Source organism: Lachnoanaerobaculum gingivalis (assembly GCF_003862475.1).
In the GTDB taxonomy this organism is placed as follows: Bacteria; Bacillota; Clostridia; order Lachnospirales; family Lachnospiraceae; genus Lachnoanaerobaculum; species Lachnoanaerobaculum gingivalis.
In genome coordinates, this window is record NZ_RRCO01000004.1 from 57,672 (window position 1) to 173,014 (window position 115,343).

The 115,343-nt window shown below is 37.0% G+C and carries 100 protein-coding genes, 5 tRNA genes and 4 pseudogenes (2 of these 109 cut by a window edge); 93 read left to right on the top strand and 16 right to left on the bottom strand.

Annotated features, from left to right (window positions below; all coding sequences use genetic code 11):
* The 27 genes from EHV10_RS08910 to EHV10_RS09035 all read left to right on the top strand — a co-directional run.
* Nucleotides 1-502, top strand: partial view of a galactose ABC transporter substrate-binding protein gene (locus EHV10_RS08910; protein WP_128674346.1) — the end only. It extends 518 nt beyond the left edge of the window; only the last 502 of its 1,020 coding nucleotides appear in the window; its start codon lies beyond the left edge, outside the window; its stop codon occupies nt 500-502.
* 167 nt (nt 503-669) lie between these two features.
* A complete protein-coding gene (locus tag EHV10_RS08915) occupies nt 670-1,677 on the top strand; it encodes an AAA family ATPase (protein ID WP_128674347.1) in 1,008 nt (335 codons plus the stop codon).
* Nucleotides 1,674-2,153, top strand: a complete 480-nt coding sequence (locus EHV10_RS08920; RefSeq protein ID WP_128674348.1) for a prepilin peptidase — start codon at nt 1,674-1,676, stop codon at nt 2,151-2,153. Before EHV10_RS08915 ends, EHV10_RS08920 begins: the two co-directional genes overlap by 4 nt.
* A complete protein-coding gene (locus EHV10_RS08925) occupies nt 2,135-3,412 on the top strand; it encodes a CpaF family protein (protein WP_408610088.1) in 1,278 nt (425 codons plus the stop codon). Before EHV10_RS08920 ends, EHV10_RS08925 begins: the two co-directional genes overlap by 19 nt.
* 154 nt (nt 3,413-3,566) lie before the next feature.
* Nucleotides 3,567-4,139, top strand: a complete 573-nt coding sequence (locus tag EHV10_RS08930) for a type II secretion system F family protein (protein WP_242824852.1) — start codon at nt 3,567-3,569, stop codon at nt 4,137-4,139.
* A 3-nt stretch (nt 4,140-4,142) separates the two neighbouring features.
* Entirely contained in the window at nt 4,143-5,372 is a 1,230-nt protein-coding gene (locus EHV10_RS08935; protein ID WP_007594733.1) for a hypothetical protein, read from the top strand.
* 49 nt (nt 5,373-5,421) lie between these two features.
* Complete coding sequence (locus tag EHV10_RS08940) at nt 5,422-5,598, top strand: Flp1 family type IVb pilin (protein WP_007594732.1); 177 nt, start codon at nt 5,422-5,424, stop codon at nt 5,596-5,598.
* Nucleotides 5,595-7,499: a DUF5702 domain-containing protein gene (locus EHV10_RS08945; RefSeq protein WP_128674350.1), complete on the top strand. Its 1,905-nt coding sequence runs from the start codon at nt 5,595-5,597 to the stop codon at nt 7,497-7,499. The genes EHV10_RS08940 and EHV10_RS08945 overlap by 4 nt, the downstream gene beginning before the upstream one ends.
* Nucleotides 7,500-7,512: 13 nt before the next feature.
* Nucleotides 7,513-8,385, top strand: a complete 873-nt coding sequence (locus EHV10_RS08950) for a hypothetical protein (RefSeq protein ID WP_128674351.1) — start codon at nt 7,513-7,515, stop codon at nt 8,383-8,385.
* Complete coding sequence (locus EHV10_RS08955) at nt 8,382-8,831, top strand: prepilin peptidase (RefSeq protein WP_128674352.1); 450 nt, start codon at nt 8,382-8,384, stop codon at nt 8,829-8,831. The genes EHV10_RS08950 and EHV10_RS08955 overlap by 4 nt, the downstream gene beginning before the upstream one ends.
* A complete protein-coding gene (locus EHV10_RS08960; protein WP_128674353.1) occupies nt 8,828-9,217 on the top strand; it encodes a hypothetical protein in 390 nt (129 codons plus the stop codon). Before EHV10_RS08955 ends, EHV10_RS08960 begins: the two co-directional genes overlap by 4 nt.
* Nucleotides 9,174-10,307 carry a DUF6382 domain-containing protein gene (locus tag EHV10_RS08965; RefSeq protein ID WP_128674354.1) on the top strand — a complete coding sequence of 378 codons (1,134 nt, stop codon included), beginning with the start codon at nt 9,174-9,176 and terminating at the stop codon, nt 10,305-10,307. The genes EHV10_RS08960 and EHV10_RS08965 overlap by 44 nt, the downstream gene beginning before the upstream one ends.
* Nucleotides 10,308-10,432: 125 nt before the next feature.
* Nucleotides 10,433-11,203: a class B sortase gene (gene srtB, locus EHV10_RS08970; RefSeq protein WP_128674355.1), complete on the top strand. Its 771-nt coding sequence runs from the start codon at nt 10,433-10,435 to the stop codon at nt 11,201-11,203.
* A gap of 126 nt (nt 11,204-11,329) precedes the next feature.
* Entirely contained in the window at nt 11,330-12,580 is a 1,251-nt protein-coding gene (locus tag EHV10_RS08975; protein WP_128674356.1) for a M20 metallopeptidase family protein, read from the top strand.
* A 171-nt stretch (nt 12,581-12,751) separates the two neighbouring features.
* Nucleotides 12,752-13,507 (top strand): cell wall hydrolase, encoded by a 756-nt coding sequence (locus tag EHV10_RS08980; protein WP_128674357.1) that lies wholly within the window; start codon nt 12,752-12,754, stop codon nt 13,505-13,507.
* Nucleotides 13,508-13,726: 219 nt separating this feature from the next.
* Nucleotides 13,727-13,801: transfer RNA gene (locus EHV10_RS08985), tRNA-Pro, on the top strand.
* 25 nt (nt 13,802-13,826) lie between these two features.
* Nucleotides 13,827-13,900: transfer RNA gene (locus EHV10_RS08990), tRNA-Arg, on the top strand.
* A 7-nt stretch (nt 13,901-13,907) separates the two neighbouring features.
* Nucleotides 13,908-13,978 (top strand) — tRNA-Gly (locus EHV10_RS08995).
* Nucleotides 13,979-14,005: 27 nt separating this feature from the next.
* Nucleotides 14,006-14,079: transfer RNA gene (locus EHV10_RS09000), tRNA-His, on the top strand.
* A gap of 6 nt (nt 14,080-14,085) precedes the next feature.
* Nucleotides 14,086-14,157, top strand: a tRNA-Gln gene (locus EHV10_RS09005).
* Between the two features lie 73 nt (nt 14,158-14,230).
* Entirely contained in the window at nt 14,231-14,359 is a 129-nt protein-coding gene (locus EHV10_RS15130) for a hypothetical protein (protein WP_009662261.1), read from the top strand.
* A gap of 175 nt (nt 14,360-14,534) precedes the next feature.
* Complete coding sequence (gene leuB / locus EHV10_RS09010) at nt 14,535-15,620, top strand: 3-isopropylmalate dehydrogenase (RefSeq protein WP_128674358.1); 1,086 nt, start codon at nt 14,535-14,537, stop codon at nt 15,618-15,620.
* Nucleotides 15,621-15,655: 35 nt separating this feature from the next.
* Nucleotides 15,656-17,332, top strand: coding sequence for a dihydroxy-acid dehydratase (ilvD, locus tag EHV10_RS09015; protein ID WP_243116113.1), 1,677 nt, complete (start codon nt 15,656-15,658; stop codon nt 17,330-17,332).
* 8 nt (nt 17,333-17,340) lie between these two features.
* Nucleotides 17,341-19,029, top strand: a complete 1,689-nt coding sequence (ilvB, locus tag EHV10_RS09020) for a biosynthetic-type acetolactate synthase large subunit (RefSeq protein WP_128674360.1) — start codon at nt 17,341-17,343, stop codon at nt 19,027-19,029.
* 57 nt (nt 19,030-19,086) lie between these two features.
* Nucleotides 19,087-20,169 (top strand): 3-phosphoserine/phosphohydroxythreonine transaminase, encoded by a 1,083-nt coding sequence (gene serC, locus EHV10_RS09025; RefSeq protein WP_128674361.1) that lies wholly within the window; start codon nt 19,087-19,089, stop codon nt 20,167-20,169.
* 9 nt (nt 20,170-20,178) lie between these two features.
* Nucleotides 20,179-21,342, top strand: a complete 1,164-nt coding sequence (locus EHV10_RS09030; RefSeq protein ID WP_128674362.1) for a phosphoglycerate dehydrogenase — start codon at nt 20,179-20,181, stop codon at nt 21,340-21,342.
* A 26-nt stretch (nt 21,343-21,368) separates the two neighbouring features.
* Nucleotides 21,369-21,584 carry a hypothetical protein gene (locus tag EHV10_RS09035; protein ID WP_128674363.1) on the top strand — a complete coding sequence of 72 codons (216 nt, stop codon included), beginning with the start codon at nt 21,369-21,371 and terminating at the stop codon, nt 21,582-21,584.
* Between the two features lie 99 nt (nt 21,585-21,683).
* Here the strand turns inward: EHV10_RS09035 and EHV10_RS09040 are convergent, their stop codons facing one another.
* A complete protein-coding gene (locus tag EHV10_RS09040) occupies nt 21,684-22,052 on the bottom strand; it encodes an EXLDI protein (protein ID WP_128674364.1) in 369 nt (122 codons plus the stop codon).
* Between the two features lie 954 nt (nt 22,053-23,006).
* On the opposite strand from EHV10_RS09040, the gene EHV10_RS09045 reads away from it, so the two are divergent.
* The 16 genes from EHV10_RS09045 (at nt 23,007) to EHV10_RS09120 (ending at nt 36,652) form a co-directional block, all read left to right on the top strand.
* On the top strand, nt 23,007-23,546 hold the full coding sequence (locus EHV10_RS09045) for a GNAT family N-acetyltransferase (RefSeq protein WP_128674365.1): 540 nt from the start codon (nt 23,007-23,009) through the stop codon (nt 23,544-23,546).
* A 14-nt stretch (nt 23,547-23,560) separates the two neighbouring features.
* Entirely contained in the window at nt 23,561-23,797 is a 237-nt protein-coding gene (locus tag EHV10_RS09050; RefSeq protein ID WP_128674366.1) for an acyl carrier protein, read from the top strand.
* The gene (locus EHV10_RS09055; protein WP_128674367.1) at nt 23,784-24,986 is read left to right on the top strand and encodes a beta-ketoacyl-[acyl-carrier-protein] synthase family protein; all 1,203 of its coding nucleotides are present in this window, start codon (nt 23,784-23,786) and stop codon (nt 24,984-24,986) included. The genes EHV10_RS09050 and EHV10_RS09055 overlap by 14 nt, the downstream gene beginning before the upstream one ends.
* Nucleotides 24,964-25,896: a beta-ketoacyl synthase N-terminal-like domain-containing protein gene (locus EHV10_RS09060; protein ID WP_128674368.1), complete on the top strand. Its 933-nt coding sequence runs from the start codon at nt 24,964-24,966 to the stop codon at nt 25,894-25,896. Before EHV10_RS09055 ends, EHV10_RS09060 begins: the two co-directional genes overlap by 23 nt.
* The gene (locus EHV10_RS09065) at nt 25,889-26,605 is read left to right on the top strand and encodes an SDR family NAD(P)-dependent oxidoreductase (protein ID WP_128674369.1); all 717 of its coding nucleotides are present in this window, start codon (nt 25,889-25,891) and stop codon (nt 26,603-26,605) included. The genes EHV10_RS09060 and EHV10_RS09065 overlap by 8 nt, the downstream gene beginning before the upstream one ends.
* A gap of 86 nt (nt 26,606-26,691) precedes the next feature.
* Nucleotides 26,692-27,690, top strand: a complete 999-nt coding sequence (locus tag EHV10_RS09070; RefSeq protein WP_158609913.1) for a peptidogalycan biosysnthesis protein — start codon at nt 26,692-26,694, stop codon at nt 27,688-27,690.
* The gene (locus EHV10_RS09075; protein WP_128674371.1) at nt 27,687-28,802 is read left to right on the top strand and encodes an MFS transporter; all 1,116 of its coding nucleotides are present in this window, start codon (nt 27,687-27,689) and stop codon (nt 28,800-28,802) included. The genes EHV10_RS09070 and EHV10_RS09075 overlap by 4 nt, the downstream gene beginning before the upstream one ends.
* Before the next feature lie 146 nt (nt 28,803-28,948).
* Nucleotides 28,949-29,389: a 3-hydroxyacyl-ACP dehydratase FabZ family protein gene (locus tag EHV10_RS09080; protein WP_207667149.1), complete on the top strand. Its 441-nt coding sequence runs from the start codon at nt 28,949-28,951 to the stop codon at nt 29,387-29,389.
* A gap of 2 nt (nt 29,390-29,391) precedes the next feature.
* Nucleotides 29,392-29,916 carry a PadR family transcriptional regulator gene (locus EHV10_RS09085; protein WP_243116114.1) on the top strand — a complete coding sequence of 175 codons (525 nt, stop codon included), beginning with the start codon at nt 29,392-29,394 and terminating at the stop codon, nt 29,914-29,916.
* Between the two features lie 332 nt (nt 29,917-30,248).
* Nucleotides 30,249-31,484: a DUF1015 domain-containing protein gene (locus EHV10_RS09090; protein ID WP_128674373.1), complete on the top strand. Its 1,236-nt coding sequence runs from the start codon at nt 30,249-30,251 to the stop codon at nt 31,482-31,484.
* Nucleotides 31,474-31,848, top strand: a complete 375-nt coding sequence (locus tag EHV10_RS09095) for a M48 metallopeptidase family protein (protein ID WP_128674374.1) — start codon at nt 31,474-31,476, stop codon at nt 31,846-31,848. The genes EHV10_RS09090 and EHV10_RS09095 overlap by 11 nt, the downstream gene beginning before the upstream one ends.
* Nucleotides 31,849-31,861: 13 nt before the next feature.
* Nucleotides 31,862-32,362, top strand: coding sequence for a DUF1700 domain-containing protein (locus tag EHV10_RS09100; RefSeq protein ID WP_128674375.1), 501 nt, complete (start codon nt 31,862-31,864; stop codon nt 32,360-32,362).
* Nucleotides 32,363-32,714: 352 nt separating this feature from the next.
* The gene (locus EHV10_RS09105) at nt 32,715-33,488 is read left to right on the top strand and encodes a C40 family peptidase (protein ID WP_128674376.1); all 774 of its coding nucleotides are present in this window, start codon (nt 32,715-32,717) and stop codon (nt 33,486-33,488) included.
* 172 nt (nt 33,489-33,660) lie between these two features.
* Nucleotides 33,661-34,443 carry a GNAT family N-acetyltransferase gene (locus tag EHV10_RS09110; protein WP_128674377.1) on the top strand — a complete coding sequence of 261 codons (783 nt, stop codon included), beginning with the start codon at nt 33,661-33,663 and terminating at the stop codon, nt 34,441-34,443.
* Nucleotides 34,444-34,509: 66 nt separating this feature from the next.
* Nucleotides 34,510-35,616 (top strand): phosphoribosyltransferase domain-containing protein, encoded by a 1,107-nt coding sequence (locus EHV10_RS09115; protein ID WP_128674378.1) that lies wholly within the window; start codon nt 34,510-34,512, stop codon nt 35,614-35,616.
* Nucleotides 35,606-36,652: a cysteine protease StiP family protein gene (locus EHV10_RS09120; RefSeq protein ID WP_128674379.1), complete on the top strand. Its 1,047-nt coding sequence runs from the start codon at nt 35,606-35,608 to the stop codon at nt 36,650-36,652. The genes EHV10_RS09115 and EHV10_RS09120 overlap by 11 nt, the downstream gene beginning before the upstream one ends.
* Before the next feature lie 33 nt (nt 36,653-36,685).
* On the opposite strand, the gene EHV10_RS09125 is transcribed toward EHV10_RS09120, so the two are convergent.
* Complete coding sequence (locus EHV10_RS09125) at nt 36,686-37,645, bottom strand: HpcH/HpaI aldolase/citrate lyase family protein (protein ID WP_128674380.1); 960 nt, start codon at nt 37,643-37,645, stop codon at nt 36,686-36,688.
* 112 nt (nt 37,646-37,757) lie between these two features.
* Here EHV10_RS09125 and EHV10_RS09130 point away from each other — a divergent pair, with 112 nt between their 5' ends.
* The 8 genes and pseudogenes from EHV10_RS09130 (at nt 37,758) to rny (ending at nt 49,426) form a co-directional block, all read left to right on the top strand.
* The gene (locus tag EHV10_RS09130) at nt 37,758-39,239 is read left to right on the top strand and encodes a S1C family serine protease (protein WP_128674381.1); all 1,482 of its coding nucleotides are present in this window, start codon (nt 37,758-37,760) and stop codon (nt 39,237-39,239) included.
* Nucleotides 39,240-39,270: 31 nt separating this feature from the next.
* Nucleotides 39,271-41,523, top strand: coding sequence for a YceG family protein (locus tag EHV10_RS09135; protein ID WP_128674382.1), 2,253 nt, complete (start codon nt 39,271-39,273; stop codon nt 41,521-41,523).
* A gap of 54 nt (nt 41,524-41,577) precedes the next feature.
* Nucleotides 41,578-42,717, top strand: a complete 1,140-nt coding sequence (locus EHV10_RS09140) for a toxic anion resistance protein (protein WP_128674383.1) — start codon at nt 41,578-41,580, stop codon at nt 42,715-42,717.
* 14 nt (nt 42,718-42,731) lie between these two features.
* Nucleotides 42,732-43,313 (top strand): TerD family protein, encoded by a 582-nt coding sequence (locus tag EHV10_RS09145; RefSeq protein WP_128674384.1) that lies wholly within the window; start codon nt 42,732-42,734, stop codon nt 43,311-43,313.
* Nucleotides 43,314-43,341: 28 nt separating this feature from the next.
* A complete protein-coding gene (locus EHV10_RS09150; protein WP_128674385.1) occupies nt 43,342-43,953 on the top strand; it encodes a TerD family protein in 612 nt (203 codons plus the stop codon).
* Between the two features lie 120 nt (nt 43,954-44,073).
* Entirely contained in the window at nt 44,074-46,743 is a 2,670-nt protein-coding gene (locus EHV10_RS09155) for a calcium-translocating P-type ATPase, PMCA-type (protein WP_128674386.1), read from the top strand.
* A 193-nt stretch (nt 46,744-46,936) separates the two neighbouring features.
* Nucleotides 46,937-47,757 (top strand): annotated as a pseudogene (locus EHV10_RS15405) (Rpn family recombination-promoting nuclease/putative transposase).
* Nucleotides 47,758-47,869: 112 nt separating this feature from the next.
* On the top strand, nt 47,870-49,426 hold the full coding sequence (rny, locus tag EHV10_RS09165; RefSeq protein WP_128674387.1) for a ribonuclease Y: 1,557 nt from the start codon (nt 47,870-47,872) through the stop codon (nt 49,424-49,426).
* A gap of 318 nt (nt 49,427-49,744) precedes the next feature.
* Here the strand turns inward: rny and EHV10_RS09170 are convergent.
* Nucleotides 49,745-50,047 (bottom strand): annotated as a pseudogene (locus tag EHV10_RS09170) (IS1182 family transposase); the annotation flags it as partial.
* Between the two features lie 120 nt (nt 50,048-50,167).
* Between EHV10_RS09170 and EHV10_RS09175 the strand changes: the two are divergent.
* The 3 genes from EHV10_RS09175 (at nt 50,168) to EHV10_RS09185 (ending at nt 52,317) form a co-directional block, all read left to right on the top strand.
* Nucleotides 50,168-50,488 carry a PadR family transcriptional regulator gene (locus EHV10_RS09175; protein WP_128674388.1) on the top strand — a complete coding sequence of 107 codons (321 nt, stop codon included), beginning with the start codon at nt 50,168-50,170 and terminating at the stop codon, nt 50,486-50,488.
* A gap of 1 nt (nt 50,489) precedes the next feature.
* Nucleotides 50,490-51,038 (top strand): DUF2812 domain-containing protein, encoded by a 549-nt coding sequence (locus EHV10_RS09180; RefSeq protein WP_128674389.1) that lies wholly within the window; start codon nt 50,490-50,492, stop codon nt 51,036-51,038.
* Nucleotides 51,039-51,345: 307 nt separating this feature from the next.
* Nucleotides 51,346-52,317 carry a cell wall-binding protein gene (locus EHV10_RS09185; protein WP_128674390.1) on the top strand — a complete coding sequence of 324 codons (972 nt, stop codon included), beginning with the start codon at nt 51,346-51,348 and terminating at the stop codon, nt 52,315-52,317.
* Nucleotides 52,318-52,425: 108 nt separating this feature from the next.
* Here EHV10_RS09185 and EHV10_RS09190 read toward each other — a convergent pair whose 3' ends face one another.
* From EHV10_RS09190 to EHV10_RS09210, 5 genes are all read right to left on the bottom strand, one after another.
* Nucleotides 52,426-55,581, bottom strand: a complete 3,156-nt coding sequence (locus EHV10_RS09190) for a glycoside hydrolase family 2 TIM barrel-domain containing protein (protein ID WP_128674391.1) — start codon at nt 55,579-55,581, stop codon at nt 52,426-52,428.
* An 88-nt stretch (nt 55,582-55,669) separates the two neighbouring features.
* Nucleotides 55,670-56,476, bottom strand: coding sequence for a carbohydrate ABC transporter permease (locus EHV10_RS09195; protein ID WP_128674392.1), 807 nt, complete (start codon nt 56,474-56,476; stop codon nt 55,670-55,672).
* Complete coding sequence (locus EHV10_RS09200; protein WP_128674393.1) at nt 56,469-57,359, bottom strand: carbohydrate ABC transporter permease; 891 nt, start codon at nt 57,357-57,359, stop codon at nt 56,469-56,471. The genes EHV10_RS09195 and EHV10_RS09200 overlap by 8 nt, the downstream gene beginning before the upstream one ends.
* Nucleotides 57,360-57,433: 74 nt before the next feature.
* The gene (locus tag EHV10_RS09205) at nt 57,434-58,762 is read right to left on the bottom strand and encodes an ABC transporter substrate-binding protein (RefSeq protein ID WP_128674394.1); all 1,329 of its coding nucleotides are present in this window, start codon (nt 58,760-58,762) and stop codon (nt 57,434-57,436) included.
* Nucleotides 58,763-59,105: 343 nt separating this feature from the next.
* Nucleotides 59,106-60,164, bottom strand: a complete 1,059-nt coding sequence (locus EHV10_RS09210) for an undecaprenyldiphospho-muramoylpentapeptide beta-N-acetylglucosaminyltransferase (RefSeq protein WP_128674395.1) — start codon at nt 60,162-60,164, stop codon at nt 59,106-59,108.
* An 84-nt stretch (nt 60,165-60,248) separates the two neighbouring features.
* Here EHV10_RS09210 and EHV10_RS09215 point away from each other — a divergent pair, with 84 nt between their 5' ends.
* The 10 genes from EHV10_RS09215 (at nt 60,249) to EHV10_RS09260 (ending at nt 80,983) form a co-directional block, all read left to right on the top strand.
* Nucleotides 60,249-60,962, top strand: a complete 714-nt coding sequence (locus EHV10_RS09215; protein ID WP_128674396.1) for a 5'-methylthioadenosine/adenosylhomocysteine nucleosidase — start codon at nt 60,249-60,251, stop codon at nt 60,960-60,962.
* A 93-nt stretch (nt 60,963-61,055) separates the two neighbouring features.
* A complete protein-coding gene (locus EHV10_RS09220; protein WP_128674397.1) occupies nt 61,056-62,408 on the top strand; it encodes a glucose-6-phosphate isomerase in 1,353 nt (450 codons plus the stop codon).
* Nucleotides 62,409-62,410: 2 nt separating this feature from the next.
* Complete coding sequence (locus tag EHV10_RS09225) at nt 62,411-62,677, top strand: hypothetical protein (RefSeq protein WP_128674398.1); 267 nt, start codon at nt 62,411-62,413, stop codon at nt 62,675-62,677.
* An 18-nt stretch (nt 62,678-62,695) separates the two neighbouring features.
* Nucleotides 62,696-63,790 (top strand): hypothetical protein, encoded by a 1,095-nt coding sequence (locus EHV10_RS09230; protein ID WP_128674399.1) that lies wholly within the window; start codon nt 62,696-62,698, stop codon nt 63,788-63,790.
* A gap of 3 nt (nt 63,791-63,793) precedes the next feature.
* Nucleotides 63,794-65,035 (top strand): DUF5711 family protein, encoded by a 1,242-nt coding sequence (locus EHV10_RS09235; RefSeq protein WP_128674400.1) that lies wholly within the window; start codon nt 63,794-63,796, stop codon nt 65,033-65,035.
* A 15-nt stretch (nt 65,036-65,050) separates the two neighbouring features.
* A complete protein-coding gene (locus EHV10_RS09240; protein ID WP_128674401.1) occupies nt 65,051-65,992 on the top strand; it encodes an ROK family glucokinase in 942 nt (313 codons plus the stop codon).
* Nucleotides 65,993-66,125: 133 nt separating this feature from the next.
* Nucleotides 66,126-66,809, top strand: a complete 684-nt coding sequence (locus EHV10_RS09245; protein WP_128674402.1) for a hypothetical protein — start codon at nt 66,126-66,128, stop codon at nt 66,807-66,809.
* 671 nt (nt 66,810-67,480) lie between these two features.
* A complete protein-coding gene (locus EHV10_RS09250; protein WP_128674403.1) occupies nt 67,481-69,088 on the top strand; it encodes an N-acetylmuramoyl-L-alanine amidase family protein in 1,608 nt (535 codons plus the stop codon).
* A gap of 13 nt (nt 69,089-69,101) precedes the next feature.
* The gene (locus tag EHV10_RS09255) at nt 69,102-76,016 is read left to right on the top strand and encodes an N-acetylmuramoyl-L-alanine amidase family protein (protein WP_128674404.1); all 6,915 of its coding nucleotides are present in this window, start codon (nt 69,102-69,104) and stop codon (nt 76,014-76,016) included.
* 17 nt (nt 76,017-76,033) lie between these two features.
* Nucleotides 76,034-80,983 (top strand): InlB B-repeat-containing protein, encoded by a 4,950-nt coding sequence (locus EHV10_RS09260; RefSeq protein ID WP_128674405.1) that lies wholly within the window; start codon nt 76,034-76,036, stop codon nt 80,981-80,983.
* Nucleotides 80,984-81,101: 118 nt separating this feature from the next.
* On the opposite strand, the gene upp is transcribed toward EHV10_RS09260, so the two are convergent.
* Together upp and EHV10_RS09270 are read right to left on the bottom strand one after the other, a co-directional pair.
* Nucleotides 81,102-81,731 (bottom strand): uracil phosphoribosyltransferase, encoded by a 630-nt coding sequence (upp, locus tag EHV10_RS09265; RefSeq protein WP_128674406.1) that lies wholly within the window; start codon nt 81,729-81,731, stop codon nt 81,102-81,104.
* A 69-nt stretch (nt 81,732-81,800) separates the two neighbouring features.
* Complete coding sequence (locus EHV10_RS09270) at nt 81,801-82,676, bottom strand: hypothetical protein (protein WP_128674407.1); 876 nt, start codon at nt 82,674-82,676, stop codon at nt 81,801-81,803.
* A 278-nt stretch (nt 82,677-82,954) separates the two neighbouring features.
* Here EHV10_RS09270 and sdaAB point away from each other — a divergent pair, with 278 nt between their 5' ends.
* From sdaAB to EHV10_RS09285, 3 genes are all read left to right on the top strand, one after another.
* Complete coding sequence (gene sdaAB, locus EHV10_RS09275) at nt 82,955-83,620, top strand: L-serine ammonia-lyase, iron-sulfur-dependent subunit beta (protein WP_128674408.1); 666 nt, start codon at nt 82,955-82,957, stop codon at nt 83,618-83,620.
* An 8-nt stretch (nt 83,621-83,628) separates the two neighbouring features.
* On the top strand, nt 83,629-84,498 hold the full coding sequence (sdaAA, locus tag EHV10_RS09280; RefSeq protein WP_128674409.1) for an L-serine ammonia-lyase, iron-sulfur-dependent, subunit alpha: 870 nt from the start codon (nt 83,629-83,631) through the stop codon (nt 84,496-84,498).
* A 137-nt stretch (nt 84,499-84,635) separates the two neighbouring features.
* The gene (locus EHV10_RS09285) at nt 84,636-86,390 is read left to right on the top strand and encodes an IS1182 family transposase (protein WP_128674410.1); all 1,755 of its coding nucleotides are present in this window, start codon (nt 84,636-84,638) and stop codon (nt 86,388-86,390) included.
* Nucleotides 86,391-86,571: 181 nt separating this feature from the next.
* On the opposite strand, the gene EHV10_RS09290 is transcribed toward EHV10_RS09285, so the two are convergent.
* Nucleotides 86,572-87,519: a 3-hydroxyacyl-CoA dehydrogenase gene (locus EHV10_RS09290; protein ID WP_128674411.1), complete on the bottom strand. Its 948-nt coding sequence runs from the start codon at nt 87,517-87,519 to the stop codon at nt 86,572-86,574.
* Between the two features lie 206 nt (nt 87,520-87,725).
* Between EHV10_RS09290 and EHV10_RS09295 the strand changes: the two genes are divergently transcribed.
* From EHV10_RS09295 to EHV10_RS09320, 6 genes are all read left to right on the top strand, one after another.
* Nucleotides 87,726-89,828, top strand: a complete 2,103-nt coding sequence (locus tag EHV10_RS09295) for a flavocytochrome c (RefSeq protein WP_128674412.1) — start codon at nt 87,726-87,728, stop codon at nt 89,826-89,828.
* Nucleotides 89,829-90,020: 192 nt separating this feature from the next.
* A complete protein-coding gene (locus tag EHV10_RS09300; RefSeq protein ID WP_128674413.1) occupies nt 90,021-90,413 on the top strand; it encodes an RrF2 family transcriptional regulator in 393 nt (130 codons plus the stop codon).
* Nucleotides 90,414-90,516: 103 nt separating this feature from the next.
* The gene (msrB, locus tag EHV10_RS09305) at nt 90,517-91,464 is read left to right on the top strand and encodes a peptide-methionine (R)-S-oxide reductase MsrB (RefSeq protein ID WP_128674414.1); all 948 of its coding nucleotides are present in this window, start codon (nt 90,517-90,519) and stop codon (nt 91,462-91,464) included.
* Between the two features lie 63 nt (nt 91,465-91,527).
* Entirely contained in the window at nt 91,528-92,934 is a 1,407-nt protein-coding gene (locus EHV10_RS09310) for a sodium-dependent transporter (RefSeq protein ID WP_128674415.1), read from the top strand.
* A gap of 51 nt (nt 92,935-92,985) precedes the next feature.
* Nucleotides 92,986-93,945 carry a carbohydrate kinase family protein gene (locus EHV10_RS09315; protein WP_128674416.1) on the top strand — a complete coding sequence of 320 codons (960 nt, stop codon included), beginning with the start codon at nt 92,986-92,988 and terminating at the stop codon, nt 93,943-93,945.
* Complete coding sequence (locus tag EHV10_RS09320) at nt 93,942-95,261, top strand: HAD-IIIA family hydrolase (RefSeq protein ID WP_128674417.1); 1,320 nt, start codon at nt 93,942-93,944, stop codon at nt 95,259-95,261. The genes EHV10_RS09315 and EHV10_RS09320 overlap by 4 nt, the downstream gene beginning before the upstream one ends.
* 94 nt (nt 95,262-95,355) lie before the next feature.
* On the opposite strand, the gene EHV10_RS09325 is transcribed toward EHV10_RS09320, so the two are convergent.
* From EHV10_RS09325 to EHV10_RS09335, 3 genes are all read right to left on the bottom strand, one after another.
* Nucleotides 95,356-96,243, bottom strand: a complete 888-nt coding sequence (locus EHV10_RS09325; protein WP_128674418.1) for a class I SAM-dependent methyltransferase — start codon at nt 96,241-96,243, stop codon at nt 95,356-95,358.
* A 94-nt stretch (nt 96,244-96,337) separates the two neighbouring features.
* Nucleotides 96,338-96,577 carry an RNA-binding S4 domain-containing protein gene (locus EHV10_RS09330; RefSeq protein WP_007591079.1) on the bottom strand — a complete coding sequence of 80 codons (240 nt, stop codon included), beginning with the start codon at nt 96,575-96,577 and terminating at the stop codon, nt 96,338-96,340.
* Nucleotides 96,577-96,876 (bottom strand): HU family DNA-binding protein, encoded by a 300-nt coding sequence (locus tag EHV10_RS09335; protein ID WP_255347314.1) that lies wholly within the window; start codon nt 96,874-96,876, stop codon nt 96,577-96,579. The genes EHV10_RS09330 and EHV10_RS09335 overlap by 1 nt, the downstream gene beginning before the upstream one ends.
* A gap of 267 nt (nt 96,877-97,143) precedes the next feature.
* Here EHV10_RS09335 and EHV10_RS09340 point away from each other — a divergent pair, with 267 nt between their 5' ends.
* The 18 genes from EHV10_RS09340 to EHV10_RS09425 all read left to right on the top strand — a co-directional run bounded on the left by EHV10_RS09340 (nt 97,144) and on the right by EHV10_RS09425 (nt 113,476).
* On the top strand, nt 97,144-99,690 hold the full coding sequence (locus tag EHV10_RS09340) for a heavy metal translocating P-type ATPase (RefSeq protein WP_128674419.1): 2,547 nt from the start codon (nt 97,144-97,146) through the stop codon (nt 99,688-99,690).
* The gene (locus EHV10_RS09345) at nt 99,690-99,962 is read left to right on the top strand and encodes a metal-sensing transcriptional repressor (protein ID WP_128674420.1); all 273 of its coding nucleotides are present in this window, start codon (nt 99,690-99,692) and stop codon (nt 99,960-99,962) included. Before EHV10_RS09340 ends, EHV10_RS09345 begins: the two co-directional genes overlap by 1 nt.
* On the top strand, nt 99,962-100,855 hold the full coding sequence (locus tag EHV10_RS09350) for an RluA family pseudouridine synthase (protein ID WP_128674421.1): 894 nt from the start codon (nt 99,962-99,964) through the stop codon (nt 100,853-100,855). Before EHV10_RS09345 ends, EHV10_RS09350 begins: the two co-directional genes overlap by 1 nt.
* Nucleotides 100,848-101,696 (top strand): DNA-3-methyladenine glycosylase family protein, encoded by an 849-nt coding sequence (locus tag EHV10_RS09355; RefSeq protein ID WP_128674422.1) that lies wholly within the window; start codon nt 100,848-100,850, stop codon nt 101,694-101,696. Before EHV10_RS09350 ends, EHV10_RS09355 begins: the two co-directional genes overlap by 8 nt.
* Nucleotides 101,697-101,766: 70 nt before the next feature.
* Entirely contained in the window at nt 101,767-103,482 is a 1,716-nt protein-coding gene (locus tag EHV10_RS09360; protein WP_128674423.1) for a phospho-sugar mutase, read from the top strand.
* A 125-nt stretch (nt 103,483-103,607) separates the two neighbouring features.
* Nucleotides 103,608-104,051 (top strand): ACT domain-containing protein, encoded by a 444-nt coding sequence (locus EHV10_RS09365; protein ID WP_128674424.1) that lies wholly within the window; start codon nt 103,608-103,610, stop codon nt 104,049-104,051.
* Nucleotides 104,052-104,054: 3 nt separating this feature from the next.
* Nucleotides 104,055-105,272 carry a homoserine dehydrogenase gene (locus tag EHV10_RS09370; RefSeq protein ID WP_128674425.1) on the top strand — a complete coding sequence of 406 codons (1,218 nt, stop codon included), beginning with the start codon at nt 104,055-104,057 and terminating at the stop codon, nt 105,270-105,272.
* A gap of 50 nt (nt 105,273-105,322) precedes the next feature.
* The gene (locus EHV10_RS09375) at nt 105,323-105,664 is read left to right on the top strand and encodes a DUF2752 domain-containing protein (protein ID WP_128674426.1); all 342 of its coding nucleotides are present in this window, start codon (nt 105,323-105,325) and stop codon (nt 105,662-105,664) included.
* A 13-nt stretch (nt 105,665-105,677) separates the two neighbouring features.
* Nucleotides 105,678-106,031, top strand: a complete 354-nt coding sequence (locus tag EHV10_RS09380; protein WP_128674427.1) for a leucyl-tRNA synthetase — start codon at nt 105,678-105,680, stop codon at nt 106,029-106,031.
* Between the two features lie 23 nt (nt 106,032-106,054).
* Complete coding sequence (locus tag EHV10_RS09385; protein ID WP_128674428.1) at nt 106,055-108,208, top strand: Tex family protein; 2,154 nt, start codon at nt 106,055-106,057, stop codon at nt 108,206-108,208.
* Nucleotide 108,209: 1 nt separating this feature from the next.
* Nucleotides 108,210-108,698, top strand: coding sequence for a YcxB family protein (locus tag EHV10_RS09390; RefSeq protein WP_128674429.1), 489 nt, complete (start codon nt 108,210-108,212; stop codon nt 108,696-108,698).
* A 2-nt stretch (nt 108,699-108,700) separates the two neighbouring features.
* Nucleotides 108,701-109,162 (top strand): tRNA (adenosine(37)-N6)-threonylcarbamoyltransferase complex ATPase subunit type 1 TsaE, encoded by a 462-nt coding sequence (gene tsaE, locus EHV10_RS09395; RefSeq protein WP_128674430.1) that lies wholly within the window; start codon nt 108,701-108,703, stop codon nt 109,160-109,162.
* Nucleotides 109,140-109,850 carry a tRNA (adenosine(37)-N6)-threonylcarbamoyltransferase complex dimerization subunit type 1 TsaB gene (gene tsaB / locus EHV10_RS09400; RefSeq protein WP_128674431.1) on the top strand — a complete coding sequence of 237 codons (711 nt, stop codon included), beginning with the start codon at nt 109,140-109,142 and terminating at the stop codon, nt 109,848-109,850. Before tsaE ends, tsaB begins: the two co-directional genes overlap by 23 nt.
* Nucleotides 109,840-110,280 (top strand): ribosomal protein S18-alanine N-acetyltransferase, encoded by a 441-nt coding sequence (gene rimI / locus EHV10_RS09405; RefSeq protein ID WP_128674432.1) that lies wholly within the window; start codon nt 109,840-109,842, stop codon nt 110,278-110,280. Before tsaB ends, rimI begins: the two co-directional genes overlap by 11 nt.
* A complete protein-coding gene (locus EHV10_RS09410) occupies nt 110,274-111,185 on the top strand; it encodes a ribonuclease Z (RefSeq protein ID WP_128674433.1) in 912 nt (303 codons plus the stop codon). The genes rimI and EHV10_RS09410 overlap by 7 nt, the downstream gene beginning before the upstream one ends.
* Nucleotides 111,172-112,188 carry a tRNA (adenosine(37)-N6)-threonylcarbamoyltransferase complex transferase subunit TsaD gene (gene tsaD, locus EHV10_RS09415; protein ID WP_128674434.1) on the top strand — a complete coding sequence of 339 codons (1,017 nt, stop codon included), beginning with the start codon at nt 111,172-111,174 and terminating at the stop codon, nt 112,186-112,188. Before EHV10_RS09410 ends, tsaD begins: the two co-directional genes overlap by 14 nt.
* Nucleotides 112,189-112,224: 36 nt before the next feature.
* The gene (gene ispD / locus EHV10_RS09420) at nt 112,225-112,917 is read left to right on the top strand and encodes a 2-C-methyl-D-erythritol 4-phosphate cytidylyltransferase (RefSeq protein WP_128674435.1); all 693 of its coding nucleotides are present in this window, start codon (nt 112,225-112,227) and stop codon (nt 112,915-112,917) included.
* Nucleotides 112,918-112,999: 82 nt separating this feature from the next.
* Nucleotides 113,000-113,476 (top strand): GNAT family N-acetyltransferase, encoded by a 477-nt coding sequence (locus tag EHV10_RS09425; RefSeq protein WP_128674436.1) that lies wholly within the window; start codon nt 113,000-113,002, stop codon nt 113,474-113,476.
* Nucleotides 113,477-113,532: 56 nt separating this feature from the next.
* Here the strand turns inward: EHV10_RS09425 and EHV10_RS09430 are convergent, their stop codons facing one another.
* Complete coding sequence (locus EHV10_RS09430; RefSeq protein WP_128674437.1) at nt 113,533-113,811, bottom strand: type II toxin-antitoxin system YafQ family toxin; 279 nt, start codon at nt 113,809-113,811, stop codon at nt 113,533-113,535.
* On the bottom strand, nt 113,812-114,075 hold the full coding sequence (locus EHV10_RS09435; protein ID WP_128674438.1) for a type II toxin-antitoxin system RelB/DinJ family antitoxin: 264 nt from the start codon (nt 114,073-114,075) through the stop codon (nt 113,812-113,814).
* A gap of 290 nt (nt 114,076-114,365) precedes the next feature.
* Here EHV10_RS09435 and EHV10_RS09440 point away from each other — a divergent pair.
* Nucleotides 114,366-115,200 (top strand): annotated as a pseudogene (locus EHV10_RS09440) (ATP-binding cassette domain-containing protein); the annotation flags it as partial.
* 1 nt (nt 115,201) lies between these two features.
* Nucleotides 115,202-115,343: pseudogene (locus EHV10_RS09445) on the top strand (ATP-binding cassette domain-containing protein); its annotated part runs 562 nt beyond the window's last position; the annotation flags it as partial.

Here is a 115,343-nt window from a genome sequence, read left to right on the forward strand (position 1 = left end):
TATAGACGGCGACGGTGTAATAAATTATGTACTGTTAGAGGGTGAACCGAGTCATCAGGATTCTCTTGTAAGGACAGAATGGGTTATAAAAACTTTGCAGGAGAATAATATTCCGATAAATAAGCTAAACGGCGCTATAGGAAACTGGGAGAGAGCACAGGGATCGGCACTTATGGAGGACTTTCTTAATAAGTACAGTAATATAGACCTTGTTATATCAAATAATGATGATATGGGACTTGGTGCCATAGATGCAATAGAGAGAGCAAATAATATAACCGGTATAAAGGTAGTCGGTATAGACGGTACAAAGGAGGCTCTTGAAGCAATCAATGAGGGCAAGCTTTTGGGCACTATAGAAAGTGATAAAAAGGAATATGCCAAAGCTGTTGTAGAGATAGCTATGTATGCTATAGGAAAGTCTGAGTTGCCTGAGGATATAAAGTTTAAATTAATGGAGAACAGAACCTATGATGTTGGGCAGATTCCCAGGATAAAATAAATTTTTGTATAAAATTCACATTTATTATATATATAAATTGTATATGAAATATCAAAAAGAGCATTGACTTTTATGCTCTTTTTTGTTATTATAAAAGTCTAAAGATAAGAACACCTTTCTAACAGGTGTTTTGGGGACCTTTCTTTAAATAATTCTATAGGAGTTTTATGAGGCATATTATAGCGGTGATTGATACGGATATACGCTTTGCCTTAAAATTATCTGATTTTCTTTCCAAGGAGGATAGGATTCCTTTCAAAGCGGTCGCTTATACTTCATTCCAAATGTACAGTAATGAAAGCTCTTCTATGGAGACAGTGGCATTTATCACAGATATTGACAATGTGGATGAATGTATAGATACAGGACTTCCGGTCGTTCTCCTGTCAGATGATGCGATGGTAGAGTCTAAATATACCGGTTCTTCAGAACTTTTCTGTTCAATATTCAAATTTTGCGGTGTACATATAATAGTTGATGAACTGCTGGGATTTTTTTCGGGTAATAATTCTTTCGGACTTACGGCAGGTAATAAAAATACAAAAGTCTACGGTGTTTATTCTCCGATAAACAGATGTGGCAGAACAAGTCTTTCAGTGGCATTTCATTCTTACTTCCGTTCACAGGAAAACAGTTCTTTGCTTATTTCCTTTGATGAATATGATTCGTTGTTCTCTGTTTTGAGAAAAGAAAACAGCAGAGACCTGTCTGATGTCTTTTATGGTTATAAAACCGGAGATTTAAATTTTGCAAAACTGGGAGAATGTATCAGCAGAGTTGAGGATCTGAATATTGTTTTACCTGCAAGGTACAATGAAGATTTGTTTTATTTATCCGATAATGAACTTACAAAATTTATGAATGATATTCTTTCGGCAAATCATTTTGAAATTATTGTAATCGACTTTGGAAGCATAGGCCGCAGATCCATGCAGATTTTGGATATGTGTGAAAAGATATTCTGCCCGGTGATTGGAGAGAATAACAGTGTGGAGATGACAAAGATAAGTGAGTTTAAATCACTTCTGGGGCGAAACGGATATGCTGAGATCATTCACAAAATATATGAGATTAGATTGCCGAAGGAGGATATTTTGGCAGATATATTTAATTTTACAAGATTAAAGCGGCGTGAATATTTTTTACAGGTTTCAAAGACAGCTGAGGGCCTATGATTTATTATATAGTGGGCAGTATGTTATTTGCTGCGGCAATGACGGATATACTTTGGAAGAAGGTTCCGAATATTATTGTTTTAGGATATTTTCTTACCGGAGTATGTATATTACATTTGGAGTTTGTATTCAGATTTTTTGTTTCAATTATATTATTTTCAATTCTTTACAGGCTCAGATTTTTTGGAGCCGGAGATATAAAGCTGTTTTCTTTGGTTATAGGATTTTTAGGTACATATGACGGGGTAAATGTGACTGTTATAGCATTGGTGCTGGCAGGAACCGGTGCATTACTTTATATGATTTTCAGTAATCAGTTAACAATAAGAATTACGATGCTTGTAAACTATTGTATGAGAGTGCTTGCTACCGGAAGAATTGAAAAATATTATGAATACAGAAAAAGTGACAAGCATTTGATACCTGTTTCTCCATATTTTTTGGCAGGCTTTATATTATGGAGGTGCTTTTGTTAAACAAAAAAATAACAGATGATGAGATTTTTAGAATACAGGTGGTTAAACGTGAAGATGAGAGCGCAAATCAGGGTGAAAGTATCTATGAGCAACTGAAGAGAGAAATAAGAGATGAGCTCTCAGACCTTAGAAATATAGAAGATGAAGAATTATATGAAATAATAGATCGTGAAATAGTACATAAGGAACATTCTTTTTATATTCCTCTTGAAGAAAAAATTAATATAAGAAATTCTCTTTTTGATTCGTTCAGAAGGCTGGATATACTGCAGGAGTTATTGGATTCCAAAGACATTACAGAGATAATGGTAAACGGAAAAGATGATATATTTGTGGAAAAATGTGGAAAAGTCATGAAATGGGATAAGAGCTTTGTGAGTAATGAAGTTTTGGAAGATATGATTCAGCAGATTGTAAGTAAGGTGAACAGAGTTGTAAATGTGTCTTCACCTATTGCGGATGCCAGACTCTCAGACGGTTCAAGAGTACATATTGTATTGCCTCCAATATCTCTTGACGGTCCGATTATTACAATCAGAAAGTTTCCGGAAGTTATCAGTATGGAGAGAATGATATCAAATGGAACAATATCCGAAGAATGTGCAAATTTCTTGGAGATGCTGGTTTGCTCAGGATATAATATTTTTATTTCAGGTGGCACAAACTCGGGAAAAACCACATTTTTAAATGCACTCTCAAGCTATATACCTAAGGGGGAAAGAGTTATTACAATAGAGGATTCGGCAGAATTACAGCTGATGCATATAAAAAATATAGTAAGGCTTGAGACAAAGAATGCGACTTTAAGCGGTGACGGAAGTATCGGTATAGGAGATCTTATAAGGGCATCGCTTAGAATGAATCCCGACAGGATAATAGTCGGAGAAGTCAGAGGAAGAGAGGCGCTTGATATGCTGCAGGCTATGAATACCGGACATGACGGTTCACTCAGTACCGGACATGGTAACAGTGCAAAGGATATGCTCTCAAGACTTGAAACCATGGTGCTAAGCGGTGCGGATCTGCCGCTGGCGGCTATCAGATCGCAGATAGCAAGTGCATTGGATATTTTGATACATCTTGGCAGACTCAGAGAGGGAGAAAGAAGAATGCTTGAGATTTTGGAGGTTTTGCCCTATGAAAATGGGGAGATTGGGCTTAATAAGCTCTATGAGTTCGATATGGAAGAAAAGATACATAAAAAAGTCGGAGAACTTAAAAACAAACAAAAATTGTTCGCAGCAGGCTATAGATTATAACAGCTACAGATTCAGTGTTTTAGAGTGGCTAAAATACAGCCTTTTAGCCGTATTGGCAGTGGCCATAGGTTCTTATATATTCTATAAAAGCATAATCATATTTTCTTGTTTATTTCCATTCTGTTTTTTATACCCCATTTTAAAAAGAAAAGAATTGATCGCAGCAAAAAAGCGCAGACTTGTTGTGGAGTTTAAGGAAGCGATAATGATACTTTCATCACTTTTAAATGCAGGATATTCACTGGAAAACTCTGTAAAGGAAGCTTTGGTGGAGCTAAGACTTTTATATGCTAAAGATAATCTGATAATAAAAGAATTTGAATATATAAATCAGCTTATTTACATGAATATCAGTGTTGAAAGGGCGTTTGACGATTTGGCTTACAGGAGCCACAGCGAAGATATAAGAAGCTTTGCAAAGGTTTTAAGGATTGCCAAAAGAAGCGGAGGTGAACTTGAAAGTATTATCGCACATACGGTCGGTGTTATAGGTGATAAGGTGAGAATAAAAGAAGAGATAATAACCATGACAACTTCAAAGAGGTTTGAACAAAACGTTATGAATATATTCCCGCTTTTTATAGTTTTATATATTGATATAAGCTCACCGGGGTTTTTCAATATTATGTATACAACCTTTATAGGAAGAGCCTGCATGAGTATAGGACTTATAGTCTATCTGTTTGCAATTTATATCTCAAAGAGACTTTTAAATATAGAGGTATAGCCTATGAAAAAGTATTTGAGGATAATCTTTTTAAAAAATTTAAAGTGTTGGCTGATTATAATCGCAAGCTTTGTGATTTTTGGTATCTGCAATTCTTTTTTAAAGGTAAATACGGTAGAAGATAATTATATAAACAGACCGGGTGTGGATGAATATGATACCGAGATTGAAATAGAGGTTGAAGGTTTACTTGATAAGCCGCAAAGAATAGAGATACCTATAACAAAGAGAACTTATTCAAAAGATGAGGCAAAGGAGGCTATAAAAAAAGGTCTGGAAGAGATACTTTTAACACTTCCGGGTGAGAATTCTTCACTGCAAAATATCACCACAGATTTGAATTTGACAAATGAAATAAGCGATTTAGGCCTTAGTGTAAAGTGGGATTTCGGCGAGAGTGAACTTATAGACATTTTGGGAAATGTACATAATGAAAATCTCAAAGAAAACATAAATCTTGATATAGAGGTAGACTTAAGTTATGAAACTTATGAGGAAAGCTATATTATTCCAATAACAGTATGTCCGAAAATATTATCAAATGATGAAAGGCTTTTAAAGGGGCTGATTGATAAGATAGCAATTGTCGATAAGGAATCAATCCAAAAAGACGGTTATACTCTGCCGGATACGTATGACGGTAAAAGTCTTATATACCACTATGGTGAAGCGTTTAACTTTAATATTATTCCGATTATGGGAACAGTTATAGCGATACTTTTATATTTACAGGAAAAGGAAAAAGAAAGGCGGAGCACAGAAAAGAGAAAAAGGGAGCTTATGAAGGATTATCCGGATATAGTTTCAAAACTGATAGTATTTATAGGTGCCGGACTTTCTGTCAGACAGTCATGGGAGAGTATAGTTATAGATTATGAGAATGAATGTAAAGAGAACAATGAAAGAAGATATGCCTATGAGGAAATGGTAAAGGCTCTGGCAAAACTTAAAACCGGAATATATGAGAATACTGTATATAAGGATTTCGGCAGGAGCTGTGCCCTTAGGCAATATATGAAATTGGCATCACTTTTAGAACAAAACAGAAGGAACGGACTTGCAAATCTGCACAGTCTCCTAAGCATGGAGTCACAAAGTGCATGGGATGAGAGGATAAATTTGGCAAGAAGAGAAGGCGAGGAGTTAAATACAAAGCTGCTTTTACCGCTTTTTATGATGTTACTTATAGTGATGATGATAATAATTGTACCTGCATTGTTGATATTTTATTGATTTTATAAAAGCAATGTGGATTTTAGAAAATTAGAAAGGGGTAGTAAATATGTTGGAGTTTTGGAAAGATTTTATGGAAAATGAGGACGGTGTCGGAGTAGTGGAGATTGTTTTGGTTTTAGTGGTTTTGATAGGTCTGGTACTTATATTTAAAGGAAATATCAGTAAGCTTATGAACAATATCTTTAAGGAAATCAATAAGAAATCAAAAGAGGTATATAATTGAGAAAAAGCGGTTCCGTTACCGTCTTTATATGTCTGATATTTGTCTGTATCAGTGCTTTAATATGTGGACTTTTGGAGTCTGCAAGGACATCGGGAGCAAGATTTTATTTACAGGTGGCAGGAGACTCTGCAATTGATTCACTTTTTAGCAGATATCATAGAAAGCTTTGGGAGAATTACAGAATATTCGGTCTGGAAAGTTACAGTGATGAGAATATAAAAGATATGATGCTTTTGTATATGGACCCTTATATAAAAAACAGCGGAATGTACAGGATTCAAAATCCGCATGTGAATTTAAATAAGAAAATATATTTAAATGACAATGGCGGCATGTATCTTGAGCAGGAGATTATTGATTATATGGGCCTTGGAACTTTTGAATCAATATTTGACAGTTCTCCCGATAAGCTTTGGAAAGATATAGAAGATGCTAAGAGTATGGAAAAGGTTACTTCCGACTATGGCCTCAGTTCAAGAGAAGCAATTGAAGTTGAGAAGGTTTTAAAAAGACTTTCTGAAAATATTTCAGAACAGGAGAAAATAAGATCTGAAATGAGATCCTCACTTGGTGCAAGAAATCTCACGGAGATAAAAAAGCTTTGTAAGAATCTGAAAAAGGTATTAAAAAAAGTTCCTGATCTTATAAAAAAGTATGAAAAAAAAGCCGATAAATTATCAAGGAAAATCGGAGAAATAAAAGATAAAAATGCCGAAAGTATTTCGAAACTCTCAGAAAACAATAAGGCGTATATTGAGGGAGAAACGGAAAAGTTTAAAGACTACGCAGATAAGGACGGAGAAAGAAGACTTGAGGTGGTAGCACTTGGCGGACTTTCTGAAAGTATGATAAGAGAAATTGAGCATCTGGAAGCCGATATTGAAATCCTTCAGGAAAGAATATCTGAAGCATCGGATGATGAAGAAGATGACCACAGTAGTGAAATAAGCGAGGGATGGGATAATGTGAGTGATGATATAAATTCACTTACAGAAATGAGAATGAACTTTAGACATGGAATATCTGATGAAGTTAAGGAAGATAAGCTAAAGCAGTTAAAGGATCTTATTTCCGACGGTATATTCTCTCTTGTGATTCCTGAAAACAGAGAGGTTTCAAATAAAAGTATAAACAGACTCGCTCTTCCTTCAAATACCGTCACAGGAGGATATACAGGCAGAAATCTTGCAGAAAGGCTTCTTATAAATGAGTATATCGGAACATACTTTGCCGACTTTACAGATGACATAAGTACTCCTCTGTCATATGAGCTTGAATATATATTAAACGGAAAAGACTCGGACAGGGAGAATCTTGAAAACACGGTGGCGTCTCTTCTTGCAATACGAGAGGGATTAAACTATATGCATATCATATCCGATGCCGATAAGATGCAAAGAGCCGAAGAGCTTGCCGAGGTAATCAGCGGTGTGATATGTCTGCCCGAAATAACAGTTCTTATCAAGTTTTTGATAATAGGGGTATGGGCTTTGGTGGAATCGGCTATAGATATCAAATGTCTTTTATCAGGGGGCAAGGTGCCTATAATAAAGACGAAAGATGATTGGAAGGCGGATCTTGACACGATATTTGAAGTTTTGGAAAACAGGGCTTTGGGTAATAATGATTCTGAACGTGGTATCAACTATGAGGGATATTTGAAAATGCTTTTATATATAGAAGATCCCGTAAAAAGAAATTTCAGAATGATGGATATAATGCAGCTTGATATAGGTGTGAGCCAAAACGACTTTTTAATGCAGGATATGATATACGGTATTGATGCAAATATAAGCTGTGGAGCAAGAAGAGTATTCAGCGAAATATCATATTTTTCAAAAGAGTTTGCAGGTCTTACTTCAAGCTATGAGATGCAGGTTAAAGTGGAGAAAATATATTGAAGGGAGGTTTTGTATGTCCTCTTATAATGAAAATTTTAAAAATAAAAAAATGAAAGCTCTCCAAGCATGCAGGTATAAGAGGACGCACAAAGCCTCTCTCAGTGTAGAGGCGGCCATGTGCTTTAGCCTGTTTATTATAGCTATGGCGGTACTTATAATGCCTTTTGATATGATGAATACCAATAGAAAAATCAGAGGAATCGCAGAAGCCGTATGTAAGGATTCCTGCCAGTATGCATATACATATTACAGATTTACAGGTAATACGAGAGAAGAAGAAAATGAAAATTACGATCATGAGGCTATGGAAAATGTAAAGGGAGTATTTGCAGGTGGAGCAATAGGAAGCTTTGTGGTTGCAAAAATAAATGCCGAGGTGAAAGATAAGAATATAGCTAATATTCACGGACTTTTATCAACCTGTATGTCTGACGGTGAGACCATATGTATAAGGATAGATTATAAATATTCACTTCCTATAGGGATATTTAAAAATTCGATCAATCAGACTGTGGTAGCTTCAAGAAGAGCGTGGATAGGAGCGGACGGCGGGAAAGGCTCCGGAAATTCGGATGATGAAGAATATGTTTATATAGGCAGGAACTCGACCAGGTATCATTTAGATCCAAGATGCCACTATCTTTATAATGATTTGCGCTCGGTATCTTTGTCTGAAATAGCAGGTATAAGAAATGATAACGGAGCGAGGTATCAACCATGTGAAAGATGTGGAAACAGAGCAGGAACAACGGTTTATATAATGCCTTCAGGCACAAGATATCACAGTGATCCGAATTGCAGTGCAATCATAGCTTATGTACAAAGAGTTAAGCTCTCGGATGTGGAGCATTTGGGAGTATGTTCTTACTGTGGAGGTAGACATTGAGTATTGAACTTGTGGAAAAGATGATTTTAATAATATTTTTGCTGATTTTTACATTTCAGGATATCAGAAAAAAAGAGATATACACTTTTGGTGTGGTTTTATTTTATATAATGATTATAGATATTCAGATATATAAGCTTATTATCGGTAACAGCATAGATATTAAGAATACAGTATTTGGAATACTAAGCGGTTTTTTATTATTGCCGCTTTCAAAGTTTAATATCTTGGGAGAGGGGGATGCACTCGTATTTATAGGTTGCGGAGCGATTCTCGGTTTAAAAGGAAATATACTTTTGTTTTTTGTATCGGTTTTTATAGTTTCAATATATGCTCTTTTTATGAGCCTATATTACATGGTAAAAAAACGTAGAATAAAAGGAGTCAGAGTGGCAATGCTTCCTTTTATAACTATGGCAAATTGCATTATATGGTTATGTGTATGAAGAAGAGTTTGAGAGCAAGTTTTACAGTGGAGATAACTTATATTATATTTTTTATATTTATGGGTATTGCTTTTATAATAGGATACAGCATAGATAAACATACTGAAACGGTTGACAGTATTGAGATGCATCTACTGCTTGAGAGATTGGCACATGATGAAAAAGATATGGGATATGATACGGAAAGGTTAAAGTCTTTAGTTGAGTTAAAGGGCAATAAAGCTGTAAAAATAAAGAAACATAAATTTTCCGTGGAAGGGGAGCAGGGAAATCAGAGTATCAGAGTGGCTGTCTATGATCCCGAGGGCTATATAAGAGCGACTACAGCATTGGAGGGGATATATGAAAGACTTAAAGGTCAGTTATCAGAGGAATCTGAAGAGTAACCAGCTTATATTTGAGCCGGGGGAAAGTTTTTTGCTTGAGTTAAAAAGTAAATATGCCTTTGAACTGGGTATGATAGAGCATAATAATATCAAAAATTTCTTGAAGCCTTTTATAAAAAGGCTGAACTCTAAAATAGAGATTTGTTATGATATAAGCTCACTACAGCCGGTATCAAGAATTTTTGAAGTAAAAACATTGAATGCAGAAGAAATAAAATCATTTATTATTGAAATAATAACAGCCACAAAATCATTGGAAGAATTTTTACTTGAAGCATCATCAATAGTACTGGATCCCGAATATATTTTTTCCGATTTGGACCTTAAAAGATTCTTATTTTTATATATTCCAAGAAACGAAGATAATAAAGAAGAGATGAAATTATTATTGGAAAATATTTTAAATAATATCAATAAGGAAGATAAAGACTGTTTGATAACGGTATACGGGATGCTAAAGGAATGTCAAAAAAGAGATTTCACTATAAATGATTTGGAAGGAATTTTGGACTCTAATATAAAGAAAGCGGATAAGGAGCAGGTTACCTTTGAAGAAATAATTCCTGAGAATGTCGAGGAAAAAGAGCGTAATAAAACTAAATTCAATATTTTCGGAGGCATTTTTAAGAATCAAAAAGTAAAGTCTCAGGATGAGGAATCGGAATTTCTTGAAAAGGTATTTGAGGGTTATGAGTCAAATGTGAATGCCGCATATATAAATGAGGATAAGGCTTCATTTACAGTACCTGATGAAGAAATAGGAAGTACCGTACTGCTCACGGATATAAAGATAAAAAGTTCGGGAAGATTTTTAAGAACTGTAAACGGGAAGGAAGACATAGAGCTTTCATATTTACCGTTTATTATAGGTAAACAGGAAAGAGTATGTGATTATGTTCTTGATACGGACGGAGTGAGCAGAATGCATTTGAAATTCTTTGAAAAAGATAATGAAATTTATGCAAGAGATCTAAACTCAAGAAACGGAACATATGTCAACGGAAGAAAGCTTGAAAATGAGGAAAATATAAGGCTGCATAATGGTGATTCCGTAAATATCTGCGGAATAAGTTATATATTGGAGATATAATTATTCTTGATAGTTTTCGTATCTATGTTATACTTTATAAAATCATTAAGAAAGTTTTTATGGCTTTTTATTTGTAAAGGGAATAATATTGTAAAAGGCTGTATAGTGATGATTAGGAGAAGAAAGTGAAGGACAAGATACGAATAGTGCTATGCTGTATATTTTTATTAATAGCGGTATATGCAGGATATAATATTATTAAGATACAAAGTGAATACAAAAAAGGTGTGGATACCTATAAAGAAATAGATAAGTATACCATAGAGCAGACAACAGCACAGTCAAGTGATAATACTGAAGAGACTCAGGAGGAAACTGAAGAAGAAAAGCCTTATCCGAAGGTTGATTTTGCAGGATTAAAGGCTGTAAACAGTGATGTTATAGGTTGGATTTATGTGCCTGATACAGAAATAAATTATCCGATAGTGCATACAACAGATAATGAATATTATCTGGACCATATGGTGGACAGAACGGAGAATCCGGCAGGTGCTATATTCTTAGATACCAGAAACCCAAGTGATTTGAGTGATCTGCACAGCATAATATACGGACATCATATGAAAAACGGAAGTATGTTTGCGGCACTTAAGGGCTATAAAAAGCAGGATTTCTTTGATGAACATAAGAACGGATATTTGATAACCGAAGATGCGGTATACAGAATTGATTTCTTTGCCGGACATGTGGCAAATGTGGAAGAGAACGCATGGCAGCTTGATTTTAGTGACGGTACGGAATTTGATAACTGGATAAAGTCATTAAAAGAAGTATCTGCATTTAAGTCGGATGTGAATCCGGAATATGATGATAAGGTCTTTACCCTGTCAACCTGTAGTTATGAGTTTGATGATGCAAGATTTGTACTAAGCGGTAAGCTTACAAAAATTGAATAGCTTAAAAATCAATATAAAGGGTTAAGAGCATAAACTGTTCTTGACCCTTTTTTTAAAAGGTGGTAGTATAAATTAAAATCCTACTAATAAAGTAGGGATAAAGGGATAGAATGAAAAGAGGACTTTATGGATATATTAAATGAAGTAAAAAAGATACATGAAACTTTGGTGGAGCTTAGAAGAGATTTCCATTTACATCCGGAACTCAGTATGAAGGAGTATCGAACAGCTACAAGAATAGAAGAAGAGCTTGATAAGCTGGGTATAGAGCATTACAGAAGTGCAAAAACGGGAGTTATAGGACTTATTAAAGGAACAGGAAAGTCGGAGCCTGCAAAGAATAAGGGAGCAGATGAATCTGAGAGCAATATAGGACATCAGGGTAGTACCAGAGAGGGTAAGGACAGAGTTGTGGCACTCAGAGCCGATATAGATGCCCTTCCTATACTTGAAAGAGATGACAGAGCTTATTGCTCAAAAACAGAAGGTGTTATGCATGCATGCGGACATGATGTTCATAATGCGTCTTTACTTGGTGCGGCTATAATACTTGCCAATAACAGAGAAAAGTTTGCAGGAACGGTAAAACTTATTTTCCAGCCCGGTGAAGAAGTAGGTGCAGGTGCACAGGCTATGATCGCAAACGGTGAAGTAAAGGGAGTTGAAAGAATCTTCGGACTCCATGTAGCTCCTGATTTAAGATGTGGAGAGATTGGTGTCACTACAGGCATAAACAATGCGTCTGTAGATCATTTCAGGATAGAGATAGAGGGAAAGGCTACTCATGTATCAACTCCTCAGATGGGTATAGATGCACTTTATATTGCCGCACAGACTGTTGTGGCATTACAGGCATTGGTTACAAGGACTACATCACCTATAGACCCTGTGGTTATAGGTGTGGGAATATTAAACTCGGGAACATCTTACAATATAGTGTCGGGAAGCGGTGTTATAGAGGGTACAACAAGAACAACATCGGAAAAGACCAGACAGGAAGTAAAGGCTAAGGTGCAAGAGACTGCTGAAAATATTGCAAAGATTTACGGAGGAAGCGCAAAGGTTATCTGGACAGATTATACATCCGCACTTATAAATGATGAGAGAGTTTCGGAAGAAGTCAGAGGCATCGTAAAGGATATTTTCGGAGAAAAGGCGGCAAGGGTAAGACCGATATCTTTAGGCGGTGATAATTTTGCTGAATTTATCATGGAAATTCCGGGGGCATATGCTTATCTCGGAACTTCAAATGAGAGCATTCCAAACAGTTTAATTCAACTTCATAATGAAGGTTTTGACGTAGATGAGAACGCTTTGGACATAGGAGCAACACTTTATGCCGAGTATGCACTAAGGTGGTTAAATGATAAATTTTAAACGAAGATGTGCTTATTTAGGGCGTTTTTAAACTTTTTTTAACAGCGATATTATATTATTATTAAAGATTACTTACAAATAGATAACTTCTTTAATAAATCGTTGACATTTAGTCGCTCAATTAATATAATTCAAAAAATTAACAATTGTGTTAAAAAAAGGAGAGACTTTATGCCAAGAATAACATCGCTTTTAAAGTCCATTTGTGGGAAGATTATGTCAATACCTATGAGGCTCACAAAGAAAATGTACAGACATATGGCTCTGCTCACAATAGGTGGTGCAGTGATCAGTGTGGTTGCATTTTCAAGCAATGGATTTGCCGGAAGCGGAAAAAATGCTGTCAGTGCTAATGTCATAAATTCCGGAGAAGGTGAAACCTTTGAGGATGATATGCAAGACGAGACGGACGAAATTTTGGATAATGCCGGATTAGATAATACAACTGTTGATGAAGAAATCGCAAATTTGCCCCGAATAGAGCAAAAGGAGACCGGAAATGAAAAGATGGAAAGACTTCTTGAGGAACGCAGGGTAGCACTTGGATTATCTTCACTTACAGTAGAGGATTATAATAATCTGCTAAGGATTGTTGAAGCTGAAGTTGGTGACAATGATGTCTATGGTAGAACAATAGTAGCCAATGTTGTTTTAAACAGGGTTCGTTCAAGCCATTTTGAAAACACTATAACAGAAGTTATATTCAGCAAGGGACAGTTTTCACCTATAAGGGATAAGAGATTTTTTAAAGTTAAAGTAAGCGAAGCCACTATCAAAGGTGTAAATAATGCACTGATGGGAGAGGACTATTCAAGAGGCGCACTTTACTTTATGGATAGAGCATATTCTTCGAGCCATGCGGTAGGATGGTTTGATTCATCTTTGACATATTTGTTTTCTTATGGAGGTCACGAATATTTTAAATAAATTATAGTTGAGCAGGTATGTTTATGGGATTTGAGTTTTACAGTCCCCGGCGGTAATAAAAGAGTTGTCCGGGGGTTGTAAAATTAAGCCTATATACTGCTGTTCGAACTTTAGCTGTGATACATTTTTTTCTTTGAAAAAATCAAAAAAATGCTTGACATTGCAATGCCGCTCATATATAATGCTGTATGTGTCTGAGAGAGACATGTAAATAATCATCGGGGTGTGGCTCAGTTTGGCTAGAGTACCTGGTTTGGGACCAGGGGGTCGCAGGTTCGAATCCTGTCACCCCGACTTGTTTTCTAAAAACATAATATATGAGTCTGTAGCTCAGCTGGATAGAGCATCGGCCTTCTAAGCCGAGGGTCAGGGGTTCGAATCCCTTCAGGCTCACTGATATGCAGGTGTGGTTCAATGGTAGAACATCAGCCTTCCAAGCTGAATACGTGGGTTCGATTCCCATCACCTGCTTTTTATCATAATATATGATATATTATGGTGGGTATAGCGCAGTTGGTTAGCGCGCCAGATTGTGGCTCTGGAGGCCGTGGGTTCGAATCCCATTACCCACCCTTTGATGGGTCATCGCCAAGCGGTAAGGCACAGGACTTTGACTCCTGCATTCGCTGGTTCAAATCCAGCTGGCCCAGTTATATGGAATTGTTACGTAACACCTGAGGGGTGTTATTTTTAGAATAAGCGGTTATGCTTTGGGAGGTGCTTATGGATATTATGCCGATTTTTGCAGGTATTGTAGGACTTGTTATAGTAGTGGCGGTTGCGGTATCGGCCGGTACGATGGGGGCTGTATTCGGTGTTATAGCGGAAGAAGATGAAGACGATGAGTTTTAAAAAGTGGGGCAGAGATAAAAATCTCTGCTCTTTTTGATTTGCCTTAACTAAATGTTATGGCAAGTATAGAAAATATATATGCATAAAATAAAGAATAGTTAACAGTAAAGTTGAAAAAAGTTTTATTTTAAAGTATTATGGTAAGAAAATCTTTTAAAATAAGGAAAGATGGAATATGAAAGCAAATATAACATTGATAAACGGTGACGGTATAGGACCTGAGATAGTAAGAGAAGCAAAAAAGGTTTTGGAGGCTGTCTCACAAAAATATAATCATGAATTTATATATACAGATATAGATATGGGAGGATGTTCCATAGATAAATATGGAGTGCCCTTGACAGATGAAGCAATAGAGATTGCAAAGAGCGCTGATGCGGTACTTTTGGGAGCAGTCGGCGGCAATGTAGGAAATTCAAAATGGTATGATGTTGCACCTAATCTAAGACCTGAGGCCGGACTTTTAAAAATAAGAAAAGAGCTTGGACTTTTTGCAAACTTAAGACCGGCACTTTTATATAAGGAACTTGCCGATGCCTGTCCTTTAAAGACGGAGATAAGCAAAGCAGGTTTTGACATGGTAATAGTCAGAGAGCTTACAGGAGGACTATACTTCGGTGAGAGATATACAAAAGAGACAGACGGTGTAAGAACTGCGGTGGATACTCTTGTTTATAATGAAAATGAGATCAGAAGAGTGGCTAAGGTTGCCTTTGATATCGCTTCAAAAAGAAGAAAGAAAGTGATCAGCGTGGACAAGGCAAATGTACTTGACAGCTCAAGGCTTTGGAGAAATGTGGTCGAAGAGGTTGCAAAGGATTATAAGGACATTACTCTAGAACATATGCTTGTAGATAATGCGGCTATGCAGTTTGTAATGAATCCGGGGCAGTTTGATGTAGTGCTTACAGAAAATATGTTTGGTGATATTTTATCGGATGAAGCAAGTATGATCACAGGCTCCATAGGAATGCTTCCAAGCGCAAGCTTAAATGAGAGTAAGCTTGGACTTTATGAACCGAGTCACGGTTCGGCACCCGATATTGCAGGTAAGAATATTGCAAATCCTATAGCAACCGTACTTTCAGCGGCAATGCTTTTAAGGTATTCACTTGGTCTTGATAAGGAAGCCGGTGATATTGAAAATGCTGTCGAGAAGGTTTTAAAGGACGGATTCAGAACCGTAGACATTTATACTGAAGGAATGAATAAGCTTAGCACCTCTCAAATGGGTGACAAGATAGTTGAATATATAAAATGATTTCACAAAAGCAGATTGTGATAGGAAGAGGAAATATGGAAAATTTACGCTCCAATAATATGAAGTCGGGTATGCAGCAGGCACCGAGCAGATCGCTTTTAAATGCTGTAGGTATGACACCTGAGGAAATGAGAAAACCTATAATAGGTATTGTAAGTTCATTTAATGAGATAGTACCGGGACATATAAACTTAGATAAAATATCAGATGCCGTAAAGCTCGGCGTAGCGGAAGCCGGAGGAACACCTGTTGTATTCCCTGCGATTGCGGTATGTGACGGTATAGCAATGGGACATATAGGAATGAAGTATTCACTTTGTTCAAGAGATTTGATAGCCGACTCTACAGAGACGGTAGCAATGGCACATCAGTTTGATGCGCTTGTAATGATCCCGAACTGTGACAAGACAGTACCGGGAATGCTGATGGCGGCGGCCAGACTTAATATACCGACAGTATTTGTATCGGGCGGTCCCATGCTTTCAGGAAGAGTTAAGGGAAAGAATACATCACTTTCAAGTATGTTTGAAGCGGTTGGCGCATATGCGGCAGGTAAGATCAGTGAAGATGATGTAATGGAATATGAGAATAAGACCTGTCCTACCTGCGGTTCATGTTCAGGTATGTATACGGCAAATTCAATGAACTGTCTTACAGAAGTTCTGGGAATGGGACTTAGAGGAAACGGTACAATACCTGCAGTATATTCGGAGAGAATCCGTCTTGCAAAAAGAGCAGGATATGCCGTAATGGAAATGTTAAAGAGAGATATACGTCCAAGAGATATTATGACAAAAGAAGCATTTATAAATGCACTTACAATGGATATGGCACTCGGATGTTCCACAAACTCCATGCTTCACCTTCCGGCAATTGCCTATGAGGCGGGAGTTGAGCTGAATGTGGACATTGCAAATGAAATAAGTGCAAAGACACCGAACCTTTGTCATCTTGCACCTGCAGGACACACTTATATAGAAGAGTTAAATGAGGCCGGCGGTATCTATGCGGTTATGAAGGAGATATCAAAGCTTGGACTTTTAAACCTTGACTGTATGACGGTTACAGGTAAGACAGTCGGCGAAAATATAAAGAATGCCATAAATCTGGATACAGATGTTATAAGACCTGCCGAGAATCCATATTCAAAGGTTGGAGGAATTGCAGTACTTAAAGGTAATATAGCACCTGATTCATGTGTGGTAAAAAGAAGTGCTGTACTTCCTGAAATGCTTAAGCACTCAGGACCTGCAAGAGTATTTGATTGTGAGGAAGATGCAATTGCGGCAATCAAAGGCGGAAAGATAGTACCGGGAGATGTTGTGGTTATCAGATACGAGGGACCGAAGGGAGGTCCGGGTATGAGAGAAATGTTAAATCCTACATCTGCAATCGCCGGAATGGGACTTGATACTACCGTAGCACTTATAACTGACGGTAGATTTTCAGGCGCATCCAGAGGCGCATCAATCGGACATGCTTCACCTGAGGCGGCTGTAGGCGGACCTATAGGACTTTTACAAGACGGTGACATTATTGATATTGATATCAATGCAAATACAATAAATGCCAGAGTAAGTGAAGAAGAGTTTGCAAAGAGAAGAGAAAACTGGAAGCCAAGAATTAATGAGGTAACAGGTTATCTGGCAAGATACAGAAGGCTTGTTTCAGGTGCTCCAAGGGGTGCGGTTTTAACAGTGGACGAGTTATAGGAGGATAGATGGCAAAATTAAGCGGATCACAAATAATAGTTGAATGTCTTTTAGAGCAGGGTGTTGATACCGTATTCGGATATCCGGGCGGCGCAATACTTAATCTATATGACGAATTATATAAAAATCAGGACAGAATAAGACATATACTTACCAGTCATGAGCAGGGAGCCTCACATGCCGCTGACGGATATGCAAGAGCAAGCGGAAAAGTAGGTGTTTGTCTGGCAACAAGCGGACCGGGAGCTACAAATCTGGTAACCGGTATTGCAAGTGCATATATGGATTCAATACCGGTAGTTGCCATCACCTGTAATGTAGGCAATAATCTTCTTGGAAAAGACTCTTTCCAGGAGGTGGATATATCAGGCATTGTAATGCCTGTAACCAAGTACAGCTTTATTGTAAGAGACGGAAACAAGCTTGCGGAGACTATAAGAAGAGCCTTTAAAATAGCTGTAAGCGGCAGACCGGGGCCTGTACTTATAGATATTACAAAGGATGTTACCGGAGACAGCTTTGAATACGAGTATCAAAAGCCTGAAAAGGTAATGCCGACTACAAATGTAAGCGAAGAAGAGATATTAAATGCCGTTTCACTTATAAGAGCTTCAAAGAAGCCATATGTTTTGGTAGGTGGCGGAGCAATCCTTTCAGGAGCAAGCGAAGAACTTAGAACATTCGTTTCAAAGATAGATGCACCTGTAGCCGACACACTTATGGGTAAGGGCGCATTTGACGGCTCAGACCCGAAATATACCGGAATGGTGGGAATGCACGGAACAAAGACAAGCAATCTCGGAATAACCGAGTGCGACCTGCTTATTGTAATCGGAGCGAGATTCTCAGACCGAGTAATCGGTAATGCTAAGAAATTTGCAAAAAATGCAAAAATCCTTCATATAGATGTGGATGCGGCTGAAATAAGTAAAAATATCAAGGCACATTACAGTCTTATCGGTGATGCAAGATTGATTTTAAGAAAGCTTAACTCAAGACTTGACCCTATGCATCATGATGAATGGGTAGCACATATTGAAAGACTAAAGGATATGTATCCTGTAAGAACAAATAAGACCGGACTTACAGGTGAGTACATAATAGAGACCATAGATGCAAAGACCGCAGACGATACAATAATCAGTACTGAAGTAGGACAGCATCAGATGTGGGCGGCACAGTTTTATAAGTTTAAGAATCCCAGAACATTCCTTACATCAGGCGGACTTGGAACTATGGGATACGGACTTGGTGCGGCTATCGGTGCAAAGATGGCAGAGCCTGATAAGACTGTAATAAATATAGCCGGTGACGGATGCTTCAGAATGAATATGAATGAAATAGCTACAGCCACAAGATATGATATTCCGCTTATTCAGGTTATTATAAACAACCATGTACTTGGAATGGTTAGACAGTGGCAGAATTTATTCTATGGAAAAAGATACTCACAAACAGTGTTAAGAGATAAGGTAGACTTTGTAAAATTGGCAGAGGCCATGGGAGCCAAGGCCAAAAGAGTTACTACAAAAGAGGAGTTTGATGCCGCTTTTGAAGAGGCATTAAAATCGAATACAACTTTTGTTATTGAATGTGAAATTGATTCCGATGAGAAGGTATTTCCGATGGTATCGCCTGGAGCGGCTATATCGGATGCATTTGATGAGAAGGATTTGAAATTAAATCCGATTAAGTAAACAAGACGGTATTTTGCGAAAAGCAGATTGAAAATATTGTATTATAAGGAGATTATCATGGGTAGAGTATATAATTTTAGTGCGGGTCCCGCAGTACTTCCTGAAGAGGTTTTAAGAGATGCAGCAGCAGAAATGCTTGATTACAACGGTAGCAGAATGTCCGTTATGGAAATGAGCCATCGTTCCAAGGTATATGAAGAGATAATAGAGGAAGCCGAGAAGGATATAAGAGACCTTTTAAATATCCCTGATAATTATAAAGTGCTTTTCTTACAGGGTGGCGGACATACACAGTTTGCAATGGTTCCTATGAACCTTATGAAGAATAAAAAAGCGGATTACATAATCACAGGACAGTGGGCAAAAAAAGCCTTCCAGGAAGCAAAGATGTATGGTGATGTGGTTGCCGTGGCATCAAGTGAGGATGAGACTTACTCATATATTCCGGACTGCTCGGATTTACCTATAAGAGAAGATGCGGATTATGTATATATTTGCGAGAACAATACAATCTACGGAACAAAGTTTAAAACATTGCCGAACACCAAAGGCAAGGATTTGGTTGCAGATGTATCATCATGCTTTTTATCAGAGCCTATGGATATCAGTAAGTATGCTTTGGTTTGGGGAGGAGTTCAAAAGAATATAGGACCTGCAGGAGTGGTTATTGCAATTATAAGAGATGACCTTGTTACAGATGATGTACTTGAAGGCACACCTTCAATGCTCAGATATAAGATTCATGCGGACAACAAGTCACTTTATAATACACCTCCGACATACAATATTTATATTTGCGGTAAGGTATTTAAATGGATTAAATCTCTTGGCGGACTGGCTGCAATGAAGGAAAGAAATGAAGAGAAGGCAAAGATTCTTTATGATTTTCTTGATTCATCAAAGCTCTTTAAAGGAACTGTAAGAAAAGAGGATCGTTCACTTATGAATGTACCTTTTGTTACAGGAGACAAAGAACTTGATGCGAAATTTATCAAAGAGGCCGAGGCAAACGGATTTGTAAACTTAAAAGGCCACAGAAGTGTAGGCGGAATGAGAGCCAGCATCTACAATGCCATGCCGAAGGAAGGCGTAGAAAAACTGGTGGAGTTTATGAAAAAATTCGAGAAGGAAAATGCATAAGGAGATACTATGAGAAAAATACATTGCTTAAATGCTATTGCAAATGTCGGAACGGATATATTTGACGAAAATTATGAGCTTACAGACAATATTGAAGAAGCGGATGCCATTATGGTAAGATCTGCCGCAATGGGTGATATGGACTTCTCAGAAAATCTCCTTGCCATAGCCAGAGCAGGTGCAGGTGTAAACAATATACCGCTTGAGAGATGTGCAGATGCCGGAATAGTGGTATTTAACACACCGGGAGCAAATGCAAACGGTGTAAAGGAACTTGTAATCTGCGGTATGCTTTTGGCTGCAAGAGATGTAGTAGGAGGTATCGAGTGGACAAGAAGTATCAAAGATTCGAATACTATTGCAAAGGATGTTGAAAAGGGAAAGAAAAACTTTGCAGGTGGTGAGATAAAGGGAAAGAAACTCGGAGTAATAGGACTCGGTGCTATAGGTGCCGAAGTTGCAAATGCCGCAGCTTCACTGGGGCTTGAAGTTTTGGGATACGACCCGTTTATTTCAGTAAATGCCGCATGGAGACTTTCAAGAAAGATAAAACATATAACAGATATAAATGAAATATTCAGAGAGTGTGATTATATTACATTGCATATTCCACTCACAGATGATAACAAGGGAATGATCGGAAAAAATTCAATTCCTCAGATGAAGGACGGAGTTGTGATTTTAAACTTTGCAAGAGACCTGCTTGTAGATGATGATGAGATGGAAAAAGCGCTTGAGAGCGGTAAGGTTGCAAGATATGTTACAGACTTCCCAAACACGAAGTCTGCAAAGATGGAAAAGGCGATAGTTATACCTCATCTGGGTGCTTCCACACAGGAGAGCGAGGACAATTGTGCAGTGATGGCTGCAAATGAGCTTGTAGACTATCTTGAGAACGGCAATATAAAAAATTCCGTAAATTTCCCAAGCTGCGACATGGGAGTATGTCAGGTAGAGGGAAGAGTCGCTCTCCTTCATAAAAATATCCCGAATATGATAGGTCAGATTACCTCAGCATTTGCAAAGAACGGATATAATATTTCTGATCTTACAAATAAATCAAAGGGCTCAAAGGCATATACCCTTATAGATATAGAAAACAAGGCAAGCGAAAGCCTTATAAATGAGTTAAATTCTATTGAAGGTATTTTAAAGGTGAGAGTTATAAAGTAGTATTTTAACCAAAAAGGGAGTTATATATGGAATTTAGAAAAAAGGAGTATGCTCCTTTTGATATTTTTGATAGCGAATGGGCGGTAATAACAGTAGGCAACAAGGAAAAGTTTGACAAGAACAGTTTTATACAGGAAATAAGAGACTACTATGAACAGTATCCTGATGTCTATACTGATGGTCACGGCGGCTGGGAGCCTCATTTTATTCTGCTGGGCGAGATAGAAGAAATTATAGAGTAATGTGTGCCTTTAGGCATCAAAGGGGATAAGCTCTTTATGTGAAGATCTTATCCCTTTTGTGTGCAATAAAAATATTAAAATTTGAAGCTTAGAATACATTTATATATCCAATTTTTCAACGATCTCTCCATTTTCCTCTTTTTTCATAATCTTTTTAATAATTTCTTCGCTAAGATACTGTGAAAATAAAGTCAGGTCTTTTGATACTTCAAATACAATATTATGTTTTATACTGTCTGTATCAAAACTTAAGTCATATTTATCTTTACTATTCCAATAATTCCAATTTACATCCGTTCTCTCATAGTAAACATAATTTCTCTTTTTTGTAATATAAATTCTCTTATTGGTCAGTGTTTTTTTATCATCCGATATAAAGGTATCTGAATATATCTTTATCCCTTCAAAAAGCTTATATTCTTTAATATTATCATTTGAAATATTTAATTTAATCTCGCTGTATTCCATATTACCGCCTTTCTTTTATAACACTGTTTTGCAGATATTATACCATTTGCAAGTTAGCTTGTATATAATAAATCTAAGTAATAATAAAAGACTAAGTTCTACTGTATACGAATAAATTTGCCTTCTACATATTAATCAATTAGACTTATTGAGTATAAAGTACCGGTACGGCTTCATATTAGCTATTAAAAATTCCTTGACAGCGGTGTAAAGGTCTTCGTACTCCAAGTAGCACCCCCCTTGATTCGGCATAATTCTTTGATGCGTTCAAAGTTTAGAAATGTCATTACAAAAGTCTGCTCCCTCGTATAAATGATTAAACGGCGTTCTACTGTAATTTTGGGTACTTTTCTTCAAAGTCAGATACAATCTTGGAATCTAAATGAGCATCATCAGCATGTTTTATATCTTTACGAAAGACTTCAATAACAAAGTTTAGTTGTTTGATCTGTCTAGGGTAATCATCAATCAATTTCTGATGCTCCATTTGAATCTATTTAAAACACTCATCTGATTTAAAATCGGCAACTTTTCTTTTGAGTATTTTGTTTCCCAAAGTACCTTTTTCTTTTTCGTATTTCTTACATAATGTTTACCGTAAGGTTAAAAGTTGTTCAATCTTACTGGAAATATAATTTATATACTTACCTCATTTTATTGCATGATTATATCACAAATGCAGTATTTATGTGAATTTGATCACAGATCCCCTTGTTATTTTGCTATGTTCATAAACTATAAAAAATCGTATTCAAACACGGATTGGGTAGAACTAACTCCAAATGATAGTGAAATGTTTTCGTAAGTGCATATGCGCTTACTGTACTTATTCAATATGTTGGTTAGTGTACAAGCATAGCTGGAGAAAGAATATAAATGAGATAAATATTATTATAAAATATATTATTGACGATAATATAAAATCGTGCTATAAATTAACTAGGAGGTGGATTTGTGTTAATAACAAGAAGAGTTACAAATGAGAAAGAATTAGAAAAAATATTTCGAGAAAGGTACAGAATATTTGTTGAAAGAGATAAGGATGCACCAATAGAGTTATATCCAAATGGAATTATGAAGGATAAATGTGATGATGATGCAATTCATATTGCTTGCTATGATTCCTTAAACGCTTCTTTGTTGGGATTCTTGTCTGTAGTCTTGAAACTGGAAGATAAAATCAAATTACCGATTGAAGAACAGCATGATCTTTTTATAGAGATAGGGACTGCAGAAATTATGAGATTGATTATTATAGAGAACAAGAATATAAAACTAAAAGGACATATACTTAACGGCCTACTAAAAGAAATTGGAAATGTTGTTAGAGAATACAATTTGAAAAGGCTTTTTTTAGTCACTACAAAGGAAGCATATAATATCTATGTGAAGATTGGTTTTAGGCAAATAGGGCCGTACAGGCTATATAAAAATATTTCTAATGAATGTCCTATGTCATTAGAAATAAGTGAGGTAAATAATAAAATAATTTAAAAGGAGACTATGGAATGGAAAACAAAGTAATGAGAATTATTGCAGAAATTTCGGAAGTAAATGAAAGCGAAATTAGAATGGAGTTGGAATTGGTGGATGATTTGGAAGTCGATTCAATGATGTCTTTAGAGATATTAACTGAATTAGAGAGAGAATTCGATATCCGGATATCAGAAAAAGATTTGGCGGATTTTGTTACCGTTGGAGATATTTTTAATTTCGTGAAGGAAAAAGTAGATGAAAAGAAATAAAGTTGTAGTTACAGGTTTAGGTGTAGTTTCTTCTATTGGCGAGAATGTATTTGAATTTTGGAGAAACTGTTTAGATGGAAAAGTTGGTACAAATAAAATTGAAAAAGAGGGTATAGAGATTTTGAATGCTACTCAAGGAGGACAGATAAAAAATTTTAAAAGTACTTATCCTGGATTAGGGAGAAGTTGCCAGTTGTTGATAGCTGGTCTTGATGAAGCAATTGCTGATTCTAATTTGAACTTGAGTGAAATCGACCGTATTCTTATAGGGACAACTATGGGTGAAACAACTATTGATTACACTTTAAAGAATACATTTTTTGGAATAGAAAATCCCAGTACTTTTTTAAGACAAAATCAGCTAAATAATTTGGTGGGAGATGCCCTAAAGGCGTTGAAAATTGAAGATGTAGAAACATGCTTATTTTGCAATGCATGTTCTGGAGGGAATTACGCCTTAATATCGGGTTTTGAATCTATTAGGAACGGACTAGCCGATGTAATTATTGTTTGTGGTGTGGATTCTTTTTCTACAATTGCCTATTATGGATTTTCACGATTAAATGCTATTGCTAGTGAATATTGTAGACCATTTGATGAGAATAGAGATGGAATGTTAGTTGCGGAGGGAGTGGGATGTTTAGTTTTAGAGAGTGAGAAACATGCTAAAGCCAAAAATCAAAAAATCTATGCTGAGATTATTGGATATGGGATGAGTAGTGATGCTTTTCATATCAATGTTCCCCATCCAGAGGGTAGTGGAATAGAGTTAGCTATAAAAAAAGCTTTAGACTATGCTAATTTACTCCCAGAACAAATTGATTATATTAGTGCACACGGAACAGGTACCATTGCAAATGATAAAATTGAATCGAAAATATTAGAAAATATTTTTGGCAATGAAGTACCGATAAGTTCTATTAAATCTATGATAGGACACTCGATGGGAGCAGCTAGTTCCATAGAGGCTATTGTGTGCTGCTTGTCAATTGTTCATGGTAAGGTTCCACCTACTGCTAACAATTTGAAAAAAGACCCAGAATGCAATATAAATTGTGTTCCTAATATTTATCAAGACAAAGAAATAGTTTACGCAATGAATAATTCATATGCTTTTGCAGGATCAAATGCATCAGTGATATTTAAAAAATATTTAGGAGAAAGTTATGGGGATGAAAATACTAAATAGTTATAGGTTAAGCGATTTCTATGAATATGTTGATGAGACCTTGGATATTTATAGTAAAACCATTAAAGTGAAAATGCTAAAAAACATAAATATTTCAGACTATACGTCGAGTAAAGGACTCAAGAAACTACCAAAAGCCACTAAAAATGCGATTGTATCTTCAATTGCATGTACAAACAACATTTTAACTGAAGAAGAAAAAAAGGATCTAGGAATATTTGTAGGAACGTCGTTGTCATATGTCGAACATGGATTACAATTCATGTCACCTGCGTATGAGTCATCACCGAGATTAGTTAGCCCTTTAATGTTCCCTAATACAGTTTTAAATAGTATATCAGGGTGGATTTCTATTGTTTTAGGGAGTAAATCAATAAATACAACCATTAATACGGGGCAAAACTCTGGTATTGATGCACTAAAAGTAGCTTTAGAATTTTTACATTCTAAAGCTATTAATAAAGCTTTGGTTGTGGTTACTGAAGAAATAGCGAAATCTGTTGTTGAAAGCGATTTATTAAGTAGTAATTATTATATGGAAGATACTTTTGCTTTACTACTAACTCTTGATAATGACGATGAGCAAAACTTCAACTATGAGATTGAGGAGATTTACTCTAAGTATGTCACTAAAGATAAATTTTTGCAACATATTATGGTAATAGATGAGGACTTTCCTGATGAAGAAAAAAATGCAATATATGGTTTTTGGAAGGAAGATATTGTAAGAAATGCTGATTATTATTTTGTAAATGATATAAATATGTTATCTTGTACTTCGATAAATCAGTTTTTTCATTGCATACAGGACAATAAATATGACAATATAATTATTTCTGAAAACAATAAAAGTGGTATGTTTTCATATTTGAAAGTTAGAAAAAATGTGAGAAAGGTAAAAAATGAATAAAGTTGCAGTGGTTTCTGGTGGCTCAAGAGGGATTGGCTATGGTATTGCTAGAAAATTACAGGAGAAGGGGTATACGGTTTATATAATTGGTGTCAAGAATAGAACGGAGTCCGAACTATCTTCGAAAAAATATAGCGGAATGAATTATATTAATTTAGATATTACTGATTATGCATCAGTAAAAAATAATTTCAAGGAAATTTATGAAAAACATGCGAGATTAGATGTTCTTATTAATTCTGCTGGAATAGTAGATGATAAGAAGATAAAATTTATGACAGTCAACTCATGGAATAGCGTTGTTGGCACAAATCTTAATGGGGTATTTTGGGCAATAAAATGTGCAAGTAATTATATGATAAATAATAGAGAAGGTGTTATACTAAATATCTCTTCTGTTGCATCAAAAAAAGCTGTAAATGGTCAGAGTAATTATGCAAGTTCGAAAGCTGGAGTTGAAGCTTTAACAAGAGTTGCGGCTCTTGAGTTAGCACAATATAATATCAGAGTTAATTCAATTAGCCCTGGATATATAGATACCGATATGTTATCGAATGTTATAGGGATTAAAGAAATTATTGACACTATACCTTTAAATAGGCTTGGTAGAGTAGAAGATATTGCAGAATTAGCAGCTTTTTTGATTAGTGAAAAATCCGGATATATTACTGGTCAGAATTTTATTATAGATGGAGGGGTTACACTATGATCCACTTGACTTATAGTTTCGAGGATTTACCAACAATAATTAAAAAACAGTGGAATAACATAAAAATAAGTAGAGACATCCAACACATGTGGCTGAAAACTTGTGAAAAAACGATCAAAGACTACACCCCTATTTATTATGTAAAAGAGTCAAAAGGGACTATTGATTTTGTTGTTGTTGGGGATCTTATTAAAAAATTAGACTGCTTGCAATTTATACAAAATGATAATGTGGTTCAAAAAATCCTAGAGAAAAGAAAATTGGACAATGATTATTATAAATATGATGTTCTGTTTATTGGGGGGCCAATGAGTATGGAAGCGGGCACGTATTTTAGTGAATGTGTTGACTATAGTGATGTTTTTCAAGAGTTTCAAAAGAATATTTTTGACTCAAAAACTGCTGAAGGAATTTTTTTTACTAATGTTGACATCTACGATATGCATTTATCAGTAGATAATACTATTTCATTTCCTTATTATCCTAACACAATACTGAAGTTGCCATTTGAAAGTTTTGATGATTATTTGAATAATCAAAAAGCAAAAAGAAGGTGGGATATTAAAAATAAGCAGAAGATATTTAGTGAGCAAGGTTGCTCAATTGAAGTTATTCAAAACTCAAAAATAAATGAAGAGGATTTCAGTATTTTATATGAACTATATGCTAACACAGAAAAAGACAATTTTGAAACCATCAATTATCAACACTATTGTGATTGTGATAAGTTCCAAAGCTTCAAATACTTGACAGACGATTTTATATGGATTATTGCAAAACTAAATGGTAAAATTATTGGTTTCGCTTTATTAGTTCATGATGAAAGCAAGTTAACATTAAAACATGTAGGACTAGACTATTCGGTCAATCGACAAACTTATTCATACTTCAATTTATTTTATAGAGCGATAAAGTTTGGAATCGATAATCATTATAGATATATAATTTGTGGAAGCACAACTTATGGTGTAAAGGTGAGTTTGGGTTGCGAATTAATTGATAGAACGGCCTATATTTCTATTGATAAAAGTAAAGGTGAAGATGTTTCTGATTTGTATAATCTTACATTAGGAGGAAACTTATGAATGAAAAGAAGTTATTTAGCGTTTCTTTTTTCATGAATTTTGTATTTTCTATGCTCACTACATTACTGCCATTAATTGTGTTTAATATTAATGAATCGACAGAAGACATCAATGTTGTAATGGTTACATTTATCAGCTCATTATTAGTCGCACGATTGTTTTCGATTTGGAATTTATTGAAGGCAAAAACAGAAATTGTGTTAGGATGTATACTTTTTACTGTTAGCTGCCTTATTTTAGTAATCGAAAGCAATAGTATGGAATGGATGTTTGTGGGATCACTTTTATTTGGACTATCTATTGGTTTGGTTCCTCCTGCAATTTTAGTTTTACTTAGTGGAAATAAAGATAAGAGAGCTTTTAATTTAGGCGTATACAATTCTGTAGTGGCTATAGCTTCGATATTTTCTCCCATAATTGGTGAAAATATATATCATAAGAATCCACATTTGCTTTTTCTTTGGTGGGTTATATTTGCAAGCATAATGACCATAGTGGCATTATTGTTAAAGAAGGAAAAGAACAATTATGAGAGTACAACAAATTATAAAGCAAGTTATAATTTAAAAAAAGTCGTGTCAAATACAATGTTTCAAATTTCATTCATTATTCTTTTATTTTCATCTATATCATATGGATCAATAGTTGCTTATTTACCTGTTTACTTTGAGACATTGAGCTTGTCTATTGGAATATATTATTTGTTTTTTTGGGCGGGATACATTTTGATGCAGTTTGTTAGGAGAATTAGGTATAGTTTTTATACGGTATTGTGTGCGTTGTTTTTTATTTCGTTGGTACAACTTTCCCTTGTATTATTTGAAGAAGCTTTTATAGTATATTTTTTTGCATGGATATATGGGTTAGGCTATGGTAGCTTATTTAAAGTGTTTTATGTAGAAGTCGGGAGCTTCAATACTGAGGAAGAACGCAGCATAGGTTTTTCCATTTTAAGTTTGATTTCATATATTGGGGTCGGAATAGCTCCGGTTTTCTTGATACCTTTTAATATTGACTGGAAAATGCTTTTTACCGGGAATCTTTTTTATAGTATAATAGCAATAATTATATTTTTGTTTTTGAGGAAAAAATCTATGAAAGATGATATCTAAAATGAGAGTCATCTCTAAACACTAGGAGTATGTAAGAAATGGATTTAAATAAAGTAATGGGATTATAGGTACCCCTTAAATAACCTAAAAAATTATAAGGAGATAATATAACACTTTTTTTGAATGGTTATATTGAAAGAAAAAATATGGAACTTAACAATAAAAAAGTTAAAGAATTACTACCTCAAAAGGAACCATTTAGGTTTGTTGATTATGTAGATGATGTGGATAAAAATAACAAAACTATTCAATGTAATTACACGTTTAAGAGTGATAATCCTATTTTTTTAGGGCATTTTCCCCAAGAGCCTATTGTTCCTGGAGTTTTACTCATAGAAGCGATGGCTCAGTCAGCAATTCTATTGATGTTGTGCATAGGAAATGAGATTAGCTTGGATGGGGAAAAGTATTTACTAAGTAAAGTTGAAGAAGTAAGATTTAATAAACCTTTATTTCCGAATCAAAAAGCAAATATTATTTCCAAAATAGAGAGAAGCATACCACATTTTTACTTTTTCTCATCGAAAGTATATAATGGTTTCGAAGATAAAATTTTAGAAGGGAAGTTTATAGTTTTTAAAAAATGAATATGACAGGTAAAGATATTATACTAGGTTTGCTCATTGAAAAGAGTAGAAGTGGATATGAGATAAATGAAGTATTTGAAACAGTATTTAGGTATTTTTATAAAACCAGTTATGGAATGATATATCCAACTTTGAGGAGGCTAGAAAAAGAACTGTTAGTAGAGAAAAATATAGTGATTCAAGAAGGAAAACCAAATAAAAATATTTACAACATTACAAAAAAAGGTATTGAAGAATTTCACTGTTATTTAAAATCTCCTATTGATCCTGAAAAAAGAGAATCGGAGTTTCTTGTTAGAATGTATTTTGGTGGAGAGGAGGAAAAAACTATAATAGCCAATTGGCTTAGAAGCCGACTATCTTTATTAGAAAATGATATTAATCAGTTAATGTCAAACCATAAAGAATGGAGAGATAAAATGTCATACACACAAATTATTGCATATGAAATAGGCTTGGCACAATTTTTGGCGGAAAAACAGGTAATAGAAAATAAGTTGAAAGAATTAACTGAAAAGGCCGAATAGATATTAATTTTATTGAAAATATAAGGTTGTCAAAAGATAAGGAGAGCATCCAATTTTATATGTGAATAGAAAAAACTAATAAAAATCACTTGAATATTTATATCAGAGAGAATTGGTTTTTGTGGTTCTTATGCTCATATATGCTATGAGAAACCCGATAATAGAATCTAAGGTGAGGATTATAAAGTAAATACATCGGCTTTTATTTATAGAAGAAAACAGGCGAGGTCTTATGGCTTTGCCTATTTTTATATTCTTAAGTATTTAATAAAAGCTATATGAAATATGGTATTTATGATAGAATTATAAAATCAAATAAAATGGAGGGTAAGATGGCGATAGTAAAATCTTTCAAATGTGTAAGACCGGATAGGGAATTGGTAGAGCAGGTGGCATCCCTGCCATATGATGTATATGACAGAAAAGAGGCAAAAGAAGCGGTGTCAGGTAAGCCCTATGCCTTTTTAAATATCGACAGACCTGAGACTGCGTTTGATGAAAACTTTGATATGTATTCAAGAGAAGCCTATATAAAGGCAAGGGATTTATATGCCGAATTTAAAGATAAGGGCATATATAAAAAAGATGATGTAGAAAGCTATTATCTGTATGAGATTACTATGAATGGAAGAAGCCAAATAGGTATAGTGGGGCTTGCAAGTGTGGATGATTATCTGAACGATATTATAAAAAAACATGAAAACACCAGAGAAGAAAAAGAAATTGACAGGATAAATCATGTAGACACCGTAAATGCACAGACCGGGCCGATATTTTTGGCATATAAGAAAAACGACGATTTGAAAAAAATAATATCGGATAATATATCGGCCGCCCCTATATATGAGTTTGTATCGGATGACGGAATAGGCCATAGGGTATGGAAGGTGGATAAAGCTTATAATGAGCAGATAAGAGAATGCTTTGAAAATATAGAATCTCTTTATATAGCCGACGGACATCACAGAGCCGCTTCCGCCGTAAAAGTGGCTTTAAAGAGAAGGCAAAATGAAAACAATCCGAATGCGGAGTACAATTATTTCCTGTCTGTAATATTTGATGAAAGACAATTGCATATTCTGCCTTATAACAGAATAGTACTTGATCTTAACAAAAAAAGCTTGGAAGAAGTTATGAGCCTTATATCTGAAAACTTTGATATAACGGAGAGCCCCGTACTTGAAGAGATAGGTGACAGAGGTGAGTTCGGAATGCTTGTTAAGGATAAATTCTATATCTTAAGTGCAAAGAAAAAAGTACTTGATTCGGTATCAGGTGATGTTATAAAGAGCCTTGATGTGTCAATATTGCAGGATTTGGTACTTGAACCCATATTCGGAATAAAAGATCCGAGAACGGATGAAAGAATAAAATTTGCAGGTGGAATAAGAGGAGTAGGATATTTAAAGTCTGAGATAGATAATGACAGAGGTAAGGTTGCATTTTTGATGTATCCTACATCAATGGAAGAATTGTTTGCTGTAGCTGATGAAAACAAGCTTATGCCTCCGAAATCCACATGGTTTGAGCCTAAGCTTAGAAGCGGAATATTCATACATGAAATTTGATGAAAATTATCATATTATACTGCCTATAGATAAGTATGAGAATATGGTAAGACTTTGGATGCATTCTGACGGAAATAAAATATTTAAAGAGAAGTTGAATGATTTTGCAAAACAGATGAATGTTCACTTTAATATGGTTAGGATAAAAAATGTAAAGACTATATGGGGGAGCTGTTCCTCAAAGAAGAATCTTAATTTTAATTTTAAGTTATTCTTCTTACCTGAGGCATTAATTGACTATGTATTTGTACATGAACTTGCACATCTAAAACATATGAATCATTCCAAAGCCTTTTGGAGTGAGGTGGAAAAGCAGATACCTGATTACAAGAAAAGAAGAGAAGAACTGAAAAGATATATTTGATATGGAGTGAAATATGACAAAAGAGGAATTTTTGGACGGACTGATGAAAGCTCTGGCTTCCACAGGTTCACAATCTCTTATAGCGGAAAATATAAGATTTTATTCGTCATATATTGATGATGAGCTTTCAAAGGGAAGAAGCATAGGTGAAATAATGGAAGAACTGGGAGACCCCAGACTTATTGCCAATTCTATAAAGGTTGCCGCCGGATATGACGATGTATTTGTAGGCATTGATAATGAGACGTATGAAAACACAGCCGGAAAAACCGAAAATTATGAAGAGAATGAAAACTATAGTGACAGAAAAGATAATAGCTTTAAAACATATAACTTTTCAGGCAACAGCCTGATAATACCTATAATTATTGCGATAGCGGTCTTAGTAGTGATTGTAGCTGTGGTTGCTGCGGTATTTTCATTTTTGGCACCGGTATTATTACCTGTGATAGGAGTACTGATTTTGGTGGCTTTAATAAAGGGGATTTTCGGAAAAGGGAATTATAAATTTTAAGTTGTTACAAAAGTGTTACAAAAATTAACTTTTGAAATAAAATCAAAACATAAAAGTTGCTTTACAAAATAAAAACTTCAAAATGGGCTTTTATAGGATAAAACTTGTAAGAGATTAACAAATAAAGGTTATAAATACGATATTTACATAGTATTTATAACCTTTTTGCCATTATAAAAAGGTATAGGAAAAAGATATTAAAGATTGAATAAAAAGCTTGACATATTCTCTTAGTGAGTTTATACTGAGTTTCGTAACATTTACTTAACAAACATAAATCGTTTGTAATTATTAAAGATTTAAATGCCGGACGGACCGGGTTTACCATAGAAGAGAATTTAAGGAGCCGAAAATGAAGAACACAAGAAGAATTATAATTGGAATATTATCAGCAATAACTGTCAGCACACTTTCACCTGTTACATCTTTTGCAACAACATCAGTCAGAAAAGTTGCAAATTTCCATGAGGAAGTGTTGAGAGGACCGGCTCTTAAAAGCGGTACATATATAGTTACAGTACAGGCAAATAAACTTGATATATATAAGAGCATGACATCAAACGATACAATCGGTAAGGCAAATAAGGGTGACGTTTTCCAGATACTTGAAGATATGGGTGGCGGATACGCAAAAGTTTCATATAATGATGTAGAAGGATATATTTCTATAAAGGATGGAGATACTTCTATAGATGAGATGGATTCAGTGGAAGAGGCTGCCGCTTCAGCAACAAAGAGCATAGTTCAGGCTACAGCTACAAATAAGAGAGAAGAGATTGCAAACTTTGCAAAGACTTTTGTAGGCGGTAGATATATCTACGGAGGAACAAATCCTTATATAGGTGCAGATTGCTCAGGATTTGTAAAATATATTCTTGCAAACGCTGCAGGTGTTTCACTTCCAAGAACATCTTCAGAGCAGTCAACAAGAGGTAATACAGTTGCAAGTGCAGACCAGCTTCAGCCGGGCGACCTTCTTTTCTACGGTTCAGGCAGATCTGTAAGTCACGTTGCTATGTATATCGGAGACGGTAAGGTGGTACATGCTTCATCATCAAGAACAGGAATAATTATTTCAAACTATAACTACAGACCTGTAATTCGTATGGCCAATGTTATAGGATAATGTTTGTATAATAAGAACCGGCTACCCATTGTAAAAGGCTTTGGGTAGCTTTTTTCGTATAAATTTAAGAAATAGATTCATATTTTTACTAATGTTATTGTAGTATTAACCAATTCTTTGTGTTAAACTATGCTTATGAAAGATAAAAAGAAAGAGTAGGCGAGGAAAGGTTATGATTGAACTTGGTTTAAATGAGAGGGAAGGTCTGTCTGAATTGGCAACAGATGATATATTGGTCAGGCTTGCACTTGCCGGCAAATGCGGAAAAGTATGGATACCGGCCACAGGCACAGCTTCATACTGTGTTATAAAGGTATATCACTATATGTATATAGTAGGAGTTACTCCAAAGAAGGACAGAGCGGTTTCTTTGTGGGGAACTATTGCAAGGCATGGAGATGGGGCTTATATAATTCCAACTTCAGAGTCATGGATAGACTGGCTTGTAGAAAATATAGATTGCAGATATAGAAATTTCTCAAGATATCTTTTGGCTTTTAAAGGTGTTGAGAACAGAGCACTGTTGGAAGAGCTAAACGGAGCGCTTGAGGAAGGTTTGAATATTGATAATGTCAGACCGTATGATTATGATGCCTTGTTAAAGGATATGTGGAGCGAAGATTTCGCCTCATGTTTTGATAACAGAGATGAATTTGCCAAAGATGCTACAGGATATATGGTATATAAAGACGGAGTCGCATTAAGCGGTTGTGTGGGTAGAGCGTACGGCGACGAATTTATGGAGCTGATATTTGCTACAAATCCTGACTACAGGAGGAGAAACCTTGCGCTTACGGCAGCATCAAATGTGTCACTTTATCTGGAAGATAAAAATATAAATCCTTATATAGATGTTAGAAATCAGCACTCTGTAGAGTTGGCCTCAAGACTTGGGTTTGAATTTATAAAAGAATATCAGGTATACCAAATTTATAATACAGAGGATGAAATCTAAGTAAAAATAATTTAGAATATAGGGGTGGCGAAAGTCACCCCTATATTTATGTCAAAAGGTGGTAGTATGGATAAGATAAGCCTTGCAAAACGTCTTAATAATAATAAGAGAGGCTATTTGATAATTAATGCAAATCAGGGAAAGCATAAGATTGCATTGATCGGGGATGTGAAAAATGAGTATGACACTCTTGCAAATTTATCAAGTGAAATTTTAAAGAATTCACTTGTAATAGGATTTGCGGAGACTGCAATAGCGATAGGAGCTACTCTTGCAAGCAGTGCGGGAGCTTTTTTCATGCAGACAACCAGAGAAAATATATGTGCACAAAATGAGTATATACATTTTACAGAGGCACACAGTCATGCTATGGAGCAAAGACTGGTACTTGCAGATATGGAAAAGATATACAATCAGGTAGACAGAATAGTATTTGTTGAAGATGAGATCACCACAGGAAATACTATATGGCATTGTATAGAGGAGATAGAGAGAATATTTAAAGGCGGAAAAAAATATGCCATAGCTCCTCTTACAAATACATTATCAGAGGAAAGAAGAAAATTCTTTAAAGAAAAGAATGTGGATATAGTCTATATAAGAGATATAGATAAAGAAGGTTTTGAAGATGAGGTGGTTGATACTTTGACCGATGGTGATGTGTACAGAGTCAACTCTACACCAAGGAATGATGATGTTAAAATAATTAATTTTAAGACAGATATCAGAACCAGAAGGCTTTTAAATATAAGGGATTTGGATGCAGAGACAGACAGGCTTGGATATTTCCTGGAAGAAAAGTTAGGGCTTAAAGAATTGTTGAAAGATAAAAAGACAGTTACTGTACTTGGGACTGAAGAATTTATCTATATCCCGATAAAACTGGCAGAGTATATAGATAATGTTTCAGATGCAGATGTATATGTGCACTCATCCACAAGAAGCCCTATTGAGGTATCAAAGTTAGCAAATTACCCTCTTCATACCAGATATGAGGTTAGAAGTATATATGATAAAAACAGACAGACCTATATATACGATTTGAAAGAGTCGGATATATTCTTTCTTGTTACAGACGGAAAAGATATTGAAGGAGAAGCTGATATCCTGGAGGCAATCAGACTTTCAGGAAATAAAAATATATATTTGATCAGGTGGGATAATGAAGAGTAGTTACAAAGAAAGCGATGTCATTTTTCTCTTAAAGGATGTTACAGGACTTGTAGAGCCTTTGCCAAGTGTGGAAAGGGAAAGGCTTATACAATCAGGAATGCATTACAGTGAAATGCTGCCGATAGAGTATATACCCACAGAGGAGTATATGAAAATATACTTTGATTCATTTAAGGTTTTCGGACAGAAAATGGCGGATTCTCTTGCATCTTTGGCAGATAAAGTTATCGAAAAAAGAGGGAAAGATGTGGTTTTGGTCTCTCTGGCAAGAGCCGGTACTCCGATAGGAGTACTGCTTAAAAGATATATAAAATGGAAGTATGAAACCGATGTGGCACATTATTCCGTTTCCATAATAAGAGACAGGGGCATTGATAATAATGCTATGAAGTATATACTTTCACGGCACAAGGCAAAAGATATTCTCTTTGTAGACGGTTGGATAGGTAAGGGCGCAATACTTAAGGAGTTAAAATCGGCCTGTGAAAATTATAAGGGGGTATCTGATGAACTGGCAGTGGTATCGGACCCTGCAGGTGAGACGGAACTGGCAGGCACTTATGATGACATCTTTATTCCAAGCTCCGCACTTAATGCTACGGTATGCGGACTGGTAAGCAGGACTTTTCTCAGATATGATATAATAGGTAAAGACGATTTTCACGGTGCGGTTTACTATAAGGAATATGAAGAAAATGATTTGAGCTATCACTTCATTGAAAACATAGAAAAGCTTTTTAAAAAAGATGTAAAGGATAAGAGCATCAGAGGAGCAAGGGGAATTATTGAAGTAAAAAAGCAGGCAGGAAAATACGGTATAAAGGATATAAATCTTATAAAACCGGGGATAGGTGAGACTACAAGAGTGCTTCTTAGAAGAGTTCCGTGGAAGATACTTATAGATGAAAGATATAAAGATGATAAAGAACTTAGACATATAATAAAGCTTGCCGGTGAAAGAGAAAGTGAAATAGAATACACATGCTTAAATAATTATAAATGCATGGGAATTATAAAGAAAATGAAGGACATTTAAAAAATGTGTGAGTGGGAAAGACTCACACATTTTTTAATATTTTTTCACACCGAAGTACTGCGCAAGTAAGATAACTTCCATTGCCCAGCTGTAATGAATCTTAGGTTCATTTATTCTGGTATTGTTAACATTCGGACAGGAACGATACATCTTCTTGTCATCAAGTACACTTAGAGCATCATCATAGTCAATACTTGGAACCTTATAGGCATCGTTTACCACAAGTATCTGTTTCGGATGAACAACGGTTTTACCTACAAAGCCGTTTAATTTATCAAGCTCAATTTCCTTGCCCAGACCTTCCTGCCAGCCGATACCTGCATAGTATTCATAGGCAGGTGCCGATATTATGTAATCACTTGAAAGAGTTGAAACAATGTCGGACAGAAGTCCTGCAACCGGACCGCTTTGATATATGCTTTCATCAACTCTGTGCCTGACACAGAGCATATTGAGTATACTGCCTGCCGCAACTAAAATATTTAAAACATAGTCCTCATAGGTGGCAAGTTTTTCCTTAATTGCATACAGATAGTTATATCTGTTTCGAAGGTCAAGAAGCGATACACAATCAAGCTCAGGTAATATATACACAGGAGTGGAAAGTACCGAATTTATTCTTTGCATTTCATAAATATATATATCGGCATTTGATACGGAAAAGTCGGGTAAAATAAAGCCGGTAATCATATCCAGTAAGCTGCCGAATTTTTTATATAAATGGGCTATATGTGAGGTGGAAAGCACTTTTATAAACAGTTTAGGTATATAGAACTCTCTCTCTTTTTTTGAAACAAACAGTTTATCCAAGGTCTTTATAAGTATATTTTCAGCTTTATCAGCTTCGGCATCATTGCTTGCCATGTCAAATGAAAAAGCTAAAGAAAACGGAATATTAAATCTTTCAAGCATTATATCGTCTATAATACCCGTGTTATTTGCATCGGTATAAAGCAGTGCGCCCACGCTATAGTAAATACTGGAATCTTTCATGACCAACCCCTGTCAAAAAATATTGAATATAGGCTTATATTTTTCGCTAATATTGATATAATTATACCATATAATATATAATAAAAGAAAGACAGATTTTAATGGAGCAAGTATGCCAAAATACAGATTGAATCCTATAAATATAAACAGTATTACAGAGTTTGGAAGAGTAAGGGGTAACAGAGCAGGTGAAATAAGAAACACCTACATGGTAAAGTTTACAGGTGCTGATACAAATACAAATAAGGAAATAAATGAATTAAGAAAATATCTGAAATCTGAGATGAAGCAGGGAAGGATATACTATAAATATATTGACTCGTTTGATATAAAGAGTGATTGTACGGATCAAAAGAGGGCTTATGAAGCTTTTATATCCACAGGTCATTTTGATACGGCTTTAGTAAGACAAAATAATATAAGCGAAAATGAGCTTATAGAAGCGGTAGAGGAAATGCAAAAATTCCTGCAAAAGTACAAGAAGAATATTTCGGATACAATAGAAAAAAATATAATGGTAAAGCTCTTATATTGGCTTGAAGATAATTTTTCGGATATCAAAATAAACGGAGATAAGAATATAAAGGTAGTAGCGGAGAATATACAAAAGGAATCGGAAATCTATTTTTTTATTTTTCTTAATTTACTCGGTATGGATGTATGCCTGCTGCAGTACTCAAAAGATATCTCTGTAATGAATGAATATTATTACACAAAAAAGCTTGGTGATTTTTATGAAGGTAAGATGATATATGAACCGGATGAACCTGCAGAAAATCATCAGATACAACGGCCTACCGATATTAAAACGAACGGAATGAACGCCGCACCGGTAAATACGGGGGACGAGAGAAAAATGGTGACCATAAGTCTGGCATCCACCAGAAGAAAAGACAGAGATTCTAAAACTAAAGCGGTTAGTGTTTCATCTGCTGCAACACCGGTTAATAATCAGACGAATACAGGTGCAAGTTCTTCAGAGAGCACTCAGATACCTGCGGTAAATGTGAGCAGAGATAGAGAGTTAAGCTATGTGGAGCTTGCAAGACTGTCAACATCAATAGTAATGATAGCCGTATTTGACAACCGTAAGAAGCTTCTTGGAACGGGTTCTGGTATAATGATCGGAAGAGACGGTTTTATACTCACTAATAATCATGTTATAAGAGGCGGATATTATTTTGAGGTAAGAATAGAAGATGATGAGAGAATATATGAGACAAATGAAGTTATAAAATATCATCATCATCTGGATCTGGCAATAATAAGAATTTCAAGAGTGTTAAATCCGCTGAGGCTATATAACGGAAAAGAAGGTCTGGTAAGAGGACAAAAGGTGGTGGCAATAGGTAGCCCTCTGGGTCTTTTCAATTCGGTTTCCGACGGTATTATATCAGGTTTTAGAAATATAGATAATGTGGATATGATACAGTTCAGTGCACCTACATCACCGGGTTCATCAGGAGGAGCGGTACTGAATATGTATGGAGAGGTAATAGGAATAAGCACGGCAGGTTTCAGTGAAGGGCAGAATATAAATCTGGCGGTTCCGTATGATGCAGTATATAATTTTACAAAGAGTTTTATAAGATAAGTACAGTTTTTACTTGAAAGGGGATGAATGCATGTTATTGCATCAGAAGATAAAAGGGCTTGAAGACTTTTTTAAAAGACAAAGTGAAAGAAAGCCGAAGGGAGTATATTTTTACAGAGTAAATTCCTATGATGAAACAATACTTGAATTTATCAGAAAATACTATGATTTGGCCAAGAGAGAAGGGGCAATCATTGATAAAAATATAGAAAATCCTACTGCGGACAATATAGCATATTTTAATGAAATAATCGGAGATAAATATGTTCACGGTCCGGGATTTATGGCGGAAGCTTTAAAAAAATGGCTGCCGAGAATTAAAGATTATCAGCGGGCATCCATAGCCGACGGAATCTATGATACCTTGGAAGTTTTAAGGCGTCAGGGTAAGAATATAGATATATTGAAGAATAATTTTATAAGGATAATGTGCTGGCTCTACTATAATTTTTACAATATTATGGAAAAACTCGGAAATGATGATGTACCGAAGATTATATTTTGGGGAAATGTAAATTTTTCAGAGCTGTCTACCTTAAAAATACTTTCAAATGCCGGTGCGGATATTATTCTGGTGCAACCGGGCGGTGATTCAAAGTATATGGCAATAGATCCTAAGTCCGAATACTCAATAGATTTGGGAATGGGAAGTGAGAGTTTTCCGGCCGGATTTGATCTACAGTGGCTGTTAAAGCAGTATGAGGAGGACAAAAGTAAAAGGCTTTTGTACAGCAATAAATCAAATGCCGTTGCCAATACAAATGCATGGCTTAGCGGGGACCTCTTTGAGGATTTAAAGAATACAAGAAGAGGTGAGAATACAAGGTTTTTCTACAATATGTTTGCAAGAATAAACGGTTGTGACAATAGAAACACCTATGTAAACAATCTGTATTTACTATATCAGGATTTAAAAAAAGCAAACAGAAGTATAAAGGTGATAAACAATAAAATCACAAATCCGAGTGTGGACGAGATTGCAAAAATAAAAAGAGGCAATTATGCCAATGAAAATCAGCTTATAACGGATTTGAAGAAAAATATCAATCTAAAGAGCAATACCTTTGTTGATGTGGCAAGGGATGCCTTTGTAGATACAATGATAGAGACCGGTAAACTGATGAATATGGATCTAAATAAAATGATGAATAAGGGAATATATATTCTATGCTGGTTCCAAAGATATATACCGGATCTGCTTGGAAATACCGATATTCATTCACCTGCTCCCATACTTATATATTTCGGAAATGTGGAAACTGATACAGAGAGCCTGTTCTTAAATATGGCGGCAAAGCTGCCGATAGATGTAATCATCTTTAATCCGGAAAAGAAAGAGGATAAACTTACCGGGGAAAGATTATATGAGGTACATTTTGAAGAGACTTTGAAAGTAAATGAATATCCTACAGACGGAAGCAATCTTTCCATGGGTACAATGGCATATAATGCCGAAAGAGATTTGGATACTATGATGTATTCTGATACCGGAATGTACAGAGATATGCAATTTTCAAAGGCCAATATTATAAAACTTTCAACCACTTATGAAGAAATAGGTATTTATTGGAAGCAGGAGGCGAGGTTTAGACCGAACTTTTCAACAGTCGATGATATTGTAAATATCCCTGTAATGTTTGCCAAGATATCAGGTGTGGCTAACTCGGATACGGATACATATTTTCAAAACATTAAAGATCTTCTGACAGATACAACATTGATATATAAGAATGAGAGTATTTATGGAAGAAACTGCACTGTGGCAGCCGGTGTACCGTCCTTTTTTAAGAACGGAAGACTTGACAGAGAGGGCATAAAACATTCACAGATTTACAAATACGACTATTTAAGAGCTGAGACTCAAGATTATATTCTTGATAAATTATCGGAGCTTTTAAGAAGGAAGACTATAGCGGGAACAGGACAAAACGGTACAGAATACAAGATAATTACAATTGTTTTAGATTTACCTAAGGAAATTTTAAGATTTATACAAAGCTTTGATTTTACAAAATGTCCGCCAAAGCTTATAATAGTAAATACAACGGAAACTGTTATTTCGTTGGAAGACAGCATAATTGTTGCTTTTTTGAATCTGATAGGATTTGATATAGTATTTTTTATACCTACGGGATATGATAATGTAAGCAAATACTACAACTCTCAGATAATGGAAGAGCATATAATCGGCAATTATCTTTTTGATATAGCCATACCGGATTTCAATAGACTGAGGTCTGTGAAGGAAAAGAAAAAATCTTTTTTTTCAAGACTTTTTGGTTAATGAAAACTAATATTGAGCCTTTGTGACATTTGGGAACGGGGCATAGGAGGAAAGATGGGACTTGATTTTTCAAAAGCAAAAACCGTAGAATCTGAAGCGGTGACAAGTGATGTTGCAGAGAATGAAGCATTACCTACCGTTCAAACCTTTGATATTGCAGTAGAGTCTGCAAAAATCAAGAATGAATTGGCGGATTCGGCAGAGGTTGATGCACTTGTAAGCAAGATAGAACTTGACAATCTTGACAGTATTGTTACATTTGGTGGCGAGGTTGCTACAGAGATATCAAAATCTTCAGATTTGGTACTCAACAGTATGAACATCGCTCAGATTGAAGAAACTTCAAAGATGTTGGGTATTCTTACCAATATCATGAGCAAATTCGATATTGAAGAGATCAGACAGGAACCGGGTCTTTTTGACAAGCTCTTCGGCGGTATAAAAAAACAGCTGGATAAGATAATGACAAAGTATCAGACCATGGGCGGTGAAATAGACAAAGTATATGTGGAGCTTAAGGGCTATGAGGGTGAGATCAAAGAGACCAATAAAAAGCTCAATACCATGTTTGAATCAAATGTAAATTATTATCATGATCTGTTAAAATATATCATGGCAGGTGAGCAGGGATGTAAGGAACTGGAAGGTGCCATAGCGGAGAGAACTGCCGAGATGGAACGTACAGGCGATAAGTCAATGCAATTTGAGCTTACAACTCTCAACAATGCACTTATGATGCTTGAGCAAAGAACTCAGGATTTAAGAGTTGCAGAGAATGTTGCTATGCAGACTATTCCGATGCTAAAGACTATGGAGTTCAGTAATATAAACCTCATAAGAAAGATAAATTCGGCTTTTATTATTACATTGCCTATTTTCAAGCAGAGCCTTGCACAGGCTATTATGCTCAAACGTCAGAGATTACAGGCTGAGGCATTATCTGAGCTTGATAAAAAGACCAATGAAATGATATTAAAGAATGCCACAAATACTGTTGAGCAGGCAAAACTTACAGCTCAGATGGCTTCAGGAAGTTCTATAAAGGTGGATACTTTGGAGAAGTCTTGGAGAACTATTGTAAACGGTATCGAAGAAACAAAGAGAATTCAGGACGATGCCAGAAGACAAAGAGTTGAAGATAAAGCAAAACTTGAAAATATTAAAAACGAATTTTATAAGAAATTCGGTGTATAATAAAGGAGGATTTTATGCCAATAAATTTATCTAAAGGACAAAAAGTAGATCTTACAAAGACAAATCCGGGACTTAAGAAAGTTATCGTAGGCCTTGGATGGGATGTAAATGCATTTGATTCAGGTGCGGACTTTGACCTTGATGCTGCCGCATTCATGGTAGATGCAGGTGGAAAATGCCCTACAGAAAAGGATTTCATTTTCTACGGCAATTTATCTCATCCGTCAGAGAGTGTTACTCATATGGGTGATAACCTTACAGGAGAAGGTGACGGTGATGACGAGCAGATCAAGATTGACCTTTCAAAGGTACCTGCAAATATTGAGAAGATTGCATTTACAGTTACTATATATGATGCGGATTCCAGAAGACAGAACTTCGGTCAGGTTTCAAATGCCTATATAAGAATTTTGGATGAAGTGACAGGTGCTGAGATCATCAGATATGACCTTGGTGAGGATTTCTCTATCGAAACAGCAGTAGTAGTAGGAGAACTTTACAAGCATGCGGGCGAGTGGAAGTTCAATGCTATTGGAAGCGGATTCGGTGGCGGACTTGCCGCACTTTGCAATCATTACGGTATAGCTGTAGCTTAAACACTATACGCAGACATTAGGAGGATATATGTCTATCAGTTTACAAAAAGGACAAAAGGTAAGCCTTTCAAAGGAGAATGCAGGTTTAAAGAGAATCGTAGTCGGACTCGGATGGGATGAGGCTCCAAAGGGAGGCGGCGGATTTTTATCATCACTCTTTGGTGGCGGTCAAAGCCAGGAAGGCAATATAGACTGTGACGCATCAGCTTTTCTTTTACAGGGAGGCAAGATAGTAAATAAAGGTGATGTGGTTTATTACGGAAACCTTCGCCACTCTTCAGGCACAGTTATGCACATGGGTGATAACCTTACAGGTGCGGGTGAAGGAGATGATGAGCAGATCACTATCGATCTTGAAAATATACCTGCAGTTTATGACAGAATCGTTATTGTTGTAAATATTTATCAGGCGGTACAAAGACGCCAAGAGTTTGGAATGATCAGAAATGCATTTATAAGACTTGTAGATGCTTCAACAAATAAAGAGATTCTTAAGTATAATCTTACAGAAAATTATTCGGGAATGACTGCAATGATCTTCGGTGAGGTATACAGACATAACGGAGAGTGGAAGTTCTCAGCTGTAGGACAGGGAACCACAGATCCGGGTCTTGGAGAATTGGCAAGTAGATATATGTAATTGGCAGTATAAAATTTAATACTTTAAATTATTATCTATTTGGTATAAAATATCATTTGTAATAAATATTACGGGAGATGGCATTTGCTGTCTCCCCAAAATTTTGAAAGAGGAAATTATATGAAATTTACCGGTTTGACTGAAAAAGAAGTTGAAAAGTCAAGGCAGGAACATGGCTCAAATGTAATACCTGATTCTGAACCGACCACATTTTGGCAGGAGTTCAAGGAGACATTTAACGATCCTATGATCAGGATACTTCTTGCTATTGCAGTACTTATGATAGTAATGTTTTTCTTTGGCTATGCTGAAATTTATGAACCGCTTGGTACTATTATTGCGGTAATAATAGTAGCCTTTGTATCTGCAAAGACAGGTGTAGCAAGTGATACCAAGTATCGTGAGTTAAAGGACAACACAAAGAAGGACACTTGTAAGGTCTACAGAAACGGTCTTGTAACCGTTATAGATGTGGATGATGTGGTAGTAGGAGACTTTGTACTTTTACAATCGGGAGATAAGATACCGGCGGACGGTATTTTAATAGACGGAGATTTAAGAGTTGACAACTCAGCCCTAAACGGTGAGGCTGAGGAGTGTAAGAAAACCGCCGCAAAAGACGGATTTGAGTTGAAAGAGGATATCACAGGTGATACATTCGTAGATGCTCATTCACTCTTTAGAGGTGCTGTAGTATTTGATGGAGAGGGTGTTTTAGAGGTTAAGAGAGTCGGACTTAAGTCAATGATGGGTAAGATGGCTCTTGAAATGAATGAAGACGATCCTGATTCACCACTTAAGGTAAAGCTTGGAAAACTTGCGCATCAGATATCAATTTTCGGATATGTTGGAGCTACAGTAATAGCGATACTCTACTTTGCTTATTTTATAATAAGAGCGGGAGGATTTAGCAGTTACTTTGCAATGGGGCCACAGACAATAGTACAGGATCTTATAAGGGCCGTTACTCTTGCAATAGTTATTATCGTATGTGCTGTTCCTGAAGGATTGCCGCTGATGATATCATTGGTACTTATGCAAAATACCAGCAGAATGCTTGACCACAACGTACTTGTAAGAAAGGCGGAAGGTATTGAGACTGCAGGCTCACTGAATATACTTTTCAGTGATAAGACAGGAACTATTACAAAGGGAAGCTTGGAAGTAGTGGATTTCTTCCTTGCAAACGGAAACTCCATTGCCATACCGGATCTTAGTGACCACAGCAAGGTAAAAGGTCTTATAGATATTGCAATAGGTAAGAATACTCAGTCATTGTTTGATGACAGAGGTGTGGTAATAGGCGGTAATGCAACAGACCAGGCATTGATGAAGTTTATCGGACATGCAACTTTTGATGCATTACAAAATGAGAAGAGCCTTGCTGTGGGAGCACATCAGGGATTCAACTCAACAAATAAATTCAGCCAGGCAAGAATAGATTCTCTTGATAAGACATTCTATAAGGGTGCACCTGAGAGACTTCTTGCAAAGGCAAAGAAGTTCTTAGATGAGAACGGTGAAGTAAAGACAATCGACAAGGCTGTTCTTGACAGAAAGATTGACGAGCTTGCAGCAAGAGCTATGAGAGTTTTGGCATTCGGATATTCAGAGAAAGCTCTCGTAGAAAATGCTATAAATGATGATATAGTTATTATAGGATTGGTAGGTATCAGAGATGATGTAAGACCTGAGGCTAAGGATGCTATAGCTGAGGTTATGGGAGCAGGTATCCAGGTAGTAATGATTACAGGTGACAGACTTGAAACCGCTATTGCTATCGCAAAAGATGCGGGTCTTATACAGTCTGCTTCAGACAGAGCACTTTCATCGGCAGAACTCAATGAAATGAGTGATGATGAAGTAAAGAAACTTATACCTCATATCAGAGTTATTGCCAGAGCTCTTCCTACAGACAAGTCAAGGATGGTAAGACTTTGCCAGGAGATGAATCTTGTTGTAGGTATGACCGGTGACGGTGTAAACGATTCACCTGCACTTAAGAGAGCTGATGTAGGATTTGCTATGGGCAACGGTACAGAGGCTGCCAAGGAAGCCGGTGAGATAGTAATTCTTGATGATAACTTCAGATCTATAAAGGATGCTATACTCTATGGTAGAACTATCTATCACAATATCCTTAAGTTCTGTAAGTTCCAGTTGGTCATAAATGTCACTGCGGTTATAGTAAGTGCTGTCGCTCCGTTCTTCGGAGTGGAAGAGCCGCTTAAGGTAACTCACCTTCTGTTTGTAAACCTTGTAATGGACGGTCTTGGAGCAATAATGCTTGGAAATGAGCCGGCTAAAGAAAGCTATATGATGGAGAATCCAAGAAGAAGAGACGAGAATATCATCAGCAAAAATATGGCTATTCAAATTTTAAGCATGGGACTCTGGCTTACAGTACTCAGCTTTATATATCTTAAGGTACCTTTCTTTGCAAATCTGTTTGACGGCAATGAGGAAGAGCTTCTTACAGGATATTTTGTGCTCTTTATAGCAAGTGCACTCTTTAACGGATTTAATGTAAGAGATGAAGGTTTTGGAATATTTAAGGGACTAAATGAAAATACAGGCTTCCTTAAAGTGTTCTTTGCAATCATCATAGTACAGGCGCTTATCGTAAATGCCGGTGCCGTACCTTTTGCACCTTTCCAATTCATCGGAAAGATGTTTAGCTGTGTACCGTTTGGTGTACAAGGATGGATAGTAATATTTATACTTGCATTCACAATGATACCTGTAGACTTGCTTAGAAAAGTTGTAATGGGAACATATAAGAATGCTTAATAGTAATATGGGGCTGTCGCTTGAGACAGTCCTTTTTTAATAACAATTTAAGAGTATATATTATTGTATTTTTAAAGAACATAAGTTAAAATCTAATCATTAGATTCAGTTCGAGATTCTAAAAGTTCTAATTTTCAAAAATGATCAAAGAATAATCCAACAGTAAAAATTTTTGGTATAATAAGGAGGAGATATGCAAGAGAAGGATGTAACAGAGAAGATGCTTGAAAAGTACAACGATGTTTTTGCAGATATTCTAAATGTACTTTTATTTGGCGGTAGAAATGTAGTAGATGAAGATATACTTACGGATGCATTGCCGATGAGTATGTTAAAGATTGACGGTAGGGTAAGATCACAGGAAAGAGATGTAGCAAAGTATTGGCGTAAAAACAAAATCAATGTAGCATTATTCGGACTTGAAAATCAGACAATAGCGAATAAAATTATGCCGCTTAGAGTATTTGGGTATGATGGAGCAGAATATGTAAAGCAAAGCAGAAAAGAAAACATTGACAAGGCAAAGTATCCGGTGATTACTTTGGTCCTGTATTTGAGATAGCTTATCTGGACAGAGAAAAGATAGACTTATTTAAAAGTGATTTTAAAATATTGGCTGATTACCTGTATCAGATGAGGGTAAACAGAGATTATATAGCAGATGAAACTACTATTGAGCATGTGGAAGAACTTTTAACACTAATGTCTGCAATGACAGGCGATAACAGATTTGAAGAAACTATAAACTATTTGAAGGGAAGGGAGAATGTTAATATGTGTGAAGTACTTGATAGAGTAGAGGCCAGAGGAATAGAAAAGGGAATAGAAAAGGGAATAGAAAAAGGTATAGAAAAGGGAATAGAAAAAGGTATAGAAAAAGGTAGGGTGGTAGGAAGACAGGAAGGCGTTATAAGTATACTTGCATCTTTGGTAAATGACGGAATACTAAGTAGTGATGAGGCTGCTGCCAGAGCAAATATGAGTACAAAGGATTTTGAGAAGCTTATAAAGTGATAGATCTAAACACAATCTGTATACAATCCTTACCGACTTTACTTTTTATTCATTTTTTGTTAAAATTAGAATGTTGTTTTGAACAATGAAAATTGAATAAGGAGGTGCTTTTATGTCACAACTGGGAAGTATAGTAATAGCGGTAATACTCAGTGTAGTTGTTGTGGCGCCTCTAAGTTGGAGTTTAGCGATTGCTCATCGTAAAAAGTCATATGAAGATAAAATCGGATCAGCAGAGATTAAATCCAGAGAAATAATAGAGGAAGCCTTAAAAACAGCCGAAACAAAGAAGCGTGAAGCTCTCTTGGAAGCTAAAGAAGAGTCTATAAAGACTAAAAATGAGCTTGATAGAGAGGTGAAAGAAAGAAGGGCAGAGTTAGCCCGCTATGAAAAAAGAGTACTTAGCAAAGAAGAGAACTTGGATAAGAAGCAGGATCTACTTGAAAAGAAAGAAGAGAGTGTTCTTGCAAGAGAGGAGAAGATACTCACAAGGAGCAAGGAAGTTGAATCCCTGTATGATAAGGGAATTGCCGAGCTTGAGAAAATATCCGGACTCACAAGTGATCAGGCTAAGGAATTTTTGTTACAATCAGTTGAAGATGAAGTAAAACATGACAAGGCAAGGCTTATTAAAGAGCTTGAAAATGTCGCAAAGGATGAAGCCGAGAAAAAGGCTAAGGAATATGTGGTTACTGCGATTCAAAGATGTGCAGCAGACCATGTAGCTGAAACGACAGTTTCAGTAGTTGCGTTACCGAATGACGATATGAAGGGTAGAATCATAGGTCGTGAGGGTAGAAATATACGTACACTGGAACAGCTTACAGGAGTAGAGCTTATCATTGACGATACTCCTGAGGCGGTAGTTTTATCCTGTTTTGATCCTGTAAGAAGAGAAGTGGCCAGAGTAGCACTTGAAAAGTTGATTGTTGACGGTCGTATTCACCCTGCAAGAATTGAAGAGATGGTGGATAGGGCAAAGAAAGAAGTTGACGGTATTATGAGAGAGGAAGGCGAGAATGCGGCACTTGAGGTTGGTGTACACGGTATACATCCTGAACTCATAAAATTACTTGGAAGAATGAAATTTAGGACCAGTTATGGCCAGAATGCTTTAAAACATTCTATTGAAGTGGCACAATTGTCAGGACTTTTGGCAGCAGAAGTTGGAGTGGATATTAGATTGGCGAAGAGAGCCGGTTTACTACATGATATTGGAAAAGCCATCGACCATGAGGTGGAGGGTTCACATGTACAGATTGGTGTGGAACTTTGTAAGAAGTACAAGGAACATCCGGTTGTAATCAATTCTGTAGAATCACATCATGGAGATGTTGATCCGGATTCACTTATTGCATGTTTGGTACAGGCGGCAGATACTATTTCCGCAGCAAGACCGGGTGCAAGAAGAGAAACACTGGAGACATATACTAACAGACTAAGTCAGCTTGAGGAAATCACTACATCATTTGACGGAGTTGAGAAGTCATTTGCTATCCAAGCAGGACGTGAAGTGAGAATCATGGTATTGCCTGAGAAAGTAAGTGATGACGATATGGTTATTTTGGCCAGAAACATCTCAAAGAGAATAGAAGAAGAGATGCAATATCCGGGTCAAATAAAAGTAAATGTGATAAGAGAATCAAGAGTGGCAGATGTTGCAAGATAATAATAGGGGTTTGTCGGGAAATAAGTAATTTTATTTCCCACAAAACGAAATAGAAATATCCTGGCAAATACAAGGCATTTTGGCTTTGTGAATTTGTCAGGATATTTTGTCTTTCTATAATACTGTATATTTTGGGACATAAAACCCCCTTGGCTGAAATTTGTCTTTTGCATTTTTTACTATACTGTTTTCTCCTGTGTTTTCCTTTCAAATTAAGCCTTATCTGAAGAACGATAGTTAAAGCGTCGGAAATCTTCATTATCTTGTTCTTATCAATATCTTTATCAGGGTCATATTTGTATAAGCATTTAGATTTATATTCACATCCACTAAAGTCTGAATATCCATATACTTCATATGTTTGTGTATAACCGTTCTGTTCTTTTCAATAACATCTCTAACTTTATCAATCCCGTTAATCACAAACATCTGTGCATTTCCAAACTCATACTTCTCACCAACACCGTTATCTTTTAAAAAAGAATTGTAGCTTGAATAAAGATTATCAATAGAATCAAGCAGACCTGCAAGATGATAATTAATGCTTTCACTCCATACAAAAGTATAGCGATTAGCATTAGCTTCTATTTTTGCTGCATCAATAAACAATTTTTTTAATGTTTGCATTAAAAAATATTGACAGCTATTACGGATTATGATATATTACAGTTAAGGATATATAAAAAAGCGTAATAACACAAAACGTAATATTTAGAATCCGGACAATTAGAAGGAGGGAATATGGGTAGGTTATCAAACAGCGGGGCGTTGACAGAGTCCGTTTATTACATCTTACTCAGGCTGCATAAGAAAGCACATGGATATGCACTTATGAAGGATATAATGGAGATGACAAATGGGCGTGTAAATCTGGGAGCCGGAACATTATACGGAGCACTTGACACATTGCAAAAAAAAGGCTGGATAAGACAGATTGATGAACAGCCAATGGATAGAAAGATTGAGTATATTATAACGGATGAGGGTAGAGAATATTTTGAAAAAGAAATTTCAAGATTGGAGGAATTACTCTCAAATGCAAGAAAGTTAAAGGAGGAGTAAGATGAAGTCTACAGTTAAAAAAGTTTTTTTGGATATAAGCGAGGAAGAGAATTGGCTGAATGAACAGGGAGAAAAGGGGCAGATGCTTATCGGATACTCAAATGGGGTATATGAGTTTGAAGATGTTTCACCGGCAAAATTTCAATATAAAATAGATATTCCAAAGTACATGGGTAAAAATAAAAAAGAATATTTAAAGTTTTTGGAGCAGACCGGTATCAGTGTGATTACCGAATATGCCGGCAGAGTGTATTTGAGAAAAAATAAGGCAGATGGAGAATTCGAACTTTATACTGAAAGGCAGGATGTAAATAATCAAATAAAAAAGAGATATTCATTTTTTATAAGTGTTGGTGTGTCACAGTTTATCTTCGGAGTATTCTTATTCATTCAAATGTTTAATTATATCAGTGAAAAGAGTGCACCTTTTTGGATACTGCTTGTGTTTGGGCTTGGATTTATGATTTCCGGAATAATATTTTTTATTACAGGTATTTGTAAGCAAAGGAAAAATTTAAACAGTGATGTGGACAGAGATATCTGGGAATAAAATTATTGGGGCTGTCGGGAAATAAGTAATTTTATTTCCCGCAGAACGAAATAGAAATATCCTGACAAATACAAGGCATTTAGACTTATGTTCACATCCGCTACAGTCTGAACATACATATATTTCATATGTTATGGCTGCCATTTCCCGACAGCCTATTTTTAATGTAAAATCACAAATTTTGATTGTAACCTTTTGGTAAGTATTTAAAAAAAATATAATAGTAATTGACTGAAACTCTAATATAGTATTTAATAGTATGGAGAGAATATTATATAAACATATAGATATGAGTGAAAGGAAGAATATGAAAAAATTGGGAAGAAAATTTGCCATAGCGGCAATAAGTGGAATAATAAGCTTGGCGGCTTCTATGACTGCATTTGCGGCATCGGGAATCAAGTCTGTAAAGATAAACATAAAATCTGATGCTATTACAGTAGGTAAAGACAGGGATATAAACGATATTACGGTAAATGTATCAGGTAGCAGCTACAGTATTGACAGCGTTGATTTTATGGATATGGGCACTACTTGGGAGATTACAGATACTCCTAAGATTACAGTGCATTTGTCTGCAGATGATAATTATTACTTCAGTGTTTATAAGGCTGAGGACTTTAAAATAACAGGTGGAGAGCTTATAGAGGCGAGAAGAGAGAACAGTTCAAATGATTTATACGTAGATATACAGTTACCGGCGCTGATAAATCAGGTATCACCTATAGAAACAGTAAATTTAAGCAGTAACGGTCAGGCTGCATGGAGCATATCACAGGGGGCCTCAGGTTATCAAGTGAAGCTTATAAGAGATAATACATCTACAGTCGGCGGAGTGCAGAGTTTTACTACAAACAGTGCAAACTTTAAGTCACTTATGACAAAGTCAGGTACATACACATTGAAGGTTAGAGCTGTAAACGGTGACAGTACAAAGAGCAGTGCATGGGTATCATCAAGCACAGTAACAATAAGTCAGGCTGAGGCTGCAAACAATTACAATGAGAGTAAGAATGTTACAACACTTCAAGGCACATGGCAGAGAAATGCTACAGGTTGGTGGTATGCATTCTCTGACGGTACATATGTAACTTCATCATGGAAGCAGATAGGCGGTGAATGGTACTACTTCAATGCTGACGGATATATGCTTGTGGGATGGCAGAATATAAATGGGAACTGGTACTATATGGACATTAACAGAGGAAATATGCTTTTAAATACCACAACACCTGACGGATACTTTGTAAATGAGTCAGGCGCGTATGTTGCAAGATAATAAATAATATATTGTATATAAAAAGAAACTCCGGACTGTAAGACAGTTTAGAGTTTCTTTTTAGTTGATGTAAATTTACTTTAATATCGGCAAATCTCTTTGATATATTTAGATTCCCTTTATAACAAAGTTGAATTTCAAAGTACCTTTACCTCTTATAAGATAATCTTCAAGAGTAGGTGCACCCCAAGTATCATCGCCTCCAATACCCATCTGTGCAAGATTTACACGAAGTACAGTCTTTGTAACAGGTGGCAATTCAAAGTCATGTCTTGCCTCTTCAATCTCACTCGGAGTATAGCAAAGAGCTGAAACATTGATACAATTTCCTGCAACTATAAGGCCTCGTCCCTTCTTATCGGTAATCTTTGCAAATCTTACATGAGATTTATTGCCGCTCTCCTGTGGTGAGAGATATTTAGCAAGCTGATCCGCTACCTTGCCTTCGAAAAGGTCAATCTTTGCACCCGGAAGTCTGTCGGAGTAAGTTTCCATAGGACCGGCTCCATACCATGAAATATTTTCATATTCAGGCTTTAACTTAAACATTGTACCGAACTCAGGTAAATCATATTGACCTGTTTCACTCTTATAGTCCATATTTATCTTGATGCTGCCGTCACCAAACACTTCATATTCCACAGTTAGCTCATCGCTGCATTCAGGCAGGGCATATTTATAAGTCACAGATACATAAGTATCATATTCCTTTATAACAGGTCTGAATGCAGGCCAATAAGTACTGTCTTCACGTGGAACTTTTGTAGTGGCATAAAGTGAAGCCGTTTTCCATTTGGAATATCTGAAAGGCATATTATTGCCGAAATCATTGTCTGTAGGCGGTCTCCAGAAATTAGGTCTCGGTATAGCTTTAAGTAACTCTTTACCGGCATATCTGTAAGAAACGAGTCCGCCGAAATTCTGTGAGAACAGAGCTTCAAAATTATCACCCTTTATCCCGAAGTTCACAACTCCCATTGTAAGTTTATAGGGTTTATTTTCACAGAGTATAGTATCACAAATAATATTATCATCAAACTTTGAGAAAAGAGCATCATATGCTTTATTACCTTCTCTTAAAACAACTTCTGTAAATGAAACTTCGCCGAGGTTATATAAGGTTTCAATATTAAAAACAGCCTTAACACCTATAACAAGCTCATCGCCATAAATATCAAAAAGCTTTCCGGCTTTTTCTTTGATATTTAGAGAATGCTCAGTCTTTGACAATCCTTCACCTTTTAAATAAAAACTTCTTTCATATAAAGTTTTTCCGAATTTCTTTATATAAATAACAAATTTATAGTCATTCAAATCTCTGAAAAGATTTCTGTTGTGTACATATAATAAGTCTTTGTCAAAATCCATCTTTAAATCAACAGGTCTGTAATTATATCTTACCGCCTGAATTTTAGGAGAAATATCTCTGTCACCTCCGTACACTATACCGTTTCCGCTGAAGTTATAGTCGGTAGGAGAGTCATCAAAATCTCCTCCGTAGTACTGAGTATCATTGCCGAAAGGATCTTTACCGGTAATACTTTGATCGATATAGTCCCAGATAAATCCACCTTGGAAAAGCTCCTCTTCCCATGCAAGCTCGGTATAAAGCTGCATACCTCCACAGGAGTTACCCATTGCATGAGTATACTCACATTCAATAAAAGGTTTATCTCTGTGAGTTTTCAAAAATTCCTTTACATCAGATACCTTTGCATACATTCTGCTTTCGATATCTGAGGTATCATTATAGCGACGGTCATTAAAGACGCCCTCATAGTGAACAAGTCTGCTTGAATCTTTTTTTCTGAAGAACTCGCTCATCTCATATATATCGCTGCCGCCATAACTTTCATTTCCACATGACCAGATAAGTATGGAAGAGTGATTTCTGTCTCTCATATACATGGAGTTTGCTCTGTCAAGAAGTAGAGGCAACCACTCTTTTTTATCGCCCGGAACCACCATATCATAGTCTGAAACGCCGCTAAGAAGTCCGTCCCAGCTGCCGTGAGACTCAAGATTACATTCATCCATAAGATAGATGCCGTAGATATCACATAGCTCATATAGTGCAGAACAGTTTGGATAATGGCTTGTTCGTATAGCATTGATATTGTTTTCCTTCATGGTAACTATATCTTTTTTAACTTCCGCATAGCTGATTGCACGACCTGATTTGGAGCTGAAATCATGTCTGTCCACACCGGCAAATACAATTCTTTTACCGTTGACAGTCATTATATTAGCTGAATTTTTTTCAAATAATCTAATACCGATTTTTACAGAAGTTACTTCAAGTAAATTATCACCGTCATATATTTCAATGTACAGAGTGTAGAGATTAGGGATTTCGGCACTCCAAAGCTTCGGATTATTTATTTCAAGGAAAATATTATTTTCACCGGAAACCTGATCCTTAACAAGCTCTGTCACAACAGTTTCATCAAAGAAGCATCTAAACTCATTAGACTTTAAAGTCATATCAAAAGCGTCATATAATCTTAGTTTGACTTTGGCACTTTGACTTAGAGTTAATGATATATCCAATTTGACTTTATCAAGATTTTTATTTTCAAATATCTGTTTTACACCTATATCCTGCAAATGGCACTTCGGCTTTGCGTAGAGACAGATATCTCTAAAAATTCCTGAGAATCTGAAGAAATCCTGATCTTCAAGCCAGCTGCCTGAACACCATTTTGCAACCTGTATTGCAAGTTTATTCTCACCATTTACTATATATTTACTTAAATCAAACTCGGAAGGAGTAAAACTGTCTTCACAGTAGCCTATATAGTGTCCGTTTAACCATACGGCGGCCGCACTCTCAACACCTTCCATTCTTAAAATAATATCCTTGCCTGTAAAACTCTCAGGTAATGTAAAGTATTTTACATAGCTTGCAACAGGATTAAAGTCAGTAGGAGACTGACCTGATTTAAGCTCCTGTCTACCGTCCCAAGGGTATGCAACATTGGCATAATGAGGTCTGTCATAGCCTTCCATTTGTATATGTGCAGGAACTCTGATATCCTCCCAGTTTTTGCAGTCAAAGCTTAAAAGCTCAAATCCGTCAGGAGTGGAGTCAGGATTGATTGAGTAATCAAATTTCCATATACCGTTCAGATTGTAGTATAGAGAAGACTCACCCTTTATAAGTTCATTCCTATTTGCAAATAACTTATGATCTGAATGTGCCGGAAGTCTGTTTTCCTCAAAAACAGTAGGTTCTAAAATGTTCTTTAAGATATCTTTATTCATTTTTACCTCTCTTAAAATTATATTTTATCAACAAAAGGTATGAAATCTTGATACAAGTTTTCACACCTTTAAAAAAGCATATCATATATTACTTTACAGCACCTGTAATTCCTTCAGCAAATTGCTTTTGGAGTACGAAGAATATGATAACTGTAGGTATACTGCAAAGAAGTACCGCAAGCATAAGTACACCGTAGTCGGTTACATAACCTTCCTTTAAGTTGGCTACCAACATAGGCATTGTAATGGACGTTTTTTCAGTCATTATTACCTTTGGCCAAAGATATGAGTTCCAAGCACCCATAAAGGTAATGATTGCTGCTGAAGCATATGTAGACTTCATAGTAGGAATAAAAATTCTGAGGAATATACTGAATTCATTTAATCCGTCAAGTCTTGCAGCTTCAAGAATATCATGTGGGAATGATCTGGCACTCTGTCTAAAGAGCATTATCAAAAACGGTGTGGACAATGTAGGAAGTAAAAATCCCAAAGTTGTATTTAAAAGTCCCCATTTTGAAAACATCTGGAACAGAGGAATCATAATAGCTACAAAAGGAACCATCATTGCCAACAAAAGTACCGCCATAATGGCATCTTTTGCCTTATCATGGTATATTTCAAAGCCGTAGCCTGCAAGTGAACAGATAAAAAGTGCCAATACCGTCATCATTATTGAATATTTAAATGAGTTTATCATAGCACTGCTTACATCACTTGCTGCAAGCAGATTTGAAAGATTTTTAAAGAGATAACTTCCTGGTAGGAGAGCGCCTCTTATTACATCTATACTTGCATGAGTGGCACTGACTGCCATCCAGTATAGAGGGAAAATCGATATAAGTGAAACAATGGTCAAAAATACATATTTTACAACAGTTTTTATTTTAGTCACGCTTATCACCTACTTTCATCTGTACTGCGGCAAGTACTGCCACTAAAATCAAAATAAAGAATGACATGGCAGCTGAGTAGCCGAAGTTTGGTACATATTTAAATGAAGTGTTATAAATATAATGAGACATTGTAATTGTTGCATTTGCCGGACCTCCGCTTGTGAGGTTTACAGACTCATCAAACAACTGCAATGTACCGTTTGTTGACATGATAGCCGTAAGTAAAATCATAGGCTTTAAAAGCGGAATGGTTATTTTTCTTAATATCTGGAAATATGTTGCTCCGTCAATCTTTGCGGCTTCATATATGGAATACTCTATATTTTGAAGTCCCGCAAGATAGAATACCATGTTGTAGCCCGTCCATCTCCAAAGCAGAGCGATTATAATAACAATTCTTGCCGCAAAAGGATTTGAAAGGAAATTATAACCGGTATGTAAAATTCCAAGATTTACAAGAGCGGTATTTATATAACCGTCCACTGCAAAAAGTGATCTGAATATAATGGCATATGATACAAGAGATGTAGCACATGGCAGGAAAATACAGGTTCTGAAAAGCCCTTTAAACCTTAAATGCTTATCATTTAATAAAGATGCCAAAAGAAGAGCAAATAAAAGCATTATAGGTACCTGAACTATCAGGTATATAAAGGTGTTTTTCAAAGACTGCATAAATATTGCATCAGCAAACATTCTCTTATAGTTTGTAAGTCCGGCGAATGATATTTTTGCACCCACACCGCTTTGCATAGACAAAATTATGGCTCTTATCATCGGATAGAAACTCATAACGGCTATGAGTACGGTGGCAGGAGTCAAAAATATCCAACCTGATATATTTTGTTTTTGTGAGAGTGAAAGTTTTTTCTTATTCCCCATAAATTTCTCCTTCGATTAAACAAGGGGGAGACTTGACCATGGCCAAACCTACCCCCTGACAAAACCTTAAAATATTATTTACCCATTGCGAAATTAACAGTGTCCTGCACAGTCTTAAGCTCGCTGTCTACATCAGCGCCGGCAAGTATATTTGTTGCGGCAGCTGCTACTGCATCTCTTGCTTCATAGTAGTAAACACCTGTATTATTCTTTGGTGTCTTTGATGCAAATTCTGTAAGAAGCTTGTAAACTTCCTGTCCCCCAAAGAACTCAACCTTCTCTGCATAAGCCTCTGTTCCACCTGCAGGTAACCATGTAGCCAATGCACCGCTTGGAAGAATCTTGTCATAGAGCTCTGTGCTTCCTGCAAATGTCTTTGCAAGGAAATCAACTGCCAAATCCTTCTTCTTTGATCCTGCATTCACAGCCCAGCTTGAACCACCGTTGTTTGAGTAGTTTGTCTGCTCGCCTACACCTGCAAGCTTCGGCAGATTTGTTACAGCCCATTTTCCTGACTGATCCTTTGCGGCTCTGATAGAACCCATAATCCAGCAACCGTTGATGGTTCCCGCTACAGTCTCGGCATTCATAGTTGTAATGTACTGATCCCAGTCGTTTACAAGTACCATAACGCCTGACTCTTTAAGTTCCTTATATGTTTCAAGTGCTTTCTTTAAAGTTTCGTTTCCTACGATATTAGGGTCACCCTTGTCATCAAAGAGTGAAGCGCCTGTAGACTGAAGAATAATCATTATAATATCCGCTTCATTTGCCTGACATGAAAGTAAAGGCTTTCCTGTCTTTGCAAGAACATCTTTGCCTATTTCAATATATTTATCCCAGTCTATATCTGTAAGGTCGTCAACCTTGTAGCCTGCCTGCTCAAGAATATCTGTTCTGTAAGCAGCTATAACGGTACCGTTATCAAAAGGAACACCGTAGTTTACATTATTTACGGTTGAGTAAGCCAATTTACCCGGTGCAAACTGTGTAAAGTCAAAAGCCTTTGTTTCAGTCAAGTTTGCAAAAACATCAGGGAATGAAATCTGATTTTTCCAGAATGCGTTGTCCTGCATAAGGAAAATATCAGGCAATGTAGATAAATCACCTGCAACACCTGCTGTGTTGATCTTTGTCTGTAAATCAGCCCATGGAGTTTCCACTACATTAAGCTTGAAATCAGGGTGATCCTTCTGGTAAACTTTTGCAGCTTCATTCATAGCATTGATATTGAATGCAGGATCCCAGCACCATACTGTAAGAGTGTTGTCATCTGTAGCAGTTGCCGCATTATCTGTAGCTGAGGAAGAGCTTGTGGAAGCTTCTTTGCCTCCGCCACATCCTGCAAGTAAGGTAGTGCACATTGTACCTGCCATAAGAACACTTAAAATTTTCTTTTTCACAAAAAGTCCTCCTTATAGTTACAATCAGGTGATTAAGCTATGAAAATAGTGGGTTAAATAGCATATTTAACTTTACCTGAATTGTCATCATTTTCAGAAATTATACAATATTGTGAAAATAATTGTCTATGGTAGTTTTATACTATTATAAAATATATAATTGTTTATATTGTATATTTAAAAAAGTAAAAACAATAGAATAAGATAAAATAATTAAGTGAATAAGAAATATGTATTTAATACATAGAAAAGCTCTTTGAAAATTGAAAAAACTTTCAAAGAGCTTCGATATTTATGATTTTAGAATATTAAGTAGATGCTATGTCGGTTTTGTATGAAAATTCTAGCTATACTGTTTTATTAAATTAATAATATTTTCCACACCGTTTGTTGCATCCGAGTTTGACATGGAATCTATATACTTTTGCCTGTTTTTATAAAGTTCCGATATCTCACCGGCAAGTGATGTATTTGAGAGAGACTCTTCCTCGATAACTTTTGAATAACCAGCATTTTCAAAAGATTCGGCATTAAGTATCTGATCACCTCTTGAAGCGGCACCTGAGAGCGGTATCAAAAGATTCGGCTTTCTGAGTGCCAAAAGCTCGCATATGGTATTTGCACCCGCTCTGGATACCACCACATCGGCAAGCGCAAAGAAATCCTTCAATTCTTTGTCCACATATTCATACTGAAGATAGCCTTCTCTTCCAACAATTTTTTCGTCTACATTACCTTTACCGCAGATATGTATTACATTAAACTCTTTTAATATATCATTAAGAGATTTTCTGATTGCCGTATTTACTATAACAGAGCCGAGACTTCCTCCTATTATAAGAAGAGTCGGTTTATTGTCAAATCCTGTCAGTTTGAGAGCTTCTTCCCTGTTACCGCTTAAAAGTTCTTTCCTAATAGGCGAACCTGTGAGTACAGCTTTTCCCTTTGGAAGATACTGTAGGGTCTCGGGGAAATTTGTACAGACTTTCGTAGCAAATTTTGTGGCTATTTTATTTGCAAGTCCCGGTGTAATATCAGATTCATGTATGATAACGGGAATCTTTAAAAAAGCCGCAGCCATAACTACAGGAACACTGACAAAGCCTCCTTTTGAGAAGACTATATCGGGTGCATACATTTTTATTATTTTTTTTGCTTCAAAAAGTCCTTTTACCACCCTGAAAGGATCGCTGAAGTTTTTTAAGTCAAAGTATCTTCTGAGTTTTCCGGAAGATATACCTTCATATGGAATATTCTGAGCCTTTATAAGACCTTCTTCCATACCGTTTTTACTGCCTATATATTTGATATCAAATCCGGCTTCTTTTAATGCAGGCAAGAGAGCAATGTTCGGTGTGATATGTCCTGCGGTACCGCCACCTGTTAATATTATTTTTTTCATATTATTTCCATTCTTTATGTTATAATTAAGCCTATATATTAAGTATAGTTTAACAAGTATAAATATTCAAGTGAGGAGAATGTAATGATTGGTATAATCGGTGCTATGGAAGAGGAAATTTCAAAGCTGAAAGAAATTATGGAAAATAAAGAGACAAAAGTCATAGCCGGTATGGAGTTTGTACAGGGAAGTATAAGCGGGAAGTCTGTTACCGTGGTACGCTCAGGTATAGGAAAAGTGAATGCGTCAGCATGTACTCAGATACTGGCGGACAGATTCGGAGTGGGAACGGTAATAAATACCGGAATTGCCGGTTCGCTGAAGAATGAGATAAATATAGGAGATATAGTGCTATCCACAGATGCGGTGATTCATGACATGAATGTTGAAGGCTTCGGATATCCCAGAGGACAGGTACCGAGAATGGATGTATTTGCATTCCCTACAGATGACGGACTTAGAAGTATTGCAAAAGAAATCTGTGAGAAAGAGCTTACAAATATTTCAGTGTTTGAAGGAAGAGTCTTGAGTGGAGATATTTTTGTATCAGATAGAGCGACAAAGGAAGATTTGAAGAAAACTTTTGGCGGATACTGTACTGAAATGGAGGGTGCCGCAATAGCACAGGTTGCATATTTGAACGGAATTAAAGCGCTTATAGTTAGAGCCATATCCGATAAGGCGGATGACAGTGCAAGTATGGACTATGCCGAGTTTGAAAGAAAGGCAATAGAAAATTGTGTGAAGCTTACTACAAGGTTGATAGAAACTATTGATACTTCCTACTATTGCCAATAGTATATAGTTGTTATAAAATAAAAACGATATATTGTTTTAGAACATTATGGTTATATGACCGTAACACATTATAAATACAGAAAGGCGTGTAATATGAACAAGACAGTAAGTTTTGATTATTCAAAAGCAATGGCATTTTTGGGGGAGGATGAGCTTCAGAATTTTAAAACAACCACGTTGAATGCCAGAGATACATTATTATCAAAGTCGGGAGCAGGGTCCGATTTTCTTGGTTGGATCGATCTTCCTGTATACTATGATAAGGAAGAGTTTGAAAGAATAAAGACTACAGCAAAGAAAATACAAAATGATTCAGATGTACTCTTGGTGGTAGGTATAGGAGGTTCATATCTTGGTGCCAGAGCTGCAATAGAGTTTTTGAGCCACAGCTTTTACAACTGTTTGGATAAATCACAGAGAAAAACACCACAGATAATATTTTGCGGAAACTCAATATCATCAAAGTATATAGCTGATTTGAAGGATGTTTTGAAAGATAAAGATTTTTCTATAAATATAATATCAAAGTCAGGAACTACAACAGAGCCGGCTATCAGTTTTAGAGTATTTAAAGAACTTCTTATAGAAAAGTACGGAAGAGAAGAAGCAAATAAAAGAATTTATGCAACTACAGATAAGGCAAGGGGTGCACTTAAATCACTTGCTAACGAAGAAGGATATGAGAGCTTTGTAGTACCTGATGATATAGGTGGAAGATTCTCGGTACTTACAGCTGTAGGTCTGCTTCCGATAGCGGTTGCGGGAATAGATATTGATGAGCTTATGGCAGGTGCTGCAGCTATGAGAGAAGAAGTAATCGGAAAGCCTTTTGAGGAGAATCCTTCTTTATTATATGCAGCAATCAGAAATATATTCCTGAGAAAAGGAAAGAATGTTGAAGTTACGGCAAATTATGAGCCAAGTCTTCACTATGTATCGGAATGGGTAAAGCAGCTCTTTGGTGAGAGTGAGGGTAAGGACGGCAGAGGTATTTTCCCGGCTGCTGTGGATTTGACAACAGACTTGCACTCCATGGGACAGTATATCCAGGACGGTGGCAGGATGCTGTTTGAAACCGTACTTGATATTGAAGAGTCACCTGTAGAGATCCTTTTAAAAGAAGAAGAGACGGATACGGACGGTATGAATTACTTGGCAGGAAAGAGTGTGGATTTTGTAAACAAGTCTGCAATGAACGGAACAATACTTGCACATACAGACGGTGATGTTCCGAATCTTAAAATAAATATACCTAATGAGAGTCCATTCTCACTTGGAAGTTTATTCTATTTCTATGAATTTGCATGTGGCGTTAGCGGATACATACTCGGTGTAAATCCGTTCAATCAGCCGGGCGTTGAAAGTTATAAGAGCAATATGTTTGCACTGCTTGGTAAGCCGGGATATGAAAGCCAAAGAGAAGAACTTTTAAAGAGGCTTAACTAAAGATGTTTAGGCTTTGGGGAAAGATATTCAAAGACAATCGATTGTTAAAAGACCATGTCGCAACAGATGGAGATTACAGTAAAGACAGAAAAACAATGATATTTGATGCGATAAGAGAGATATGTCATGAATTTGATGTAGCAGAACCTATATGGCTCTTGCCTAATATAGATGATTTTGCCTATAGAGGCAAAGTAAGGTTTAATGCTGATAACTTTATAGAACAAATAGATTTTGATTATCTGGAGATACAGATATTGGAAGAATAATAAAATGGAGAGTGTATTATGGCAGAACCTATTTTAGACTATGACAGTTTTTTTGAAGGTGCAAAAAGTGCCCTGCTGGAGCTTGATACATTAAGTACAGAAGAGGAAAGGCTCAGAGCTGAAGGCGAAAGAGTAACCAAAGCTATAGAAGCTGAAAAGAAAGCCGTGGAAGGCAGAATAGCCGAGACCACGTCTAAAAGATTAAAAGAGATAACATCCACATATGATGCCGAGATTAAAAAGGCTGAAGATATCCGAAAATCTTTGGAGGCAAAGAAGGGTAAGGCAAAGAGCAAAAAGGTAAGTGAAAGAATTGCCGACGAAACTAAAGATTTGCACGATCATATAGCGAATACAAAATCTGAAATAAAAAGCGAGATAAAAAAAGAAAAATTGCCGGGATTTTGTGGAGGAAGATTGTATCACACACTTTATTTCCCACACAAATTCTTTGATTTTGTAAAGATAGTTTTAGCTGTACTTGTAATATTCCTTGCAATGCCTATGGTAATTTATAAGCTGATACCGAATCACAGAACTATATACTTACCTTTTATTTATCTTGCGGTTATTATTTTGATAGGCGGATTGTATATATTGATAGGGAATCTTACAAAAGCAAGACATAGAGACAGCCTGCTTAAGATAAGAGCTTTGAGAGATACTATAGACAATGATTTTAAGAGAATCAAGCTGATAACAAAAGAGATAAATAACGACTCGTCGGAGGAAAGGTATGATTTGGGAGACTTCGATGCCGAGATAGAAGAAGCAAAGGTTAATGTACAGAGTATAAAGGATAAGAAAACTACAGCTTTAAGCGAGTTTGAAAACAGTACAAAGAAAATTATTGCAGATGAGATAGCGGACAATTCAAGAGAAAAACTTGAGAGTCTGAACAATGAGCTTGAGGTGACAAAGCAAAGCCTCGGAAGTATAGCTGCAAGAAGATCGGAGATAAACTTAGACATATCCGATAAGTATGAATCATATCTTGGAAGAGACTTTTTACAGCCGGCAAAGATAGAGGCTCTACAAAAGCTTATAAGTGACAAGGAAGCCGCTAATTTAAGCGAGGCTATAGATTTGTACCAAAAAAGACAAAACGGATAAGAGATGATAGAAGATAAGGAAATAAAGAAGCGGGAGCTTAAAGACAGAATAATAGTAACCGCTGAGCTTGATGAGAAAGATGCTCCAAGATCCAGAAGAAGACAAAATGTCAACTTTTTTGCAGAGAGGGGGAGGTTTATCCTCCTCCTGCTTGCTTTAATAACTGCCTTCACAGTTATATTTACATTAATAAATAGGTACAAGAGTTATGATAAATTTAAACTGAAATGGATTCATGAACTCAGTGAGGGCAGTCTTGTAGGTTATGAGAAGCTTGGTAAAGGTTTTTTAAAGTATTCAAAAGACGGTGCATTGTATTTAAAGCCAGGCGGAAAAGAAGTGTGGATAGAAAGCTATGAGATGTCAAATCCGAAGACTGATAATAACGGTAAATATGTGATAATATTTGATGTCGGAGGAAATGATCTTGAAAGCTATACAAAAGACGGCAGGGTGGCGGCTATAGGTACTGATTTACCGATACTTAAGGCCGTTGTATCAAAAACCGGTATAATTACCATATTGGTAGAAGATTCAAATTCCACATATATATTTTTCTACAATAAAGAGGGTGAACAGCTTGATATAAGTATAAAGTCAAAGCTTGCCGGAGACGGCTTTCCTACAGATATAGCATTGTCACCTGACGGAACCGCACTTATGGCAACATTCCAGTACTTAAAGGGCAGTTCAATGATGGGAAGAGTCGTTTTTTATGATTTCTCGGAGATCGGACAAAATATGCCGAATAGAGTTGTAGGCGGTTTTGATGAAGAGTTTGTTTCTTCAATGGTGGCAAGAGTAAGGTATTTTGATAAAATAAATTCGGTGGCAATTGCATCTGACGGACTTTATTTCTTCTCGTCAAAGAATGTTGCTTCTCCGAAGCTTATTAAGACAATAAAGGCCGAAGAAGATATTGAAGCTGTGGACTTTGAGGGAAATAAACTTTGTGTAGTATATAAAAATACATCGGAAAAATTTAATCATACATTATATATATACTCAAAAGAAGGCGATGTTATTTTGAAAAAAGAGTTTTTGGGAGATTTTTCAAATCTTGATATGCAAAAAGGATATATTTATCTGACAAAGGATGATAAGGCGATAATAATGAACACGGCAGGTGTAATAAAATATAGCGGTAGCCTTGATTCAAATATACATAAGATTGTAAAAAGAGGGTTGTTATCAGGATTTACAATACTTGGAGATAATGACTTTAGAGGAATAGTACTTAAGTAATATAAAGGAGAGAATATGGAACAGGTATGCGTAGGAGTTGACATTGGAGGAACAAGTGTAAAGCTGGGTATATTCACACTTAACGGAGATCTTTTAAAAAAGTGGGAAATACCTACGGAGCCTAAAAACGATACTAAGGCACTTATCGAAAAAATAGGAAAGTCTATAAAAGAAACATTGAAAGAGGCAAGACTTACTCTTACAGATTGTGTAGGTGTAGGAATGGGAGTTCCCGGACCTGTAATGCCGAACGGATTTATAGAGATAGTGGTAAATATAGGATGGAGAGAAGTTTTTCCCGCCAGAATACTGTCGGATTTACTTGCAGGTATGCCTGTGGCACTTGGCAATGATGCCAATGTGGCAGCACTTGGAGAAGCATGGATGGGAGGTGCAAAGCATCAGCAGGATTCCGTAATGGTTACTCTTGGAACCGGAGTAGGTGGAGGAATTATAATAGACGGGAAAATCGTTCCGGGAAAGCACGGTCTTGGCGGAGAGATAGGGCATATGCATGTCAGAGAGTCAGAGACTGAAAAATGCAATTGCGGAGGAAAAGGTTGTCTTGAACAGATATCCAGCGCTACAGGAATAGTAAGAGAGGCAAAAAGACTTCTTGCAACAAAGAAAGTTGCATCAAGACTTGCTTTGCTGGAGGATATAACAGCAAAAGACGTACTTGATGCGGCCAAGGCCGGTGATGAAATCGCACTGGAAGTTGTGGATACAGTTTCAAAATATCTGGGAATAGCACTTTCACACTTGGCAATGACTGTAGATCCTGAAGTATTTGTTATAGGTGGCGGAGTATCAAAGGCCGGAGATTTCCTTATAGACAAAATAAGAGAGAAATTTGAGTATTATACACCTATAACAAAGAATAAGGCGGATATAGTTCTTGCAAAGCTTGGAAACGATGCCGGAATATACGGTGCAGCAAAGCTTGTATTAGGATAAAATAATATAAATCATTTCTTAAAAAATACTTTCATATTAAAAACTTGTTTTTATAAGGTTCAAGTGATATAGTGTCAGATATCAAAATGATGTTTAAACAGCATAAAGTCATTTGACTTAGGAGGAATTAAATATGAAGAAAAGATTTTTGATAACAGTTTTAGGATTGACAATGGGAAGTGCATTATTATTCAGTGCATGCGGTTCAAAAAAAGAAACGGCAGAAACAACACAGTCAGTCGCAGAAACCACTACAAAGGCTGAGGAAAGCACCACTGCAGAGACAACAACAGCTGCAAGTGTAAAAGTGGATATAAACTATGATATAGCAAATCATCTTGATGAGTCATTTGATGATGTCGGAAGTGCGTTCGGAACAGCAGCATCTGATGAGAAGGCTGAAGCCGGTGAGAGAATTGTAAAGTATGCAGACCCTGAGAGAGTTTTACATTACTATGATGACAAGTCGGGCGGATATGTACTTGAAGCTGTAAGTGCAAAGGCAGGTGACCTTTTAAGCTTTACTGCAGACAGCGTTAAGCTTGATGATATTTTGGATCAGATGGAAGGCGAGAAAGCCACAGGGCTTGAGTCAAATGATGCATACCTTACAGTAGGTGTAAAGGGAGACAGCAATGTCGTATTCCAGTCGGAAGGATATTACTTAATAGTATCTGTAGGTAAGGACAATGTAGTTTCAAAGGACAGTGCCGCAGCAATAGTAACAGAAGACAGAGCGGGAGTTGATACTGCAGGTGAAACAAAAAAGGCACCTTCAGAAATAAAAATACCTGAAACAACAGCCGCAAAGAAATAATTTACTTTCAAAAACAATATAAACAGCAAACAAAAAGTCGAAGGAATATTACAAGATATGTCAGAAAAGTATCGTATATTTTTCGACTTTTCTGATGTAAAAAACGATGCAGTAAAACTTGAAAAAATAAAACGAGCATAAATAATTTCTATCATTAATAAATAATAAAAATATGATAAAATATTAATAAATATATACATTATAACAATCGATTTATAACTGCCGGGTTTGAGTCCATATATAAAACTAATAAAAATATCTTATATTTAACGCATTGACTTATTTGACAAAAATATCATTCAATAATATTATATTGTTATATTATGCTAATTAAAATAGTATAATTGATGCTTAAGTGTAGAGACTTGTTTTTGTTGTACACAAAATCACATATAATACTGCATAAGATGAGGAAATGATACGAGTTTTTACATAAATAAATACGATATAGATTTCTTTGATGACAATATGAGGCTTGCGAAAATATAATGGGCAAATATTTTTGTGGGTTGTTTTGTTTGCATTGAAGAAATATATATAAATATTCTGGCTGGATATAATAGAGTGACTGATTTAATGATAATACATTAAGCAGTGATATGGGAGTATGCATGTTGAACATAGTATAGGACCTTATATTCCGGCAGACATACAATCAAGGAGGTATTTTGATGAACAAAAAGAGCATAGTAAGTCAAGCAGGCTTGCTGGCGGTTTCCGCTTTGTTCCTCTGGGCAAGCCCTTCTACTGTACATGCAGAAGGATGGGATAACTCAGGCGGTGAGTGGAGATATTTGGATAATGCCAATAACGCAGTGTCCGAGGCTTGGAGAAAGTCGGGTGACGCATGGTATTATCTGGGCGATGACGGTAACATGGTAAAAGATTCAATCGTTACCGTAGGAGACGGCATTTATTATTTGGATGCCGACGGTGTAATGGCGGCTAATCGTTGGGTTCTTGCAAAAGATATCGACGATAATGATGCATGGTATTACTTCGGTGCCGACGGAAAGGCGTACAAGGGCAGAGACGGAAGAGTATATACTCATGAAATCAACGGAAAGAGATATCTTTTCAATGAAGAAGGAGTAATGAAGACAGGATTCTTTGATGCAGAGGGCAATGCGGTAGAAGATGACAATCCGTTTAAGAGTGCGAAATACTACTTCGGTGATGACGGAGCAATGTATGCGGATCAGTGGTTGCTTTATTCACAAGTAGGAGAGAATCCGGGATATTCAGAGCTTGGACAGAGAAACTACAGTGAGTATGGTGAGATGTGGTTGTACTTCGGTGCTAACGGAAGAAAGTACGCTGCAAGCAGCACAGATCAGTCAAGGCAGAGAGAGATAAACGGTAAGGCATACCTGTTTGATGAGAACGGTGTAATGATACCTCAGCTTTCCGTGACCAACGCAAACATAAGAGCAACAGCAAGCAATGCTAAAGTAAAATACGGTTCACTTGATACAGACGGTGAGCTTAAAGATGATTATTGGACATTTACAGTACCGAATGAAGTGATGAGTCAGCAGGACTATGATACACAAGAGCACAGCTGGTTCAGAACAAAGAAAGACGGTAGTGTAATTAAAGACAAAATAGCTACAGTACTTGGAAGAAGATATGCTTTCGATGAGATCGGACGTATGCAGACAGGTTTTGTAATTATGTTGGAAGATGATACTTTCGGTATCAAATATGATGTAGATGAGTGGACAAAGGAAGATTTCCTTACAGACGCTCTCAACTCACCTATAGCTGCAATCGATAGAGGTAGTTTATATCTTTTCGGTACAGATGAGCTTAATGACGGTTCAATGATTACCGGTGAGGTTACAGTAACTCTTAGAGATCAAAACGCAGTATTCGGTTTCAAAGACAACGGTAAGGCTATCGGAGCAAGATGCACACTTGCAAAGAGCGACGGTAAGTTCTACTTCAACGGATTAAGACTGGATGCTGACGCAAGCCTTAAGTACGGTATTCTTAAGGATACAAGAACAGGTCACGGCGAGTATGTAGTCGTAGACTCAAACGGTAAGGTAGTCAAAGGCACAAAGATTCTTAAGGACGGAGATGGCAACTGGATAGTAGTTTCAAACTCAAAGTTCGTAGCAAGAGTAAGTGATAGTGACAGACCGAGAAAGAAGAACGGAAGATTCTATCACTACGATTCAAGTGCCGACAAACATGACAGATGGGGAGCGGAAATCACATATGCTACAGACGGATTGAACAACTTGGACAGTGATTTTGTTCTCTTTGACAGATAGTTAGAGGAGAGATATGAAGAAAAATAATTTAATAAGGAAGGTAAAGCAGGCGACTGCCGGATTGCTTGCAGGAGCCATGGTCCTTACAGGGGCTCCGCTTGGCAATCTGACTGCGATGGCGGCAGGGTTATCACCAAACTCAAACCTAAGTCCGGGAGACGGACATAGTAATAAATGGGTAAGCCAGGTTGACGGATTTACTTATGGTTCATCGGATTCTACCACTTTTGCATTTGGTAATGCTTCAGGGCATAATAGTACAGATGGTTATGGCGCTCGAGGTGGAGAAGATACATTTACCTTTGGACTTGGCGGTTTAAAGAGTTCAAAAGACAGAACCAATAATACAAGAGGATATTATCCGGGTGCTACATCTGTACACACCGGTGCACCGGGTACAAGGCCGGATATATTTACACAGTATGGTAGTAACTGGTGGCATGGATATTACTCATTTGGTAAACCGTACCGTATAGGAACTGATGCAGAGCGTACAGATTATGCGGCATCAGGAGCTACTGTATATACACAGCCAAATTCTGCAAATCCTGCGGAAGGACCTGCAGATGTATATACAACTGTATGGAGCGGTGATCAGCCACAGACAACGGAGTTTCAGGGTAGTTCGAGAAAACATGAACTTCATGTTGCCGGACATACTTATGTGAATGGTCAAGTTTTGACATTGACTGACGGTGGAAAGACAGTAGAACTCAGACAGGAAATCAAACCTTCTGATGACGATCAGTATATTGCGGTACAGTATACTGCATACAACCCTAGTGCAACAGATACCATAGATTTTATGGTCGGTAATGAGACAGATACTATGCTTCCTTCTCAGGATGATGTTCCTATTTTCACTACAAGACATGGTGCAGGAGAGAAATTTGAAGGACTTCATTTCCAAAGTCATACATCTTCAACCTATCCATTAACCGTTTTTGATGTATATTCATCAGGAAACGGAGCCGGAATGGTAAAGAGAGATTCAAATGACCCTAGTGAAAACCGTGTTTGGGGTATGAGATATATACAGACAGGAAGTCATTATCATACAGATTGGGTATTCTCACAGGGATTCCCGGGAATGGTAAATGCCGGTGATAGTGCTGCGGCATTTTCAGCATACTTTAACTTAAAGCCAAGGGAGCAAAAAACTGCAACATTTATGATAGCTATCAAGCCGTCAGTATACTATGTATCAGACGGTTCCGGAAATACGGGTACAAGTGGACAGATAGCCGGATTTATGGGTAGACCTATAAACTCAGTAAAGGATGCTATAGATGATATCAGAACAAGAGGAATCAAGAAGGCTTATATCTATTTACAAGATGATGCAAAGATTAGTGAAACCTTAACTATTCCAAACGGTACTGAGATAACTATTCAGACAGCAGACTTTAATAATCCTAATCTTACAACTTATACAGGTTATCAGAAGTTCAATCCTTCTATAAAGTCAAATACAGCCACTTTAAAGAGAGCTGACGGTTTTACAGGTGAGTTGTTTAAGATGGGTGATAACGACTCAATGTTAAATTTCCGTGACGTTATAGTTGACGGAAATAAGGACCATGCGACTGCTACAGCGCCTGCTTTTGATCTTGATAAAGGTAAGGTAAGTGTAAAAGCCGGAACGGTTATTAAAGAGTTTAAGGTAACAGGAGCGAAAGTACCTTCAGTATTTAAGATTTCGGGAACCGGTGTTCTTGATATAAATGCTGCAGGAGGAAGCGCTGCAATTAAAAACAATATATCTTTGGATGACGGTGCGGCTATTGATTCAACAGATTCCGGTTTACCGACAGGAAAATATCCTATTACAGTGAACGGAAGTCTTGATGTTACAGGTTCAAAGATGTATAACGGTACATTTGGTACTGCAGATGTAAAAACAAAAGACGGAAACGTTTTAATAAGGAAGAAGCCTATTTTTGTAGAATCGGGAAATTCTATAACAGGAACTATGGGAATAGGAATGACAGGTGATGCACTACCTACAGCAAATACTGAAGGTAGCGTATTGGCGGACTATGCTGACAGAGCGTCAGGAGGCTCATTGCCATATTCTCCTGCAAACTTCCAATCCGATATTTCAGGACAGACTATAGGAGCCGGAGACGGTGTAAAGACTGTGGCACATGAAGCAGCCGGAACATTGGAGAATTCAAAGGTTATATATCTACATGCAACTATATACACTTTTGCTTTGACATATTTAAAGCCTGACGGTTCATCATTTAACTTTGCAGATTTTACAATACCTTCACCTGTACCTGCTACAGAAAACTATGTAGATGCAAACCCTTATTCAAAGGGAACGCCTGCAGGTGGTGAGATAAAGTATAACATTCCTGCAATCAGCGGATATAAGTATGATGCAAGTGCAAATCCGGCTATGAACCTTCCGGATTCGATATCAATAGATGCAAACGGAAACTTAACAGGTACAATGCCGGGTGAGAATGTAAGTATTAGAATCAATCTTATTAAAGATGAGGCTACATATAAGTTTGATCCACAAAGCGGTTCAGCGGTTCCTGACAAAACGGAACCTACAGGAGCCACATCAAATATTTCAGTTCCGCAGAGTACAAGGCTTGGATATGATCTTGTAGGATGGCAACAGTACAATGATATAAACGGAAATGGTATATTTGATTCAGGTGATACGGATATAGGTCCTGTGATACCTTATCCAAGCGGAACTTTCCCGACACCTGTTGTAACAGGAGTTAAAAAGTTCTATGCAAAGTGGACACCGGGATCGGGAACATTTGCAATCACAAGAAAGTTTACAAACAAGAGTTTGTCAACTCCTATTACATTCTTTACAGATGTTGACAATACACATCATGTAGCTGACAACTTTACAAAGGATCCTATAGGACCTATACCGGGATATATATATGACAGTGGAACAAAGACACCTAATACAGCGGCTACAGGAACTATAGCGCCGGCTACAGATGCGCATCCGGGAAGACTTACTATAACAAGTATGCCTCCGCTTGCAATCGCACTTTACTATAAGTATTCGGTAGATCCTTCACAGAGATTTACATTTGAAGTAAGACATGAGGATTTGGCGGGTAATGTAATAGCACCTACAACAACAGTAACAAGACTGGCAGAGCAGCAGATCAGCGCAGCAAAGAAGAATGATATTACAGGATTCTCATACTCTACATTTACAGTTACACAGGGTAGAACAGCTCCTTCAACACCGCTATATACAATCGGTATTGATGACGGAGTAAATAACCTTATAATTGATGAAGATTTGGCAAACGGTAACTTTGTTGCAAAGATGCCTAACCAGAATGTAACAATAGTATTTAAGTATACAAATGATTCAGGAAACAACCTGATAAAGAGATACTTTGACAGAGTAGATAATACGGTACTTGCAAGTGAGGTTGTGCCACATATGGCGGGAACAACATTTGTGGAAGGATTACCGACATCAGGAGCAAATCTTGAAAAGATATACGGATATGTTTGGGACACAAGCTCAAGCGTAGATCAAAATCCTACAACACTGGGAAGTATAACAAATAATACAACCGGAGAGTTTACAGGAACAATGCCTGTACTTCCACCTGCAACACCTACAAAGGTGGACTGGATGTTAAGTAGAGATGCATCAAAGTGGACAAGTATCAACTTTGCAGTAGCATCTGCACCATATAACAACGGTAGTGTAGGGGCAACAACAGCAAACAGCATCTTATTAAGTGACGGAACAAGCGCGGGAGATGCAAGAGCATATAAGTTCAGCAAGATAAAGGCATTAAACTATGTGCCAAGTGTAACACCGAATCGTTACTATATGTTTGACGGATGGTATAAGGATGCGGCATGTACACAGCCGGTAGGAGATACGGACTTCTTTAGAACAACAGATCCTACACCTTTAACTGTATATGCTAAGTTTGTAGAAGACCCAAGTAAGTGGTTTGATATCAACTTCGTGGCAGGAAGTAACGGTTCTATCACGGCACCTGCAACACTTCATATACCGTTTGATTACACATGGAGTCAGATAACAGGACAGCTTCCGACAGCTGCACCTGTAGCAAACTACTTGTTTAACGGCTGGAAGGATCCTAACGGTGCCTTCATGCAGGGAAGTAGTACACTTACAAATCATGCAACATATACAGCATTCTTTAGCCAGGATCCAAACGTATTTGGAGGTATAGGATCTATCACACCTACAGGCCGTATAGGAAATGACGGAAGCGGTGAGATAGTAATAGACGGTACAACACCGGGTAATGTATATGTAATAAGTGATCCTAACGGAAATATCGTAGCGGTGGTACCGGGAGATTCAACAGGAAACAGAACGGTAGTTCCAAACCTTATACCGGGAGCACACTACAATGTACAGGAAGGAAGCCCTGATACGGTAGCAACTGTAGGTCAGCCGATTTCTTCTATAACAGGAACATCGGTATCAACACCACAGGATGTATATGTTCCGACAGTAGATAATAACTACAACATAGGATATGATCCTGAAAATGACGGAATGGCACAGATTGTTATCAATCCGGCGGATCCTGACGCAGACTATGCGCTTATAGATGAGAACGGAAACGTAGTGCAGTATCCGGGAAGTGATAACGGATGGATGACTCCGGTAGGAAACAATCCTTCAACAGTTACTTTCAACAACTTAAATCCAAATGAGACCTACACAGTAGTGGCAAGAAAGAAGGGCGACAGCTCAATTCCAAATCCACTTACAAAATTACCTGACGGAAATCAGATAATAGCAAATCCGGGAGATATGGCGGACGCACCTAAGTATGTAGTAGAAACAAAGGGCGGAAGCGTAGTAACGGTAGGAACGACAAGTGTAGGAAGCGACACATATGATCAGGCAAAGGCAGGAGAGACAGTAACTATTCATGCCGATGCGGTTAATGCAAACGGCAAGAACTTCCTTTACTGGCAGGTACTTGCAGGAAGAGCGGTAGGAGTTAGCGGAAATATAACACAGGCTGACTACTCATTCACTCTTTCAAATTCAAACATTGTACTTAAGGCTGTATACGAACCTACCAAGGTAGCGGGAGATGATGCGGATCTTACAGAGACAATAAGAGGTGGTAGCGTAGGAGAGTTTGGACTTATCCCTGACCAGATACTGGGACTTGCACATGATCTTACAACACCGCTTGACAGATCACTTATCGGAGTAAACGGTGCAACAGTAGAATACAAGGTAGTATTTAACAAGAGAGATGCAAAAGCAAATGAGAAAACAGCTGTAAAGCCTGTTTCTATATCGGGAGTGGATCATCCGGATGCACATACAACAGCATACGGACTTGATATCCAGCTTGAAAGATATGTAAACGGAAGACTTGTAAATAACGGAATACCTGCAACAGCATCAAATGCAACAGTAGATGTTATAGCACAGCTTCCTGCAGAAGATGTAGATCAGCTTGACTACCAGTTATTTGATGTGACACCTGACAGCTTAGGTAATATCAATCCGGTAGATATAACAATTACAACAGATGTAGCAAACAATGCGGGACTTCTTAAGTTTACAGGTAACTTGCAGCATTCATATGTACTTGTTTATTCAAAGACATTTAAGGTAACATTTGTAGATAATAAGCCTGTACTTGATCATTTACACTTAAATGATACAAGCAGAAACTTCTATAAGAAGTTTAAGGTAAGAAGAAAAGAGAATGTAGAGGATACTTACTACTCAAGTGATTATGCGGTAGTTACGGCATATGCACAAAATGATGTAGCAAACGGACTTGTAACACCGTTTGAAGATATCTATGGTGTACAGTATGACTATGTTAACTGGTCAAAGAAGGAAGATAAGCTTTCAGTATATGACACAACAAGTCCTGTAACAAAGAGAACAATTGTTTATGCATACTATTCAGACAACAGAAAAGAAGTTGCAAAGGCAAGAGTGGATCTTGGTAATACTATAGAAGAAGCAAAGCTCCTCACAGGAGACCCATACCTTAAGGTAGCAGAGGTGGCAGAGCTTAATGAGGCTATAGCACATGCAGTTGAGACACTTAGACAGGCAAGAGATCTTGTATCTCCTGACGGAACTACATATCTCAGACAGGCAAACTGGGCAGAGCTTCAGCAGGCAATAGATGCACTTAGAAGACTTATTGACAAGTATTCAAAGATAGCAGCCGACAGAGCCGGAGACAGAAACAGAAGAACCGGTGGTGCCAGCGGTGGCGGTAACTCTTCATCAGGTAGAGGAAGTAAACTTTTGACACCGGGAGAGAAGTCACAACAAAACACAGCTATCAATGAAAACAGTAATGTAAGAGCATTCGTACTTGGTGTAGACGGTGCTTGGGAGACAAACCCTGTAACAGGCGGATGGTCATTCGTACTTAACGGAGGAACACCACTTAACGATATGTGGGGAATGATCACATTCAACGACAATACAGGTAAGAGGGTATCACGTTGGTATTACTTTGACGGACGCTCAACAATGGCAACAGGTTGGGTATATGACTCAAAGAACGGCAACTGGTATTATATGAACACAACACCGGGTCCTGAGCTTGGCCAGATGGTAACAGGTTGGGTAAAGGATGAAAAGACAAATAAGTGGTATTACATGAATGATAATACAGGTATCCTTAAGACAGGATGGCATTTGGATAAGCATGACGGAAGATGGTACTACCTGAATTCAAACGGAGAAATGCTTGTCGGATGGCAAAAGATTGACGGAAAGTGGTATTACTTTAATACCAATACTCCGCAAAATACTTATGCGTGGGATGCCAATGCTTTCAAGTGGAACTACTTAAACAATAGTGTAAGACCATTTGGATCTATGTATGCGGGAGAGAAGACTCCTGACGGATATAATGTAGATGCAAACGGTGCTTGGTACTAAGTGACGTAGGAGAAAAAATGAAAAGAAAGACAATAAAAGCAAAAATAGCTGCCGCATTGTCTGCGAGTATGGCTCTTGCCATGCTCGCACCGGCAATGCCGGCATATGCAGCTGCTCCGGGAGCAGGAGAAATACAGTTTAATTTTACCGGAAAGAATGAATCGGTAGATCGTTTCGCAAGTGATTTAACATTAAGCGGAACAGCAGGAGCTGTTATTCCAACAGCACCGGCACCTGCAGGACTTCAGGTAAACACCGGAACAGGTGCTATTGCATTGCCATATATGAATGACAGCGGAGCTTTTGATGCAACCAAAACATTTCAGGCAACCGGTGATGCATCGGCACTTAACTGGGATCAGAGAGGGTTAACCGGATATTTGATTACAGCATGGTATCCAAGACAGAATAACGGTATAGCAAGTCCTTATATGAATCAGGTACCTGCAATATATCCATATGGAGGTCAGACATACTATGCAGAGCTTGGACCTGATAATACAAAAACTTATTATTATAAGGTCAATCATGTAAAATCAAGTGCTGCAAGCGGATACTATATACCGGGACTTGATGATGCAAGTGCAATTCCTGCATTTAAGAATGTACCTGATAGAAATGTGCCTGTAATGTCAGGTATATCAGTGGCACCTCTTACAATTCCGGGATATAAAGTAGTAAATGTAAGTACTACAGATGACGGTGATGGCGGTAAGACAGTTGTTTTACAGGATAACTTTGATGTATCAAAAACACATATAGCGTATGATACGGACTCAAAGTATGTTACAGGAACATCTATAAATAAAGGTGTAGAGATAACATATAAGTATGTTGTTGACCCTACTCAGACAAACGGTATTACAGTACAGGACTCTGTGTTTAAGAACTCAGCAGCAGTAGCTACATATCATGCAGGATTACCTACCGGAACAGTACAAACAGATGCTAACTCACCATTATATACTGTGCCTCGTACAGTTACGGAAGTTGCAGCAATTGAGGCAGGAAAAAAGATCGAGGATATAACAAATATTCCAGCTACAATATACGGAACAAGCCAGAATGTGCCGCTTCAGGGTAATTTAAATCTTATCTTACCAAAGAAGTTTCAAGATCCTGCAACAGGAACAACAAACTATACTCCTGCAAGATATATCCTTGATGCTACAAACCCAATAACGGTAACATATGGTAACGGAAAACCGAATGCGGACGGATATTTCACATCACCGGCAGTAGGCGGCGGAACACCAAGTGTTATAAGAAACTTGATTCCGGCAAAGGATGATGCGGCAAATAATCTTAGAAAGATTACTACCGAAGCAAATATGGTAGGAGATGCCGGACATGATGTAGATGCAAGAAAAGTAGTGGGAACAATGCTTAATCAGCCTGTTACAATTACTTTTAACTACATACCGAACCCTGCATACTTTGTAACTTTAAAGGTAAAGTATGAGGACGATCAGGGAAACAACATAACACAGAAGGTGCTTGATAAGTTGGCTGATGCCGGAAATGCAGTGCCGGATGCACCGGGAACAGAAGTAACAGGAACATTCTATAAAGAAGCAAACGGAACAAATCCTGTACAGATGATTTATGCAAAGGCAAACAATACAGGTTCAGCATACAACATGACAATAGAGGCACCTGAACTCACAAGTTACCTGGCACATCCAAGTATAGAGGTAGATGATGCGGCAAGCTGGTCATCATCATATACAACTCCTATATCAAGTTTATATGCCACATGGAGTGCTGCAAGTCCTAAGTATGTAGTATCAACAAACGGACCTGCAGACAACTTTGTGCTTACAGTAAAGTATACTCAAGATCCTAATGCCGTTACAGAGTTATCGGCAGCGTCTTTGGAAGGTGGAGATCTTTATGTAACAAGTGGCGGAAGCAGCATTACATATGACAACTATCTTACAAACGGAGGAACATTCCCAAGATTGATAAGAAAGAATATCAATCCTGTTACACTTAAGTATGATCTTGACATAAAGAGAAGCGACTTACCTACACCTGTTCCTAATGCAGGATATTTATTTGACAAATGGACATATAAAGGTCAGGAAGTAAGCTTTAATTCAAACGGTGAGGCAACTTTAACACAGATAACACCGGGAACTACAAATATAATCTCTCTTATAGCCAGCTTTAAGAAAGATCAAAATGCATGGTATAAATACACTCTCCATGAGGGAGACAGCCATATAGGACTGTTAAACGGAAGTGTAGCGGAGATACCTAGAAAAGATGCTTCAGGTGTGGATAGAGTTAATATTCCATGGAGTGAGATTCAGGATTATACAGATGAGGCTCATAACGGTATAAGCGTGGAAAGCGGATATACACCGAAGTGGTATGAAGGTACTGTGGATCCGTTAACAGGAAGATTGAACCTCACACCTATAGATACGGCAACTGTAGATCTTTCAACACTTGCAGGAAAAGATTTATATGTTTATGGAGAGAGTACAACACCGGTAGCAGCATATGTACCGAATGTTACGGGAAGCTTAAATTCTACAACAGGAGCTCCTACAATAACTATAGATCCTGCAACACCTGCACCGATGGATTTAAGACTTACGTATGTTATAACGGATCCTTCAGGAAATGTTGTAGCAACAATATCAGGCGCAGATGTAATGAGAGAGGGAGGTTTAGTTACAGATCCTGCAATACAGGCAGGAAATACTTACCATGTAAGTACAGTTCCTACAACAGATGCGGGAGGTATAGTAGTAGGAGCACCGATACCTTCAAGTATAACAACTGTAGCAGGACCTTCAGCACCGGCTACAATACCTGTAGCTGTTACACCTACAGTATCACAGGATCCTTCAAATGCAGGGCAGGCGATGATAACAATAAATCCTACATCACCAAATACCGACTATGCATTGGTAGATCCGTCAGGAAATGTAGTGCACCCGTTTACAACACCAAGTGCACCGGGAGCACCTATAACATTTAATAACTTAAATCCGAATACAATATACAGAGTTGTACCACGAACAACAGGAACAAATGTGACACCTGCAGCACGTATAGCAGACGGAGCAGCATTACCTGTTGATACATCAAACATCGGATTGGCTGTAAACAGATTTAATATAACAGCTATTGCAAACAATGCACCTGCAATAAGTAACTTCAAGATAAACGGAGTTGCATCAACAGATCCTGCAGTTTTACAGGGACTTTTAAAAGATACACAGGTAGAGATAGAGGCAAGCGGTCTTGATAATAACAGTCAATTATTTGATCATTGGAATATCGTTAGTGGTGGACCTCTGCCAAATATGAATGCGGCAACAAACCAGCGTTTGACATTCGATATGCCGAACAATCCTGTAACAATACAGGCAGTATATTCAACACCGGGACAGACATGGGCTCCTGTACAGTATAATAACGGAGTAAGTCCGAGCAGAAATGTGGGAATTATACAGCCGGTTATCACAGACTCAGGAAATTTCCGAATAGTAATTGATAAGACACCGGTAGGAAGTACTTTGAGAACTCAGATGGCGGATGCTATAGGAGATGACTCATATAGAGGAGAATTCCAGGTAAGTGCAAGAGTACAAAAGGAAAATCCTTTAACAAGCACATGGGAAGATTATGCTTTACCAAGTGGAACAAAGTTATCAGGAGTAGTTGAGACAGGAGTATTGATGCAGGATAGAGAATATAAGTTCTATTCAGCAACACCGTCAAATGCAACAGCAACAGCTCCTACCTTTAATGAGGAACATGGAGATTATGAGAATGCAGGAAGTGCATACACAGGAGAGTTCAACTTTGAATTTGAGAGTGGAATGAACTATGTATTCGGATATGTTTTACCGGCAAGTACATTTAAGGTAAAAGTAATAGACGGAAGAGATAATCACCTTGTAACAAGACTTACAATAGCAAGTAATAAGGTAGTAAATGATTATGCATCACTTTATGCAAGCGCAATACAGTCAGACTATGTAGACAATGACGGTATTACATGGCATTACGAGGGATTAAGTAAGGACAGAGGAATGTATGATCCTTATGACCCTACTCTTCGTGTGACAGCTGATGAGACAATCTATGTTTACTATTCAAATGATAAGGCTGAGCGTAGAAAAGCGGAGTCTGATTTAAAGGCGGCTATAAAGAATGCAAACAATCAGTTAAACAGAATCAATGACCCTGTAAAGAGAGCAGCACTTCAGGCGGCTATCAATGCGGCACAGGCTGTAATTGACAGAATGAACAGAAAGTCATCTACACCTGAGCTTATAGCAGCTATTAAGGCACTTAATGATGCAGTGGTTGATGCAGGCGGAAGAGTACCAAACGGTGGCGGCGGTCGAGGAGGCCGTGGCGGTTCAGGCGGCGGCTCAGGAAATGCAAGCAGAAGATCAAGCGTATATACAGCAGGTCTTAGAGTTGGCTACGACGGTAACTGGGAGCTTACAAATCCTGTAGAAGCTACAGCAAATCCTGACAGCAGCAAGTGGGTATTCAACCTTACAAATGGCACAAGAGCTAAGGGTTGGGCATACTTAAGCTATACTTACGAAGGAAAGACAAAGTCTGAGTGGTATCACTTCGCTGAGGACGGAATCATGAATTCAGGATGGTTCTTAGACGGAGGTACATGGTATTATCTGTCAATGAATCACAACGGATTCTTTGGTGAGATGATTAAGGGATGGCATCATGACGGCCAGGACGGAAGATGGTATTACCTTGATTCTTCAAGCGGTGCTATGCATACAAACTGGAGCAAGATAGGAGGAGAGTACTACTTCTTGAATCCTACAGCACCTGCACAGACATGGTTCTTTGATAATGCAACAGGCAGATGGAATTTTGGTAATGTGAACTCAAGACCGCTTGGTTCAATGTACCAGAATGAAACTACACCTGACGGTTATCATGTAAATGAAAGCGGAGCTTGGAGATAATCTATAGTTTATAAAACTTGTAGATTTTCAGTCCGAAAATAAAAAAGGGGAGTCACACGAAAGTGTGGCTCCTCTGTTTTTATAAAACAGCCACCCGAAGGTGGCCGCAATAATTTATTTACTTTGTTCCGAATATTCTGTCACCGGCATCTCCAAGTCCCGGGCAAATATAAGCGTCCGAATTAAGTTGTCTGTCAAGGTGACCTACATATATCTGTACATCAGGATGAGCCTCTTCAAGAGCTTTAAGACCTTCAGGTGCGGCTATTATACACATGAATTTTATTTTCTTACCGCCATGCTTCTTGATTTGAGATATAGCATCTATAGCGGAACCCCCTGTTGCAAGCATAGGATCTGTAACCACTATTATTCTCTCCTCAATAGGACTTGGCAGTTTACAATAATACTCTACAGGTGTATGAGTTTCTTCATTTCTGTAAAGTCCTATATGTCCCACCTTTGATGCCGGCACAAGCTGTAAAATACCGTCAACCATACCGAGTCCGGCTCTAAGTATAGGTACTATTGCTATTTTTCTACCTGAAATCATTTCAGTCATACATTTTTCAAGTGGAGTTTCTACTTCAACTTCTTCTGTAGGAAGGTCGTTTAAGGCTTCATATCCCATCAACATTGCAATTTCACCTACAAGAGATCTGAATTCATTGGTTCCTGTGTTCTTATCACGAAGAATTGATATTTTGTGTTGAACCAACGGATGCTTATTAATATAAACTTTTGACATTTTACACCTCAATCTAAAATTTGCTTCCCTTATTATAGAGCAAATAAATACATAAGTACATAGAAAAAATTATTTAGTGCTTGGAGAATATTTTACAAGTACATAGTCACCAAGTTCATGAGAAAGAGGTATAGCTATAAAAATATCACCGCCTGATTCGTAAGAGAAAAGCTTTGGGAAACCTTCATTCACATCATTTTTCTTTATAAGTGGAAAATCCGCATCCTCAAGCAAGGCCTTCAGAGTATCAACAGTTAATGTCTTTTTATATTCTGTAAAGCCTGCAGCCTGAGAGTTTGTAGCATTTTCAAGTTCAACATCATCTGAGAGTATATAGTTTGCAATGGTAAGCGGATCGGCAAAATCTATAAGACCTATACTTTCACCTGTATCAAGATTTATATTATTTGTAAAAATAATCTTTTTACTTTCATTTACTGATTTAAGCGTTCCGGTGTAAACTATACTCATTCTGTTTCTGCTTTGATTTTTTACATTATACTTTAATTCAACGGTTGAACCGGCACTTGAAGCAAATGAATCCAAAGCAAGTTTGGCATTATCCTCAATAGCTTTATTTACTGATGATTCTATTTTAGAGTCGATTCCGCTAAGTTTAGGATAAGAGATTTTTGATTTATCCTTGGAATAGCTCTGCGAATTTTCAGTAACACTTGATTTGGAAGATGATTTCTTCTCAGCGGTAGTTGTTTTATCGGATTTTGTTTCAGCCAAAGAGGAAGACTCTTTACTATCACTTGTAGGTGCAATTGTGGTTGGTGACATAGCACCGTTAGCACCCTCGGCAGCGGTAGTAGTAGGTGACATGGCACCGTTAGCTTCTGTGGTCATAATACTTTTCAAATCTGAAGTATCCTTACTTTTGCATCCTGCACTTATAACAGGTAATGCAAGAATTGTTAAATATAATAATAGTTTCTTCATTTTACCTCCATATGATTTGATTTCTTCAAATACATTATACATGAAAACAGAAAAAAGAAATCTTAATTATAAATTAGATTTTAAAAAATACTGCCACTGTAGTTTTTATAATATGTTTGCTTTCATTTTTAAATATGTTAAAATAATGCGAATAAATAAGGAATTTTATATAACACAGGATTCATTTAAAACAGTTTGTAATATGTAGGGTGATAATGCTATAGGCGTTATAGCGAATTCAATATATAATAAATATATTATAAATAATAGGAGATAATATGGCATTTATCAGCGTTTTCGATGTGCTTGGGCCGAATATGATAGGGCCTTCAAGTTCACATACGGCAGGAGCATGTGTAATTGCATTCTTGGCAAGAAAGATGATAGGTGGAAATCCCAAAAAGGTAGAGTTTATACTCTACGGCTCCTTTGCAAAGACTTATAAAGGGCATGGTACGGATAGAGCATTGCTTGGCGGACTTATGGGATTCGGTACAGATGATGTAAGAATACGTGATTCTTTCAGTATTGCTACTGAAAGAGGAATAGAGTACAAATTTACACCTAACAGTGAGATTACCGAGATTCATCCGAATACGGTTGATGTATGTATGGAAGATGAAGAGGGGAGAAAGGTTACAGTCAGAGGTGAGTCACTTGGTGGCGGTAAGGTAAGAATAGTAAAGATAGATCAGGTTGATATAGATTTTTCAGGTGAGTACAGCGCAATCATTTTGGTACACCGTGACAGACCGGGAGTTATAGCATATATCAGTAAGATTTTGAGCGAGCATAATATAAATATTGCATTTATGAAGCTTTACAGAGAGTCAAAGGGAAATAAAGCATATACTATTATAGAATCGGATGAAATGATACCGCCCGATATTAAACCCGGATTATATAAAAATGAACATATATCACAGGTAATGATAGTTCAATAGGAGAGTTTATGGATTTTATTAATGCAAAAGAACTTCTGGAACTTTGTGATAAAAAAAATATGTCGATTTCCGATGTAATGAAAAAAAGGGAATGTGACGAGAGTACAAGTTCAAAAGAAGAAATAATAAGTAAAATGAAAAGGGTTCTTGAGATTATGAGAGACGCTTCAACATTACCTATAAATACACCGATAAAATCAATGGGAGGACTTATAGGCGGTGAGGCAAAAAAGCTTAGCGAATATCAAAAGCAGGAGAAAAATATAGGCGGTCAGGTGCTTTCAAAGGCTGTAATGTATGCAATGGCAGTTTTGGAGTGCAATGCCTCTATGGGACTTATAGTTGCGGCTCCTACCGCAGGTTCATCAGGAGTAGTTCCCGGAGTTTTATTGGCAATGCAGGATGTATATTCTTTTTCTGATGAGAAAATAATAGATGCATTATTTACAGCGGGTGCAATAGGATATCTTGCAATGAGAAATGCCACTGTAGCAGGAGCTGTGGGAGGTTGTCAGGCGGAGATGGGTGTAGCGGCAGCCATGGCGGCGGCAGGTGCTGTTGAACTGATGGGAGGAAGCCCTTCTCAATGTTTGGATGCATCATCAACAGTGCTTATGAATATGCTTGGACTTGTCTGTGACCCTGTAGGTGGACTGGTAGAGTATCCATGTCAAAACAGGAATGCTTCCGGAGTAGCAAATGCTTTGGTGGCGGCGGAACTTACAATGGCAGGAATAAAGCAGCTTATACCTTTTGATGAAATGCTTGAGACTATGTATAGGGTAGGTAAGAGAATGCCTGTAGAACTTAGAGAAACAGCACTTGGCGGATGTGCGGTAACAAAAAGTGCGTGTGATGCCTGTGGAGGTTGCAGATAAAAAAGGGGGCTGTCGGGAAATGGCAGTCATAAAATAGGGAGGAGTAACTCAAAATGAGTCGCTCTTCCCTAAATTTTTACATAAAAAAAGATGGCTAACGACAACCATCTTTCTCCGTTACATGTTATAATGTAACTATGCTCACAGTTAATTATTATAACGACTTTTTTGAAATAGGTCAACAGAAAATCAACTTTAGCTTATATGAATTGAGTTTGCCCAATGACGATCCAGTCTATACCCTAAAAAAAGTTATGGAGGATTTAGATTTTTCCGGACTGTTAGCCAATTGTTCGGACAAGGGAAGAACAGGGTACAACCCGATCATGATGTATGCAGTTATTACTTATGCAAATATGCGAGGAATACGCTCTATTGATCGTATTGTGGATTTATGTGAAAGAGATATTGCTTTTATCTGGCTTACTCAAGGGAGGAAGCCTAAAAGAGATGCTTTTTATGATTTTAAAAGTAAGAAACTTACTTCAGGTATCCTGGATGACTTAAACTATCAGTTTATGAGACGATTACAAAAAGAAGGATTTGTAACATTAAAAGAGTTGTTTATTGATGGAACGAAAATAGAAGCTAATGCTAATCGTTATACTTTTGTATGGCGTGGAAGCATTAATTATCATCTTGCAGGTCTTCTAGATTCTATTGATAAGCTTTATTCAAGCTATAATTCTTTTATAAAAGATAATGGATTTGGCGAAAAGTACGAGCTTGGAAATGCACAAATGTTTGTGATTGACGGGATTGATAGAGTTAGAGATATTATTGAAAAGAACAGAAAAAGAAAGATTACAAAACATAAAAAGCTATCTAATAACCGTATTATAGAGATTGATAACTGTTCTCCTCTTGAAATACTTAAGCTCCAGAAAAATCTTATGACAATTGCTGACGGAGAAGGCATTGTATTTGTTAACGGAAAGGGTAAGAGAAAGCCAAAACTTCAACAACTTTATGAAGAACTTGAACATTGTGGACAGAGACTAATGGGCTATAAAGAATGCTTTGAAATTATGGGGAAAGATAGAAACAGCTATTCCAAAACCGATTTGGAAGCAACCTTTATGCGAATGAAGGAAGATCATATGTTGAACGGGCAGCTAAAGCCTGCATACAATGTACAGATAGCAGTAGAGAATTATTTTATTGTACATAGTTATGTAAGTAATGATCGTACAGATTATAATACATTAATTCCGGTCCTTGAAAAGCATAAGGAAGCATTTGGAGAAGTACTTGAAGAAGTGACAGCAGACAGCGGTTATTGTAGTGAGAAAAATCTCTTATATCTAAAAGAAAATAAGATAGACAGTTATATAAAACTGCAGGATCATGAGAAAAGAAAAACAAGAGCATACAGTAACGATATAGGTAAATACTACAACATGAAGACAATGGTATTTGAGGATGAACAAGTCTATATCTGTCATGACGGTCGTGAACTGAGACATATCAACACTGAAAAGAAAAGACAGAATGGTTATACACAAACATATGAAGTATATGGATGTTCAGACTGTAGTGGATGTGAACATAAGTCTAAATGCTTATACAAATATAATCCTGATAAAGATGTTGATAAGAACAAAGTGATGAAGATCAATGAAGTATGGGAAGAGCTTCGAGAGAAGTCACATACTAACATACAGAGTGAAAAAGGTATTCTGAAACGACAGACACGCTCTATTCAAACGGAAGGTCATTTTGGAGATATTAAAGAAAATGAAGATTTCCGACGCTTTAACTATCGTTCTTCAGATAAGGTATATAAAGAATTTATGCTTTTTGCAATAGGAAGAAATATAAATAAATATCATCGTTTTCTCTACGCAAAACTAAAGAAATTTGAAGGAAAACTACAGGAGAAAACCGCATAGTAAAAAATGCAAAAGCAAAATTTCTGCTAAGGGGGTTTTGTGCCCAAAAATAGACAGTATAATAGAAAAACAAAATATCCTGACAAAGTCACAAAGCCAAAATGCCTTGTATTTGTCAGGATATTTCTATTTAGTTCTGTAGGGATTAAAATTCAGTATTTCCCGACAGCTCCTTATTTTATTATTTATTATATTTATAGAATCCTTCACCGGCATTTATACCTGTTTTACCCTCTGAAATATATTTTTCAAGAATTGCTTTTATCTTACCTTGAACAGTATTTGGATCCTTTGAAAGCGGATCATTAGATACTACATTAAGAGCAGTATTTAAACCGATTATATCAAGAATCTGGAAAGGACCATAAGGTGATCCGGTACCCATTCTCCATGTAAGATCAATAGTAGCTGGATCCGCAACTTCCTTTGCAAGTAGCATCTGTCCGGCATTCAAAAAAGGTATCAGCATGGAATTTAATATATATCCGGGTTGCTCTTTTGTAAGACGAAGCGGAATCATTTTAATATCTGATGCAAATTTAGCCACAGCTTCATATGCATCCCTGTCTGTACCATCATGTCCCATAATTTCAGCAGTATTGCTGATCCATATATTATTAGCAAAATGAATGGCCAGGTATTTTTCCGGTCTGCTAAGACAATCACGGAATTGACTTGGAATCATACTTGAAGAGTTTGTGGCGACTATTGTCTTTTCCTCAAGATATGGATCTAAAGCTTTATAGAATATTGTTTTTGCTTCAGGATTTTCAGCCATGCTTTCAATTATAAGGTCGGTATCCTTACAAGCCTCTTCAAAACTTGTAGTGAGAACTATTTCTTTGTAAGCTTTCTCTGTAGCTTCCAGAAGTTTATCTATATCTGATTCTGTAAGTGATCCTGAATCCGGAGCCAATCCCCTTGGCAATGAAACTCCTGATCCAAGACTTTTCTTAGCCTCATTTAATGTATGTTTGTATATATTATATAATCTATCCAATTTTGGCTTTGTTCTACCTATAGATTCTTCACTCCTAAGCCATATCTTTACATTAAAACCGCAAAAAGCTGTTTGAAATGCTATCTGTGAGCCAAGAACACCACCACCTGCAACTGTTATATTCTTCATACTACCTCCTTAATATCCTAATAAAGGACAAAGATTATCACAAATGTACAATATTTAATTGTATAAAATTTATTATAACACTTTTTTATTGATTTGTGAATATATTTCACTATATAAATAAAGTTTTTAATGCTGAAACTTTAACTTTATAAAAATATAGTATATAATGTAGCGGTAAAATTGTAAGAGGTTTAAGGAGGTTTTAAATGGGTAAGCAACCGAAAAAACGAAACAGTGGTAACACTTTGGGGCTCTGTTTAATGATTTTGGCCGCTGTTATTACTATTATAATAGCTTTTCCGGTTACTGATGGTATCAGAAAGATTATAAAAGATAATATCAAATATATTGCCGGCACATATTCCGCATCGGAAAAGGGATTTGGAGGAAAAGTAAAAGCAATAGTAACAGTCGGTGAAAACGGAATAGAAGATATTTCATTTGAAGGGGCTAAAGAAACTCCGGATATAGGAGGAGCAGCTGTTGAAAAACTCAATGCACAGATGAAAACCGCACTTGATACTGAAATTGACTCTGTAAGCGGTGCAACAGTCACTTCCACAGCTTTGAAAAGAGCATTGAAAAAGGCTTTACTTAAGGCTCAGGGTAAAGAAGTTAAAAAATATATGGAAGTAAAGTCTGCAGATATAGTAGTAATAGGTGCAGGCGGTGCAGGTATGAGTGCGGCTATAGAAGCCGCTCAAAAAGGCGCTACAAATGTAGTTATTTTGGAGAAGATGCCTATCACGGGCGGTAACACTGTAAGAGCTACAGGCGGTTTGAATGCTTCTGAAACTCAGTATCAAAAGAGAGACGGTATAGAGGACAGCAATGATTTGTTCTATGAAGATACAATGAAGGGCGGTAAGAATTTAAACGATCCTGAACTTGTAAGAACATTGGTGGAAAATTCAGCTGCGGCAGTTGACTGGGTAAATGAAATAGGCGGAGATCTTTCTGTAGTTGCTCAGTTCGGTGGAGCAAGCGTAAAAAGAATACACAGACCAAGTGATACATCTGCAGTAGGACCGATGCTTGTAAAGACTTTAAATGCCAAGCTTGATGAACTTGGAATCCCTGTTTTACTTGAAACAAAGGCAACAAAGATAATTGCCGATAAGGACGGAAATATAACAGGAGTAGAGGCTGAGGATGAAAACGGAGAGTTTGTTATAAATACCAAAGCTGTTATACTTGCTACAGGAGGCTTCGGAGCAAATCCCGATATGGTAGTAAAATATGCGCCACAGCTTGCAGGATTTATTACAACAAATCATTCGGGAGCTACAGGTGACGGTATAGAAATGGCGCTTGAATTAGGAGCCGGACTTACTGATATTGAGCAAATTCAAACTCATCCTACCGTAAACCCGAATACAGCAACTATGTATACGGAAGGTGTGCGTGGTAACGGTGCTATACTGGTAAATGACGAAGGAAATCGTTTTGTAAACGAACTTGAGACAAGAGATGTTGTTTCCGCGTCAATACTTGCACAGCCAAATGAAGAGAGCTGGCTTGTTTTTGATACAGCTGTAAGAGAATCTCTCAGTGCTATAGAAAAATATATAAATGAAGGAATTATTGTAGAAGCAAATACAATAGAAGAACTTGCTGAAAAAACAGGCATAAATAAAGAGAATCTTGTAGCTACTATGAATAAGTATGCCTCAATGCAGGAAGCCGGTGAGGATAGCGAATTTGGAAGAAAGAGTATGGAAGTACCTCTTACAAAGGCGCCTTTCTTTGCAGGACTTGCAAAGCCGGCTATTCATCATACAATGGGCGGTGTAAAGATAAATAAAGAAACTCAGGTTTTAAAAGAAGACGGAAGTGTTATTCCGGGGCTTTATGCCGCAGGTGAAGTAGTAGGCGGAGTACATGGTGGAAACAGATTAGGTGGAAATGCTGTAGCGGATATAGTAGTATTCGGACGTATTTCAGGTGATAATGCAAACGGATATGTACTTGCAAACGGCGGAAATACCGAAAGAACTATAGTTGTAGAAAACGAAGATGCAAACTTTGTTCCACAGGATATTAAGACAGATCTTAAGGACGGTTCTTATAAAGGAGTTGCAAAGGGATTTGGCGGAGATGTGGAAGTCACATTTACCGTTAAAGACGGTATAGTAAACGATCTTTCTATAAGCGGAGGAAAGGAAACCGCCGAAATAGGAGGAAAGGCTATGGAGAAAATAAAGAGAAAAATGCAGTCAAGCGGTGAGTTCAAGGTTGACAGCGTAGCCGGAGCATCTATTACTTCAAAGGGTGTAAGTGACGCTATAAAGAATGCTACATTGCAGTAGTTAAATTTATACTAAAGCCGATGTCTTTTTGATATCGGCTTTTTACAAAAAAACTATCGGTATAAATTATGTTAAAATTATCCAAAAAAAATCATAAATTAACATAGATAAAATAAGTACTTTATGCTAATATCTATATGTTAAGCAACTATAGTGTGCTACAAAGACAGAGTAAGCATTTAGGGGGACAAATTGTTAATAACCAGGGAAATGGACTATGCTGTAAGAATTATCAGAGCATTAAAAGAGGGGACAAAGGTTTCGGCAACGGAGGTGGCTAAAAAAGAACATTTACCACAAGCTATTACGTATAAAGTTTTAAACAGTCTGTTGAAGTCGAAATTGATTGGAAGTATGAGAGGCGTAAACGGCGGATACTATTTAAAATGTGATCTTTCATATACTACATTATTTGATATATGTATTGCTTTGGGTGAGGACATGAGTATCACGGAATGTATAAGAGAAGGCTTTGATTGTATCAATAACAGATGCGGAGAATGTATGTTGAACAAAGAGTTTACAAGGATACAAAGCGCATTGAACAGAGAATTACAGAAAACTACTTTGGATAAACTTTTATAGGTTTGTCCTTTTTTATTTGCAAAGAATTGCAAAAAATCTAATTGTTAAAAAGCATTAAAGTGCTATAATATTTTTATAAATTAAAATTTTAAGGAGACAGATTATGATAAATAGAATATATCTTGCAGGCGGTTGCTTTTGGGGTGTTGAAGGATACTTTAAAAGAATTAAAGGTGTGGTGGATACAAGTTGCGGCTATGCAAACGGAAATACGCAAAATCCAAGCTATGAGGAGGTTTGCAGGCACAATACAGGACATGCGGAAACGGTTTTGATTGATTATGATGATAGTGTATTAAGTCTTGAGGATTTATTAATATATTATTTTAGAATAATAGATCCCGTCAGCGTAAACAAACAGGGAAATGATGTGGGAACACAGTACAGAACGGGAATTTATTATACAGATGAAGCTCAGTTACCGACAATAAATGAGGCAATAGAAAGAGAGCAAAGAAAGTCTAATGAAAAAATTGCGGTAGAAGTATTGCCGATTGAAAACTTTTATACTGCGGAAGAGTATCATCAAGATTACCTTGACAAAAATCCTAACGGATATTGTCATATAAATCTTGCTTGGGCAAACGAGCCTATAGTAAGGTCGGAGGAATATAAAAAGGATGATGATGAGGTTCTAAAAAACAGACTTAGCGCTCTACAATATGATGTAACTATGAATGCGGCTACCGAGAGACCTTTTGACAATGAATTTAATTCAAATTTTGAAAAAGGAATATATGTAGATATTACTTCGGGGGAACCGTTATTCTTTTCTACAGATAAGTTTGAATCGGGATGTGGATGGCCAAGTTTTTCAAAGCCTATACAAAAGGATTTGGTGCATTACAAAGAGGATTTAAGTCTTGGGAGAAGAAGGATTGAGGTAAGAAGCTCTAACGCCGATATTCACCTTGGACATGTGTTTAATGACGGCCCAAGTGAGCTTGGCGGATTAAGATATTGCATTAATTCTGCGGCACTTAGATTTATTCCTTTAGATAAAATGGAAGAAGAGGGATACGGTTATCTGATCGAGTACGTTTCAAAGTAAATTGTCCTTGTAAAAAAGCATTTAAAATGTTAGTCTAAACAAAGAAAAATAAAGGGGATGAATATGACTGACAATTTTAAATACGGTGAAGAGACGAAACTTGAAAAGACAACTGAAAAACGAGCGAATTTCTCAGGAGGTCTTGGATATATCTTGGCTGTGGCAGGTTCTGCGGTAGGCCTTGGAAATATCTGGAGATTTCCGTATTTGGCGGCAAAGTACGGTGGAGGTATGTTTTTATTGACTTACCTTGTCCTTACTCTGACATTCGGATATGCAATGATTATGTCAGAGACCACCATAGGAAGAATGACAAAGAGAAGTGCTATAGGTGCATTCAATCAGTTTGGAAACAGCAAGATACTTAAGGTGGGCGGATTTATAAATGCTATAGTACCTGTGCTTATTGTGCCTTATTATAGCGTAATAGGAGGTTGGGTAGTAAAATACCTGGTGGAGTATATAAAGGGAAATGTATCAGGACTTGCAAGTGACGGGTATTTCGGTAGCTTTATAGGGGATACAAAGACAGTATTCTTTTGGTTTATAATATTTGCAGCAGCTACGTTCGTTGTAATACTTGGAGGTGTGGAGCAGGGAATTGAGAGAGTGTCAAAAATAATGATGCCTCTGCTTATCATACTTGCAATTATTGTTGCCGCTTATTCGGTAACAAGACCGGGTGCTATGGCAGGAGTAAAGTATTTCTTTGTTCCGAATTTCAGTAACTTTTCTTTAATGACGGTGGTTGCGGCACTTGGACAGATGTTTTATTCTCTGTCCATTGCTATGGGTATTTTGTACACCTACGGTTCGTATCTGACAAGAGATGTGGATGTGGAGATATCTACTTCAAGAGTGGAGCTTGTGGATACGGGTGTGGCTGTTTTGGCAGGACTTATGGTTATCCCGGCAGTATTTGCATTCTCAGGCGGTGACCCTGCAAAGCTTAAGGCGGGACCTTCACTTATGTTTATTACATTGCCGAAGGTTTTTGAGAGCATGGGAGCAGGGCGTATTGCAGGTATAGGATTTTTCTTACTTGTACTCTTGGCTGCACTTACAAGCGCCATATCACTTGTGGAAACCAGTATATCGACTTTCTGTGACGAGCTTAATTTAAGCAGAAATAAGTCTGTTATTTTAATGGCTGTTATAATGGTATTTGTCGGAGGTTCATCTGCGGCAGGATACGGTATATGGGATTTTGTTTTGATATTTAAGATGCCGATACTTGACTTCCTTGATTTCCTTACAAACTCTATTATGATGCCGATAGCTGCACTTGCCACATGCTATTTGGTGGTAAGGGTTATTAAATTAGAAAAAATTGATGATGAAATTTCATATTCTTCCGCATTTAAGAGAAAAAAGCTTTATAATATAGTAATGAGGGTGTTTGCACCGATATTTTTAATTGTAATATTGGTGAGTGCAATATTAAACACCTTGGGATTTATCAGCCTGTAAAACCGGCTTAGTATATGCTCATATTTGACTTTACAAAGAATGGAGTTTTCAATGAAAAAATTGGATGTAGTTGCATTAGGAGAATTATTGATTGATTTTACACCTGCAGGACTGTCTTCGGCAGGCATGAGACTTTTTGAGCAAAATCCGGGAGGAGCACCTGCAAATATGTTGACCGCCGTATCAAGATCCGGATTAAAAACGGCGTTTATAGGTAAGATAGGTGCCGACATGCATGGAGACTTTTTAAGAAGCGTACTTGACAGTGTACCTATTGATACAAGCGGATTGATTACCGACCCTTCTGTATTTACCACCTTGGCTTTTGTAAGTCTTTCAATAACAGGAGAGAGAAACTTCTCATTTGCAAGAAAGCCCGGGGCGGATACGAGACTCAGTATAGATGAGATAAATAAAGATATTCTATCAGATACTAAGGTATTTCATGTGGGCTCACTTTCTCTTACAGATGAGCCTTCAAGAAGTGCTACATTTGAGGCCGTAAAGCTTGCTAAGGAAGCAGGAGCAATTATATCCTATGATCCAAATTACCGTGAGCCGCTGTGGGACAGCGTGGATAAGGCCATGGAAATGATGAGATTGATGTCTGAGTTTGCTGATATTATGAAAATATCTGATGAAGAAACATCTCTTCTTACACCATACAAAGAACCGCTTGAAGCAGGTAAGTATTTGGTAGAAAGAGGAAGAAAACTTGTTGTAGTTACTCTTGGAGAAAAGGGTGCATTGGTCGTTTCAAAAGCGGGATATGTGGAAGTACCTGGATTTAAGAGTAATGTTGTGGATACTACAGGAGCCGGAGATTCCTTCTGGGGAGGTCTGCTTGCAAGATTTTTAAGTGAAAATATGGATCTTGATAATATAACTTCAAAACAGATGTATGATATTGCAAGATTTGGAAATGCTGTAGCAAGTCTTTGTGTTGAAAAAAGAGGTGGAATTGTGAGTATTCCTTCGCTTGATGAAACTTTAGAGAGGTTAAAACAATGAAAAATATTGATGTAGCGGTAATAATGGCAGGTGGAAAGGGCAGCAGACTTTTAAGTATAACAAATGATGAAATACCAAAGCCCATGGTGCCGGTGGACGGCAAACCTTTACTTGAATATCAGGTGGAGAAGTTAAAAGCCTATGGAATCAAAAAGATAGTAATGATTGTAGGGCATTTGGGTGAAAAAATTGTAGATCACTTCAAGGACGGAAAAGACTTCGGAGTTGAGATTGACTATATTTTTGAAAATGAGCCGCTTGGCACTGCAGGGGCATTTTATTATTTGAAAGATAAAACGGATGCCAAGGATTTCATGCTTATTTTCGGAGATGTTTTCTTTGATATGGATTTTGACAGAATGGAAGATTTTCATTTCAAAAATTCAGCTCTTACTACTCTTCTCGCACATCCGAACGGGCATCCATATGATTCTGATCTTATTCAGACGGATGATACCGGAAGAGTTATAGGATTTGATTCAAAGCACAATGTAAGAGATTACTGGTATGACAATATGGTCAATGCAGGTATCTATATAATAAACAAAAGACTGCTTGACTTAGTCAAAGAACCTGTAAAGACCGATTTTGAGAAGGACATACTTGCAAATCAGGTTAAACTGGGAGCAAATATTTATGCATATCATACACCTGAGTATGTGAAGGATGTCGGTACCGTAGACAGAATAAAAGCTACAGTGGAGGAGTTAAAGAGCGGACTTATTCAGTCAAAGAATTTAAAGAATAAGCAAAGAGCTGTCTTCATTGACAGAGACGGTACTATGAATGTTTCAAAGGGATTCATATCAAAAGCTGATGATCTGGAACTGATTCCGGGTACGATTGATGCTATAAAGGCGATTAATAAGAGCGGGGCACTGGCAATAGTTATAACAAATCAACCTGTTATTGCAAGAGGCGAGTGTTCCTTTGAAGAACTTCACAATATTCATAATAAGTTAAAGACTCTTCTTGGCGAAAAGGGAGCTTTTGTAGACGATATTTTTTATTGTCCACATCATCCGGATAAAGGATTTGAGGGTGAAGTACCTGAATTGAAATTTGACTGTGAATGCAGAAAACCGAAAACAGGTATGATAGAAGAGGCAGTAAAGAAATACAATATTGATCTTTCAAAGTCATATATGGTTGGAGACTCTACAATGGATCTTGAGACGGCAAGAAATGCCGGAATAAAATCAGTGCTTGTAGACACAGGTTTTGCTGGAAATGACGGTAAATACGATAGAAGCTGTGATATTGAGGCGGACAATCTTCTTGATGCGGTGGAGAAGATAATTAAAGATTTTAGATAAGAAAGTTAAAAATAAGAGGCTTGTAAATACAATTATAGCAGCAGTTTAAAAACATCTACATATTATTGTAAAATACAGCCTCTAAAATTTTATCCTACCAAGTACATCTTGCACTTGCACCACATGGCAGAACAAAACCTGATTTATTAACAGGTAGCCCTATTTCCATAGCTTCTATGCTTGCGGCAGGAAGCTTATTTTCTTCTAAAGACTTCTTCATCATGTAGGTCAGTACACCCGGTGCCAGCCCGGTGGTATATGAGTTTATAAGGAAGAAGAGCGGTTCTTTGCTAAGCAACTGTGTTGTCAGCTTTATAAATTCATATATGGAGTCTTCTATTTTCCATATTTCACCCTTAGGACCTCTTCCGTATGAAGGCGGATCCATTATTATGGCATCATAGGTATTTCCGCGTCTGATTTCTCTTTGTACAAACTTTATACAATCATCCACAAGCCATCTGATAAGAGCATTTGAAAGTCCGGAACTTACCATATTTTCCTTTGCCCAGCCTACCATACCTTTACTGGCATCTACATGTGTAACATTAGCGCCTGCAGCGGCGGCGGCAAGAGTAGCACCGCCGGTATATGCAAAAAGGTTGAGTACTTTGATTTTACGGTTTTTATTTATAGCATCTTTTATTTTATTATAACTGAAATCCCAGTTTGTAGCCTGTTCGGGGAATACACCTGTATGTTTGAATGTAAAAGGCTTTAGATTAAATGTTATTTTTGATGAAGGCAGTTCATAGTCGATACTCCAGGTATCCGGAAGATTAAAAAATTCCCAATGTCCGCCACCTGCTTTACTTCTATGGTAGTGACCGTTTTTCTTCTTCCATGCAGGATGTGTATGCTCCGTGTTCCAGAGCACTTGAGGATCGGGTCTTACCAGTATATAATCTCCCCATCTCTCAAGCTTTTCGCCGTTTGAAGTATCCAGTATTTCATAGTCCTTCCAATTATCTGCAATCCACATAATATTTCTCTCTGTTTTTTATTATAAAAAATGCCGCTTGGTTGATTTTACAACCTAATACGGCATTGTCTATGCCGGCTAAGCCGGCTATTTACTAAAGATATTTAAATAATTCCTGTGCCTCATCTTTTTTAGTAGTTTCCTTCAAGGAAAGTACCTCAAATTTTACAGACTTGCCACCGAATAATACTTCTACAATATCCCCTACTTTTACTTCAGCAGATGCTTTAACGACCTTATCATTGATAAGAACTCTTCCGGCATCACATGCTTCATTGGCTATTGTGCGTCTTTTGATTACTCGTGAAACCTTTAAAAACTTGTCAATACGCATTATTTATTAACAGCATCCTTTAGTGCCTTACCCGGCTTGAACTTTGGAACTACGCTCTCGGCAATCTTCATTGTCTCACCTGTTCTTGGGTTTCTTCCTTCTCTTGCAGGTCTTACAGATGTCTCAAATGTACCAAAACCAACAAGCTGGATCTTTTCCTTCTTTGCAAGCTCTTCTGTAACAACTTCTACAAAAGACTTAAGTGTAGCCTCAAGGTCCTTCTTTGTAACGGAATTATCCATCTTCTTAGCAATAGCATCGATTAACTCTGTTCTATTCATTTTCTTCCTCCTAAAAATAATGTTCTAAACATTATACTAAAATATTACTGCCGAATTTAGTCGGCAATATAGAATCATTATGAGATATGATACCACTCATAACATAATTTATATAGTCTGTTTAGGCTGATTTGTCAAGAAGAATAAAGCAAAAAAGCCATTTTGTAAGGGTTTTTTCTCTATAAAGTTATTTTACTTAAGAAAATTTATATTTTTAATTGACAAAGTATAGGTAAAGGATGTATTATACTAATACCCCGTGGGGGTGTAGAAGAAAGGAGAAATATGGTAAAAGAAAAATATAATATTACCGGAATGAGCTGTGCCGCCTGCTCCGCCAAAGTGGAGAGAGTGGTAGGTAAGCTTGAAGGTGTGGAGAATGTCTCGGTAAATCTTTTGACAAATTCCATGCAGGTGGAATATAAAGAAGATAAGCTGAACTCAAATGATATAATAAAAAATATAGCGGATGCCGGATACGGAGCATCTTTGGCTACAGATACAAAACAGAAAAAAGAAGAGAAGAGTATAAAAAAGACCAATGATGATGCAATAGCTTCTATGAAGCTTAGGTTGAAGGTATCTATAGTATTTTTGGTTATTTTAATGTATTTCAGTATGGGAAGTATGATAGGCTTGCCACTTCCTAAATTCTTATCGGGTGAGGGTAATCCGGTAGGCTTTGCTCTGACACAGCTTCTTTTAGTACTGCCTGTAATGTATGTAAACAGAAAGTATTATATAAGCGGCTTTAAATCTCTTTTCCATCTTTCACCGAATATGGATACACTTATTGCGATAGGTACAGTTGCCGCATTTATATATGGTGTAATTGCAATATACGTAATGGGTTATGCGCTTAATAATGCCGATATGCATACAGTGACGGAATACAGAATGAATCTTTATTTTGAATCTGTGTCAATGATTTTGACTCTAATTACATTAGGAAAATTTTTTGAAACAGGTTCAAAAGCAAGAACGACTGATGCAATATCAAAGCTTATAGACTTATCACCGAAGAGGGCAAATGTGCTTCGTGACGGTGTAGAGGAAAATATACTTACAGAAGATGTTGTAGTGGGAGATATTGTAATAGTACGTCCGGGTGAAAGCATTCCGGTAGACGGGATGATAATTGAGGGCAGTACCAGTGTGGATGAGAGTGCCATTACAGGTGAGAGTATACCTGTACAAAAGGAGAAAGGCGATAAGCTTATAGCCGCCACTATAAATAAAAACGGTAGTGTAAGGATAAAGGCCACAGAGGTGGGTGAGGACACCGCCATTTCAAGGATTATTGCTTTGGTGGAAGAAGCTTCATCATCAAAAGCACCTATTGCCAAGATGGCTGATAAGGTCGCAGGAGTATTTGTACCTGTAGTGATGGGAATTGCTCTCATCACATTTATAGTATGGCTGGCACTTGGATATGATTTTTCATTTGCACTAAATTGTGCCATAGCGGTACTTGTTATATCCTGCCCATGTTCACTTGGACTTGCAACACCTGTAGCTATAATGGTGGGTACAGGTAAGGGTGCTGAAAACGGAATACTTATAAAGTCCGCAGATGCACTTGAGACAACTCACAGTATTGATACTGTAGTACTTGATAAGACAGGTACCGTAACAGAGGGTAAGCCTGTAGTTACAGATATTTTGGCATTTGATGTAGATAAGAATGAATTTTTAAAGCTGGCTGCGGGAGTTGAGAGTGCTTCGGAGCATCCTTTAGCTGAGGCTATTGTAGAAAAGGCTAAGGAAGAGAATTTAGAGATTGTTTCACCTACAGAGTTTCAGGCTATATTCGGAAGAGGTATTGTTGCAAGTATTGATAATTCAAAAATAATTGCCGGAAATGAGCAGGCCATAAAAGAGCAGTACGGAAACAGTGAAAACTTTACAGAAGTATTTAAAAAGGGGAATGAACTTGCCGCTCAGGGTAAGACACCTATGTACTTTACTAAAGACGGCAAATTGCTTGGAATTATTGCAGTTGCGGATACAATAAAAAAAGACAGTAAGGAAGCTATACAGGCTCTTAAAAACAGAAATATTGATGTTGTATTGCTTACAGGTGATCATAAAAACACTGCAATGGCTATAGCAAAGGAAGCAGGCATTAAAAAGGTTATTGCCGAAGTTTTACCTACCGATAAGGAAGAACATATCAGAAAGCTTATGGAAGCAGGTCATAAGGTGGCAATGGTCGGTGACGGTATCAATGATTCGCCTGCACTTGCAAGAGCGGATGTAGGTATTGCAATAGGTGCAGGTACGGATATCGCTATAGAGAGTGCGGATATAGTATTGATGCACAGCTCATTAAAGGATGTGGCCACAGCAATTGATTTAAGTAAGGCTGTAATCAGAAATATAAAGCAGAATCTTTTCTGGGCATTCTTTTATAATTCAATAGGAATTCCACTGGCTGCAGGAGTATTTTATCTAAGCCTTGGATGGAAGCTCAGTCCTATGTTCGGAGCAGCGGCAATGGGAATGAGCAGTGTATGTGTGGTAAGCAATGCACTTAGACTTAGAGCATTTAAGCCAAAGGAAATAAAGAAAAACAATGTAGAAAATGATGAGATAGAACTCATTGAAAATAATAGAAAAGAGGATAAAAATATGACAACAGTAATTAATGTAAACGGAATGATGTGTGAGCACTGCAAGGCAACTGTGGAGAAAGTGACAAGAGGTGTAGAAGGTGTGAGCAATTCACTGGTGAATTTGGATGCAAAAAATGTTACAATAGAGCACAGTGCCGATACAGATTTGGAGAAGGTGAAAAAGGCTATCACAGATGCAGGCTATGAGGTAGTATAATGAGAGCCGATTCTAAGACTGTTTTACGGCAGCTAAAGACAGCCAAAGGACAGCTTGAGGGCATAATAAAGATGGTGGAAGAGGACAGATATTGTATTGATATATCAAATCAGGTTCTTGCCACCAGAGCTCTTCTTGAAAGAACAAACCGTATTATTTTGGAAGCACATATAGAGGGCTGCATTTTGGATGCGGCAGCTACAGGCAGTGAGGAAGAGAGAAAAGAAAAGATATTTGAGCTGTCAAATATGATAAAGAAGATGATGAAATAATGGAAAGAGAAATTCTTTATATAATAGACGGGGAGTATAAGGATATTCAAGACTATTTAAAAACAAAGGGATATTCAGCCTCAAATATTATAGACTTGAAAAAATATGAAAATGGTATAATGCTCAATGGAGTTTGGGCTTATATGAATCAGAAGCCGGCGGTAAATGACCGGCTTCTTGTGCGTGTATGTGAAAATAAAAAGAGCGAAAATATTTTACCTGTGGATATTAAACTTGATATAAAATATGAGGATGATGATATTATAGTTATAAATAAAGGTGGAGATATGCCGATTCATCCAAGCCTTAACAATTATGAGAACTCACTTGCAAACGCTCTGATGCATTATTATAATGGCAAGAACTTTGTTTTCAGATGCATTAACAGACTTGATAAAGACACTACGGGACTTACAATAGTGGCAAAGCATTTCTTAAGTGCGGGCATTTTAAATATTGCTATGCAAAACAGGCAGATAAAAAGAGTATATAATGCTATAGTAAAAGATGACGGCAGATTGCCGGATGTAGATACTGTTGACTTGCCGATAGCCAGAGAGGATGATACTTTGATAAAAAGAAAAGTAAGCTTTGACGGTCAAAGGGCTGTGACACATTTTAAGGTCTTGAAAAGATTTGAAAAATATTCTTTAATAGAGCTTAGACTTGAAACAGGCAGAACACATCAGATACGTGTACATATGAGTCATATAGGTGCACCGCTTGTAGGAGATTATTTGTATAATGAAGATGATTACGGTAAAAGTTTGGTAAGACCGCTCTTACATTCAAAAAGCCTTGAATTTATACATCCTATAACAGGTGAGAGAATGTATCTTGAATGTGATTTACCGGCAGATTTTAAAGAAAAGATAGGAAAGAATTATGTTTAGAATAGAATACCCACATCTTGATATGAGAAAGATTGCAGACAGCGGACAGATATTCAGATTTAATATTTATGAGGATGAATTCAGTCTTGTGGCAGGTGATAAGCTGCTGTTTATAAAAGAGGACGGGGACGGATATATACTCTCTTGCAGTGAAGAGGAGTTTAATGATTTTTGGCTGGATTATTTTGACCTTAGGCTTGATTATAAAGAGTATGAGAAGAATATTCCAAAGAGCGATCTGTTTTTGATAAAAGCGACCGAATATTCATACGGAATTCGTATATTAAATCAGGATAAATGGGAAATGCTTATATCATTTATAATTTCACAAAGAAAGAGCATACCGGCAATTAAATCTTCGGTTGAAAAACTTTCAAAGGTTTACGGAAAAAAAATAGATATGCAAGTTCCCGGATTTATAAAAAATATAGATCCAGATACAGAGTTTTATAGTTTCCCCACACCGGAGGCTTTAGCAAATGCAAGTATTGATGAGTTAAATGCCTGCTCACTTGGATACAGAAGCCCATATATAGAGGCCACTTCAAAGGCGGTATTCAGAAAAGATATAGAACTTGAGGAACTCTCAAAGCTTAACGATACCGAACTTTTAGCCGCTCTAATGAGCCTTAAGGGAGTCGGTATAAAGGTGGCAAACTGTGTGGCATTGTTCGGTTATCACAGAATTGCGGCCTTCCCTATAGATGTCTGGATAAAAAGGATGATTGATGAACACTATGACGGAGAATTTCCGCTGGAGCTTTATGAGGGTTATGCAGGTGTTATTCAACAATATATTTTCTATTATGGTAGAGAAAGTGTGAAACATAGTAGTAATTAGCACAGAAATTTGATATTATATTACCATATAAAAATGTGAAAAAATACACATTTCCTATGAAAGGAGCATTATGAACGAACTTACAAAAAAAGCTTATGAGACTTGGAAAAATGCCGATTTGGCTGATGAGGCTCTTGTAAAAGAGATGGCATCCATTGAAAATGATGAAGAGGCTATCAATGACAGATTTTATAAGGAATTGGCATTCGGTACTGGCGGTCTTAGAGGCGTGCTTGGAGTGGGAAGCAACAGAATGAATATTTATACTGTTGGAAAGGCCAGCAGAGGTTTGGCAAACTATATAAATTCCATATCAAAGGCTCCTAAGCTTGCCATATCATATGACAGCAGAAACAATTCCGATGTATTTGCAAAAAGAGCGGCAAGCATCTTTGCCGGAGCGGGAATCAAGGTATATATCTGGAAAGAACTGATGCCTACACCTGCACTTTCTTTTGCGGTAAGAGAGCTCGGATGTGACGGAGGTATAATGGTTACAGCCAGTCACAATCCTGCAAAGTATAACGGATACAAAGTATATGGTGCTGACGGATGTCAGATAGCCAATGAGGCGGCAGACAGAATACTTGATGAGATCAACAGTGTGGAGACATTCTCAAACTATGAGCTGGTTGATTTTGAGGAAGGACTTAAGTCAGGCATTATTGAATATATAAGTGAAGATACATTTAATGCATTTATGGATGCTGTTTCAACACAGACTTTTATAGGTGATGATGTTGATAAGGATGTAAAAATTGCTTATACACCGCTTTACGGAACAGGTTTAAGATGTGTTACAACTTGCCTTAAGAAAAACGGATTTACAAATATCGAGATAGTAAAAGAGCAGGCCACTCCAAACGGAGATTTCCCTACCTGCCCATATCCGAATCCTGAGATAAGAGAAGCTCTTGAAGTAGGCCTTAATGTTGCTAAAGAGGTAGGAGCGGATATTCTTATCGCTACAGATCCTGACTGTGACAGAGTAGGTATTGCAGTGAAGCAGGGAGATGATTTCAGGCTGTTCTCAGGAAATGAGGTAGGTGTTTTACTTACAGACTTTATTGCAAAGAGAAAAGTTGCAATGGAAATCATGCCTAAAAAGCCTGTAGTTGTTAAAACAATAGTTACTACAGATCTTGCAAACAGAGTTGCCGATAACTACGGTATTGAGACCAGAGATGTGCTTACAGGATTTAAATATATCGGAGATCAGATTGCAAATCTTGAAAAAGACGGTGAAGTAGACAGATACCTCCTTGGATTTGAGGAGAGCTACGGATATCTTTCAGGAAGCTATGTAAGAGATAAGGATGCTGTAAACGGAGCATATTTGATTGCACAGATGTTTGCATACTATAAGGCACAGAACAAGTCATTACTTGATGTACTTAACGGATTATATGAGAAGTACGGATATTATCTTAATACACTTTATTCATTTGAGTTTGAAGGCGAGAGCGGAATGAAGAAGATGGATGCAATAATGGACACTTTCAGAAACAATACACCGAAAGAAATTGCCGGAGTAAAAGTTTTGGAAGTAAGAGATTATGAGACTTCAACTCAGACAAACCTTGTTACAGGAGAGAAAAAGGCAATAGATCTTCCTAAGTCAAATGTTATAAAGTATATGCTTGAGGGTAACTCATCTGCGGTACTCAGACCTTCAGGAACTGAGCCGAAGTTAAAACTCTACCTTGCTATAAGCAGTGAGAATGAGGCAAGTGCAAGAGAATTGGAGAATAAGATAGCAAATGAATTAAAGAAGAGTTTAGCTTAAATTTTTAGAGGCTGTGTAAACGGCCTCTTTTTTAATGCATTAATATAAAACATTTTTACTTGCAATTTAAAATCTACTGTGCTATCATTGTGCGGTAGACGTACAAATGTATTTTAGGGGCGAACATGGAACAGAATATCAAATATTATGTGGTAAAAGATAAAGCAATACCTGAGGTACTCATTAAGGTGGTTGAAGCAAAAAGGCTTTTGACTGCGGACAAGATGATGACTGTAAAGGAAGCCACAGATAAATGCGGTATAAGCAGAAGCTCATTTTACAAATATAAAGATGATATCTTTCCATTTGATGATTCTTCAAAGGGAAGGAATATCACCCTCTCTATTCAGATATCGGATGAAATGGGACTTTTATCAGAGCTGTTGGCAGTGGTTGCAAAGTATCATGCCAATATCTTGACAATACATCAGACCATACCTGTAAGCGGTGTGGCGACTATTTCTTTATCTATAGAGGTTTTAAAGGATACAGGAGACTTATCTAAGATGGTAGATGAAATCGGAAATTTAGACGGCATCTTTGATATAAAAATATTAGCTAGGGAGTAAATTATGTTTAATATTGCGATATTGGGATTTGGAACAGTAGGTTCAGGCGTATATGAAGTTATAAAAGAAAACAATGTACTTTTAAAGGAGAAGACAGGTGAGGATATAGCTGTAAAGAGAATTCTTGATCTGCGTGAGTTCCCGGGAACCGAGTGGGAAAGCTTATTGGTGCATGACATTAAAGAGATTATAGAGGACAAGGAGATAGATGTAGTTGTAGAGACAATGGGCGGAACATCACCGGCATTTGAGTTTGTAAGGGATGCGCTTTTGTCAGGTAAGCATGTTACCACATCAAACAAGGCCTTGGTAGCGGCACATGGTACAGAACTTTTAAAGATTGCGAGAGAAAAAAATGTAAACTTCTTCTTTGAAGCAAGTGTAGGCGGCGGTATTCCTATTATCAGAACTTTGACAGAGAGCTATGCAGGTGAGCATTTTAAGGAGATTACAGGTATCTTAAACGGTACTACAAATTATATACTTACAAAGATGGATGCAGAGGGTGAGAGCTTTGAAAAGGCACTTGCTACAGCACAGGATCTTGGATATGCTGAGAGAAATCCTGAGGCTGATGTGGAAGGGCATGATACTTGCAGAAAGATTGCAATACTTTCATCTCTTGCAACAGGTAAGGAAGTAAATTTTGAAAATATTCATACAGAGGGTATTACAAAGATAGATACTACAGATTTTGAGTATGCAAAGCATCTTAATACATCAATTAAGCTGTTCGGTGATGCTAAGTTTGAAAATGATAAGCTTTATGCATTCGTAGCACCTGTAATGGTTGAGAGCAGTCATCCGCTCTTTATGGTAAATGATGTATTTAACGGTATCATGGTTGAGGGAAATATGCTTGGAAAGAGCATGCTCTATGGTAGCGGTGCAGGAAAGCTTCCTACTGCAAGTGCAGTAGTTGCAGATATTGTTGCAATTGCAAAGAATAAGCATGGAAATGTACCTTTCGGCTGGGGTGAGAACAAGCAGGAAGTTGTAGATATGCAGGAGACAAGCCATAGATACTTTGTAAGATTTATGGGCAGAGACAGTGAGTTTATAGAAAAATGTAAGTCTGAATTCAAGGATTCAAGAGAAGTATACCTTGACGGCAAGGACGAATTCGCTTTGATAACAGGAGTGCTTAAGGAAAAAGATTTCCTTAGTGCTTTGAATAATCTGAGCGGTGTGATAAAATATATAAGGACAAAGATAGTTTAATTTTTATTGGCACTACCATCGGTGGTGCCAAAATTATATTTGGGAAGAAAATGAGAAAGATATTAGAATTTTTATTAAGTTTTGTACCTCCATGTGCATTTCATGAATTTACCGGTCTTTATTGTCCGGGTTGTGGCGGAACCAGGGCAGTGAGATTTTTGGTAAGAGGGAATATATGGAAAAGCTTTATTTATAACCCGATAGTACTTTATACTGTTATTGCAACTTTTATTTTTTTCGCTTTTGTAGTAAAGTATAAGATTAGTGGCAAGCATTTGAATAAAGACAAGATTGTTTTGCCGATGTTATATATAGGAATTGCTGTAATGATTTTAAACTGGATTGTAAAAGACTGGTTTTTAATCTTTAGAGGAATTGACTTATTAAAATAGACGAGGATTGTAGATGAAAGATACCGTAAGTATTGCAAAAAAAAGATGGGAAAACAGAGCTTTGGTATTCGGAATAGTTTCGATAGTTCTGAATATGTGTGCTATGCCGACATCAGGAGTTCCGCTGGGTATTCCTATGGGAATATTTGCTGTTGCATTCGGAATTATTTCAGCCGTAGGCGGAATAAGGGGAAGAGCGGTTGCAGGTATTATTACAGGAATATTTGGAATATTAATAGGCTTAATTATATACTTAATGATACTTTTTGTCATTACGCAACTAAAAGATCCGAATGTTTTAAGTATGTTTAAACCGGAGCAGATAAATGTACTGCAGGATTATATTCAATTTTACATAGCGCACTAATATAAATAAGGGAGGAAATAGAATTGACTGATATAGTAAAGATCCTTGCAGAAGAGCTTGGAATAAAGACGACACAGGTGGAGGCCACTATAAAGCTTATAGATGAGGGTAACACAATTCCTTTTATTTCAAGATATAGAAAAGAGGTAACAGGCTCTCTAAATGATGAAATACTCAGACAATTTGATGAGAGATTAAAGTATCTCAGAAATCTTGAGGAGAAGAAGGAACAGGTATTATCGGCAATTGAGGAGCAGGGAAAGCTTACAGAAGAGCTTAAAAAAGAAATAGAGTCGGCACTTACCCTGGTAGCAGTGGATGATCTTTACAGACCGTTCAGACCTAAGAGACGTACAAGAGCGATGATCGCTATTGAAAAGGGCCTTGAGAATTTCGCCACAGATATTTACGAGGAAAATCTTCAACAGCCGGCACTTGAGGAAGCAAAAAAATATCTTTCAGATAAAGAAGGTCTTGAAGTGGAAACACCTGAGGATGCTATAGCAGGTGCTATGGATATTATTGCAGAGAAGATCTCAGATGATGCCACATTCAGAAATAAGATAAGAGATCTCTCATTTAAGCAGGGTATACTGACTTCTGTGGCAAAGGATGAAACGGTAGAATCTGTATATGAAAACTACTACAATTTTGCAGAGAGCGTTTCAAAAACTGCCGGATATAAGATACTTGCAATCAACAGAGGAGAGGAAGAAAAAATACTTACAGTAAAGCTTGATCCTCCGGTTGAGGAGATTATCAGATATCTGGAAAAATGCATTATAAAAAAGCATAATGTGCATACTGAGCAGATACTTAAGGATACTATTGATGATGCATATAAGAGACTTATTGCACCTTCAATAGAAAGAGATATCAGATCAAGTCTTACAGAAAAGGCAGAGGATGAGGCCATAAAGGTATTCGGAAAGAATCTTACACAGCTTTTGATGCAGCCACCTGTAGCAGGTAGAGTTGTGCTTGGTTGGGATCCGGCTTTCAGAACAGGGTGTAAGCTTGCAGTAGTTGATGAGACCGGAAAGGTACTTGATACAAAGGTTATATATCCTACAGCACCGCAAAATAAAGTTGCAGAGTCAAAAAAGGTTTTAAAAGAGCTTATAAAGAAATACAATATAAGTCTTATTTCACTTGGAAACGGTACTGCTTCCAGAGAATCCGAGGCTGTTATTGTAGAGCTTATAAAAGAAGTTGATACAAAGCTTGAGTATATTATTGTAAATGAGGCGGGAGCCAGTGTATATTCGGCAAGTAAACTTGCAACAGAGGAGTTTCCAAACTTTGATGTAGGCCAAAGATCGGCGGCATCTATTGCAAGAAGACTTGAAGATCCTCTGGCAGAGCTTGTAAAGATAGATCCTAAATCAATAGGTGTCGGTCAGTATCAGCATGATATGAACCAGAAAAAACTTTCAGAAGCACTTTCGGGAGTTGTAGAGGACTGTGTAAACAAGGTAGGTGTGGATTTGAACACCGCTTCAGCACCTCTTTTAGAGTATATCTCAGGTATTTCAAAGGCTGTTGCAAAAAATATAGTTGTATACAGGGAGGAAAACGGAAGCTTTAAGACAAGAAAAGAGCTTTTAAAGGTTTCCAAGCTTGGACCTAAGGCATTTGAGCAATGTGCAGGTTTCCTTAGAATAAATGAAGGTAAAGAGCCGCTTGATATGACAAGTGTGCATCCTGAAAGTTATGAGGCTACAAAGAAGCTTTTGGAGAGTATAGGTTACAGTTCCAAGGATATCACTGTTGCCGGACTTAACGGTATTTCAAAGAAAATCACTGATTTTAAAAAGGTATCTGATGAAATCGGAATAGGTGAGATTACTTTAAAAGATATATTAAAAGAGCTTGAAAAGCCTGGAAGAGACCCAAGAGATGAGATGCAAAAGCCTATACTTCGTACTGATGTTATGGAGATGGAAGATTTAAAAGAGGGCATGATATTAAAGGGAACAGTCAGAAATGTTATTGACTTTGGTGCATTTGTGGATATCGGAGTACATCAGGACGGACTTGTGCATATATCAAAGCTTAGCAAGAAGTTTATAAAGCATCCTCTTGAAGCAGTGAGTGTAGGAGATATTGTTGAAGTAAAGGTGGACAGTGTGGACTTAAAGAAAAAGAGAATAGCACTGTCTATGGTATTGGATTGATATGAATAAAATAAAGATAGATATGCAGCTTAATGCAAAGGATATATGGCTTTTTTCCATGTATCACAGCAACAGAGGTTTCCTGCTGATATTTAATGTGCTTTTTACTGCTGTAATGTATTATTATATGATTACTTCTTGGAATAAAATTGATACTCCAAGAAAAATCCTATTTTTGGTATTGGCAAATATGTTTTTGATAATACAGCCGGCAATGCTTTATCTAAAATCAGCAAAACAGGCAAGAAGCGAGGCTATAAGAGCAGGGCTTTCACTTGAGATGAATGATGAGGGAATTGTGGTTTCATCAAAGGGAGAGAGTGTTGATTTTAAGTGGGAGAGCGGATTTCGTTCAAGGATAGTACCCGGTATTATAATAATATACGTGGATGCTGTCAGAGGTTATTTATTACCTGACAGATATACAAAGGAAAATAAAGACAAGATAGTTGCTGTTTTAAAAGAGAAGACAAGGGTAAGTTTTTTATAATTATGAATACAAGGGTATTTGAGAGTTTTTCCGATAAGGAAACATTTGATATTGCCTTTAGGATTGCAAATAATCTGAAGGCAAAAACCGGTTCTGCGGTGGTATGCCTTGACGGAGATCTTGGAGTCGGTAAAACCGTTTTTGCAAAGGGATTCGGTGCAGGGCTTGGAATAAAGAGAGATATTGTAAGTCCTACATTTAATATAGTGAAAAGCTATGAAGGTGATAAAAGACTGCATCATTTTGATGTGTACAGAATTTCTGATATCTCTGAGCTTGATGAAATAGGATTTGATGAATTTATATATGATGATGCTATAGTCCTTATAGAGTGGTCAAAGCTTATAGAAGAAGCATTGCCGGCAAATATTATAAGGGTTGTTATATCAAAGGATCTTGAAAAGGGATTTGATTACAGAAAAATAGCAGTGGAAGGCATGAATGATGAAGATTTTGGGAATTGAAAGTGCTGCATTAGTGGCTTCAGTTGCAATAATAGATGAAAATGTGACAATAGCGGAATATACTACAAATTTTAAAAAGACTCATTCAGAGACATTATTGCCAATGCTTAATGAAATAGTAAAAATGACAGGAGTGGATCTAAAAGAGCTTTCAGCTATTGCAATTTCAGGAGGTCCGGGATCATTTACCGGACTTAGAATAGGTGCTGCGAGTGCAAAGGGACTGGGACTGGCACTTGATTTGCCGCTTATTCATGTGCCTACACTTGATGCTATGGCATTAAATATATACTCAAGTGATGCTCTGATTGTACCTATAATGGATGCCAGAAGAAATCAAGTATATACAGGTATATATAAAAATGTAGGTAAATTGGAAGTTATAAGAGAATCAATGGCGATTTCCATAGATGAATTACTTGACATACTAGGAGAAATAGATAAAGAAGAAAAAATAATAAGAACAGTATTCCTTGGTGACGGAGTTCCGGTATTCAAGGAATATATTGATGGAAACTTTGAAATTGCACATGATTTTGCTCCGGCAAATTTGAACAGACAAAGAGCATCAAATATTGCAATGCTTGGTATGGAGATGTTTAAAGAAGGAAAAACCATGGTATCTGATGATATGAGACCGGAATATCTTAGAAAAAGCCAAGCTGAAAGGGAGAGAAATGTGGATTAGACCCATGCTTCTTTCTGATGTGGAAGCAATAAGAAGCTTAGAAACTGATATTTTTAGTGATGCATGGAGCGAAAATAATATAAAAGACTCTATAGAATCTAAATTCGATTACTGCATCGTGATTGAAGATGACTATAGAGTCTTGGCATATATAGTTTTCAGGGTAAATGAAGATGAAGCGGAGCTGTTTAGAATAGCTACCGATAAACAGTACAGAGGATTTGGCTGTGGACATAAGTTAATGAACTTTATGATTTCAAATCTTAGAGATATGAAAGTAAAAAAGGTTTTTCTTGAGGTCAGATGCCAAAACAAAGACGCCATAAGTCTGTATGAGCATTATGGCTTTAAAAAAATCGGTATCAGAAAAGAATATTACTTTGATCCCACAGATGATGCTCTGTTAATGGAAGGATATATAAAATGTTAGATATTTGTTTATTAGGTACCGGAGGTATGATGCCGCTACCTTACAGATGGCTGACTTCAATGATGGCCAGATGTGAAGGAGTAAATCTTTTAATAGATTGCGGTGAGGGTACTCAGGTTGCCATAAAAGAGAAGGGATGGAGTCCGAAGCCTATAGATGTGATCTGTTTTACACATTTTCATGCGGATCATATAAGCGGTTTACCGGGACTTTTACTTACAATCGGAAATTGTGAAAAGACCACTCCGCTTCTTATCATAGGTCCTAAGGGACTTGAAAGAGTTGTAAATGCTATGAGAGTTATAGCACCGGAGCTTCCTTTTGAAATTCAGTTCCATGAACTTAGAGAAAATGAGGAAGTGATAGATTTTGCACCTTATAAGATAGAAGCGTATAAGGTAAGCCATAGAGTAACATGCTACGGCTACAGAATTTCTATTGACAGAAAGGGCAAGTTTGATGCCGCCAGAGCAAAGGAGCTTGATATACCGTTAAAATACTGGAATAAATTGCAGCATGGTGAAACTATCACTGACGGAGATATCACATATACTCCTGATATGGTAATGGGAGAGGCAAGAAGAGGTATAAAGGTAAATTATTGCACAGATACAAGACCTGTTCCGATTATTGCAGATTATGCCGCTGATTGCGACCTGTTTATATGTGAGGGTATGTATGGTGAAGATGAAAAAGAAGAAAATGCCAAAGAACATAAGCATATGACTATGATGGAAGCTGCAAATCTTGGAAAAGTTGCAAATCCCAAGAGAATGTGGTTGACACATTATTCGCCGTCAATGAATAAACCGGATGAGTATATTGATAAGCTGAAAAAAATCTGTCCGGTTATAGAAACCGCAAGAGATGGATGGAGTGTAGAGCTTGGTTATGAAGAAGAGTAATGTAAAAATACTTGCAATAGAAAGTTCATGTGATGAGACTGCGGCAGCAGTTGTGGAAGATGGAAGAAAGGTGCTTTCAAATATTATTTCATCACAGATAGACTTGCATACAATATACGGAGGCGTAGTCCCTGAGATTGCCTCCAGAAAGCATATAGAAAATATAAATTTTGTTATAAAAGATGCACTGAAAGAGGCAAATGTTACCTTTGATGATATAGATGCAATAGCGGTTACATACGGACCGGGACTTGTAGGTGCACTGCTTGTAGGCGTGGGCGAAGCAAAGGCACTTGCCTACGGACTGAATAAACCGCTTATAGGTGTACATCATATAAAGGGACATGTACTTGCAAATCTTATAGAGCATGAAGAACTTGAGCCGCCATTTGTATGTTTGATTGTTTCAGGAGGTCATACTGAAATAGCAATTGTAAAAGATTATAATGATTTTGAGATAGTTGCCACCACCAGAGATGATGCGGCAGGTGAGGCATTTGATAAGGTGGCAAGAAGCGTGGGACTTGGATATCCGGGTGGTCCAAAGATAGATAAGGCCGCAAAGCTTGGCAATCCTCATGCCATAGAGTTTCCAAAGGCAAGAGTAAATGATTCAAAATATGATTTCAGCTTTTCAGGTGTAAAGTCTGCTGTCCTAAATTATCAAAACAAGGCAAATATGACAGGTGAAAAGATAAATGTAAATGATCTTGTAGCTTCATTTCAAAGAGCTGTTGTAGAGGTTTTGGTGGAACATACCATTGAAGTTGCAAAGGATTATAATATAAAGAATGTGGCTATGGCAGGTGGAGTGGCGTCAAATACAGCACTTAGAAGTCTGATGGAAGAAAAATGCAGTGAAGAAGGTTTGAAACTTCATTTCCCATCACCTATATATTGCACTGATAATGCCGCAATGATTGGTGTGGCCGCATACTTTGAGTATTTAAATGAAAACTTTAAAGATTTGGCACTTAATGCAGTGCCGAATCTGGAACTGTGATTATAAAAAGTATTATAACGATATTGGAATATGATTATGAAAAGTACGGCAATAATACTGGCGGCAGGCAGCGGTAAGAGATTTAGCAGTGATAAAAAGAAACAGTTTGTAGAGCTTTTTGAAAAGCCTTTATTATACTATTCTTTAAAAGCCTTCAGTGAAAGTAAGGTGGATGAAATCATTGTAGTCACTTCAAAAGATGATATTGACTTCGTAAGAGAAGATATTGTAAAAAAATACGAATTTTTTAAGGTAAAAGATATTGTTTCCGGCGGAAATGAAAGATATGATTCTGTATATAGTGGATTGAAGGCTGTATCAGGAGATATATGTCTGATACATGACTGTGCCAGAGCCATGATAAATGTGGAACTTATAAACAGATGTATAGACGAAACGCTTAAGTATAGGGCGGTGGTACCTGTAGTAGCTCCAAAGGATACTATAAGATTGAGAGATGGTGAGTTTGGCGGTGAGACAATTGATCGAAGTACCCTTTGTATTATACAGACTCCACAATGCTTTTATACGGAGCTTATAAAGTCGGCATTTGAAAAGATGTATAAAACCGATTATAAATCTCTTGGAATTACAGATGATGCAATGGTGGTGGAGAAGTTTAATGATACAAAGGTAAGACTGATAGAGGGTGATTATAAAAATATAAAAGTAACCACACCTGAGGATATAGTGATAGCTAAGATGTTTTTGGACGCCGGTAATTGTTGACGGAAAAGCCGATGTGCCTGTGGTTACGTTGGCTTTTCGGGTATTTATAAGATATATAAATTAGAAGTTGTAAGGGGGAGTAATGGACAGGGATGTTGAACTTATCCAAGCGATAAAAGAAGATATGGAGACTATTTGGAAGATGCAACTGGAAGCATTTGCAGGACTTTTGGAAAAATATAATGATTATGATATAAGCCCTGCCGCTGAAACATTTGACAAGGTAATGTCAAAGTTTGAACAGCCATGTACAACTTATTATTTTATTGTTGTTAATTCCAAAAGAATTGGTGTGGTTCGTATCATTGATAATAAAGATGGAAGCAGGAAGAAAATAGCTCCAATATGGATAATGCCGGAGTTCAGAAATAAAGGATATGCTCAACAAGCCATCAAGGCTGCTGAAAAAATACATGGAAGTGAAAATTGGTGTTTAGGCACTATTTTACAGGAAAAAGGTAATTGCCATCTCTATGAAAAGCTTGGATATCATAGAATTGAAAAGATAGATAATATCAGCGATATTATGAATATAGTGTACTATGAGAAAGATAGCTGAGGCTGATAGATCTCGGTTTGTAGTGCTATAATATAATGATTTACATATTTGTAAAACTACATACCGAAAAGGTCAGCGTGAGTACCGGTTTCAGTTGCAATGATAATAAGCCTATCATCTTCAACACGATATATTAATAACCAATCCGGTTCTATATGACATTCTCTAAAGTCTGACATATTACCGGATAGTTGGTGGTCTCTATATTTGGACTCAAGTGATTTTCCTGTACTAAGTGAATCAAGTACATCTACTAATTTTGCAATGTTTTTACCACGCTTCTTGATTCGCTTTACATCACGCTTCATCTTATTTGTAAATAGGATTTGATACATTTAATCCTCTAACATAGCTAAAACAGCTTCTTTTGCAGAATTATATGGTCCATTTAAGTTTCTATGTAACCTTGCATCTTGAATTGCACTAAGACTTTCATCATATTGCTTTTTATGTACAACAGGAAATGGTAGTCCATTGTGTTCAAGTGAAGCATTTAAGAAAATTCTTATTGCTGTTGATGTATCCAAACCTAGACTTGAAAATAGTGAGTCTGCGTCTTTCTTTAGCTGATCATCTATACGAATTTGTAGTGTTGACATATTGCACCTCCAATATATAAGTAATTATTTGTAGTATAATTATAGTATAAGTGTAGCATATATGCAATGCGGATAACCGGATTAGATAAAATTACAGTTTGCCGGTCCGGGTAAATTTGAATTTGAGGGGGGTATTTTTGTGTCAACAATTAAAATTGAAAATCTTAGTTTCTCATATTATGGCTATGAAAAACCTATATTTGAAAATGTATCATTTTCATTTGATACGAACTGGAAAACAGGGTTGATAGGAAGAAACGGAATTGGAAAATCAACACGGGAGTTTGACNTATGAAAAACCTATATTTGAAAATGTATCATTTTCATTTGATACGAACTGGAAAACAGGGTTGATAGGAAGAAACGGAATTGGAAAATCAACACTATTTAAGCTACTTCTAAACCAAGAAGTTTATAGTGGGAAAATCAGCAAAAGTGTTGACTTTATTAAATTCCCACCCGATTTAAGTGATACTTCAAAATTAGGGATTGATTTATATAAAGAACTAATATCAGATGAGGAAGAATGGAAATTATTTAGAGAACTTAATTTGCTAAATGTAGATGAGAGTCTTGTTTACAGAAAGTTTGAAACGCTTTCTAAAGGAGAACAAACAAAAATCCTTTTAGCTATTTTGTTTACAGGAGAAGATGGTTTTTTACTTATAGATGAACCGACAAACCATTTAGATATGGACGGAAGAAAAATTGTCAGTGAGTATCTGAAAAATAAACAAGGTTTTTTGCTTATATCTCATGATAGAGATTTTTTAGATGGTTGTATCAATCATGTTATTTCCATTAACAGGAATTCTATTGATGTCCAATCAGGAAATTTTACATCGTGGTATGAAAATAAATTGATGAAAGACCAATTTGAGATTAGTCAAAATGAGAATTTAAGAAAAGATATTAAACGATTAAAAGAAGCTGCAAGACAAAGCCAAATTTGGTCCGATAAAATTGAAAATACTAAAAACGGTGTGAAAGTATCAGGTGTAAAACCGGACAAGGGACATATAGGTCATCAGTCTGCTAAGATGATGAAAAAATCTAAGAATTTGGAGAATAGACAAAATAAGGCAATAGAAGAAAAACAGAATTTACTAAAAGATATTGAAACAANTAGGTCATCAGTCTGCTAAGATGATGAAAAAATCTAAGAATTTGGAGAATAGACAAAATAAGGCAATAGAAGAAAAACAGAATTTACTAAAAGATATTGAAACAAAGGAAAGTCTATTATTGCATACTTTAGATCATCACAA

Bases quoted from the DNA above. Each gene is read 5' to 3' on its own strand.
- EHV10_RS08915 (WP_128674347.1), top strand. From the start codon at position 670: ATGAGGCATATTATAGCGGTGATTGATACGGATATACGCTTTGCCTTA.
- EHV10_RS08920 (WP_128674348.1), top strand. From the start codon at position 1,674: ATGATTTATTATATAGTGGGCAGTATGTTATTTGCTGCGGCAATGACG.
- EHV10_RS08925 (WP_408610088.1), top strand. From the start codon at position 2,135: ATGGAGGTGCTTTTGTTAAACAAAAAAATAACAGATGATGAGATTTTT.
- EHV10_RS08935 (WP_007594733.1), top strand. From the start codon at position 4,143: ATGAAAAAGTATTTGAGGATAATCTTTTTAAAAAATTTAAAGTGTTGG.
- EHV10_RS08940 (WP_007594732.1), top strand. From the start codon at position 5,422: ATGTTGGAGTTTTGGAAAGATTTTATGGAAAATGAGGACGGTGTCGGA.
- EHV10_RS08950 (WP_128674351.1), top strand. From the start codon at position 7,513: ATGTCCTCTTATAATGAAAATTTTAAAAATAAAAAAATGAAAGCTCTC.
- EHV10_RS08960 (WP_128674353.1), top strand. From the start codon at position 8,828: ATGAAGAAGAGTTTGAGAGCAAGTTTTACAGTGGAGATAACTTATATT.
- EHV10_RS08965 (WP_128674354.1), top strand. From the start codon at position 9,174: ATGAAAGACTTAAAGGTCAGTTATCAGAGGAATCTGAAGAGTAACCAG.
- EHV10_RS08975 (WP_128674356.1), top strand. From the start codon at position 11,330: ATGGATATATTAAATGAAGTAAAAAAGATACATGAAACTTTGGTGGAG.
- EHV10_RS08980 (WP_128674357.1), top strand. From the start codon at position 12,752: ATGCCAAGAATAACATCGCTTTTAAAGTCCATTTGTGGGAAGATTATG.
- EHV10_RS15130 (WP_009662261.1), top strand. From the start codon at position 14,231: ATGGATATTATGCCGATTTTTGCAGGTATTGTAGGACTTGTTATAGTA.
- leuB (WP_128674358.1), top strand. From the start codon at position 14,535: ATGAAAGCAAATATAACATTGATAAACGGTGACGGTATAGGACCTGAG.
- ilvD (WP_243116113.1), top strand. From the start codon at position 15,656: ATGGAAAATTTACGCTCCAATAATATGAAGTCGGGTATGCAGCAGGCA.
- ilvB (WP_128674360.1), top strand. From the start codon at position 17,341: ATGGCAAAATTAAGCGGATCACAAATAATAGTTGAATGTCTTTTAGAG.
- serC (WP_128674361.1), top strand. From the start codon at position 19,087: ATGGGTAGAGTATATAATTTTAGTGCGGGTCCCGCAGTACTTCCTGAA.
- EHV10_RS09030 (WP_128674362.1), top strand. From the start codon at position 20,179: ATGAGAAAAATACATTGCTTAAATGCTATTGCAAATGTCGGAACGGAT.
- EHV10_RS09035 (WP_128674363.1), top strand. From the start codon at position 21,369: ATGGAATTTAGAAAAAAGGAGTATGCTCCTTTTGATATTTTTGATAGC.
- EHV10_RS09040 (WP_128674364.1), bottom strand. From the start codon at position 22,052: ATGGAATACAGCGAGATTAAATTAAATATTTCAAATGATAATATTAAA.
- EHV10_RS09050 (WP_128674366.1), top strand. From the start codon at position 23,561: ATGGAAAACAAAGTAATGAGAATTATTGCAGAAATTTCGGAAGTAAAT.
- EHV10_RS09055 (WP_128674367.1), top strand. From the start codon at position 23,784: ATGAAAAGAAATAAAGTTGTAGTTACAGGTTTAGGTGTAGTTTCTTCT.
- EHV10_RS09060 (WP_128674368.1), top strand. From the start codon at position 24,964: ATGGGGATGAAAATACTAAATAGTTATAGGTTAAGCGATTTCTATGAA.
- EHV10_RS09065 (WP_128674369.1), top strand. From the start codon at position 25,889: ATGAATAAAGTTGCAGTGGTTTCTGGTGGCTCAAGAGGGATTGGCTAT.
- EHV10_RS09070 (WP_158609913.1), top strand. From the start codon at position 26,692: ATGTGGCTGAAAACTTGTGAAAAAACGATCAAAGACTACACCCCTATT.
- EHV10_RS09075 (WP_128674371.1), top strand. From the start codon at position 27,687: ATGAATGAAAAGAAGTTATTTAGCGTTTCTTTTTTCATGAATTTTGTA.
- EHV10_RS09080 (WP_207667149.1), top strand. From the start codon at position 28,949: ATGGAACTTAACAATAAAAAAGTTAAAGAATTACTACCTCAAAAGGAA.
- EHV10_RS09085 (WP_243116114.1), top strand. From the start codon at position 29,392: ATGACAGGTAAAGATATTATACTAGGTTTGCTCATTGAAAAGAGTAGA.
- EHV10_RS09090 (WP_128674373.1), top strand. From the start codon at position 30,249: ATGGCGATAGTAAAATCTTTCAAATGTGTAAGACCGGATAGGGAATTG.
- EHV10_RS09095 (WP_128674374.1), top strand. From the start codon at position 31,474: ATGAAATTTGATGAAAATTATCATATTATACTGCCTATAGATAAGTAT.
- EHV10_RS09100 (WP_128674375.1), top strand. From the start codon at position 31,862: ATGACAAAAGAGGAATTTTTGGACGGACTGATGAAAGCTCTGGCTTCC.
- EHV10_RS09105 (WP_128674376.1), top strand. From the start codon at position 32,715: ATGAAGAACACAAGAAGAATTATAATTGGAATATTATCAGCAATAACT.
- EHV10_RS09110 (WP_128674377.1), top strand. From the start codon at position 33,661: ATGATTGAACTTGGTTTAAATGAGAGGGAAGGTCTGTCTGAATTGGCA.
- EHV10_RS09115 (WP_128674378.1), top strand. From the start codon at position 34,510: ATGGATAAGATAAGCCTTGCAAAACGTCTTAATAATAATAAGAGAGGC.
- EHV10_RS09120 (WP_128674379.1), top strand. From the start codon at position 35,606: ATGAAGAGTAGTTACAAAGAAAGCGATGTCATTTTTCTCTTAAAGGAT.
- EHV10_RS09125 (WP_128674380.1), bottom strand. From the start codon at position 37,645: ATGAAAGATTCCAGTATTTACTATAGCGTGGGCGCACTGCTTTATACC.
- EHV10_RS09130 (WP_128674381.1), top strand. From the start codon at position 37,758: ATGCCAAAATACAGATTGAATCCTATAAATATAAACAGTATTACAGAG.
- EHV10_RS09135 (WP_128674382.1), top strand. From the start codon at position 39,271: ATGTTATTGCATCAGAAGATAAAAGGGCTTGAAGACTTTTTTAAAAGA.
- EHV10_RS09140 (WP_128674383.1), top strand. From the start codon at position 41,578: ATGGGACTTGATTTTTCAAAAGCAAAAACCGTAGAATCTGAAGCGGTG.
- EHV10_RS09145 (WP_128674384.1), top strand. From the start codon at position 42,732: ATGCCAATAAATTTATCTAAAGGACAAAAAGTAGATCTTACAAAGACA.
- EHV10_RS09150 (WP_128674385.1), top strand. From the start codon at position 43,342: ATGTCTATCAGTTTACAAAAAGGACAAAAGGTAAGCCTTTCAAAGGAG.
- EHV10_RS09155 (WP_128674386.1), top strand. From the start codon at position 44,074: ATGAAATTTACCGGTTTGACTGAAAAAGAAGTTGAAAAGTCAAGGCAG.
- rny (WP_128674387.1), top strand. From the start codon at position 47,870: ATGTCACAACTGGGAAGTATAGTAATAGCGGTAATACTCAGTGTAGTT.
- EHV10_RS09175 (WP_128674388.1), top strand. From the start codon at position 50,168: ATGGGTAGGTTATCAAACAGCGGGGCGTTGACAGAGTCCGTTTATTAC.
- EHV10_RS09180 (WP_128674389.1), top strand. From the start codon at position 50,490: ATGAAGTCTACAGTTAAAAAAGTTTTTTTGGATATAAGCGAGGAAGAG.
- EHV10_RS09185 (WP_128674390.1), top strand. From the start codon at position 51,346: ATGAAAAAATTGGGAAGAAAATTTGCCATAGCGGCAATAAGTGGAATA.
- EHV10_RS09190 (WP_128674391.1), bottom strand. From the start codon at position 55,581: ATGAATAAAGATATCTTAAAGAACATTTTAGAACCTACTGTTTTTGAG.
- EHV10_RS09200 (WP_128674393.1), bottom strand. From the start codon at position 57,359: ATGGGGAATAAGAAAAAACTTTCACTCTCACAAAAACAAAATATATCA.
- EHV10_RS09210 (WP_128674395.1), bottom strand. From the start codon at position 60,164: ATGAAAAAAATAATATTAACAGGTGGCGGTACCGCAGGACATATCACA.
- EHV10_RS09215 (WP_128674396.1), top strand. From the start codon at position 60,249: ATGATTGGTATAATCGGTGCTATGGAAGAGGAAATTTCAAAGCTGAAA.
- EHV10_RS09220 (WP_128674397.1), top strand. From the start codon at position 61,056: ATGAACAAGACAGTAAGTTTTGATTATTCAAAAGCAATGGCATTTTTG.
- EHV10_RS09225 (WP_128674398.1), top strand. From the start codon at position 62,411: ATGTTTAGGCTTTGGGGAAAGATATTCAAAGACAATCGATTGTTAAAA.
- EHV10_RS09230 (WP_128674399.1), top strand. From the start codon at position 62,696: ATGGCAGAACCTATTTTAGACTATGACAGTTTTTTTGAAGGTGCAAAA.
- EHV10_RS09235 (WP_128674400.1), top strand. From the start codon at position 63,794: ATGATAGAAGATAAGGAAATAAAGAAGCGGGAGCTTAAAGACAGAATA.
- EHV10_RS09240 (WP_128674401.1), top strand. From the start codon at position 65,051: ATGGAACAGGTATGCGTAGGAGTTGACATTGGAGGAACAAGTGTAAAG.
- EHV10_RS09245 (WP_128674402.1), top strand. From the start codon at position 66,126: ATGAAGAAAAGATTTTTGATAACAGTTTTAGGATTGACAATGGGAAGT.
- EHV10_RS09250 (WP_128674403.1), top strand. From the start codon at position 67,481: ATGAACAAAAAGAGCATAGTAAGTCAAGCAGGCTTGCTGGCGGTTTCC.
- EHV10_RS09255 (WP_128674404.1), top strand. From the start codon at position 69,102: ATGAAGAAAAATAATTTAATAAGGAAGGTAAAGCAGGCGACTGCCGGA.
- EHV10_RS09260 (WP_128674405.1), top strand. From the start codon at position 76,034: ATGAAAAGAAAGACAATAAAAGCAAAAATAGCTGCCGCATTGTCTGCG.
- upp (WP_128674406.1), bottom strand. From the start codon at position 81,731: ATGTCAAAAGTTTATATTAATAAGCATCCGTTGGTTCAACACAAAATA.
- EHV10_RS09270 (WP_128674407.1), bottom strand. From the start codon at position 82,676: ATGAAGAAACTATTATTATATTTAACAATTCTTGCATTACCTGTTATA.
- sdaAB (WP_128674408.1), top strand. From the start codon at position 82,955: ATGGCATTTATCAGCGTTTTCGATGTGCTTGGGCCGAATATGATAGGG.
- sdaAA (WP_128674409.1), top strand. From the start codon at position 83,629: ATGGATTTTATTAATGCAAAAGAACTTCTGGAACTTTGTGATAAAAAA.
- EHV10_RS09285 (WP_128674410.1), top strand. From the start codon at position 84,636: ATGCTCACAGTTAATTATTATAACGACTTTTTTGAAATAGGTCAACAG.
- EHV10_RS09290 (WP_128674411.1), bottom strand. From the start codon at position 87,519: ATGAAGAATATAACAGTTGCAGGTGGTGGTGTTCTTGGCTCACAGATA.
- EHV10_RS09295 (WP_128674412.1), top strand. From the start codon at position 87,726: ATGGGTAAGCAACCGAAAAAACGAAACAGTGGTAACACTTTGGGGCTC.
- msrB (WP_128674414.1), top strand. From the start codon at position 90,517: ATGATAAATAGAATATATCTTGCAGGCGGTTGCTTTTGGGGTGTTGAA.
- EHV10_RS09310 (WP_128674415.1), top strand. From the start codon at position 91,528: ATGACTGACAATTTTAAATACGGTGAAGAGACGAAACTTGAAAAGACA.
- EHV10_RS09315 (WP_128674416.1), top strand. From the start codon at position 92,986: ATGAAAAAATTGGATGTAGTTGCATTAGGAGAATTATTGATTGATTTT.
- EHV10_RS09320 (WP_128674417.1), top strand. From the start codon at position 93,942: ATGAAAAATATTGATGTAGCGGTAATAATGGCAGGTGGAAAGGGCAGC.
- EHV10_RS09325 (WP_128674418.1), bottom strand. From the start codon at position 96,243: ATGTGGATTGCAGATAATTGGAAGGACTATGAAATACTGGATACTTCA.
- EHV10_RS09330 (WP_007591079.1), bottom strand. From the start codon at position 96,577: ATGCGTATTGACAAGTTTTTAAAGGTTTCACGAGTAATCAAAAGACGC.
- EHV10_RS09340 (WP_128674419.1), top strand. From the start codon at position 97,144: ATGGTAAAAGAAAAATATAATATTACCGGAATGAGCTGTGCCGCCTGC.
- EHV10_RS09345 (WP_128674420.1), top strand. From the start codon at position 99,690: ATGAGAGCCGATTCTAAGACTGTTTTACGGCAGCTAAAGACAGCCAAA.
- EHV10_RS09350 (WP_128674421.1), top strand. From the start codon at position 99,962: ATGGAAAGAGAAATTCTTTATATAATAGACGGGGAGTATAAGGATATT.
- EHV10_RS09355 (WP_128674422.1), top strand. From the start codon at position 100,848: ATGTTTAGAATAGAATACCCACATCTTGATATGAGAAAGATTGCAGAC.
- EHV10_RS09360 (WP_128674423.1), top strand. From the start codon at position 101,767: ATGAACGAACTTACAAAAAAAGCTTATGAGACTTGGAAAAATGCCGAT.
- EHV10_RS09365 (WP_128674424.1), top strand. From the start codon at position 103,608: ATGGAACAGAATATCAAATATTATGTGGTAAAAGATAAAGCAATACCT.
- EHV10_RS09370 (WP_128674425.1), top strand. From the start codon at position 104,055: ATGTTTAATATTGCGATATTGGGATTTGGAACAGTAGGTTCAGGCGTA.
- EHV10_RS09375 (WP_128674426.1), top strand. From the start codon at position 105,323: ATGAGAAAGATATTAGAATTTTTATTAAGTTTTGTACCTCCATGTGCA.
- EHV10_RS09380 (WP_128674427.1), top strand. From the start codon at position 105,678: ATGAAAGATACCGTAAGTATTGCAAAAAAAAGATGGGAAAACAGAGCT.
- EHV10_RS09390 (WP_128674429.1), top strand. From the start codon at position 108,210: ATGAATAAAATAAAGATAGATATGCAGCTTAATGCAAAGGATATATGG.
- tsaE (WP_128674430.1), top strand. From the start codon at position 108,701: ATGAATACAAGGGTATTTGAGAGTTTTTCCGATAAGGAAACATTTGAT.
- tsaB (WP_128674431.1), top strand. From the start codon at position 109,140: ATGATGAAGATTTTGGGAATTGAAAGTGCTGCATTAGTGGCTTCAGTT.
- rimI (WP_128674432.1), top strand. From the start codon at position 109,840: ATGTGGATTAGACCCATGCTTCTTTCTGATGTGGAAGCAATAAGAAGC.
- EHV10_RS09410 (WP_128674433.1), top strand. From the start codon at position 110,274: ATGTTAGATATTTGTTTATTAGGTACCGGAGGTATGATGCCGCTACCT.
- tsaD (WP_128674434.1), top strand. From the start codon at position 111,172: ATGAAGAAGAGTAATGTAAAAATACTTGCAATAGAAAGTTCATGTGAT.
- ispD (WP_128674435.1), top strand. From the start codon at position 112,225: ATGAAAAGTACGGCAATAATACTGGCGGCAGGCAGCGGTAAGAGATTT.
- EHV10_RS09425 (WP_128674436.1), top strand. From the start codon at position 113,000: ATGGACAGGGATGTTGAACTTATCCAAGCGATAAAAGAAGATATGGAG.
- EHV10_RS09430 (WP_128674437.1), bottom strand. From the start codon at position 113,811: ATGTATCAAATCCTATTTACAAATAAGATGAAGCGTGATGTAAAGCGA.
- EHV10_RS09435 (WP_128674438.1), bottom strand. From the start codon at position 114,075: ATGTCAACACTACAAATTCGTATAGATGATCAGCTAAAGAAAGACGCA.